Consider the following 111,986-nt stretch of genomic DNA (forward strand, 5'->3'; position numbering starts at 1 on the left):
TCGGTCACCGGGCCGGCCACGGTCTGCGTGTGGCAGCTCGACCCGGCCCGCCCGGCCTGGGCAGACTGACCGGCTCCTGTCGCGGTGCTGAGCACTGCTACAGACTGGTCGCATGCCGAACGCTGTCGCTGAGCTTCTCGCCGCTGCCCGTGCCGATGCTGATCGGACCGTCGACCTGCGGCGCCGGCTGCACCGCTTCCCGGAGATCGGGCTGCAGCTGCCGCGTACGCAGGCCACCGTGCTGGAGGCCCTGGCCGAGCTGCCGATCGAGGTGGCCACCGGCACGAGCACGACCTCGGTGGTCGGTGTGCTGCGCGGTGGCCGCCCCGGGCCGACGTACCTGCTGCGCGCCGACATGGACGGCCTGCCGGTGCACGAGGACACCGGGCTGCCGTTCGCCTCGGAGGTCCCCGGCGCGATGCACGCCTGTGGGCACGACACCCACGTGGCCATGCTCGTCGGCGCCGCCCGACTGCTCGCCGAGCGCCGCGACTCCCTGGCGGGCCAGGTCGTGTTCATGCTGCAGCCGGGTGAGGAGGGCTTCCACGGCGCCCGCTACATGCTCGAGGAGGGGCTGCTCGACGCCGTCCCGGAGGCCCCGGTGAGCGGCGCGTTCGCGCTGCACATCTCCACGATGTGGCGCACCGGCACGATCAACGTCCGGCCCGGGCCGATGATGGCCGCGGGTGACATCTTCCGGATCACGCTGCGCGGCCGGGGCGGGCACGCCTCCACGCCGCACCTGGCCGCGGACCCGGTGCCGGTCGCCGCCGAGATCGTGCTGGCCCTGCAGTCGATGGTGACCCGCCGGGTGGGCGTCTTCGACCCGGCGGTGGTCACGGTCGGGCACATCACCGCGGGGACGACGAACAACATCATCCCGGAGACCGCCGTCCTGGAGGGCACCATCCGCACCCTGTCGGCGCAGCAGCGGGCCGCGACCATGGATTCCGTCGAGCGGGTGGCGACCCATGTCGCCGCCGCGCACGAGCTCACCGTCGAGTTCACCCGCGAGGAGGGCTACCCGGTGACGGTCAACGACCCGGCGGTCGCGGCCCAGGTGTCCGCGACCGCGGCGACGCTGCTGGGCGAGGAGGCCAGTGCCGTGATGCCCGAGCCGCTGATGGGCGCCGAGGACTTCTCCTACGTGCTGGAGCGGGTGCCCGGGGCGATGGCGTTCCTGGGCGCCTGCCCGCCGGACCTGGACCCAGGGGCCGCGCCGGGCAACCACTCCAACCTCGTCGTGTTCGACGAGGCCGCGCTGCCGGCCGGAGTGGCCCTCTACACCCGGATGGCGCTGCAGGCCCTCGCCGGCTGAACGCGGAACGGCCCGTCTCCCCGAGGGGAGACGGGCCGCTGGTTCCGGACGGCTAGGCCGCCGGCTGCTGGTCCGGGTCGGTGGTGGTGTCCTCCGGGGCCGCCTGGACGCTCGCGATCTGGTACTTCTCCACGGCGTCGCGGACGACGGAGCGCTCGACCTCCCCGCGGTTGGCCAGCTGCGCCAGCGTCTTGACGACGATCGACTCGGCGTCGATCCGGAAGTGCCGCCGCAGCGCAGGGCGGGTGTCGGACAGGCCGAACCCGTCGGTGCCCAGCGACGCGAGGCCGCCGGGGACGTAGGGCGCGAGCAGGTCGGGGACCGCCTTCATCCAGTCCGACACGGCGACCACCGGGCCGGGAGCGTCCTGGAGCGACTGGGTGACGTAGGGCACCTTCTGCTCCTCTGCCGGGTTCAGCAGGTTCCACTCGTCGGCCTCGACGGCCTCCCGGCGCAGCTCGGTCCACGAGGTCACCGACCAGACGTCCGCCGACACCCCCCAGTCCTGGGCGAGCAGCTCCTGCGCCCGCAGCGCCCACGGCACCGCGACACCCGACGCCAGCACCTGCGCCTTGTGGCCACCCTCGACCGCGGGGCCCTGGGCGTAGCGGTACATCCCGGCGAGCAGCCCGGCCACGTCGAGGCCCTCGGGCTCGGCCGGCTGCACGTAGGGCTCGTTGTAGATCGTCAGGTAGTACATGACGTCGGCGCTCCGGTGCCCGCCGAGCGGGGCACCCGGGTCCTCGCCGTACATCCGGCGCAGGGCGTCCTTGGTGATGTGCCCGACCTCGAAGGAGAACGCCGGGTCGTAGGCCACCACGGCCGGGTTGGTCGCGGCCAGCAGCAGCGAGTGGCCGTCCTCGTGCTGCAGCCCTTCGCCGTTGAGGGTGGTGCGGCCGGCGGTCGCCCCCAGCAGGAACCCGCGGGTCATCTGGTCGGCGGCGGCCCAGAAGGAGTCACCGGTCCGCTGGAAGCCGAACATCGAGTAGAAGATGTAGATCGGGATCATGGCCTCGCCGTGGGTGGCGTAGGACGTGCCCGCCGCGATGAACGACGCCGCGGAGCCGGCCTCGTTGATCCCCTCGTGCAGGATCTGGCCGCTCTCGGACTCCTTGTAGGTGAGCATCAGCTCGCGGTCGACCGACGTGTACTTCTGGCCGGCCGGGTTGTAGATCTTCTTCGTCGGGAAGAGGGAGTCCAGCCCGAAGGTGCGGGCCTCGTCCGGAATGATCGGTACGAAGCGCGGGCTGAGCTCCTCGTCCTTCATCAGCTCCTTGAGCAGCCGGACGAACGCCATCGTGGTGGCGACCTCCTGCTTGCCCGAGCCCCGGCGCAGCACCTCGAACGCCTTGTCGTCGGGGGTCTTGAGCGGCTTGGCCGCCACCCGCCGCCGGGGGATGGGGCCACCCAGCTGACGCCGCCGCTCGAGCATGTACTGCATCTCGTCGGAGTCCTGGGCGGGCTTGTAGTACGGCGGGAGGGTCTTGTCCAGCTCCTCGTCCGGGATCGGGATGTAGAGCCGGTCGCGGAACGTCGCCAGGTCCTCGGCGGTCAGCTTCTTCATCTGGTGCGTGGAGTTGCGGCCCTCGAAGTGGCTGCCCAACGTCCAGCCCTTGATGGTCTTGGCGAGGATGACCGTCGGCTGACCCTTGTGCTCCTGGGCGGCCTTGAACGCCGCGTAGACCTTGCGGTAGTCGTGCCCGCCGCGCTGGAGGTCCCAGACCTCCTTGTCGCTCATCCCCTCGACGAGCTTGCGGGTGCGCGGATCGCGGCCGAAGAAGTGCTCGCGGACGTAGGCGCCGTCCTCGGCCTTGTAGGTCTGGTAGTCCCCGTCGGGGGTCTGGTTCATCAGGTTGACCAGGGCGCCGTCCCGGTCGGCGGCCAGCAGCCTGTCCCAGCCGCGGCCCCAGACGACCTTGATGACGTTCCAGCCCGCGCCGCGGAAGATCGACTCCATCTCCTGGATGATCTTGCCGTTGCCCCGGACCGGGCCGTCGAGGCGCTGCAGGTTGCAGTTGATGACGAAGGTGAGGTTGTCCAGCTCCTCGCGGGCCGCCAGACCGATCGGCCCGATCGACTCGGGCTCGTCCATCTCGCCGTCGCCGAGGAACGCCCAGACGTGCTGGTCGGAGGTGTCGGCGATGCCACGGGCGTGCAGGTAGCGGTTGAACCGCGCCTGGTAGATCGCGTTCATCGGGCCCAGGCCCATGGAGACGGTCGGGAACTCCCAGAAGTCCGGCATCAGCCGGGGGTGGGGGTAGGACGACAGCCCGCCACCGGGGTGGCTGACCTCCTGGCGGAACCCGTCGAGCTGGTGCTCGTCGAGCCGGCCCTCGAGGTAGGCGCGGGCGTAGATGCCGGGGGAGGCGTGCCCCTGGAAGTAGATCTGGTCGCCGCCGCCGGGGTGGTCCTTGCCGCGGAAGAAGTGGTTGAAGCCGACCTCGTAGAGGGAGGCGGAGGACGCGTAGGAGGAGATGTGGCCGCCGACCGCGATGCCCGGGCGCTGCGCCCGGTGGACCATGATCGCGGCGTTCCAGCGGATGTAGGCCCGGATCCGGCGCTCGACGTCCTCGTCACCGGGGAACCACGGCTCCCGCTCCGGCGGGATCGTGTTGAGGTAGTCGGTGCTGCGCAGCGCGGGGACGCCGACCTGCTGCTCCCGGCTGCGCTCCAGCATCCGCAGCATCAGGTAGCGCGCCCGGTCCCGGCCGGCGTGATCGACGACCGCGTCGAGCGATTCGAGCCACTCGTGGGTCTCGTCGGGGTCGATGTCGGGCAGTTGACTCGGCAGGCCGTCGGTGATGACCGCGCGGGGGGTGCCTGTGTTGCGGGCGGGGTCGCCGTCCGACTGCTGCGTTGCGCTCATGACCACATCGTCTCGCGAACAGGCCCCGTCCGTCACCTGACCCCGCCGTCCCGCCCCGAGGACCGTGGTGATCAGGCGTTCCCGGGGCGGTGGGACCGCGGCCGGGCGGCCGGTTCCCCGGCGTCCGCGGCGGCTGGGCCGGCCTTGCGCCACGCCCGTGATGCCCTACGCTCCGCACCTACGGCGGCCCGGCCAGGCGCCCGCGCGGGTCCCCGGCAACCGGGCCCGACGAGTCCGCCAGGTCGACCGGCGTGCAGCTCCTGCACCTCGTGCGGGATCCTGTGACGGTGTTGGAGCAAGCGACCCCGCCAGGGACAGGGCACCATCCGTACCGATCACGTGTCGAACAGCAGGGCACCGACTCCATGGAGGAACAGCAGGGATGAGCGTCGACTCGGGCAGCACCAGCATGGCTGCCCGGCTGGGGATCAAGCCGGGCATGGTCGTGCAGGAGCTCGGCTGGGACGAGGACGCCGACGAGGACCTGCGCGACTCCGTCGTGGAGCTCTCCGGCGGTGAGATGGTCGACGAGGACTCCGACGAGGTCGCCGACGTCGTCCTGCTGTGGTGGCGCGAGGAGGACGGCGACTTGATCGACGCCCTCGTCGACTCGATCGCCTCCCTGGCCGAGGACGGGGTGGTGTGGCTGCTGGTCCCCAAGTCCGGGCGGCCGGGCCACGTCGAGCCGGGCGAGGTCACCGAGGCCGCGCCGACGGCGGGGCTGCAGCAGACCTCGAGCATCTCGGCGGCCAAGGACTGGTCGGGCATCCGGCTGGTCACGCCGAAGGCGGCCCGGTCCCGGCGCTGACAGCGGAGGGCCACCTGGATCGGCTCGCGGCACGTGCGGCACGATCGGGATCATGAGTCTCTCCGTCGGCGACACCGCGCCCGAGTTCAGCCTTCCCGACCAGGACAAGCAGGTCGTATCCCTCGAGGGTCTGCGGGGCGCCCCCGTGCTGGTCGTCTTCTACCCCTTCGCCTTCTCCGGCATCTGTACCGGTGAGCTGTGCCAGCTCCGCGACGAGCTGGCCACCTACACCGAGGCCGGTGTGCAGGTGGTCGCGATCTCCACCGACCCGGTGTTCAGCCTCAAGGCCTTCCGGGCGCAGGAGGGCTTCGACTTCCCGCTGCTGTCGGACTTCTGGCCGCACGGCGCCACCGCCCAGACCTACGGCGTGTTCAACGACAAGGCCGGCATGGCGCTGCGGGGCACCTTCCTGGTCGACGCCGGTGGGACGATCGTCTTCACCGAGGTCAACCAGCCCGGTGACGCCCGGGCCCAAGCCGGCTGGAAGGATGCAGTCGGCCGGCTCGCCGCCTGAGGAAGGACCCCCTCGGCAGGCCCAGGCCACGTCCGGAGGGGGCCACGGGCGCGTAGCTCAGCGGGAGAGCTCTCGCCTTACAAGCGAGCGGTCGCAGGTTCGATCCCTGCCGCGCCCACCCTGCCGCGCCCACCCGTTCAACGCTGGTCGGTCTCCTCGGTGCCGGCCCGGCGGGCCGGTGTGGTCTGCCGGACCAGCCGCCGGGCGGTGTCCACCTCGCGGGCCACCGGCGCCAGCACCCCGTCGGCGTAGATCTCCGCGTCGTCGGGCGCCCGGTGCGCCCGCAGGTCCTCCTCCAGTTGCCGGACCGCCTTGCGCAGCACTCTCACGTGGGCCGGGTCGGGGGCGGGCTCGCCGGAGCGCATGGCGATCACCGCCTCGGTCACCGCGTCCGAGGTGCGCTCCAGTTGCACGATCACCGGGTACCAGGCCGCCGCCCGGGTGCTGATCGGCGGCGGCTCCGCCAGCCGGCGCTGCAGTTGGGTCTGCAGCTCGGTCAGGGCGCGGTAGCTGGCCCGCCGGGCCCGCCGGATGTCCTCCGGCGAGCCGGTGAAGGCCACGTCGACGAACCGGTCGAGGGCCAGCGTCGCGGCCCGCAGCGCGTCGTCGAGGGGAGCGCGCCAGGTCTGCGGCCACAGCAGGTAGCCGATGACCAGCACGATCCCGCAGCCGATCAGGGTGTCGACCAGCCGGGCGGTGACCAGGCCGACACCGCCGGGTTCGGCGAGCTCGAGCAGCAGGATGATCAGCGGCGTCTGGAAGACCGAGAACAGGCCGAAGTTGGCCGCCCGCGCCCACGGCAGCGCCCCGGCTGCCAGGGCCATCGTCAGCAGCACCCACCAGCCGTCGTCGCGGGGCAGGAACGACAGCAGCAGCGAGCCGAGCAGGACGCCCAGCAGCGTGCCGGCACCCCGCTGGACGGCGCGGGTGAACACCGACCCGAAGTCGGGCTTGAGCACGATGGCGACGGTGAGCAGCACCCAGTAGGGGCGGTCGAGGGGAAGCGTCTGGCGGGCCACCTCCGCGGCGGTCATGCACAGCACCAGGCGGACGACGAACGCGCGGGAGTCGGCGTTGCCCACGGTCCGGTCCACCAGGTCGCGGGCCCGCACCCGCCAGTCGGTCTCGGCCCGGGGCACCGCGGCACCGGCCAGCTCCTCCGGGTCACCGACCACGTTCCACACCAGCCGGATGCCGTGCCGCACCGCCCGGCGCGGCGCGGGTCCGTCGTCCACCGGCGGCGGGCGCTCGCCCCGCAGCGGCTGTCCCGTGGTGATCGCGATGGTCAGCGCCGCGGTCGCGGCGAGGTCCCGGGTGCCGACGGCCGCCCCCCTGCGGGCGCCGGCGACGGCGGCCTCCACCAGGGGGGCCGCGGCGTTGAGCACGCCGGCCAGCTCGGCGAGCTCCTTGCTCCGCCCGGCCGACCGGCTGCGCGTGTGGATCACCCGGTCGTAGCCGGTGTTGAGCGCCTCGGTCAGCTTCCGGCGGGCGTCCTCGACCCGTTCGGTGCCGATCGCGGCGAGCAGGTCGCCGATCCGCGCGAACACCGTGCCGACGGCGAGGCGGTCGGGATCCAGCGGCTCGGCGCGGGACTGGACCAGCACCGCCAGGCACGCCCAGAGCGCACCGGCAGCGAAGAAGCCCACCTCCTGGACGAGCGGCAACGGCGTCGCCAGCCCGGCGGCCAGCGCGGTGTAGATGAGCAGCTGCAGCCCGCCCAGCGACAGCGCGGCGCTGATCGAGCTGATCAGCGCCGCGCACGCCGACAGCACGGCGATCACCAGCACCGGCAGCCATCCCTCGCCGCTGACCACCTGGCCGGCGGCCAGCCCGACGGCGCCCAGCGAGACCGCGGCGGCGACCCGCCGGAGCCGGGCGCGCAGCGGTCCCGACTGGGGAGCCAACGTCGCGGCCAGCGCGCCCGTGGTGGCGAAGATGCCGGCGCCGAGCACGGGCCCGGTGGCCACCCCACCGGCCGCGCCGATGGCCACGGCCAACGGCGCCGGGACGACGACGGCGAAGCGGGCGACGTCCCGCCAGGGCACCGCCGGCGGGCTGGTGCGGACCAGCTCCTCGAGCCAGGCCGGCGCCCGCAACCCCCGATCCGCCACGGGCGCAGCCTCCCATCCTCACGGGGGCTCGGGCGCCCCCGCGGCGGTGGCACGTCGGCGACCCGGTGGCGGCGCGGCCGCCGGTGGCGACGCACACTGGACGGCGTGCCGTGCCTGACGACAGCCTCGGGAGCATCGACCGAGGCCTGCGAGGGAGGAGCGGACCGGGGCGCGGAGTCAGGCCGGTCTGCCAGCCTGCCCGTCGTCCGCCGCGGGTGACCGCCACCGCCGAGCAGGTCGCTCGCCCGTCCGCCCCGGTCGCCGAGGCACCCGTGCCCGACGGGGGCTGGCTGCGGCGGCTGGCCGGCTACTGCCTGCGCCACCGGTTCGACCTGTTCGGTGCGTTCGGGGCCGCCCTGGTCGGGTCGGTGATCGCCGCATCGGTGCCGCTGCTCACCCGCGCCGTCGTCGACCGGGTGGTCGCCGCCGACGCGGCCGACACCACCGCGACGGTCACGCCGTTCGTCATCGCACTGGTCGCCGCGGGGGTGCTGCGCTTCGGCGCCGGCTTCGTCCGCCGGTACCTCGCCGGCCGGCTGTCGCTGGACGTGCAGATGGACATGCGCAACGACGTCGCCGCGGCGCTGTCCCGGCTCGACGGCCCCGGTCAGGACCGGCTGCAGACCGGCCAGGCGGTCAGCCGGTCGATCAGCGACGTCACGCTGGTGCAGGGCCTGCTGGCCTTCGTCCCCAACCTCACCGGCAACGCGCTGCTGTTCGTCGTCTCGGTGGCGGTGATGGCCTGGCTGTCGCCGCTGCTGACCGTGGTGGCGCTCGCGGTCGGGCCGGCGCTGTGGTGGCTGGCCCTGCGGTCCCGCCGTGACCTGTTCCCGGCGAACTGGGCGGCACAGCAGCAGGCCGGCGTGGTGGTCGGCGACGTGGAGGCCGCCGTCACCGGCGTACGGGTTGTCAAGGGCTTCGGCCAGGAGGACCGCGAGCTCGACCGGATCGACCGCGGCGCCCGGTCGCTCTTCGGGGCGCGGATGCGGGTCGTCCGCTTCACCGCCCGGTACAACCCGGCGCTGCAGGCCGTTCCTGCGCTGGGGCAGGTGGGCGTGCTCGCCCTGGGCGGATGGCTGGCGCTGCGCGGCTCGATCTCGCTGGGCACCTTCCTGGCGTTCGCCACCTACCTGGCCGCACTCGTCTCCCCGGTGCGGCAGCTGGCCGCGCTGCTCACCATCGGGCAGCAGGCCCGGGCCGGCATCGAGCGGGTGCTGGAGGTCATCGACGCCCGGCCCACGCTGGCCGACGGCGCGGACGAGCTGCCCGAGGGGCCGCTGACCGTCGAGCTGGACGACGTGACCTTCGGCCACTCCGCCGACCGGCCGGTGCTGCGCGGGGTCTCGCTGCGGGTCGAGCCGGGGGAGACGCTGGCGCTGATCGGCACGGCCGGGGCGGGGAAGTCCAGCGTGGTGACGCTGCTGCCACGCTTCTACGACCCGGTGTCCGGGGTGGTGCGGGTCGGTGGGCGCGACGTCCGCACGCTGCGCACCGGGTCGCTGCGGTCGGCGATGGGCGTGGTGTTCGAGGACAGCTTCCTGTTCTCGGACACGGTGCGGGCCAACATCGCCTTCGGCCGCCCGGACGCCACCGACGCCGAGGTGCGGGCCGCGGCGCGGGCGGCACAGGCCGACGGATTCATCAGGGCGCTGCCGCAGGGCTACGACTCCGTCGTCGGGGAGCAGGGGCTCACTCTCTCCGGCGGCCAGCGGCAGCGGGTCGCGCTGGCCCGCGCGCTGCTCCTCGACCCCCGGGTGCTGGTGCTGGACGACGCCACCTCGGCGGTGGACACCGCGGTCGAGGCACGGATCCACGCGGCACTGCGCACCGAGCTGCTGGGTGCCGGTGGGCGCAGCCGGACGACGTTGCTGGTGGCGCACCGACGCTCCACCCTGGCGCTGGCCGACCGGGTCGCCGTGCTGGACGCCGGCCGGGTGGTCGACGTCGGCACCGCCGCCGAGCTGGAGGCGCGCAGCCCGCTGTACCGGCTGCTGCTGTCCGGGCTTCCCCCGGCCGACGCCGACGACGCTGCCCTGGCCGCGCCGGCCCCGGCCGGTGGCGTGACCCCGGCGGCCTGGCCCGAGGTCGGGCCGCCGGCCGAGGACGGCGACCACCCGCAGCCCGACGCCGCGGCAAGCATCGGCGGGCGGGGGACGGCGCTGGCCGCGGCCGCGCCGACGGCCGCCCTGCGCGAGCTGGTCGACCGGCTGCCCCCGACCGTCGACGAGCCCCACGTTCCCGCCGGGCGGGCCCGCGCGGCCGACCGCGACTTCACGCTGCGGCGGCTGATCCGGCCGTTCCGCCGGCCGCTCGCCGCCGCGCTCGTCCTCGTCGCGCTGTCGGCGATGGCCGCGCTGGCCATTCCGGCGCTGGTCCGTCGAGGTGTCGACGGCGGTATCGCGTCGGGCTCGCTGGGGGTGCTGCTCGGCGTCTCCGGGATCGCGCTGGCCGTGGTCGTCGCCGACTGGCTGGTCACCACCGGGTCGACCTGGCTGACCGGCCGCACCGGCGAGCGGCTGCTGTACACGCTGCGGGTCAAGACGTTCGCCCAGCTGCAGCGGCTGGGCCTGGACTACTACGAGCGCGAGCTGGCGGGAAGGATCATGACCCGGATGACGACGGACGTCGACGCGCTGTCGGCGTTCCTGCAGACCGGGCTCACCACGGCCGTGGTCAGCCTGCTGACCCTGGTCGGCGTGCTGGTGGCACTGCTGCTGCTGGATGCATCCCTCGCTCTGGTCCTGATCGCCATGCTGCCGGTGCTCGTCGTCGCCACGGTGTGGTTCCGGTCGCGTTCGGTGCCGGCGTACACCGAGGCCCGCGAGCGGGTCAGCGCGGTCAACGCCCGGCTGCAGGAGGACGTCGCCGGCCTGCGGGTCACCCAGGCGTTCGACCGGTCGCAGCACTCCACCGAGGTGTTCCGCGGGTACGCCCGGACCTACCGCGACGTCCGGCTGCGGGCCCAGCGCTACATCGCCACCTACTTCCCCTTCGTCGAGTTCCTCTCCGAGGTGGCGGCCGCCGCGGTGCTCGCCGTCGGCGCCGCGCGGCTGTCGGGGGGCACGCTGACCGCCGGTGTCCTGATCGCCTTCCTGCTGTACGTCGACACCTTCTTCGCCCCGGTGCAGCAGCTCTCGCAGGTGTTCGACAGCTACCAGCAGGCCTCGGTGGGGCTCCGCCGGCTGCGCGACCTGCTGCGCCTGCCCACGTCCACCCCGGCCGCCGCCGCACCCCGCCCCGTGGGCCGGCTGCGTGGGGAGGTGCGGTTGGCCGCCGTCACGTTCACCTACACCGGGGCGCCGGCCCCGGCGCTGCACGACGTCTCGCTGACCGTCGCGCCGGGGGAGACGGTCGCGCTGGTGGGGGAGACCGGCGCAGGCAAGTCGACCGTGGTCAAGCTGGTCGCCCGGTTCTACGACCCGACGGCCGGCACGGTCCGGGTGGACGGCGCCGATCTGCGCTCCCTCGACCTGCTGCAGTACCGCGGCCGGCTCGGCGTCGTCCCGCAGGAGGCGTTCCTGTTCCAGGGCACGGTGCGCGATGCCATCGCCTACGGCCGGCCTGCTGCGTCGGACTCCGAGGTGGAGGCCGCCGCCCGCGCCGTCGGCGCGCACGACATGGTCGCGGCGCTGCCGCAGGGTTACCGGACCCGGGTCGGGGAGCGCGGCCGGGCGCTGTCGGCCGGCCAGCGGCAGTTGCTGGCGCTGGCCCGCGCCGAGCTCGTCGACCCCGACGTGCTGCTGTTCGACGAGGCGACCGCATCGCTGGACCTGGCCACCGAGGCGGCCGTCACCCGGGCCGCGGATGCGATCGCCCACCGGCGGACGACGCTGGTGGTCGCGCACCGGCTGACCACCGCCGCGCGCGCCGACCGGGTGGTCGTGCTCGACGGCGGCCGGATCGTGGAGACCGGCACCCACCAGGAGCTGCTGCGCGCCGGCGGGGCGTACGCCGCCCTGTGGGCGGCCTACACCGCCGACGAGGACGCCGATCCGCTGATGGCGTAAGGACCTCGCTGCCCCCCACCGCTCCTGGCAGGACCCCGTCCTCCTCACCCTTCGCAGGCTCAGGGCGAGCCTCTGGACGCGGCCGTGGAGCGGCGGGCCCTGCAGCGGGGCCGGTGCTGCTGATTTGCCGTTTTCGTCGTACCCCCTGGCTAGGTTCGGGGTGTGTTCGAGGCCGGTGGGTTCGGGGTGGCGGTGACGGTGGCACTGCCTGAGCCGGTGCCTGCGTCGCGGCGGCGGGCGCGGTTGGTCGATGTGCTGGATCCGGCGGGGTTCGATGATGCCGGGCTGGTGGGGGAGCTGGGGTCGGTCGCGGATCTGCGGGCGCAGTTGGCGGCGTACGAGGCGGGGCTGGTGGCGGAGCTGGCGGCCCGCCGGCCGGCGCAGTCGGATCTGGCCGAGGGCGAGCCGGGTGCCGGGGTGGAGGGCTGGCTGCCGGATCGGGCGCCGGTGGGGGTGAGTGAGTTCCTCGCCGACGAGCTGGCACTGGTGACGCGGTCGTCGCGGGCGGCGGCGGTGACGTTGGCGGAGCGGTCGGTGGCGTTGGTGCACGAGTTGCCGGCCACCTGGGGCGCGCTGGCGGACGGGTTGGTCGACCTGTCGCGGGCGAACGCGATCGTGCGGGCGCTGGCCGGGCAGTCGACGGCGGCGGGTGGTCCGGTGGACCCGGGCGTCATCGCCGAGGTGGAGGCGCAGGCGCTGGGCTGGGCGGTGGCGGGGGAGTCGCCGAGACGGCTGCAGGAGCGGGTGGCGGCGGCGCTGATCGCGGTCGACGAGGGCGCCGCGGACCGGCGGCGCAAGCGGGCGGAGCGGCTGGCGGATGTGACGGTGCGGTCGTTGCCGGACGGTCTGGCGCAGCTGGTGGCCGAGCTGCCGGCGCCGATGGCGGCGGCGTGCCGGGAAACCGTTGACGTGTATGCCCGGATGCTGAAGGACGACGGTGACGCGCGGCCGATCGGTCAGCTGCGGGCGCTGGTGCTCACCGATCTGGTGCTGCGCCCGTGGGATGTCTCCCGCCCGCCGGTGACCGCGCAGGTGACCGTGCTGGCCCCGCTGCCGGTGTTCCGCAACGGCCCCGATCCTGCCGGGGGGCCGGCCCCGGTGCGGGCCGACGCTGCTGTGCCGACCGACGCCGACGCCGCGTCGGTCGACGGGGCACCGATCACCGGCGGGCAGCTGCGGGAGCTGCTCGGGCAGCTGGACGCGCTGTGCTCCGGCGGGCTGCAGGCCCCGGCCGGCGGCATCCTGGACATCGCGCTGACCGACCCGCTCACCGGGGCGTTGCGCGCGACGGTGACCCGGGGTGAGCTGGCCCGGCGAGCCCGCCGCGGCTGCCCGCGGCACGCCCCTGGCGCGGGCTGTTCGTGCCCGGTGCTGGACCGGCCACCCAGGGTGGATCGGTACACGCCGACGCCGGCGCAGCGCCGGTACGTGCGGGCCCGGGACCGCACCTGCCGCCATCCCGGCTGCCGCCGACCGGCCGCGCGCACCGACCTGGACCACGTCGTGCCCCACGGGGCGGGCGGGCCGACCGACTGCGCGAATCTCTGCTGCCTGTGCCGCCGCCATCACCGGCTCAAGACCCACGCACCCGGCTGGCGGTTCACCATGACTCCCGACGGAATCCTGTCGGTCACCACCCCCTCCGGGGTCACCCGCACCACCCGGCCACCGGGCCACCGGTTGCCCGACGATCTCGTCCTGATCCGGACCGGCGGACCACCCGCAGCCGACGACGACCCGCCACCGTTCTGACGCAGGTCGACCGGGGACGCCGCCCATGCCGGCGACCGGGTGATGACAAAGGCGGTCCTGGTGACCCCGGCACCCGCCGAGCCGGGCGCGGAAACCTCGCACACAACGGGCCGCCGGGCGGCGCCTGACCTACAGTCCGAAGGCGTGGCACTCACGGCAGACGACGCACACTCCGAGCCGGTCGCCACGGTCAGTGGCCTGCCGCTGCCCGGGGCGTCGCTCGCCGAGGTCATCGCCGCGCTCGAGGCCCGTTACGACCCGGCCCTCGCCGAGAGCTGGGACGCAGTCGGCCTGGTGTGCGGCGATCCGGAGGAGACGGTCCGCTCGGTGCTGTTCGCCGTCGATCCGACGGCCGCCGTCGTCGACGAGGCGATCGCCACCGGCGCCGACCTGGTCGTCACCCACCACCCACTGCTGCTCACCCCGGTGCACGGCGTGCCGGCGACCGACCCCAGGGGCCGGGTGGTGCACCGCCTGATCCGGGCCGGAGTCGCGCTGTTCACCGCGCACACCAACGCCGACCGGGCGGCCGACCACGGGGTCAACGACGCGCTGGCCGCCGTCCTGGGGCTGGTCGACCCCACCCCGCTGGAAACCGTCCCCGCCCCGCACACCGACACGCTCGTCGTCTTCGCCCCGGTCGCGCACGCCGACCGGCTGGTCGACGTGCTCTCCCGGGCCGGTGCGGGCGTGATCGGCGACTACACCCGCTGCGCATGGCAGACCACCGGCACCGGCACCTTCATCCCCGGCGGTGAGGCGCACCCGGCGATCGGCACCTCGGGCAGCCTCGAGCGGGTTCCCGAGGTCCGGCTGGAGATGGTCGCGCCGAGCGGCCGCCGGGCCGAGGTGCTGCGGGCGCTGCACGAGTGCCACCCCTACCAGGACCCGGGCTACACGTTCTTCGAGAACGCGGCCACGCCCTCCCGGGCCGGGCTCGGCCGGGTCGGCGAGCTGGCCGGGCCGGTCACCCTGCGGGAGTTCGCCGAGCAGGTTGCCGCCGCCCTGCCGGCGACCACCGGTGGGGTCCGGGTCGCCGGCGACCCCGACCGGCTGGTGCGCACCGTCGCGGTCTGCGGCGGCAGCGGCGGCTCGCTGCTCGGCGCCGCGGCCGCGGCCGGCGCCGACGTGCTGCTCACCAGCGACCTCAAGCACCACCCGGCCTCCGATGCCGGAGAGTCCGGCGGTCCGGCGCTGTGCGACGTGGCGCACTACGCGTCCGAGTGGCCCTGGCTCCCGGTCGCCGCCGATCTGCTGCACCGCGACCTCGGCGGGCGGGTGCGGACGGCGGTGTCGGCCTGCCGCACCGACCCGTGGACGGCGCACGTCGCCAGCGGCGGCGACGCAGCGGCCCCGCCGTCGACGGGCATGGTCGGTGGAGCGGCTGCGCGCGGGTAGGTTGACCGCGTGCAGGCCGACCACTTCGACCAGCAGAAGCTGCTGGCACTCGCTGCGGAGGACGTCGCCCTCGGGCAACTCGCCCACCGCAAGCGCACCCTCCCCGAGAACGCCGCCGTCGAGGCCGCCGAGGAGGCGCAGCGCGAGCTGTCGGGCGACGTCGTCCGTGCCCAGACGGCGGTGCGTGACCTCGACCGTGAACAGAAGCGGCTCGAGGCGGATGTCGACACCGTCACCCAGCGCGCCGCCCGCGACCAGTCGCGGATCGACTCCGGGTCGGCGACGCCCAAGGAGATCACCGGGCTGCAGCACGAGCTGGAGTCGCTGAAGCGGCGGCAGCTCGATCTGGAGGACCAGGTGCTCGAGCTGATGGAGCGTCGGGAGGCCGCCGACGCCGCGCTGGCCGCCGCCCAGGAGGGCCTGGCCGCGGCGCAGACCGACGGTGAGCGCGCCACCCGGCTGCGCGACGACGCCCTGGCCGACATCGCCGACCAGACGACCGTCCACCAGGCCAAGCGCGATGACGTCGCCGCGTCGGTGTCCGCGCCGTTGCTGGCGCTGTACGACCGGGTCGCGAAGCAGACCGGCAGCACCGGCGCCGCGCACCTGCACGCCCGGCGCTGCGAGGGCTGCCGGATCGAGCTGTACGGCAACGAGCTGTCCGCCTTCCGCAACGCCGACCCGCACACCGTGCTGCGGTGCGAGAACTGCGGGCGGATCCTGGTCCGCACGGCGGACTCCGGGCTGTGAGTGCCACGAAGGCGACGGGCGAGCGAGCATCGCAGGGAGCGGCCCGGAGCCGACAGGGAGCGAGCATCGCAGCGAGCGCCAGCGAGCGAGGAGCGGAACAACCGCGGAGGCGACCCGAGGCGCGGACCGAGGAGCGGAACGAGTCCGGAGTCGAGCAATGACTCGACAGCTGATCGTCGAGGCGGACGGCGGCTCGCGGGGCAATCCCGGCCCGGCCGGCTACGGCGCGCTGGTCCGGGACGCCGAGACCGGGCGGGTGCTCGCCGAGCGGGCGGAGTCGATCGGCCGGGCGACCAACAACGTCGCCGAGTACGGCGGGCTGGTGGCCGGTCTGCAGGCAGCCCTCGACCTCGACCCGAGCTCGACGGTCGAGGTGCGGATGGACTCCAAGCTCGTGGTGGAGCAGATGTCCGGGCGCTGGCAGATCAAGCACCCGGACATGAAGAAGCTCGCCGTCCAGGCCCGGGACATCTCCCGGCAGCTCGGTTCGGTGCGCTACACCTGGGTGCCGCGCGCGCAGAACGGCGCGGCCGACGCGCTGGCCAACAGCGCGATGGACGGCAAGCCGGTACGCCGCGACCTGGCGACCGAGCCGGTCACCGTGGAGGACGAGACCCAGCCGGTCACCGAACCCGCGCCGGTGGTCACCACCGTCACCCACCTGCTGCGGCACGGGCGCACCGAGCACACCCCGGAGCGTCGGTTCAGTGGCAGTAGCGACCTGCCGTTGTCGCAGGTCGGGCGCGCGGACGCCGCCGCAGCCGCGAAGCATCTGGCCGGCCGGGGCATCGACGTCATCGTCGCCTCACCGCTGCTGCGCACCCGGCAGACCGCCGAGGCCGCGGCGGAGGTGCTCGGTGTCCCGGTGACCACGGACGCCGACCTCCGCGAGCTCGACTTCGGCGATTGGGAGGGCCTGACCGCCGCCGAGGCCAAGGCGAAGAGCCCGCTGGCCTTCCGCCGCTGGTCGGCGTCGATCGAGGTCAAGCCGCCGGGCGGGGAGTCGATCGCGGAGGTCGCCACCCGGGTCGCCCGGGCCCGCCGCCGGATCCTCGACCAGCAGGCCGGGAATACGGTGCTGGTGGTCAGCCACGTCACGCCGATCAAGCTGCTGCTGGCCGCCGGCCTGGACGTCGGCGAGGAGATCGTGCACCGGGTGTTCCTGGAGGCGGCGTCGCTGTCCACCGTCACCTGGTTGTCGGACGGGCGCTCCTCGGTGCGGCTGGTCAACGACACCTCTCACCTGGCCTGACCCCGCCCAGGGAAGCTGCGCCCCGCCCCCGCCGTTGCGTGCTTTCGGTACACCAAGCCCGCCCTCCCGAGGAGAGCCGTTGACCGCGATCGCCGTCCCGCCCGCTGCCGCCGTCGGGAACCGGACCATGAGCCCGGCCGAGTACGGGTCGTGGGCGGCCGAGGTCCGCCGGCTCGCCGACGAGCGCGGCGCCGTCGTCCTGGCGCACAACTACCAGGTGCCCGAGATCCAGGACGTCGCCCACGTCACCGGCGACTCGCTGTACCTGTCCCGGGTCGCGGCGCAGACCGATGCCCGCGAGATCGTCTTCTGCGGCGTCCACTTCATGGCCGAGACGGCGAAGATCCTCTCCCCGGACAAGACCGTGCTGCTGCCCGACCACGCCGCCGGGTGCTCGCTGGCCGACAGCATCACCGCCGAGCAGCTGCGCGAGTGGAAGGCCGAGCACCCTGGCGCCGTCGTGGTCAGCTACGTGAACACCACCGCCGCGGTGAAGGCCGAGACCGACATCTGCTGCACGTCGTCCAACGCCGCGGACGTGATCCGGTCGATCCCCGCCGACCGGGAGATCCTGTTCTGCCCCGACCAGTTCCTCGGGGCGCACGTCAAGCGGGTCACCGGCCGGCAGAACATCTCGATCTGGGCGGGGGAGTGCCACGTGCACGCCGGCATCAGCCCGGCCGACGTCCGCGCGCAGATCGCCGCGCACCCCGACGCGGAGATCCTGGTGCACCCCGAGTGCGGCTGCACCACCTCCGTGCTCGACCTGGTCAGCTCCGGCGACCTGCCCGCCGAGCGCACCCGGGTGCTGTCCACCGGCGGCATGGCCGACGCCGCCGCCGCGAGCACGGCCGCGCAGGTTCTGGTGGCCACCGAGATCGGCATCCTGCACCAGCTGCGCTCGCTGAACGACGCCACCGAGTTCATCCCGATGAATGCCCGGGCGGCCTGCCGTTACATGAAGATGATCACCCCGGCGAAGCTGCTGCACACGCTGCGCACCGGCGAGGGCGCGATCGACGTCGATGCCGGGACGGCTGCCCGCGCGCGGCGCGCCGTGGAGGCGATGATCGCCATCGGGGAGCCCGGCCGCGGCGGGGAATGAACGAAGAGCCGGGGGTCGGGCGGCTCAGACGCTGAACCACAGGTAGATCGAGACGGCCACACCGAAGACCACGATCATCACCCGCAGCGGGGTGGTCGGGATCCGGGTGGCGAGCTTCGCGCCGAGGAATCCGCCGACCAGGCTGGCCGGCGCGCAGACCGCCACGTACTCCCACGCCACCGGCCCGAAGATCCCGAAGACGACGAGGGTGACGGTCGCGGTCACCATCGAGATCGCGCTCTTCATCGCGTTGGCGAGCTTGAGCCGGTGCAGCCCCACGCCCAGCACCCCGACCAGGATCACGCCCAGGGCGCCGCCGAAGTAGCCGCCGTAGACGGTGGCCAGGAACAGCGCGACGTAGAGCCAGACCGGGTCCTGCCGTCGTGCGCCGTCCTCGGCCCGCTTCAGCCGCTTGGTCAGCAGCGGCTGGACCGCCAGCAGCAGGCTGGCCAGCAGCACCAGGATCGGGACGACGGTGTTGAACGCCTCCGACGGCGTGGTGAGCAGCAGCACCGACCCGGTGGCACCGCCGAGCACGCCGACCACGGAGAACCGGATCAGCCGGGAGCGCTGACCGCCGTACTCCTTGCGGAAACCGAGCACCCCGCCGATGTAGCCCGGCCACTGGGCGATCGAGTTGGTGACGTTGGCCGCGACCGTGCCCAGGCCCAGGGCCACCAGGACGGGGAAGAGGATCAGCGACCCGCCACCGGCGATCGAGTTGATCACCCCGGCGAGCAGCGCGACCCCGGCGGCGATGAGCAGGTCGACAGCGGACACGGGCGCGGAGCCTACGGTGGCCCCCATGTCGACGACGGCTCGGGCGCGGGCGCTGCTGGTCCTGCTGGGCGGGTCCGGCGTGCTGCACCTGGTGCGGCCCCGCACCTACGACTGGCTGGTGCCCCCGGAGCTCGGCCCGGCGCGGCCCTGGGTGACCGGCAGCGGCGTCGCCGAGCTGGGCACCGCCGCGCTGCTGGCCGCGCCGGCCACCCGCCGGGCGGGCGGTTGGGCGGCGGCCGCGCTGCTGGCCGCGTTCGTCCCCGCGCATCTGCACACGTTCCGGGTGGTGCGCGGGCCGGTGCCGACGGCCGTGGCCGTCGCCCGGTTGCCGCTCCAGGTACCGATGCTGCTGGCGGCCCTCCGGGTGGCGCGCGGCCGGTGAGGCGCACACGGTCGGCGTTCCCCCGGGCCGTTGGTTGCGCGGTGCACCGCCGGGGCATGCACGCGTGGTGAAGAAGTGGTTGCCGCTGGTGGCGATCTGTACCGGCACGTTCATGCTGCTGATCGACGTCACGATCGTGAACGTCGCGCTGCCGGACATGGCCCTGGACCTGGGCACGTCGTTCGGCCAGCTGCAGTGGGTGGTCGACGTCTACGCGCTGGCCCTGGCTGCGCTGGTGCTCGGCGCCGGCTCGCTGGCCGACCTGTACGGACGGCGGCGGCTCTACCTGATCGGCCTGGTGCTGTTCGCGCTGGCCTCGCTCGCCTGCGGGCTGGCTCCGGACGCCGAGCTGCTGATCGTCGCCCGCGCCGTCCAGGGGATGGGTGGGGCGGCGATGCTCGCCACCACCATCGCGCTGATCAACACCAGCTACGAGGGGCGTGAGCGCGGCACCGCCTTCGGCATCTGGGGTGCCGTCGTCGGCGCGGCCGCCGCGCTGGGCCCGATCCTGGGTGGCGCGCTCACCGAGCTGTCCTGGCGCTGGATCTTCTTCGTGAACCTGCCGATCAGCGTGCTGGCCGTCGCCCTCACCGTCGCCGTCATCCAGGAGGCCCGGCGGCCGGGGGCGCCGCGCCCCGACGTCCCGGGCATCGCGCTGTTCACCCTGGGGGCCGGCGGGGTCGTCTTCGGTCTGGTGCGGGCCGCCGCCGACGGCTGGGGGCGGCCGGTGGCCTGGGCGCCGATCGTCGCCGGGGTGCTGCTGCTGGCGGTGTGGGTGCTCGTGGAGCTGCGCCGGGAGGCGCCGATGCTCGACATCCGGTTGTTCCGCTCCGGGTCGTTCACCGGCATCATGCTCGGCGCGCTGCTGCTCAACGCCGCCGCCTTCGCCAGCAGCCTGTTCATCTCGCTCTGGCTGCAGTCGGTCCTCGGGCTCTCCCCGCTGCAGGGCGGCCTGGTGTTCATCCCGCTCTCGCTGCTGAGCTTCTCGGTGGCCGCCTTCGCCGGGGGCCGGCTGCAGACCCTGCCGCCGCGGTGGGTCGTCGGCACCGGGCTGGTGATCATCGGGATCGGCTCCCTGCTGCTGGCCCGGGTCGACGGCGACTCGAGCTGGCAGGTGCTCGTGCCGGGGCTCGCCGTCCTCGGCATCGGCGTCGGCGCAGCGAATCCCACCCTGGCCTCCGCCGCGCTGGCCGCGGCGCCCCGGGAGCGCAGCGGGATGGCCTCCGGCGCGGTGAACACCGCCCGGCAGCTGGGTTTCGCGATCGGGGTCGCCGTGCTGGGCAGCGTGTTCACCGCCCGGACGGCGTCGACGCTGCGCGCCGCCGGCGTGCCGGACCCGTCGGGCACCGCGACGGCGCTGACCGGTGGGCAGACGGCGGAGATCGTCGACCAGGCGCCGCCGGAGGCCCGCGCCGGGCTCGCCGACCTCCTCGCCACCGCCTATGCCGACGGGCTGCGCGACGTCTTCCTTGCCTGCGGCGCGGCTGGCATCCTCGGCGGGGTGCTGGTGTTCTGGCTGGTCCGCGCCGACGCCCCCGGCGGTGGGCAGCGCCCGGGCGCCGCGGCGCCCGCACGGCAGGCGGAGCCGGCGTCCCGATGACCGACATCGTCCTGGTGCACGGGGCCTGGCACGGCGCCTGGTCCTGGCGGCGCGTGCTGCCCCTGCTGTGGGCGGCCGGACACCGCCCCGTCCCGGTGACGCTGAGCGGGCTGGGGGAGCGGGCGCACCAGCTGTCGCCGGCGATCACGCTGGGCACGCACGTCGCGGACGTGGTGACCGCCGTCCGGGCCGAGGAGTGCCGGGGCGCGATGCTGGTCGGGCACAGCTACGCCGGGATGGTGGTGACGGGCGCGGCCGACCGGCTGGGCGACGAGGTCGGCGCGCTGGTCTACGTGGACGGCATCGTCCCGGCGCCCGGTGAGGCGTGGGGTACCCGCAACACCGCTGAGGTGCAGGCGGACCGCCGCGCAGCGATCGCCCGGCACGGTCACCTGCCGCCGCCACCGGCGTCGGCGTTCGGGCTGGCCGGGGACGACGCCGCCTGGGTCGACCGCCGGCAGACGCCGCAGCCGGGCGGCATCTACGACGACCCGCTGGACTTCGACGCCGAGCGCTGGGCGGCCCGCCCGCGGACGTTCGTCGACTGCACGAGCCCGCCGCTGGCCACCATCGAGCCCTCCCGGGAGCGGGCCCGGACGCAGCCCGGCTGGGAGATCGTGGCGCTGGCGACCGGGCACGACCCGATGGTCAGCGCACCCGAGGAGCTCGCCCGGGTGCTGCTGGCGGTCGCCGAGCGCTGAGGGCCAGACTCGGGGCCATGCCGACCGCCCCCATGCCCGACGACTGGCAGCGCGCCCTCGTCGTCGCCGCCCACCCCGACGACATCGAGTACGGACTGGCCGCGGCCGTCGCGGTGTGGACCGCCGCCGGCAAGGACGTGCACTACGTGCTGGCCACCCGCGGCGAGGCGGGCATCGCCGGGCTGTCGCCGGCAGAGGCCGGGCCGCTGCGGGAGGACGAGGAGCGGCGGTCGGCCGCCGCGGTCGGGGTGACCGAGGTGGAGTTCCTCGACCACCGGGACGGGGTGCTCGAGGCGGGCCTTCCGCTGCGGCGCGACCTGGCCGGGGCCATCCGCCGGCACCGGCCCGAGCTCGTCGTGACCATGCACGGCGGGGACACCTGGACGCCGCCGGAGGTGACGCCCGGCGCGCTCAACTCCCCGGACCACCGGGCGCTGACCCGCAGCGTGCTCGACGCCGTCGCCGACGCGGCCAACGAGTGGATCTTCCCGGAACTGCCCGGGCCGACGTGGACCGGCGTGCAGTACATCGCCGTCCAGTCGGTGGGCGGTGAGCCGCCGCACGCCATCGACGTCGTTTCCGGGGTGGAGGCCGCCGTCGCCTCACTGACCGAGCACCGCCGGTACCTGGCAGCGCTGTCGGACGATCCGGTCGACGAACAGGCACGGCGACAAGTCGACATGGCGACCCTCACCGAGGACGGCGGCCGGCGGGTGGGGTTCCGGCTGTACTGGGGCTGACGCCGCCGCCCCGTCCGGGCGGTGGCGACCGGCCGGTAGGGTGGCCGGCACGACGGACGAGTCGGCTGGGCGGTCGCGTCGGCGGGGGAGATCCCCGTCGCCGAGGAACGTCCGGGCTCCACAGGGCAGGGTGGTCGCCAACAGCGACCCGGGGTGACCCGCGGGACAGTGCCACAGAGAACAGACCGCCAGCGGTTCGCCGCTGGTAAGGGTGAAACGGCGGTGTAAGAGACCACCGCACACCGGGTGACCGGTGTGGCTCGGTAAACCCCACCCGGAGCAAGGTCGAGAAGGGACGGCGGTCCGCCGTCGTCCTGCGCAGGCGTTCGAGGGCTGCCCGCCCGAGCCTGCGGGTGGACCGCTCGAGCCTGCCGGCAACGGCAGGCCTAGATGGATGACCGCCCATCGGGACGCCGCGAGGCGCCCGGGGACAGAACCCGGCGTACAGGCCGACTCGTCCGTCGCCCCCGTTCACCCTGCGCTCTCGGGTCAACGGGCTCCGCCGGTCCAGCAGGCCGGCGTCGAGGTACCGCAGCGGGTGCAAGGTCACCCCGTCCGGCCCGGCCCGCTGCACCGTGGGGCGCCACACCCGCTCGTGCGCCGAGCCAGCACGCAGGGGCTCCCGGCTGGAACTCGGCAGCGTCCGGCATGTCGAGAATGTGGCGCTGGCTCCCTCCTGGGGACAGCAGTGGCCACGACAGGCAGCGCGATGAAGAGGAGAGCCACCATGGCGATTCAGCGGATGGACCACGTCAGCGTCGTCGTCGACGACCTCGAGGCCGCCAAGGCGTTCTTTCTCGCACTCGGCATGCAGCTGGAGGGCGAGGCGCCGATCGAGGGACGCTGGGTGGACCGCGTCAACGGGCTCGACGGCGTCCGGGTCGACATCGCGATGATGCGGACGCCGGACGGCCACGGTCGGGTCGAGCTGACGAAGTTCCATTTTCCGACGGCGGTCAGCGCCGAGCCGGCGAACGCACTGGGGAACACGCTGGGCCTACGCAGCATCATGTTCGCCGTCGACGACATCGACGCCGCTGTCGCCGGCCTGCGAGCGCACGGCGCGGAACTCGTCGGCGAGGTGGCGCAGTTCCAGGACAGCCACCGGCTCTGCTACGTCCGCGGCCCGGAGGGGATCATCGTCGCGTTGGCCGAGCAGCTCAGCTGACCCCGGGCTCGCACCGCGAGCGGCCGGTTACGGATCCGTGGTCCCGGGGCACACCGCACAGGTCAGCACTGCCACCGACGGAGGAGTCCCGCATGTCCAGGTCCGCCCGCCCACGCCTGCTCCGCACGACGGCCGCCGCGCTCGCGATCACCGCGGCGTCCCTCACGACGGTCGCCTGCGGCGCCGAGGCCGTCGACGAGGGTGTCCAGCAGAACATCGAGGACGGGGGTGAGGAGGGCGAGCAGGAGGACGACGAGGACGACGACTGAGCCGCGCCGCGGAGTTCGGGGAGGCAGCCGGTGACTGCGCCACGAGCGGCGTGCTCCGGTGCCCGGTGGGTACCTTCTCGCTACCAGCCGAGCGAGACACCGAGGAGTTTCCATGACGACGACGTCAGGCGAGCCGATCCCGCACGATGACGACGACGCCACGGGCAGTCCTCCTGGCGCGGGCTCGTCGCAGCCCGACGGCGCACCCGGCGTGGAGCTCGGCATGTCGGAGGAATCCGGCGGCACGTTCGAGCCCGAGGAGGATCCGGAGCAGGAGTAGCTCCTGACGCGACCGCGCGGTCACAGGTCCTTGCGCACGAAGGACGTCGCCGCCAGCCCCCAGACCATCGCCACCCACACCGCGGCCCACGCCAGGTAGGTGAGCGTCAGCGGCGCCATGCTCAGGAAGGGGAAGGCCCCGGCCCCCTGGTCGGCCCCGCCGAACTCGACGATCGCCGACGGGTCCTGGAAGGCGTTCATCGCCCCACGCCACAGCCCGTCGGTGGGCAGCAGCATCCGCGACACGCTGCCGACGCGGGCGACGGCGTCGTTGCCCAGGGACTCACCGATCGCACCCACCACGCCGGCCACCCAGGTGGTGCAGAACAGGCCGACCGCGACCACGCCGGACGCCATCGGCGAGATCACCGTCGCGAGCAGCACCGTGAGGGTGAGCAGCACGGTCGTCTGGGCGGCGAGCAGGGCCAGCGCGGTCGCCGGTTCCGGGGGCCAGTAGTCCACCGTCGCCCGGACGACGAGGATCTGGGCGAGCCCGGCGATGACGACGAAGCCGCTCCCGAACGCCACCAGCCCCAGCCACTTGCCCAGCAGGAAGGCCGACCGGCGGATCGGCCTTGCGAGCATCGACAGCGCGATGCCCGACTCCGTCTCGCCCGACAGCGTGGGGCCGGCGAGGAACGCGGTGCCCAGCGCGGCGACGAGGCTGTAGCCGAACATCACCAGGTTGAGCAGGATGGACGCCGTCAGGCGGGCCTCGCCGCTGGTGAGCGACTCCGCGGCCAGGCGGGAGAACCCCCAGCCGCTCAGCCCGAGCAGAGCGACGGTGAGCACCGCCAGTGCGAGCAGCACGCGCCGGCGCGAGGCCTCGCGCAGCGTGACCGCGGCGATGGTCAGCACCGTCCTGGCCGTCGTCATCGCTCGCCTGCTGACCGGCTCGCGGCGCCGTCCCGCAGGATGCCGAGCAGCCGCTCCTCCAGGCTGATCCGCACGGGCTCGACCGCGTGCACCCGGACCCCCAGGGCGACCAGGTCACGCACCAGGTCCGGCGCGACGGTCCCGTCGTCGTCGGCCGGGACGGCCACGGTGAGCCAGTCCCCTTCCCGCTCGACGTGCCCGGTCGCCTCCAGCCGGGCCCGAGCTGCCGGGGAGAGCTCGGTCAGCTGCAGCCGGAGCTCCCGCTGGCCGAGCAGCTCGGCGAGGGTCCCGGAGGCGGCGACCCGGCCGCGGTCGAGGACGACCACCCGGTCGCACACCCGCTCGACCTCGCCGATCAGGTGCGAGTTGAGCAGCACCGCGACATTTCTGGACCGCAGCTCCAGCACGATGTCGCGCACGTCGGCGCGGCCGAGCGGGTCCAGGGCGCTGGTCGGCTCGTCCAGGACCACGAACTCCGGCCGGGCCACCAGCGCGACCGCGAGGCCGAGGCGCTGCTGCATGCCCTTGGAGAAGCCCCCCACGCGGTCGCCGTCGCGTCCGGACAGGCCCACGAGGGACAGGCACGCCTGCTGCTCGGCAGCGGGCACGCCGGCGCCGGACAGTCGGCCGTGCAGGGCCAGCACCTCGGCCGCGGTCAGCCACGGCTGGTAGCGGAACAGTTCCGGCAGGTAGCCGACCCGGGCGCGCGCGGCCGGGTCGGCTACCTGCCGCCCGAGCAGCATCGCCTCGCCGGCATCGGGGCGGACCAGGCCGAGGAGCATCTTGATCACCGTGGTCTTGCCCGCTCCGTTCGGCCCGAGCAGCCCGACGATCTCACCGCGGCCCACCTGCAGGGACACGTCCTCGACCGCCGTCCGCCTGCGGTACCGCTTGCGCAGCCCGGTGCACCAGGCGGCGGGTGCCGGGGGAAGACCGGCCACCAGGTCCGCCGCCGCGCGGATACCGGCTCCGCCGTCCACGCCGGTGCCCACGGTCAGCGCAGGCCCCGGGCGACGGAGAGCAGCTCGTCGGTGTCCAGCGAGCCGGCCACCGCGGTCACCACGCCGTCCTGCACCCACACGACGGCCGCCATCGTCCGGTCACGGCTGGCCAGCACGGTGGCCTCCGTCCCGTCCACGTCCGCCGGCGAGGTGGTCGCCAGGTCGGCGGGCACGGGGAGCGGAAGGGTCGAGCCGTCGGCGGTGAAGGTGCGCAGCTGCGCCGCGATCTCGTCGGGCAGGCCGGGCAGCGACAGCAGGTGGTCACGCAGCGTCTCGAACGGCACGCCGGAGGAGAACGCCGACGGGGCGACGGCGCGACCCACGACGAGGGCGGGCAGCCCGGTATCGGACGACCAGACCTGGGCCACGCCCGGGCCGGCGACCAGGCGCACCTGGCTGCCGTCCAGGCCGGGCGGCGGAGGTGGCAGCGTCTCCCCGGCCGCGGCAGCCGCCTGCGCGGCCCGGTCGGCCGAGAAGGTGAAGGTGGCGCTGAGCTGGCCGCCCACCGAGATGCTCGGCTCGCCGCTGACCCCGCGGGGCAGGCTGGTCACCTCGGGCACGTCCAGACCGGTCTCCGCTGCGGCGGTCGCCGCGTCGGGGACCTCGTGCACGGCCGGCTCGCCGGTGAGCTCCACGTCGCCGTACGCGCTCAGGTCGGGCAGCGCGACCAGGTCGCTGGTGCTGAAGCTGACCGGCGCGATCTCCTCGGTGCGGAAGACCTGCAGCCAGTCGTTGGCGGCGGCCGTCCCGGCGCCGGCCAGGACGACGCCGAACGCGAGCACCGCGGCAACCGGCCGGCGCAGGAACCCGCGCGACCGGCTCGTCCCGGTGCGCGCCGGGGCGCGCTCGGGTGCACCGGCGGGCAGCGCGGCGGTGAGCCGCCGCCACCCGGCGTCCATGTCGGAGGTGCCCTCGGTGGTCAGCGCGGCGCCGACGAGCTCGGCGTCCCGGCGGGCGGCGGCCACCACCACGAGACACTGCGGGCAGCCGGCGACGTGCCGGCGGTCGGGATCGGACACTCCGGCCGGCTCGTCGAGCAGCCGGCGCAGCACGCCTTCAGTCGGATGACGCATGACGGGTCAACTCCTTGCGCAGTGCGGATTCGGCGCGCCGGACGGTGGTGCCGACGCTGCCGGGGGACAAGTCGAGCGCCGAGGCGACCTCGGCGTAGCTGAGGCCGCTGTGCCGCAGCACGAGGGCCACGGCCTGTTTGCGTGGCAGGAGCGCGAGCGCCGCGCGCACGCTGCTGCGCTCCTCGAGGGTCACCACCGCGTCGGCCACGTCGGACACGACCGCGTCCGCCGCCGCGGCGGCGATCCCCTCCCGCGACACGCGTCGGCGCCCCGAGCGGAGCAGGTTCAGTGCGGTGTGGGCGGCGGCGACGGACAGCCAGCCGCGGGCCTCCTCGGCGGGCACCGACGAGCGACCGAAGGAGAGGAAGACCTCCTGTGCGACGTCCTCGGCCTGGTCCCGCGAGCCCAGCACCCGGGCGGCCACGCCGACGACCCGTTGGTAGTCGCGGCGGAAGATCTCCCCCAGGTCGGCGCGCACGGCACCGCGGGCCGGACCCGAGACCGTCACGCGTCTCCCCTTCTCGTCCCGCTCCGCGGTACCCGCGACCGTTCCAGGGGCCGCCAGAACGGCCGCGGGCACCGCGCCTCCGTACCGAACCAGGTCCATGCCCCTACAGCACCGGTCGGACCAGGAATGTGACAACGCGGGGAACGCCGATCGAGCGGCAGCCGACGACCCGCGCCGTCGGTGCGCCCGAGTCGTCGCGTGCACCGGCTCGGGGCCGTCTGCGCTGACCGTGTGCTGGTTCCGCAGCTCACCGGCCGGCGAGGGACCGTCCGGTGAGCACTCAGAGCCATCGTCGTCCGTCACACGTTCGTAACAAAAGGGGCCATCGACCCTGGCAGGCACACCGGCTCCCGAGGACCGTGAGCGCGGTCAGAAACGGGCCATGGACTCGCCGTCCGTGCTTCCAGGGGGAACCGACATGCACGTCCTTCAGGTACGACGCATCTTCCTGCTCTTGATCGCAACCGTGCTCATATCGCCGTTGACGGTGGTGGCGGTCGGGCAGGCGACGGCCAACGCCGGGCCGCCGCGCGGCACGCCGCACGGGGTGACCGAGCTCTACCGGATGTGGAGCCCCGGCGCGACCGACCACTTCTACACGACCGACCGGCGGGAGCGGGACTACGCCGAGCGGCACTACGGCTACCACGAGGAGGGCGTCGCCTGCTACGTGCTCAAGGAGCAGAAGCGCGGCAGCGTGCCGTTGTACCGCATGTGGAACGGGCAGTCCGGCGACCACTTCTACACGACCAACAGGCACGAGCGCGACTACGCCGCCCGCCACTACGGCTACTCCAAGGAAGGCGTCGCCGGCTACGTGTACGACCGCGAGCGGAAGGGCACCGTGCCGTTCTACCGCCTCTGGAACGGCACGACCGGTGACCACTTCTACACCACCGACAAGCACGAGCGGAACTACGCGATGAAGCACTACGGCTACCGCGACGAGGGGGTGGCCGGCTGGGTGTACCGCGCCTGAACAGCAGCAGGGGCAGCGCCGGCGCCCGGGTCCGCGAGTTGCGGGCCCGGGCGTCGGCCGTCCGGGTCCGGTCGCCGCGCTCAGCGGAGGACCGGCACCTCCCGGCGGGCGCTGTGCCGCAGCAGCCAGTCGCACAGCTCGGCGGCCGGCAGCGGCCGGGAGTGCAGATAGCCCTGGCTCTCGTCGCAGCCCAGCAGCTGCAGGCGGGCCAGGGTCGCCTCCTGCTCCACCCCCTCCGCGACCACCCGCAGCCCGAGGTCGTGGGCCAGGGCGATGGTGCTGGCCACGATCGCTGCGGTGCGTGGGTCGGTGAGCAGGTCGGCGGTGAAGGAGCGGTCCAGCTTCAGCTCGCCCAGCGGCAGTTCCCGCAGGTAGGTCAGCGACGACCAGCCGGTGCCGAAGTCATCGATGCTCACGGTGGTGCCCAGCTCGTGCAGTGCGGCCACCACGGCGAGGCTGCGCTCGGGATCGCTGAGCAGCACGCTCTCGGTCACCTCCAGCACCAGCACCGACGGGGGCACGTCGTGCCGGCGCAGCAGCTCGGCCACCCGCTGCGGCAGGCCGGTGTCGAGCAGGTTGGACGCCGACAGGTTCACCGAGACCCGCAACGCCAGCCCGCTGCGGCGCCAGGCGGCTGCCTGGGCGACCGCCTGGGTGAGCACCTCCTCGGTCACCGCGCCCATCAGGCCGTGCACCTCCGCCAGGGGGAGGAAGTCCACCGGGCCGAGCAGCCCGCGCACGGGGTGCTCCCAGCGGACCAGCGCCTCGACGCCCAGCGTCCGCCCGGTGCCGACGTCGACCTGCGGCTGGTGGTGCAGCACCAGCTGCCCGGTGGCCAGCGCGGTGCGCAGCTCCTCGACCAGGGCCAGGCGGCCGCTGCTGTCGGTGTGCCGGGTGCTGTCGTAGACCGCGACCCCGGTGCCTGAGCGCTTGGCGTCGTACATCGCGGCGTCGGCCTCGCGCAGCAGCTGCGCCGGCGCCGGCGGGGCCTCGGTGATGCCGGCGCGGTCGCGGGAGGTCATGCCGATGCTCACTCCGGTGTGCAGCTGCAGACCGCCCACCTCGAAGGGTTCGGCCAGCCAGGTGGTCAGCCGCTGCCGCAGCTCGGCCGCCCGCCCCTCGGACGTGCCGCCGGCGCCGACCCCGGCCACGACGGCGAACTCGTCGCCACCGAGCCGGCCGACCAGGTCACCGGGGGAGAGCGCGTCCTCCAGCCGCCGGGCGACCAGCCGGAGCAGGTCGTCGCCGGCCGCGTGCCCCAGGCCATCGTTGACCTCCTTGAACTTGTCCAGGTCCAGCAGCGCCAGCACGAGCGGCACCCCGTCGGTGCACGACTCCTCCAGCCGGCGGAGCACGGCCCGCCGGTTGGCCAGCCCGGTGAGCTCGTCGGTCAGCGCCTCCCGGCGGGAGACGGCGAGCTGGGCGAGGTCGCGGACGTTGAACAACAGCCGGAGGCTCGCGCCGGTCGCGGCCAGCGCGGCGCACCAGACGGCGGTGGGGGAGGACGTCGCGACGGCGCTGCCCACCAGCACGACCGTCGAGGCGACGATGACGACGAAGGCCCCGATCGTGGACGCCGTCGGGTCGGTGGGCTGGGGCGTGGCGGGCGTGGGCCGCAGCGTGGCGGCCAGGCACATCGCGACCACGCCGACCGCCTGGGCCGCACCGACCCAGCCCACCGGGTGGGCCGGGTCGGTCAGCTTCACCGCGCCGGCCGCCAGCTGGGCGGTGAACGCCACGGCGAGCAGCCAGGAGCGCGGGTCGCGCCCCATCCCGCCGATGAACGGCACCGAGGCGGCGGTCCCGGCGATGACGAACCCCGCGGCGCACTGCAGCAGCAGCGGCTGCAGCTGCCACCACGGCAGGTCGGCGAGGCCGGCGCCGGCGTGGGCCATGGCCAGCGCCATCACCGCGACGACGGCGAGCACCGCCGACAGCCCGTTCAGCACGTCGTTGGGGTCGGCCAGGTTGGTGCTGTACCGGTTCCAGCGCACCAGCCCGCCGTAGACCAGCGGGAACGCCAGCAACGGGGCCCACGCCACCGGCAGGAACCCCAGCCAGCTGGTCGCAGGCGACAGGTACATCAGGGTCGCCACGGCGAAGCAGACGGCGGTCAGCACCGCGGCCAGGGCCAACCGGTGCCACAGGAATCGCTCGTGGGCGACCGACCGCGCCCGCCACAGCAGGACGACGCACAGGCACACGTGCAGGGCCAGCACCAGGCCCAGGTGGCCGAGGGTCAGCCCGAGCGCGTCCTCGCGCGGCCGCAGCGCCGGCACCGTCGCTGCGACGACCTCCGCCGTCGCCAGCACGGCCACCAGCACCAGCGCCCACCGCGGGGCGCCCGGCAGCGGCCGGAGGCGCGCGGGAACTGACATGCGTCGGACATCGGCGGGCGCGGCGTCCGGCCTGAGGGCCGCTGGAGCGGTCCACCCCGTCGGGGGGTGGATCACGCCGGCGGGGCGGTCCGGGGCGGCGTGGCCCACAGTGCCCACTCCGGCAGATCGGATCGGTAGGCAGCCCGGATGGCCGGGTCCGAGGTGGCGGTCCAGTCGATGTGCCCGCCGATCTCCGGCTCTTCCTTGTCCCACTCGAACCAATTGATCATCGCCAGCCGGGGCAACTGCCCGGGCACGTCCGCGGCGAACACCTGTCGCCACCACGCCTGCTTGACCGTGAGCTCGTCGGCCCCGCCGTGCCCGGGGGCGAAGAGGGCAGCGGTCTCCGGGATGGCCACCGGCTTGCCGTGCTGCTCCCCGTAGATGCCGTAGAAGTCCGGGACGGCGCGGTCGTCGCCGCCGAGTCCGCCGTACTCCCCGGTCAGCTGTGCGACGAACTTGCCGGGCTCGGGGACCTCGTTCTCTCCCCAGGGGTGGGCGTCGCCCCAGTGGTAGAGGGACATGCCGACCCAGTCGACCGCGTCGTCCCCCGGCCAGTAGGGGGCGTACGGGTCGTCCGCGCCGGTGGGGACGCCGTCCCCGTCGGTGTCGATGGCGGCGGCGTCGATGCTCCCCGGTACGGCCCCGTGGCGGCCGCCGGTGAACGGGTACCCCCCGCCATAGTTGGGCGCCCACATCATCGCCGAGCCGGGCGCTCCCGCGTGCACCGCGGCGGCGAGCCGGCGGAAGGCTGCCACGTAGTCGTCCGGCTGCTGTCCCCACGGGTACCAGGAGCCGTTCATTTCGTGGGCGAAGCGCACGATCACCGGGACGCCCCGGCAGTTGTAGCCGTCGAGCCGGGAAGCCAGCGCGGCCGCGACCCCGTCGGTGACCGTGGCGAGCCCCTCTCGCGGCTCCAGCGTGAGCAACAGCATCCCGCCCTCGGCGGCGATCTGGTCGACGGCGTCGTCCATGTTGCGCTCGTCGTCCGGGGCGAGGGGGAAGTCGGTGAAGGACACCGTGACGGCGGGGCGCCGGCCGAGCTGCACGCTGTAGTCGGCGAGCAGCTGCTGCCCCCAGTCGAGGTTGACCCCGACGTGGACGCCGTTCGTGGGAACCAGGCCGGCGACCGTGGTCGTCGCGCACGACGCCGACGACGAGTCGATCGCGGGCACCGCGCAGCCGGTGAGGGCGGCGACGGCGACGGCGGCCACCAGGGCCGGTGCGGCCCTCACGCCGACACCATGGCCGGCTCGAGCGCCGGCACGTCCTCCTCCACCGAGGCCCAGCGGAGGGCGCCGACGCCCATGGTCGTCGCCGACAGAGCCGCGAGCGCACGCCAGTCCCGGTCGAGGAACTGCACGCGGTGCCGGTCACCCTGACGAGAGCGCACGGTGACCTCCATGATGATCGGCTCGGTGCGGTCGGGGACGTGCATGGCGAGCAGGGTGTCGGCGCCGACGGGCAGACCAGGACCGGTGCCGTCGGCCAACGTCACCTGGGCGCCGCCCAGGGAGACGTCCAGCAACGTCCCGGGCAGGCCGTCGAGGGTGGCCGGGAACGACACGGGGAAGCGGTGTCCCTCCCGTCGTTCGGAACTGAACCGGGGGCTGCGGATACGAGCGATCGCGGTCCAGACGAACCCGGCGGTCACGAGCAGCCACAGGAGCGGCACCAGCGCGGTACCGCTGACCTGGTAGCGAGTGGGGGTGAGGCCCGCGAGCGTGAGAGCCGCATAAGCCACCGCCGCAGTGAGCACCAACCCCAGGGCGGTGAGCACGACGGGCACCCTCGCCCGGGTGCGGTCGCTGCCGGTGCGGCCCTTGGCGGTGACGGCGAAGGTGCCGGTCCCCGACCGCAGCAGCGACAGGGTCGCGGCCAGATTGGAGGGGAGTCGGACCATGTCGAACAGCAGCGAGAAGTCCGCCCGGGCGAAGCCCCGGCCGAGCAGCGTGATCGTGACCTGCTGCAGCACGAACGACGATCCGGCGTACAGCAGGAAGTCGCGTGGCGAGGCGGTGACCGGGAAGAGGCCGGTGGCCAGCACCGCGACCGGCAGGAGCGCCAGGCCCAGGGTGCGCCAGGAGTCGAACCAGGCGGACAACGAGTACGCATAGCTGATCCGCTGCGACCACGTCAGACCGCGGCTGGTGAGCGGGTTGTCGTACCGAAGTACCTGCATGGCGCCGCGTCCCCACCGCAGTCGCTGCGCGTAGAAGGCGGCGGGGCTCCCGGCGGCCAGGCCGCTGGCCAGCACCTGGTTGTGGTAGGCCGTGCGCCAGCCGGCCTGGTGCAGCCGCATCGTGGTGTGGAAATCCTCGGTGAGGGACTCGGTGGCCACCCCGCCGACGCCGCGGAGCGCGGAGACGCGCAGCACCGCGTTGGTGCCGCACCAGAAGGCGGCCCCCGCGTTGTGCTTGCCCGCCTGGATCACCCGGTAGAACAACGACTCCTCGTGGAGGGACGAGCCGGGGTGCATGTGCTCGAAGGACTCGGTGTTGTAGAAGTCCTGGGGAGTCTGGACCAGGGCGATGCCCGGGTCGGCGAAGTAGGGCAGCGTCCGGGTGAGGAAGTCCTCCTCCGGCACGTGGTCGGCGTCGAAGACCGCGATCAGATCGGTGGTCACCATCGCCAGGGCGTGGTTGAGGTTGCCGGCTTTGGCGTGGTCGTGCACGGGCCGGGTGACGTAGCGGGCGCCCAGTGCGTTGGCCATCTCGGCCACTTCCAGCCGGTCGCCGTCGTCGAGCACCCAGGTCTCGTGGTCGCCCTCCATCGCCAGCACCGCGGCGACCGTGGGCAACAGCACCTCGAGGCGTTCGTTGTAGGTGGCGATGAGCACGGTGACCGTCGGCTCGGTCCCGGCCCTCATCGGCGCCCGCGTGCGGGCCCGCTCGGGCGACACGTCCCAGGTGGTGATGACGAACAGGACGAGGGCGACGAACCCGTGCAGCTCCAGGAGGAGGAACGGGATGCCGATCCACAGGGCCGCGCCCGAGGGCATGGACCAGCCGACCCGCCAGATCAGGTAGACCATCGTGGCGAGCACGGCGCCGACGGCGACGGCGTGCAGCAGGAGCCGGCGCAGCGGACCCTCGGTGTCGGGCAGCTCAGCGCGGGGTCGCGGCCCTCGGCGTGCGGCGACGTCGGTCGTCCCGGCCGGCGGGGCGGCGGGAACCGGGACGAGACGGGGGGTCGGCCCCGGGGCCGGACGCCGGTGGGGCGCGCGATGCCGCCCCCTGGCCCGCCCGTTCTTGCGCTTCTGCCGCATGCGGATTCGATCGGCGGCGGCAGGCCCACGGTGAAGCCGGTCCGCTGTGGATCACCCGTTGGGGGGATGCCGGGGTGTGCCGCTGTCCTGGACCCGGCGACAGGGCGGTGGTCAGCCGAGCTCGGCGGCCACCATCGGCGTCAGGGTCAGGTGTGGCTTGTTCTGCGCCAGCACGCCCAGCGACCACTTGTCGGTGAACAGCGCCAGCAGCTCTCCGTTGGCGCGCTGCATCACCTCGGCGCCGCGGGCGGCGGCCAGCTCGGAGGCGGACGCGGCGTCGGTGATCCGGGCCAGGCGGTAGGGCAGCGGCTCGAGGCTGATCCGGGCGCCGAACTCGTGCTCCATCCGGTGGCTGGCCACCTCGAACTGCATCGGCCCGACGACGGCGAACACCGGGGCGCCGTCGCCGCGGCGCTCGGAGAGCAGCACCTGGACCACGCCCTCGCCGGCCAGGGTGTCGATGCCCTTGCGGAACTGCTTGTACTTGCTGGTGTCGGCGACCCGGGCGACCGCGAAGTGCTCCGGCGCGAAGGTCGTCACCGGGGGATAGCTGACCGGCTGCTCGGCGTAGAGGGTGTCGCCGACGCTGAGCGCGGCGGCGTTGACCAGGCCGACGACGTCCCCGGGGTAGGCGGTCTCGATGGTCTCCCGGTCGCGGCCGAAGACCTGCTGGGCGTACTTGGTGGCGAAGGGCCGGCCGGTGCCGGCGTTGGTGACGACCATGCCGCGCTCGAACACCCCGGAGCAGACCCGGATGTAGGCCAGCCGGTCACGGTGCCCGGTGTCCATCCCGGCCTGCACCTTGAAGACGAAGGCGCTGAACGGCGCGTCCAGCGGGTGCGGCTTGCCTTCCTCGTCCGGCCGGTCGGCGGGCGGGGGGGCCAGGTCGACCAGGGTGTCCAGCAGCTGGCCGACGCCGAAGTTGGAGACGGCGGAGGCGAACAGCACCGGCGTGGTGGCCCCGGCGAGGAACAGCTCCTGGTCGTGCTGCGCGCCGGTCTCGGCGAGCAGCTCCGACTCCTCGACCGCGGAGGTCCAGGCGTCGCCCTCGCGAGCGGCCGCGGCCTCGGCGGAGAAGATCTCCTCCGGGGCGATGGTGGCGCCGCCGGCGGTGCGGGTGAAGTGCCGGTAGCTGCCGTCCCGTCGGTCGAGCACGCCGCGGAAGTCGCCGGCGATGCCGACCGGCCAGGTCAGCGGCGTCGGGGTGAGGCCGGTGCGCTCGGTGATCTCGTCCATCAGCGCGAGCGCGTCCAGGCCCGGCCTGTCCCACTTGTTGACCACCGTGATGATCGGGATGCCGCGGTGCTTGCAGACGCTGAACAGCTTCATGGTCTGCGTCTCGAGGCCCTTGGCGGCGTCGACCAGCATCACCGCGGCGTCGACGGCGGTGAGGACGCGGTAGGTGTCCTCGGAGAAGTCGGCGTGGCCGGGGGTGTCCAGCAGGTTCACCACCGCGTCGCGGTAGGAGAACTGCAGCGCGGCGGAGGTGATGGAGATGCCGCGGTCCTTCTCCATCTCCATCCAGTCGCTCACCGTGCCGCGACGCCCGGCCTTGCCGTGCACCGCGCCGGCCTGGCCGATCACCCGGGCGTGCAGCGCCAGGGCCTCGGTCAGGGTCGACTTGCCGGCGTCGGGGTGGCTGATGACGGCGAACGTGCGTCGCCGCCGCGCCTGGGCCAGCACCGCGCCGCCCTGCGCCCGTACCGCCGTTGCACCGCGCTCCGTGTCCACGCCCGTCCTACTTTCTCTCTCGTCGAACCCGTGCGGCGAGCCGAGGAGGAACCTGCGCCGAGACCCTCCGATGGTAGGCGTCCTGCCGGACGGTCCTGGCGTGACGTGCCAGGGTGACCGCCGTGTGCGCCTCCCGACGGCTGACCCCGTGCTGACCGCGGTCGCTGCGGTGCTTGCCGCGGTGACCGGTGCGGTGGCCGGGTCGTGGGTCAACCGGGCGGCAGGGAGCTTCCCGTGGCCGACCGGGTCCGGCCTGCGGGGGGTGCTGCGGCTGGGGACCGGACACGGGGACGGCGCGGTCCGCCGGCCGGTCGTCGAAGCCGGGACGGCGCTGCTGCTGGCCCTCGTCGTGGTCCGCTTCGGCCTCACCTGGCAGCTCCCAGCCTTCCTCGTGCTGGCCGTGGTCGCCGTCCTGCTGGCGGTCATCGACCTGCGGCACCAGCTGCTGCCGAACCGGATCCTGCTGCCCGCGTTCGCCGGTGGCGCGGTGCTGCTGCTGGGTGCCGCGGCGGCGACCGGAGCCTGGGGTGAGCTGGTCCGGGCGGTGCTCGGCGCCGTCGGGCTCTTCGCCGTCTTCCTGGCCCTGGCGCTGGTCTCGCCCGGCGGTCTCGGATTGGGCGACGTGAAGCTCGCCGGACTGCTCGGCCTGTATCTGGGGTGGCTCGGCTGGGGAGCGGTGCTGGCCGGCGGGGTCGCGGGCTTCCTCGTGCAGGCCGCGGTTGCCGTGGCCCTGCTGGCCGTCCGGCGCGTGCGGCGGGACACGGAACTGCCGTTCGGGCCCGCGATGCTGGTGGGCGCGGCACTGGTGATGGCTCTGCCGTTGTCGTGAGCGACGCGGACCCTTATCACGATCCCGCGACTCAGCGTGAACACACGGACACGTTCAGCCCTCCATCGGGGGTCGGATCTTCCCGGACGGGTGAATTCGCTCAGGTCCGGCGGGTCGCGGCCCGATGGTCCCAGTGCAGCCGCACGGCCGGGTCGACCGATCCGGACCAGCTCGGCGACGACCCTCGGGAGCCTGTCGTGACCCAGCTCTACACCACCCTGTTCACCCTCGTCTCCTTCGCCGGCGACCGGCTGAAGAAGGAGGAGAAGGGCGCCACCGCCGTCGAGTACGGCCTGATGGTCGGGCTGATCGCCGTCGTGATCATCGTCGCCGTCACCGCCCTCGGCGGTCAGCTGAACACCCTGTTCACCAACATCACCACCTCGCTCGGCGGGACCGTCACGCCCTGACGACCGCGCACGTCCGAGTCCGGTAGCGGCTGCCCGGCGCGGCGGCCCCCACGGGGGCCGCCGCGCCGCTGCGCACCCGGCCGCGGCTCCGCACACATCCAGCACTGCTGTACCCGAGGAGGTGGGACATGGTCGGACGCCGACTGCACGGCGAGCGCGGAGCGAGCGCGGTGGAGTTCGCGCTGATCGTCCCGCTGCTGATCGTGCTCGTGCTCGGCATCGCCGAGTTCGGCCACGCCTTCTCGGTGCAGGGGACCCTGTCGTCCGCTGCCCGGGAGGGCGCCCGGGCGATGGCCCTGCAGAACGACCAGGCCGCCGCCAAGGCCGCCGTCCGAACCGCCGCCTCCACCCTGAGTCCGGGCATCACCGACGCCCAGGTCGCCATCACGCCCGCCTCCTGCCCGCTCACCGGCGGCACGGCCGCCACCACCTACGTGACGGTGACCATCAGCTACCCGAAGCCCTACCTGACCGGCTTCTTCGGCTCGGGGCTGGGCCTGACCGCCACAGGGGTCATGCGATGCAACGGCTGACCTCCCGGCTCACGGGTCGGACTGCGCGCCGGCTCGGCGACGAACGCGGCGCCGCCGCCGTCGTGCTGTCGCTGCTCATGGTCCCGATGCTCGGTTTCGCCGCGATCGCCGTCGACGTCGGCGCGCTCTACGCGGAGCGGGCCCGGTTGCAGATCGCCGCCGACGCGGCCGCCTTCGCCGTGGCCCAGGACTGCGCCCGGGGCGCGTGCGGGGACATGTTCGCCACCGCGTCGGACGTCGTCCAGGCCAACGACGGGGACGCCACCACCGCCCCGCCCGTGCTCAGCTCGGCCCCGCTCAGCGTGCAGGTCACCGGGAGCACGCCGGTGCAGCACTGGTTCGCGCCGGTCATCGGCCACGACGCCACCGGGGTCACCGCCACGGCCACCGTCGGCTGGGGCAGCCCGGACGCCGGCACGGCGGTGCTGCCGCTGACCTTCTCCTGGTGCGAGTTCGAACGGCAGACCGGCGGCGGGCTGCCCTCGGCCACCACGGTGCACACGATCAACCTGACCAAGTCGACGCCGGCCGAGAAGTCCTGCACCGGCCCGTCGGGGAACTTCGTCCCCGGCGGGTTCGGCTACCTGGACACCGAGCCCGGGAACTGTCGGGCCGCCAGCGCCATCAACACCCGCTCGCACTCCTCCACCGGCAACGCCGTCCCGTCATCCTGCTCGCAGGCCGACGCGTCGAGCTGGCTGGACCGGACCGTCTTGCTGCCGATCTTCGACGAGTACGGCGGCACCGGGAACAACGCCTGGTACCGGGTCTACGGCTACGCAGCCTTCCGGCTCACCGGCTACGACTTCGGCGGCCAGTACCACACCGGCAAGAACACGTGCCTCGGCAACGGCAGTGACCGGTGCGTAACCGGCTACTTCACCCGCTTCGTCGACCTGTCCGAGGCCTTCAGCTACAGCTCCGACGCACCCGCGCTCGGCACCGCCATCCTCCGACTGATCCGATAGGGGCACTCCTGTGAGACGACGACTCCTGGCCGCCGTCGCGGCCCTGGTCCTCGCCCTCGTCGGCACGGTGGTCCTGGTGGCCTACGTGCGCGGCGCGGATGCTCGTGCCCTGGCCGGCGTGCGAACCGTGGACGTGCTGGTGGTCCAGCAGCCCGTACCCGCGGGGACGCCGGTCACCGAGCTGGCCGGCCTGGTCGGCGCAGAGCAGGTGCCGGCCAAGGCCGCCGTGGAGGGCCGGGTCACCGACCTCGAGGAGCTGGCCGGGCAGGTCGCCACCGTCGACCTCCGGCCGGGGGAGCAGCTGCTCGCGGCCCGCTTCGCCGGCCCGGACGACCTGCAGGCCCCCGGGACGGTCGCCGTCCCGGCCGGCGCGCAGGAGGTCAGCGTCCTGCTGGAGCCGCAGCGGGCCGTTGGCGGCCGGCTGACCGCCGGCGACACGGTCGGTGTCTTCGTGTCCCTGCCGGAGCCGCCCTCGACGCACGTGGTTCTGCACCGCGTGCTGGTCACCCAGGTGCAGGGCGCGCCCGCGCCGGCCGGGGGAACCGAGGACGTCGAGACCGCGTCCGCCGGGTCGGCGGCGCCGTCGGCCAGCCTGATGGTGACCCTCGCGGTCACCGCCGAACAGGCCGAGGGCGTCGTGTTCGGCGCCGAGCACGGCACCCTCTGGCTCTCCCTCGAGCCGGAGGGCGCCGACATCGACGGCACCGAGGTCATCACGCCGGACAACGTGTACGGAAAGGACTACTCGTGAATGAGCAGCGCCTGACAACGCGGCGCAGCCGTTCCGCTCCGGCACCGGAGGCGGGTTCATGAGCCGCGTCGTCCTCGCCGCATCCGACGACGACCTTGCCCGGCGGATCTCCGCCGCGGCCGACGGCGATGTGCACGTGCTGCCCGACGGCCGGTTGCCCGGCGACCCGGCCCGGCTGTTCGAGCAGCTCACCGACGGCGAGATCCCGGAGGTGCTCCTGATCGGCCCGGGGGCGCCGGCGTCGGACGTGCTCACGCTGGCCGCCCGGCTCGACGTGCAGTGCCCCGGGATCAGCGTGGTGCTGATCGCCCGGCCGGAGCCCGAGCTCTGGCAGGCCGCCATGCGGGCCGGCATCCGGGACCTGCTCGAACCCGGCGCGGACGTCGAGGAGTTCCGGGCGGCGATCGAGCGGGCGGCGCTGGCCGCGGCGGGACGGCGGCGCGCGCTGCGCCCGCTGGAGGACACGGCGCGCTACACCGGTCGGGTCATCACCGTGGCGTCCCCCAAGGGCGGGGTCGGCAAGACGACGGTCGCGACCAACCTGGCGATCGGGCTGACCTCCTCCGCGCCGCAGTCCACGGTGCTGGTCGACCTGGACGTGCAGTTCGGCGACGTGGCCTCCGCACTGAGCCTGGTCCCCGAGCACACGTTGCCCGACGCCGTCCACGGCCCGGCGAGCCAGGACACCATGGTGCTCAAGACCTTCCTCACCGGGCACCCCAGCGGCCTGTACGCCGTGTGCGGCTCGGAATCACCGGCCCAGGGCGACACCGTCTCCGCCGCCGACGTCACCCGGCTGCTCACCTCGCTGGCCCGCGAGTTCCGCTACGTCGTGGTCGACACCGCCCCCGGCCTGTCCGAGCAGACGCTGGCCGCACTGGACCGGGCCACCGACGTGGTGATGCTCAGCAGCATGGACGTGCCCGGGGTGCGGGGGCTGCGCAAGGAGCTCGACGTCCTCCGCGAGCTGTGCATGATCCCGGCCGGCCGGCACGTGGTGATGAACTTCGCCGACCCCAAGGGCGGGCTGTCGGTGCGTGACGTGGAGACGACGATCGGCACCGGTGTGGACGTCGTCCTTCCCCGGTCGTCGGCCGTGCCGGCGTCGACCAACCAGGGTGTGCCTCTGCTGCAGAGCGGCGGCCGGGACCCGATGACCAAGGAGCTGCGCCGGCTGGTGTCCCGCTTCGCCGCCACGCCGCTGGTCAGCCCGAGCCGGTACCGGGCCAAGCACCGGGCGGCGTCCTGATGAACCTCGCCTCCCGACTGGACGCCGCGCGGGGTGTCGCCGTCCTGCCCGTCGTGCCTGCGCCGGCGCCGCCGGTGACCGGCGCACCCGCCGGCGGCTTCACCGGCACACCGGTCCCCGACGCGCTGAGCCGGCTCAAGGACCGGGTCGGCAAGGCGCTGTTCGAGCGCATGGGCAGCCGGATGAACGACCCGAGCCTGAGCGAGGACGCCCTGCGCACCATCGTCCTCGGCGAGCTCGACGCCGTGGTGGAGGCGGAGAACGTCCCGCTCAGCAGCGACGAGCGGCTGCGGCTCACCGCGGAGCTGGCCGACGACGTGCTCGGGTTCGGTCCCCTCCAGCGGCTGCTCGACGACCCGACCGTCACCGAGATCATGGCCAACGGCCCGGACTCGATCTACGTCGAGCAGAACGGCAAGCTGACCCGCACCGCATCCCGGTTCACCTCCGAGGAGCACCTGCGCCGGGTCATCGACCGGATCGTGTCCCGGGTGGGCCGGCGCATCGACGAGTCCTCGCCGCTGGTCGACGCGCGCCTGGCCGACGGGTCGCGGGTCAACGCGATCATCCCGCCGCTGGCGTTCAGCGGTTCGACGCTGACCATCCGCAAGTTCGCCAAGGACCCGTTCGGGGTCGACGACCTGATCGGGTTCGGCACCCTGTCGCCGGAGATGGCCGAGCTGCTGCACGCCTGCGTGGAGGCGCGGCTCAACGTGATCGTCTCCGGGGGCACGGGCACCGGAAAGACGACGCTGCTCAACGTGCTGTCCTCGTTCATCCCCGACGGGGAGCGGATCGTCACCATCGAGGACGCCGTCGAGCTGCAGCTGCAGCAGGACCACGTCGTCCGGCTGGAATCCCGCCCGCCGAACATCGAGGGCAAGGGCGCGGTCACCATCCGGGATCTGGTGCGCAACTCGTTGCGCATGCGACCCGACCGGATCGTGGTGGGGGAGTGCCGTGGCGGCGAGAGCCTGGACATGCTGCAGGCGATGAACACCGGGCACGACGGGTCGCTGTCCACGGTGCACGCCAACTCGCCGCGGGATGCGATCGCCCGGCTGGAGACCCTCGTGCTGATGGCGGGCATGGACCTGCCGCTGCGGGCCATCCGGGAGCAGATCGCCTCCGCCGTCGATGTCGTCGTCCAGATCACCAGGCTGCGGGACGGCACCCGTCGGGTCACCCACGTGACCGAGGTGCAGGGCATGGAGGGCGAGACGGTGACGCTGCAGGATGCCTTCCTCTTCGACTACTCCGCCGGCGTGGACGCTGCCGGGAGGTTCCTCGGCAAGCCGGTGCCCACCGGCGTGCGGCCGCGGTTCACCGATCGGTTCGACGAGCTCGGCATCCGGCTCTCGCCGCGGATCTTCGGCGCCCCCGACGTGCCACGCCAGCGGAGCTGGTCATGACGGGCTCGGCGCTCCTGCTCGTCGGGGTGGCCGCCGTGCTGGCCGCGCTGCTGCTGGTGACGCTCATCGTCCTGCCCGCCGGCCTCGCCCGGGTGCCGCTCAGCCGACTGGACCCGGCCACCGCCCCACCCTCCTCGGCGCTCTCCGGCGCGGGCGCCGCGGCCGGTGCCGCGGTCGGCCGCGTGCTGGAGAAGCGGGGGCTGGCGGCCTCGGGCACGGCGGCGCTGGAGCGGGCCGGCGTCAGGACGCCCCTGCCGGACGTCGTCCTGCTGATCGGCCTGGCCACGCTCGGCCTCGGCGTCACCGGAACCCTGCTCGGCGGGCCGCTGCTCGGCGTGCTGGCCACCGTGGCCGGGCCACTCGGCGCCAAGCTGCTGCTGAAGGTCAAGGCGGGACGGCGGCGGGCGGCGTTCGCCGACCAGCTCGACGACTCGCTGCAGCTGATGGCCAGCAGCCTCCGGGCCGGGCACAGCCTGCTGCGGTCGGTCGACTCGGTCTCCCACGAGGCCGAGGCGCCGACGTCGGAGGAGTTCGCCCGGATCGTCAACGAGACCCGGGTGGGCCGCGACCTGTCCGACGCCCTCGACGAGGTGGCCGAGCGGATGGGCAGCGACGACTTCGTCTGGGTCGCCCAGGCCATCGCCATTCACCGGGAGGTGGGCGGGAACCTCGCCGAGGTCCTCGACGCGGTGGGCCACACCATCCGGGAGCGCAACGCGATTCGCCGACAGGTGAAGGCGCTGTCGGCGGAAGGGAAGCTGTCGGCGACGGTGCTGATGGCGCTGCCGTTCGGCATCCTTGCCTTCCTCTCGGTGACCAACCCCGCGTACCTGGCCAAGTTCACCCAGAGCCTCGCCGGCTACGCGATGCTCGGCGTGGCCGCGCTGATGATGGCCGCCGGCGGGTTCTGGCTCAAGAAGACCGTGGCGATCAAATTCTGATGACCGACATCCCGCTCCCCGTGCTCACCGCCGCCGTCGCGATGGCCCTCGCGCTGCCGCTCCTGGGCTGGGCGCTGGTCAGCCGCCCGGCCCCGGCCGTCGTCCAGGCCCGGGAGAACCTCACCCGCGGTCTGGACCTGGGCTCGCCCGGCCGGGCGCGGACCGGTTCCCGCCCGGGGGCCGGCCTGGTCCGGGCGCTCACCCCCCGGGGCACTGTCGCCCGACTCAACCGGCTGGCCGGCACCGCCGGCCGCCCCGCGGCCTGGCCGCTGTCCCGGCTGGTCGCGGCCAAGCTGGTGCTGGCGGCCGTCGCCGCGGGACTGGGGCTGCTGGTGTTCTCCTCGAACCCTGGGCTGCTGCCCGGCCTGCTCGCGGCGGCCGTCACCGGCGTGGCCTACTTCCTGCCCGAGCTGCTGCTCTACAGCCGCGGGCAGGAGCGGCAGCAGGCGATCAGCCTCGAGCTGGCCGACACGCTGGACCAGATGACCATCGCCGTCGAGGCGGGCCTGGGCTTCGAGTCGGCGATGGCCCGGGCCGGGAAGAACGGCACCGGCCCGCTCGCCGAGGAGCTGGTGCGCACCCTGCAGGACATCGCGGTCGGCCAGCCGCGGCGGGACGCCTACCTCGCCCTGGCCGAGCGCACTGCCGTCCCCGACCTGCGCCGGTTCATCCGCGCCGTCGTCCAGGCCGACCAGTACGGCGTCTCCATCGCCGACGTGCTGCGCACCCAGGCGCAGGAGATGCGGCTCAAGCGGCGTCAGCGGGCCGAGGAGAAGGCGATGCAGATCCCGGTGAAGGTGATCTTCCCGCTGATCCTGTGCATCCTCCCCACACTGTTCATCGTGCTGCTCGGGCCGGCCGTGATGGACATCGTGGCGGCCTTCAGCGGCTGAGCCGGCCACCCCGTCAGCGGATGGCCGGCTCACCCGGAGCGTCAGCTGCGGGGCTGCGCCGGGTTGGTCGGGTCGCCGTGCGACGGCGGGTTCACCGGCGGCCCGGTGGTCGCCTGCGACACCGCGGAGCCGCCGGAGGGGGCCGGGGCGGCCTCCGGCTGGGCCGCGTCCGGCGAGCCGCCCGAGGGCTGCGTGCCGGCCTTCACGTCGTCGAGCCGGTGGGTGAGGGCCTGGACCACCTGGATCCGGTTGGCGTGCGCCTTCTCGTAGGTCAGCACGGTCTGCAGGTCGTCGGCGTCCAGCGTGCGGACGCGGGAGATCAGGCTGCCCACGGGCAGGTGGTCGTAGTCGGGCAACGGGAGGTCGTCGCGCTCGGTCATCCGGTTCCTTCCGGTTGGCTTCTCGGCCCCCTGCAGGGTCCCGCCGCGAGCTGGCGAGTGGTGGGGGGCAGACGGCCCTTCTGCTACCCGGCCCGGGCCCGCTGACACGCCGGGTGTGAGGTCCGGGACGGTGGGTAGGCCGCGGTGACACACCTCGCGGGGCTGAGCCACGGCCCCCTGCCCGACTGCGAACGAGGAGCTGCCGTCCCATGGACGTGTCCTTCCTGGAACCGGTCTTCAGTGCAGCCGGCCCGTACGCCACGGTCTGCGCCGACGTCACGCACACCACCGAGAACGCCGACACCGAGCTCGACCTGCGGGTCCGGGCCGTCTGCGAGGAGCTGTCCGCGCAGGGCGCGCCGGAGGTGGTCGTCGACGCGGTGCGCAGCCAGCTCCTGCAGGCCAACGACGGCGGGCAGCTCGCCACCCTGCGCGGCCGCGCGCTCGTCGTGGCCGCCGACGGGTCGGTGGTGCTCGACGAGGCGCTGGCCGACGCCCCCCGGGAGGCGGTCGCCGAGTGGTCACCGCACCCGTACCTGCTGCCGGTGCTGCGCCAGCTGGCCGGCCGGGTGCCGCACGTCGTCGTGGTCGCCGACCGCCTCGGCGCCGACGTCTCGGTGGCCACCAACCCCGGCCGACCGGTGCACGAGCAGTCGGTCGAGGGCGACGACTTCCACGCCCGCAAGGTGAAGGTCGGCGGCTGGGCGCACAACACCTACATGCACACCGCGGAGAACCAATGGGAGGAGAACGCCGGCCGGGTGGCCGACCGGGTGAACAAGCTGGTCGCCGGTGCCGGGGCGCGGTTCGTGCTGGTCGCCGGCGACGTCCGGGCCCGGCAGATCCTCGCCGACACGGTCGGCAAGGAGGTCGCCGACGTGCTGGTCTCCATGGAGGAGGGTGGCCGGGCGGCCGGCGCCGACCGGGCGCCGGTGGAGCTGCGGGCCGCCGAGCTCGTCGCCGAGCACGAGGCGCACGACGAGGCACAGGCGGTCGAGCAGGTCGAGGCCGCCTCGGCGCACGGCCTGGCCGTGACCGGGACGGCGGCGGTCGTGGAGGCGTTGCGCAAGGCCCAGGTCGAGACCCTGGTGCTGGCCGACCAGCCCGACGACGAGCAGCTCTACGTCGGCGGCGCCCCGCTGGAGATCGGGGTCGGTGCCCAGGACATGACCGCGCTCGGGGTCGAGGGTGCGGCCCAGGTGCCCGCCGACCGGGCACTGCTGCGGGCCGCGTTCGGCAGCGACGCGGCGGTCGTCGTCGTACCCCGGGCGGCGATGCCCGGTGGCATCCCGGTGGCCGCCGTCCTCCGCTACACCGATGCCTCGACCCCCGGCTGACCTCCCGTCAGCCCCAGCCCCAGCCCCAGCCCCAGCCGGACCGACCGGCTGACCCTGAGATCGGAGCAGCATGAGCGACCCGCACCAGGAAGGCACCCCGGCCGGCATGGACAACGCCGACGTCGAGCGCCGCTCCCAGCTCGCCGAGGCCCTCGGCAAGGAGGTCTGGCCGGCCGACCGGGACGCCCTGGTCGCCAAGGCCCGGGAGTCCAACGCGCTCGACAGCGTCGTCTCGGCGCTGCAGCGGCTGCCGGCCGACCAGAGGTTCGACAACGTGCAGGAGGTCGCTTCCGCCCTCGGGCTGGGCACGGAGCAGCAGCGCTTCTGAGGAAGGACCCCCCTGCCCCCACCGCTCGCAAGCTCGCGGCGGGCCCCTGCAGGGGGGCCGTCCCGGGCCATGACAAGAAGGATTGCCATGCCCAGCATGAAGGACCCGTCCCCCGAGGCCCTGGCCAACGTCACCGAGCAGAACGTCACGACCCGGGCGAACCTGCTGCCCGAGGAGCACTCGGTCGAGGGCGACCTCGACCCCGACCGGGGCGACCTGGACCCGGAGGTGCAGGCCGCGGTGATCCTGGCCGAGTCCGAGGAGCGCACCGTGCACCCCGATCCCGACGATGCTCAGGGTGGGCACCGCCAGTCCGACGACAGCCTCTGACCGCCGGCGCTCAGCCGGCCGGCCGGGGCGGGGCGGTGCTGTCCCGGGTCACCAGGTCGGTGGCCAGCTCCAGCCGGGGGCTCTCGATCGCCTCGCCGCGCACCATCCGCAGCACGGTGCGGGTGGCGAGCATCCCCATCTGGGCGAGCGGCTGGTGCACCGTGGTCAGCGGCGGCGAGGCCCACCGCGAGCCCGGCAGGTCGTCGAACCCGACGATGCTGACGTCCTCGGGTACCCGCATCCCCCGCCGGCGCACCGCCTCGTAGGCGCCCAGCGCCATCTGGTCGTTGGCCGCGAAGACGGCGGTCGGCGGGTCGGGCAGGGCGAGCATCGCGGCCGCGCCCCGGAAACCGGACTCGTGCTCGAAGTCGCCGGCGACCACGAGGTCGGGGTCGACCAGCAGCCCGGCCGACTCCAGCGCCGCCCGGTGGCCGTCGAGGCGGGCGCGGCTGCAGAGCAGGGCCGGGGCCCCCTCGATGAAGCCGATGCGGCGGTGGCCGAGCTCGATGAGGTGGCGGGTGGCGCTGAGGCCGCCGGCCCAGTTCGCCGCGCCGATCGTCGGCACGTCCAGGGCGGGCACCCCCGCGGGGTCGATGACGACTGCGGGCACGTGCAGGCGCTGCAGCTCCGAGTGCAGGACCGGATCGACGGCGCTGGTCACCAGGATGGCGCCGTCGCTCTCCCGGGCGCGCAGCGCGATCAGCCACGAGCGGGCCTCGCTGGCCTTGCGGTGGATGGCGCAGACCACGGTGCCGACCCCGGCGGCGTGCGCGGTCGCCTCCACCCCGCGGATGATCTCCACCGCCCACGGGCTGTCCAGGTCGTTGAAGACCAGCTCGATCAGCCGGGCCTCGGTGTGCGGCCGTACCCCGCGGCGCCGGTACCCGTGGTCGCGCAGCAGCTGCTCGACCCGCTCGCGGGTGCCCGGCGCGACGTCGGAGCGGCCGTTGAGGACCCGCGAGACGGTGGGCACCGAGACGCCGGCCTCGGCCGCGATGTCGGCGATCGTGACCGCGCGGGGCGGTGGGTCCGGCACGGATCACCTCCAGGTCGGGGCCCACACCCTAGGGGAGTGGACCCGGGTGGAGCGGGGTAGGCGCATCCCCGACGAAGGAGGAGTCATGCCGAAGACGACGAAGAGCGGCGAGGCGAAGCAGGACGAGATCCCGAGCACTCTGCAGCGGTCCGACGAGAAGGCGCAGCGCACGTTCGCCAAGGCCCACGACTCCGCTGCCGAGGAATACGGCGACGAGCAGCGGGCCAACCAGGTGGCCTGGGCGGCGGTCAAGCACACGCACGAGAAGGTCGGCGACCACTGGGAGCCCAAGGACGCCAAGGGCCCCAGCGACGCCCAGGCCGAGGGTGGCCGCGGCACCGACCGGGAGACCAAGGGCGGGGTGGACGCCAACGCCTCCAAGTCCCACCTCTACGAAGTGGCCCAGGAACTCGACATCGGAGGCCGCTCGACCATGGACAAGGACGAGCTCGTCGACGCCATCCAGAAGGCGAACGACAAGGAGACCCGCAAGGCCCGCGAGGGCTGACCGCCGGTCAGCCGGACCGGTCAGCCCGGAATGAGGACGAATCCGGTCTGCCGCCCGTCGAGGTACTCCACCCCGCGGTCGGTGAGCGCGATGCCCTGCTCCAGCGCCATCCGCACCAGCTGGCCGCCCCACTCGGGCACCGGCACCCGCGTGCACAGCTCCAGGGCGTAGACGGTGTTCGGCTGCAGTGCTACGTCGCCGGCGCCGGGTACGCCGTCCTGCTGGTCCCACATCCCGATCGCCGGGCCGGCACCGTGTCCGTGCACACCGACCGGATGGGAGTAGACGTCCCCGTCGATGCCCTCGACGGCCGCCGCCGCCCGGGCCGCGGCGAGCACCTGGTTGCCGGTGCGGCCGGGCCGCAGCTCCGCCGTCGTGAGGTCCTGCAGCCGGTTGCCGACGGCGAGCGCCGCGACCAGCCCGGCGGGGGCGGCGGTCTCCCCGGCGCGCAGCACGTACCCGTTGCGCTGGGTGTCGGTGGTGAGGCCCAGCGTCGAGAGGCCGACGTCGCAGTGCACCAGGTCGCCGGGCTCGATCACCGCGTCGAACGGGACGCCGGGCAGCACGGCGCCGCGCTCGTCGACCAGTGGCGTACCCGCCCGCTGCAGCCCCACGGTCGGCTGGAACCAGCCGTCGACGCCCAGGTCGGCGAAGCGCTGCCGGATCCACCAGGCGACGTCCAGCGCGGTGGTCCGGCCGACGGTGACCACCGCGGGGGAGTAGGCCTCGTCGATGACCTGGTGCACCAGCCGATTCATCGCGTGCATCGCCGCGATCTCCTCCGGCAGCCGCGTCTCCAGCCAGCCCACCGCCAGCGTCTCGGCCGGCACCACGCGCTCGGCGTGCGGGCCGAGCGCGGCCATCAGCAACCGGTGCTCGGTCACCGACAACCCGTCGGCGTGCGCGAAGACGGGGGAGACGTCGACGCCGATCGTCGCGGGTGCCGCCTGGTCGACGAAGCGGCGCAGTGCGGCCCACTGCGACTGCTCGGCGGGCAGCCCCGGAACCTCGTCCGGCTCCCAGGCGGGGAGGAACTGCCCGACCGGGTAGCGGGAGACTGCCGCCGCCGTCACTCCGTCGTCGCTGCGGTGGAACAGCAGGATGGTGCGCCGCCGCGCCGACAGCCAGCTCGCCGGCAGCAGCGTGGGCAGGACCGGGTCCTCGTTGTACTCCCGTCCGACGACCACCCACAGGTCGATCCCCGCCCGGTCCATCAGCGCCGGCATGAGGTCCAGCAGCCGCTGGGTCAGCCACCGGTCGCGCACCTCGGCCTGCTGGCGCAGGGACAGCGGCACGGTGCGCGTCGGGTCCGGCAGGGTGCGCCCGCTGGGGGTGCGCTCGGTGGACGTGGTCATGCAGGGCAGGAAAGCAGACCGGTGCCCGTGGCACCGGACGGAGCCGCGGTCACGCGGTCTCGTCGGCGGGGTCGCGCGGGCGGGGCGGCGCCGCGCCGCGGGCCACCGTGACCCGGTCGCGCCCGGCGCGCTTGGCCTCGTACATCGCCGCATCGGCGCGGTCGATCAGCCGCCACAGCGCGTCGGTGACCTCGCCGACGGGCGTCGGGGCGGCCAGCGCCACGCCGATCGACACCGTCACCGCCCGGCCGGCCCCGGCGGCGCCCCGGGACACCGCCTGCCGGAGCCGCTCGGCGAGCCGGCGGGCCTCCGACGGATCGCTCACCAGCCCCAGCACCACGAGTTCCTCGCCCCCGGTGCGGGCCAGCACGTCGGCCGGCCGGACGGTCGTCGACAGCGCGGCCGCGACCGCACGCAGCACCGCGTCGCCGGCGGCGTGCCCGAAGTCGTCGTTGAGCCGCTTGAAGTGGTCCAGATCGAGCACCAGGGCGGCGACCCGCTGCCCGTCGCGGCGCGCCTGCCGCCAGATCCGCGGTGCCTGCGCGATCAGCCAGCGGCGGTTGGCCAGGCCGGTGAGCGGGTCGGTGGACGACAACGCCTCCGTCGCGGCGAGCAGCCGCTGCACGCGGCGACGGAGCAGGAACACCACCAGGGTGACCAGGTTCAGGACGGCGGAGTTCACGACGACCTGGACCGCCAGCGCCGCGGGGTCGGCGTAGTGGCCCGACAGCGCCGCCGCACAGGCGACGACGACCAGCACCATGTGCAGCGCCAGCGCCCGCGGGCCGAGGAACCAGGCCGCGGCGAAGCAGGCGAACAGCATCATCAGCGGCGGCGCGTACAGCAGCGGGTCGGTCGTCGTCCGGGCCACGACGACGTAGACGGCGTCGCCCACCACGACGAGTGCGGCGGTCACCCGGGGGCCCACCGACTGCCAGACCGCCAGCGCCGCGCCCAGCACGAGCAGCAGGGCCATCGTCGTGGCGTACACCGGGCGGCTGACCCCGTCGTCGCGCAGGACACCGTCGATGAACAGGTTCATCGACCCCAGCGACGCCCCGGCCGCCAGCAGCGCGGCCAGGCACCAGGCCGCCAGGCGCTGGTCACCGGACCGGCCGGCCGGCGCCGGTTCCCGATACACCCGGTCCGTCGTTCGTCGCCCGCGCCACAGCCTGGGCACGCCCCCGCGTGTCATGGCAGCAGGATGCCCGCTCCGGCCCCGGAACACGTGGGTCCGGTGCGCGCGACACCAGCGGTCTCACCCGTACAGGGCATGGCGGGGTGGCGATCCGGACGACGATCCGGACGAGGGTCCGGACAGCGGCCGAGCGACCACGATGCCAGGGTGGGGGGCCGGGCGTGGACCGCACGCACCCGAGGAGAGGAGTCGGCCGTGGACGAGGGTTCCTGGTTCTACTGTCTGAAGCACGACGCGGTGGAGACGCGCGACGGCTGCGCCGAGCGCCACCGGCTCGGGCCGTACGACACCCGGGCGGAGGCCGAGCAGGCGCTGCAGATCGTCGCCGAGCGCAACGAGAAGGCCGACGCCGAGGACCGCGCCTGGAAGGACGGGAAGCGGCCCGAGTGAGCAGCTGACCGAGGCGCCGACCCCGCGCGGAGCCGCGCGGGCATGATCTGGGGAGGACGGCCCGGACTCCCGGGCCGCCGGGGGACGGGAGACGTCATGAGCGAGGGACGCGCGGTCGGGGACCTGGTGGTCGGCGTGCTCGGCGGCACCGGGGCGCAGGGCCGGGGGCTCGCCGTCCGGCTGGCCGCTGCCGGGCAGCGGGTGCTGCTCGGTTCGCGCGACGCCGACCGGGCGGCCGAGGTGGCCGCCACCGTCACCGAACGCTCGTCGGCGGCCGCCGGCGGAGTCGAGACCTCGGTGCAGGGTGGCTCGAACACCGACGTCGCCGGCGCCGCGGACCTGGTGATCGTGGCCGTCCCCTACGCCGGCCACGCCGACACCCTCGCCGAGCTGGCCTCACCGCTGGCCGGGAAGGTCGTCGTCGACTGCGTGGTGCCGATGGGCTGGGACGAGCTGGGCGCCTACGTGCTCGACGTCCCGGATGGCAGCGTGTGCCAGCAGGCCGCCGCGCTGCTGCCCGACAGCTTCGTCGTCGGCGCCTTCCACCATCTGTCCGCGGTCACCCTCGAGGACCTCTCGCTGCCCACCCTCGACGGCGACGTGCTCGTGGTCGGCGACGTTCGCGAGGCCACCGACCTGGTGCAGGCCCTGGCCGGTCGGCTGCCCGGCATGCGGGGCGTCTACGCCGGCCGGCTGCGCAACGCGCGCCAGGTGGAGGCGCTGACGATCAACCTGGTCTCGGTCAACCGCCGCTACAAGGCCCACGCCGGCATCCGGGTCACCGACGTCTGAGGTAAGCAAGGGAAGGGGACGTGACCACCGACTGGTGACGTGACCCGGTTGACCGAGAACGGACCCAGCGGCTCAACGCACGTCGGGACGGATCCTGGCCGCGGTGCGGCCCGAAGGGTCGCGATGTGCTCAGTCGAACGAATGTTCCTTGCCCGGAAAAGAGCCCTCGCGGACCTCGGTGGCGTACTCCTGGGCCGCCGCGAGCAGCTGGCCGCGCAGGTCGGCGTACTTCTTCACGAATTTCGGTACCCGACCGGAGGTGAGGCCGGCCATGTCCGGCCAGACCAGCACCTGGGCGTCGCAGTCGACGCCGGCGCCGATGCCGATCGTCGGGATGGCCAGCTCCCTGGTCACCTGGCCGGCGATCGCAGCGGGCACCATCTCCAGGACGACGGCGAAGGCCCCGGCCTCCTGTACCGCGTGCGCGTCGGCCAGCAACTGGTCGGCCCCGGCGCCCCGGCCCTGCACCCGGAACCCGCCCAGCGCGTGCTCGCTCTGCGGGGTGAAACCGATGTGCGCCATGACCGGGACGCCGTTCTCGGCCAGCTTCCGGATCTGCGGCGCGACCCGCAGGCCGCCCTCGAGCTTGACCGCCTGCGCCCCGCCCTCCTTCATCATCCGGACGGCGGTGCCGAACGCCTGCTCCGCCGACAGCTCGTAGCTGCCGAAGGGCAGGTCGGCCACGACTAGCGCCCGCGTGGTGGAGCGGGTGACCGCCCTGGTCATCAGCAGCAGGTCCTCGACGGTGACCGGCACGGTGGAGCTGTGCCCGAGGACGACGTTGCCCGCCGAATCGCCGACCAGCAGGACCGGGATGCCCGCCTCCTCGAACACCGCCGCGGCGTAGGTGTCGTAGGCGGTGAGCATCGCCCACCGCTCACCCCGGGCCTTGGCCTGCTGCAGGTGGTGCACGCGCACCCGCGCGGAGGAGCCCCCGCCGTAGAGCACGGATTCCGTCATGGCACAGCCCCTTCGCGGACGCTGGGCAGGGACTCCCGCCAGCGGTTGGTGATCGGCAGGCGCCGGTCACGGCCGAACGCCTTCAGCGAGATCTTGGTACCCGGTGCGGACTGGCGGCGCTTGAACTCCGACATGTCGACCAGCCGCAGCACCCGGGCTACCACCGCCGGGTCGTGGCCCCGCTCCAGCAGCTCGGCCATGCCCAGGTCGCGGTCGACGTAGTCGGCGACGACGGCGTCGAGCTCCTCGTAGGAGGGCAGCGAGTCGGAGTCCTGCTGGCCGGGTGCCAGCTCGGCCGACGGCGGCTTGTCGATGGAGTTCTGCGGGATCGGCTCGGTCTCCCCCAGCTCACGGGCGCGGGCGTTGCGCCAGCGGGACAGCTCCCAGACCAGCGTCTTGGGCACGTCCTTGATCGGGGCGAACCCCCCGGCGGCGTCGCCGTAGAGCGTGGAGTACCCGACGGCGACCTCGCTCTTGTTGCTGGTGGCCAGCAGCAGGTGGCCGTGCTGGTTGGACAGCCCCATCAGCAGGGTGCCGCGCACCCGCGCCTGCAGGTTCTCCGCCGCGACGCCGGTGAGCTCCACCGAGCCGCGGAAGGCCGCCACCATGGGCGCGATCGGGACGACGGAGTAGTGCAGCCCGAGCCGCTGCGCCGAGTCGGCCGCGTCGCTCAGTGAGTGCTCGCTGGAGTACTCGCTGGGCAGCGCCACCCCGTGCACCCGGTCGGCCCCGAGGGCGTCGACGGCGAGCGCGGCGACCATCGCGGAGTCGATGCCCCCGGACAGGCCGAACACCACCGACGGCATGCCGTTCTTGTCGATGAAGTCGCGCAGCCCCAGCACCAGCGCCCGCCACACCTCCTCGCAGTCGCCGAGCGGCTCGGCGATGCTGCCCGGCCGCGGGTCGAAGGCGGGCAGCGGCTCTTCCGACAGCAGGTGGCGGGTGACGGTCATCGGGCCGATCCGGCCCTCCCGGCGCCCGGGGACGGCGGCCGGGTCGATGGCCAGGTCGACGGTCGCCAGGTGCTCGACGAACTGCGGCGCGCGGGCCAGCAGCTGCCCGTCGGGGGCGACGGCCAGCGAGTCGCCGTCGAAGACCAGCTCGTCCTGCCCGCCCACCTGGTTGCAGTAGACGACCGTGGCGCGGGCCTCGGCGGCGCGGCGGCGGACCAGCGGCAGCCGCAGGTCGTCCTTGGCCCGCTCGTAGGGGGAGGCGTTGGGGGAGACGACGACGTCGACGCCGGCCCGGCCGGCGATCCCGCAGGGGCCGCCCTCGACCCACAGGTCCTCGCAGATGGTGAGGGCCACGTCGACGCCGTGCAGCCGCACCACCGGGAGCTCGGTGCCCGGCACGAAGTAGCGGGCCTCGTCGAAGACGCCGTAGTTGGGCAGGTGCCGCTTGTAGTAGCGGACGACGACCTCCCCGCCGTACAGCAGGGCCGCGGCGTTGCGCGGGGCACCGCGGCGCGGGTTGGCGTCGCCGGGTGCGTCCTCGTCGCCGGTCGGCGCGCGGTCGACCGGAGCCGGCCCGCTGCCCGGCGTGTGCGCCAGGTACCCGACCACCACCGCGGTGCCGCCCAGCCCCTGGTCGGCCAGGTCGGCGGCCAGGCCGACCAGCGCCTGCTCGCTCGCCCGGGCGAACGACTCGCGCAGGACGAGGTCCTCCGGCGGGTACCCGGTCAGCGTCATCTCGGGGAACACCACTAGGTGGGCGCCGGCCCCGGCGGCCCGGGCGGCCCACCGGTGGACGAGGTCCACGTTGCCGGCCAGGTCGCCGACCCGGGTGTCGACCTGGGCCAGGGCCACCCGCAACTGGCGCGTTCGCTGCTCGTCGCTCACCGGGCCAGTCTGGTCGGCACCGTGCGGGCGTGGCCAGGCGGGGACGCCGGCTGCCGGTGGCGCCCGTCGCACCGGCCCCCGCCGCTGCCGAGCGCCCGCGACACGCGGGGACCTTCTCCGGTCGCGTTGGCCACCCGGTACCCGGAGGAGGCAGGCTTGGGGCCGCCGACACACACGCGAAACAGGTGGACCCGATCATGGCGAGCATGGACCGACAGCAGGAGTTCGTCCTGCGCACCCTCGAAGAGCGCGACATCCGGTTCGTGCGGCTCTGGTTCACCGACGTCTCGGGCTATCTCAAGGCCGTCGCGGTGGCCCCGGCCGAGATCGAGGCGGCCTTCGCGGAGGGCATCGGCTTCGACGGCTCGGCGATCGAGGGCTTCGCCCGGGTCTACGAGTCCGACATGCTCGCCAAGCCCGACCCGGGCACCTTCCAGGTGCTCCCGGCCACCCGTGGCCAGGTCAGCGAGACCGCGCGGATGTTCTGCGACATCACGCTGCCCGACGGGTCCCCGGCCTGGGCCGACCCGCGGCACGTGCTGCGCCGGGCGCTGGCCAAGGCCGCCGACATGGGCTTCACCTTCTACACCCACCCCGAGATCGAGTTCTTCCTGCTCAAGGATCTCCCCACCGACGGCAGCCCGCCCGAGCCGGCCGACAACGGCGGCTACTTCGACCTGTCCACGCACAACGTGGCGCACGACTTCCGGCGCGAGGCAGTCTTCGCCCTCGAGGCGATGGGCATCTCGGTGGAGTTCAGCCACCACGAGGTCGCGCCCGGCCAGCAGGAGATCGACCTGCGCTACGCCGACGCACTGTCGATGGCCGACAACATCATGACGTTGCGCCACGTCGTGCGTGAGGTCGCGCTCGCCCAGGGGGTGCACGCCACCTTCATGCCCAAGCCGTTCACCGACCTGGCCGGCTCGGCGATGCACACCCACCTGTCGCTGTTCGAGGGCGACCGGAACGCCTTCCACGACCCGGCCGACCCGATGCGGCTGTCCACCACGGCCAAGCAGTTCATCGCCGGGCTGCTGGTGCACGCCCGGGAGGTGACGGCGGTGACCAACCAGACCGTCAACTCCTACCGCCGCCTGCTGGCCGGCACCGAGGCGCCGACCGCGGCGACGTGGGGCCGGGCCAACCGCTCCGCGCTGGTGCGGCTGCCCGAGTACAAGCCGAACAAGGGCAACTCGGCCCGGGTCGAGGTCCGGTCGCCGGACTCCGCCTGCAACCCCTACCTGACCTTCGCGGTGCTCCTGGCCGCCGGGCTGCGCGGGATCGAGAAGGGCTACGAGCTGCCGGCCGAGGCCGAGGACGACGTCTGGTCGCTGACCGACACCGAGCGGCGGGCGGCCGGCTACCAGGACCTGCCGGTGTCCCTGGGCGAGGCGCTCAGCGCGATGCAGGGCAGCGAGCTGGTCGCCGAGACCCTGGGCGAGCACGTCTTCGACTTCTTCCTGCGCAACAAGTGGGAGGAGTTCAACACCTACCGCCGCAACGTGACCCCGTTCGAGCTCCAGCGCTACCTCCCCGGCCTCTAACCGGGCTTTCGGTACCGAAAGTCCGGAGGGCGGTCGCGGTTAACCTCTGGGGGTGGCCCGCCTGCTCGTCGTCGTCCCCTCTGACACCGACCCGCCGACCCGGCTGGGGGAGTGGCTGCGCGAGGCCGGGCTGGAGCTCGACGAGCGGCGGCCGGCGGCCGGCGAGCCGCTGCCGGCCGATCTGAGCGGGCACGACGGGCTGGTGGTGCTCGGCGGGCCGCAGTCGTCGCTGGACCCCGAGGACGTCGCCCCGGAGCTCGTCGGCGTGCGACGGCTGCTGGGCCAGGCGGTCGCCGGCGACGTCCCGACGCTGGCGGTCTGCCTGGGCGCCCAGCTGCTCGCCCAGGTGGCCGGCGGCAGCACGCGGATCGGGGTGGACGGCCCCGAGGTGGGTGCCGTGCTGGTCGCCAAGCGCGACGCCGCCGACCGTGACCCGGTGTTCGGCCCGCTGCCGCTCACCCCCGACGTGATCGCGTGGCACCACGACGAGATCGACCGGCTGCCACCGGGAGCGACCCTGCTGGCCAGCAACCCCGTCTACCCGAACCAGGCCTACCGGGTGGGGCGGCACGTATACGGGCTGCAGTTCCACATCGAGACCGACGAGGCGCTCGTGCGGGTCTGGGCGGCCAGCGACCCGGTCGGGGTGGCCAGCAGCGGGCTGGACGCCGAGGAGGTGTGCGCGCGGGCCGCCGCGGTGCACCCCGACCTGGCCGAGATCTGGGCACCGTTCGCTGTCCGGTTCGCCGGCCTGGTCCGCGACGCCGCGGGCGCTGCGGCCGTCGGCGGCTGACGTGGCGATCGCCCCCGCCGGTCCGGGCACCGAGGACGACGTCCCCCGGCGCGCGGTCGTCCGGCTGGCCCGCTTCGGGTTCGACGACGGGGCCCGCGCCGCCCGGCTGCTGTCGTCCCCCGCCCTCGGCCTCTGGGACCTCGAGCGCAACGAGCCGGCCGACCCGGAGGCCGCGCCGGTGGTCTCCGCGCTGGCCCGGGCCGGCGACCCCGACCTCGCCGTATTCTCCCTCCGCCGGCTGGTGGAGGCTCTCGACGCCGCCGACCCGGCCGGCGGCTCGGCCGCCCAGCTGCTGGCCCGGCTGCGCGGCTCGGCGCCGCTGCGCGCCCGGCTGCTCGCGGTCCTGGGTGCCAGCTCGGGGCTGGCCGACCACCTGGCCGTCCACCCCGGCGACTGGACGGTGCTGGACGGCGACGGGCGCGGGGCGGCCCGACCCACCCCGCAGGCCCTGGAACGAACGATGCTGGTCGCCGTCGGCGCCGACCCCGACGACCCACCGTGGGGCGTCCGGCTGGGCCGTCCCACGCCGGACGCCTCGCCGGCCCGGGTGCGGGCGCTGCGGCTGGCCTACCTGCGCGCGGTGCTCTCGCTGGCCGGGCGCGACCTCGGGGACGGGCTGCAGGCCGATGACGTGGCCGGCGAGCTGGCCGACATCGCCGGCGCCGTGCTGACCGCCGGGCTGGCCATCGCCGTCGCCGAGCAGCCCGCCGACGCCGCGCCCTGCCGGCTGGCCGTCATCGGGCTGGGCAAGTGCGGCGGTCGGGAGCTGAACTACGTCAGCGACGTCGACGTGGTCTTCGTCGCCGAACCGGTCGAGCCGGGCGACGACGACGCGGCGGCGCTGACCGTCGCAACCCGGGTCGCGGGGGCGCTGATGCGGATCTGCGGGGAGGCCGCGTGGGAGGTCGACGCCGCGCTGCGTCCGGAGGGCAAGGCGGGCAGCCTGGTGCGCACCACCGCCGGCCACCGCGCCTACTACGAGCAGTGGGCCAGCACCTGGGAGTTTCAGGCATTGCTGAAGATGCGGCCGGTGGCCGGCGACCCGGCCCTGGGCCGCGAGTACGTCGACGCGGTCTGGCCGCTGGTGTGGCAGGCGGGCGAGCGCCCCGGCTTCGTCGCCGACATCCAGGCCATGCGCCGCCGGGTCGAGCAGCACGTTCCGCCGGCCCAGGCCGGCCGGGAGCTGAAGCTGGGCCGTGGTGGGCTGCGCGACGTCGAGTTCAGCGTGCAGCTGCTGCAGCTGGTGCACGGTCGGGTCGACGTCTCGCTGCGGGTCGGCGGCACGGTGCCGGCGCTGACCGTGCTCGGCTCCGGTGGCTACGTCGGCCGGGACGACGTCGCGACGCTGGTGGCCTCCTACCGGTTCCTGCGCACCGTCGAGCACCGGCTGCAGCTGCTGCGGATGCGGCGCACGCACCTGCTGCCCACCGACGCCGACCAGCTGCGCTGGCTGGCCCGGTCACTGGGCTACAAGCCCGACCAGCGCGGTGACGCGGTCGCGGTGCTGCGGGCCGAGCTGGCGCTGCACACCCGCGAGGTGCGCCGCCTGCACGAGAAGCTCTTCTACCGGCCGCTGCTCTCCGCGGTGGCCCGGGCGCCGGGGGAGCAGCTCTACCTGGGTTCGCAGGCCGCCGGCGAATGGCTGCGGGCCCTGGGCTTCCTGGACGCCGACAGCGCGCTCCGGCACCTGACCGCGCTGACCGGCGGGCTGTCCCGCTCGGCGAAGATGCAGCGCTACCTGCTGCCGGTGCTGCTGCAGACCTTCGCCTCCTGCGCGGACCCCGACGCCGGGCTGCTGGCCTACCGGCGGGTGAGCGAGGCGCTGGGCAGTGACCAGTGGTTCCTCCGGCTGCTGCGTGACGAGGGGCAGGTCGCGGAGCGGCTGGCCGTGCTGCTGGGGTCCAGCCAGTACGTCGCCGGCCTGCTGACCCGCACCCCGGAGGCGCTGCGCATCCTCGCCGACGACGCCCAGCTGGAGCCGCGCAGCGGGAACGCGCTGGCATCGGCGTGGCGGCAGGCGGTAGCCCGCGCCGGTGACCCGGCGGCGGGGGTGCGGGTGCTGCGCTCGTTGCGCCGCACCGAGCTGCTCCGGATCGCGTGCGCTGACCTGCTCGGCCGGCTGGACGTCCGGCAGGTCGGGCGGGCGCTGCACGCCGTCGCCGTCGCCACCCTGCGGGCCGGGCTGGACGCCGCGGTGCGCAGCTGGGCCGCGGAGGCCGGCGTGCCCGCCGACGAGGTGCCGGTCGACCTGGCGGTCATCGGCATGGGCCGGCTCGGCGGCGCGGAGATGGGCTACGGCTCGGACGCCGACGTCCTGTTCGTGCACCGCGCGCGGGCGGGGGCCGAAGAGGGCAAGGCGGCCGCCGCGGCCAACTCCATCGTGCACGCCCTGCGCCGCCTGCTGGCCGAGCCGGCCCCCGACCCCGCCTTCGAGGTGGACGCCAACCTGCGGCCCGAGGGCCGGCAGGGTGCGATGTCCCGGAGCCTGACCGCCTTCGGCGAGTACTACGAACGGTGGGTCTCCACCTGGGAGGTGCAGGCCCTGCTGCGGGCCGAGCCGGTGGCCGGCGACGAGGAGCTGGGCCGGGCCTTCGTCGACCTGATCGACCCGTTGCGCTACCCGGCCGACGGGCTGACGCCCGAGCAGGTCGCCGAGATCCGCCGGATCAAGGCCCGGGTGGATAGCGAGCGGCTCCCACGCGGCGCGGATCCGGCGACCCACACCAAGCTGGGCCGCGGTGGCCTGGCCGACGTGGAGTGGACGGTGCAGCTGCTCCAGCTCCAGCACGCCCACCGCCACCCCGGCCTGCGGGTGACTCCCACCATCCAGGCGCTGGGCGCGCTCACGGACGCCGGTCTGCTGGACATCGGGCAGGCCGCCGCCCTGCAGACGGCCTGGGAGCTCGCCAGCCGGGCGCGCAACGCCGTGTTCCTGGTCCGCGGGCGCCCCGGGGACCAGCTGCCCCGGCAGGGCCTGGAGCTCAGCGGCGTGGCCCGGGCCTGCGGGTACGACGCGGACGTCGACCCCGGCCAGTTCCTCGACGACTACCGGCGGGTGACCCGGCACGCCCACGCGGTGGTCGACCACGTCTTCTACGACCGACCCGAGGAGAGCTGACCGGTGTACGTACCCGAGCACTTCGCCGCGCCCGACGACGCCCTGGCCCAGCTGATGGCCGCCCCCGGGGCGGTCGACCTGGTGAGCGCCACCGCCGGCGGCCTGGTGGCCACGACCCTGCCGATGCTGCACGACCCCGACGCCGGCACCCTCTGCGGGCACCTGGCGCGCACGAACACCCAGTGGCGGGACACCGTCGGCGAGGTGCTGGTCATCGTCCGGGGCCCGGACGCCTACGTGTCGCCGTCCTGGTACGCCGGCAAGGCCGAGCACGGACGGGTGGTGCCGACCTGGGACTACGTGGTCGCCCACGTCCACGGCGCGCTGGTCCGGCACGAGGACGCCGCCTGGCTGAGCGCCCACGTGCGGCGGCTCACCGACGTCCACGAGGTCGCCCGCGCCGAGCCGTGGTCGGTCGACGACGCCCCGGACCACTTCGTGACCGGCCAGCTGCGGGCCATCGTGGGGGTGGAGGTGCGCATCTCCCGGGTCGAGGCGAAGTGGAAGCTGTCGCAGAACCGTTCGGCGGCCGACGTCGACGGGGTGGTGCGGGGGCTGCTGGCCGACGGGCAGCCGGTTGCCGCCGCCGCGGTCGAGCGGGCGCGGCGGCCGGCCGGCTCGTGACCGGGGACCATGGCCTCGTGCCCACCCCGCCCGTGCCCGACCCGACCGACGACCCGACCGACGAGCTGACCGGCGAGCTGACCGACGAGGTCGCCGCCGGCCTGCCCGCCGCCCCTGCGGGCGGACGCACCACGATCACGCCCTACCGTGACGGCCCGCTGCTGGTGCGGGGCGAGTTCCGGCTGGTCGACACCGACGGCAACGAGATCGACCCGGGCCGTCGCACGGTGGCGCTGTGCCGGTGCGGGAAGTCGGGTATCAAGCCGTTCTGCGACGGCACCCACAAGCTGACCGGCTTCACCGCGGAGAGCGCCCCCGCGCGGCCGCGGCCGGCCGCCCGGATCGACCGCGACAGCTGAAGAAGGACCCACTGCCCCCCACCGCTCGCGAGCTCGCGAGCGGGACCCTGCAGGGGGCCGCTAGGCGGCCAGCGGCTCGTCCCGGCGCAGGCCCGACCGGCCGGCCTCCCAGGCGCCCAGCAGGTGCACGGCGGTCAGCCCGTCGACGGCCAGCGCGCAGCGGGCGCCGAACAGCACGTCAGCGGTGAGCGAGGGGTCATCGGCGACCAGCGAGCCGCACATGTCGACCGAGGCGATCTGCTCGTGCACCGCGTCGGCCTCGACGTGCTCGTCGTAGAAGACCGAGGTGCCGGGGGAGAACCCCAGCCGGCGCAGGCCCAGGGAGTACCGACGGCTGGGCTCGGACGAGGTCATCTCCACCGCCGTCAGGTGCCCGAGGCAGGCCGCCCGCCAACGCCGGTGCAGACCGAACAACGACATGGTGTTCACCGAGGCGAAGGTGACCGCCGGGGCGTCGTCCCAGAGGGCGCCGTACCCGTCGTCCAGGCCCAGATCGCGCAGCAGCCCGGCGAACAGCCGGCTGTGCATGCGCTCGGCCGACCCGCCGCCGTACTCGTCGGCCTGGATTTCGACCATCGCGGCCTTGGCCCGCCCCGAGATCCGGGGGATGGCCCAGGTGTGCGGGTCGCCCTCCTTGAGGTGGTAGACGGAGCGGAGAGTGAGGTACTCGCGCCACTGCTCGAGCGTGCCGCGCCTGGCCAGGTACCCCGACAGCGAGGGCCCGTCGTCGGCGGCGATCGCCGCCGTGAGCTGCTGGTCGACCGGGGCGTCGGTGACCTCGACGTCGCCCACCAGGTCGTGCAGGGCCGCGGTGTGCCGCTCCTCCAGCAGCGCCCGCACACCGAGCAGCCCCGGGTCCCACTCCCACCCGTCGTCGACGCCGTCGAAGCCGTGGTAATGCAGCTCGTAGCAGATCGCCAGAGCGAGCTGGAGGTCCTCGTCAGCGAGCGGGTCGGTGGTCTGTGCGGCCAGCGTCTCCGCGGCCGACCGCGTCCGGGTGGTCAGGGACCGGCCGGCGCGCAGGTCGGCACGCAGTGCCGCGCTCAGGGGCCCCCGTGGCTTGGGCAGTCGCATGGTGACGATCATGCCCAGCGGGGCAGGACCACGAACCTCGGCCCGGGGTGACCCAGCTGACGGTTCCGGCTCCCCGGCCCGCTACGGGATCCTGCCAACTTCCTAGTCGCGTCGCTCGAAGGCGGTCGCCATCGTCGCCTGCTCCTCCAGCGCCGCACCGATCCGGGCCTGCACGGTGTCGAGCTCGCCGATGATCTCGCTGGTGGCGTGGATGCCCTCGGCCACCGACCGGCTGCTGGCCTGGATGCCGGCGATCTGCTCGGAGACCCGCTGGGTGGCGTTGGCGGTCTCCCGCGCCAGGTCCTTCACCTCGCTGGCGACGACGGCGAAGCCCTTGCCCAGCTCGCCGGCGCGGGCGGCCTCGATGGTGGCGTTCAGCGCCAGCAGGTTCGTCTGGTCGGCGATCCCGGAGATGATCCTGATGACCTCGCCGACGGCGGCCGACGCCTGGCCGAGCGCCTCCACCTCGGCGGTCATCGTCGACGCCTGGCCGACCGCGTGCTCCGCCACCCGGCCGGCGTCCCCGGCGGCCTCGCGCAGCCGCTCGACGGTGTCCAGCAGCGCCAGGGCGTTGGCCGAGTCCTCCTCCGAGCGGCGCAGCACGTCCAGCCGCTGGGAGACCAGCTGCTGCACGTTGCGCAGCGCCGAGGCGCGGGACTCCGACAGGTCGATGGTCTCGGTGACGAAGAAGTCCATCGTGCCGACCACCCGGCCGCCGACGATCAGCGGGAAGCAGACGCCGGACCGGACGCCGGCGCGCTGCGCGGCCGGAGCCCGCACGCAGTCGGTCATCTCGCCGATGTCCCGGACGAAGTACAGGTCGCGGGACCGCCAGGTGCGGCCGGACAGCCCCACGCCCTCGGAGAAGCTGGCGTTCAGCGTGACCTTGCGGAACTCCTCGCCCGCCGAACCGGACTCCTGCTGGAAACGCAGCACGTTGGCCACCGGGTCCAGCGCCCAGTAGGAGCCGTAGGCCCAGCCGAACGACTCGCGCACCGTGTCCAGCGCGATCCTCAGCGCCGCCTGCTGGTCCCGGGCGGCGCCCATCTCCGCGACGACACTGGTCACGGCCAGCCGGTCGTTGAGGCTCTGGCTCAGCTGGGCAGTGGCCAGCGCCGCCCGGCGCGCGTGCGCGAGCAGCCGCCCCAGCGAGTTCCACTTCTCCTCCCGGCCGCCGAAGAAGGGCAGCTCGTCGCGGCTGTAGTACTCGGTGAGCGCCACGACCCGGTGGCCCTCGACGACGGGGAGGACGCACCCACGCCGCGCACCTGCCGACAGGGCGCCCTGCCAGCGCAGGCAGACGCCCGGGTCGCTGGTGGAGTCGGTCAGGACCGCCTCCTTCGTCCGGATCGCCTGGCCGCCGTACCCGTCGGTCGCCGTCAGCCGGTCCACCCGGCCGCCGGGGGAGGTCGCCATCCCCGGAACGAGATCGCCGTACTCGCCCCGGAGACGGAACGCACCGTTCGCGTCGGGCAACCAGACCGCGCCGTAGGCCAGCCCCAGCGAGCCGACCAGCGACTCGGTGCTCTTCCGGTAGGCGTCCACCTCGTCGGCGACGCCGCGGTCGAGGACGGCGATCACGGTCTCCAGCGCCTCGACGTCGCGGGGCATCTCCACCGGGGCCGCCTTCACCGGGTTGCTGTTGCGCCGCCGCATCGCCATCTCCATCTCGCCAAGAACCCTGCGGGGCGCCCTGCCGGGCCGCCGCGCTGCTCCCCGTCCGGTTGCTGCGCAACCGCGTCCGGGAAGGACTTCGGCAGCGGACCGGCGGTGTTGAGCCGGGCCCCGCCGGAGTACGGACGGAGCCGGGACGGAAGACCGCTCGCCAGGAGGGCGCCGGTCCACTAGCGTTCGCCTGGCGAACCCGTTGCAGCAGCAGATCACCGCCCCGTGGAGGACCCGATGAGCGTCGCCGAAGCCGCCGGCCGGTGGGACGAGGGCACCCGGTCGGTGCTGCCCGGGCCCGGGTCCGATGCCCCGGCCACCGAGTACGTCCGCGCGCTCGACCGGGGGCTGGCGGTGGTCCGCGCCTTCGACGCCCAGCACCCGCGCCGCAGCCTGTCCGAGGTCGCCCGCGCGGTCGGGTTGGCCCCCGCGACCGCCCGCCGGCTGCTGCACACGCTGCAGGCACTGGACTACGTGCGCACCGACGGGCTGGTCTGGTGGCTGCGGCCCCGCCTGCTGGAGCTCGGGCAGGCATACCTGGCCACCACCACGGTCTGGGACGTCGTCCGCGAGCGGCTGACCCGGCTGGCCGGTGACGTGCGCGAGACGTCGTCCGCGGGCGTCCTGGAGGGCGACGACGTGCTCTACGTCGTCCGGGTGCCCTACCGCCGGATCATGTCGATGAACGTCGAGGTGGGCACCCGTATCCCCGCCTTCGCCTCCTCCATGGGCCGGGTGCTGCTGGCCGCGCTGGATGCCGACGCCCTGGAGGCGACCCTCGCCCGGGCCGACCTGCGGCCGATCACCCCGCACACCGTCTCCTCGGTGACCGCCCTCCGTGATCTGGTCACCGAGGTGCGCGAGCAGGGCTGGTGCCTGATGGAGCAGGAACTGGAGGCGGGCATCCAGTGCGTCGCTGCCCCGGTGCACGACGCCTCCGGTCGGGTCGTCGCCGCGGTCACCGTCTCCACGCACACCACCCGGGTGCGGCCCGGTGAGCTCCGCGATCGGCTGCTGCCGGCGCTGCTCGAGGCCGCCGCGGACATCGACGAGGACCTCCGCCGCCGCGGCTGACCGTCGGCGGTGGCCGGTCGGTCAGCCGCGCGGGCCCACCCGGTACCCCACCGGGAACAGTTCGACCCGACCTCGGGTGAGGCCCCAGAGGCCCTTCGGCGCGACCAGCGTGATCACCACGGCGACGACCCCGACGACGACCAGGTACCAGTTGCCCAGCTCGGCCAGGGTGTCCTGCAGCAGATAGAACACGATGGCCCCCACGAGGGGCCCCTCGATGGTGCCGATCCCGCCGATCACCACGATGAAGATCATCATCGCCGAGTAGTCGACGCTGAAGATCGACCCCGGCTGCACCCGCAGGGTGTTGGCCACGATCATCGCGCCGGCCAGCCCGCACCCGGCGGCGGCCACCACGTAGACCAGTCGCTTGGCCCGGTCGACCGCCACGCCGGAGGAGGCGGCCGCGGTGGGGTCGTCGCGGATGGCGGTCAGGGCCAGCCCGGTGCGGGAGCGCATCAGCAGGTAGACGCCCAGCACCACCACGACGGCGATGGTCAGCGACATCCAGTAGACGTAGGCGATCCGGAACACCGGGTCCAGGCCGGAGAACGCAGTGAGCGAGGCGCCGGACCCGGCGCCCACCGCGTCGACCTGGGTGACCAGCAACCGGACCACTTCGGCGATGACCCAGGTGCCGATCGCGAAGTAGCCACCGGTCAGCCGGAAGGCCAGGTAGGACGTCGGCCAGGCGACCAGGCCGCAGACGACGGCGGCGACCGGCACCGCCAGGAACGGATCGAGGCCCAGGTTGGTGGCGAGGTACACCAGCCCGTACCCACCGATGCCGATGAAAGCCTGCTGGCCGATCGAGATCATCCCGCCGTAGCCGGCCAGCAGGTTCCACATGGTGCCCAGCACCACCAGGGAGAACAGGCCGACGAGGTCGATCTGGGTGCCCCGGGAGGACATGAAGGGGAGGTAGACCAGCACCGCGACGACGGCGACCATCGCGACCGCCCCGATCCGGGCGGACCGCCCGCCGCGACGGACCTTCGGCGGCGTCGTCCCCGCGGGGCGGGTGGCCCCGGCGGCCGGCTGGACGCCGGTCACGCGGTCACCGCCGAGGGCAGCAGGCCGCGCGGGCGGACCGCGAGGACGGCGAGGAAGACGAGGTGCCCGGCGAGGACGCCGTACGCCGGGTCGATGGCCGCGCCGAGCCCCTGGGCCACCCCGAGCACCACGCCGCCGAGGAGGGTGCCCCACAGCGAGCCGAGACCGCCGATGACCACCGCCTCGAAGGCGAAGATCAGCGTGGTCGCTCCCGCGCTGGGGTCGAAGGTGCTGCGGCTGCCGAGGAAGACCCCGGCGATGGCCACCGTGCCCAGCGCGATCGCCGTGGCCACCGCGTAGAGGCGGCGGTTGTCGATGCCCATCAGCTGGGCGGCCTCCTGGTCGTCACTGGTGGCCCGCATCGCCCGGCCGGTTCGGGTACGGGCGAGGAACTGGCCCAGCCCGGCGATGACCAGCACCCCGGCCGCGGCGGCGAGCAGCGGGAACCAGCCGATGGCGAGCCCGTCGGTCAGCTCGATGCTGGCACCGCCGAACGCGCCGACGTCCAGCCGCTGGGTGTCGGCGGAGAAGGTCTCCAGCAGGAGGTTCTGGATGACGATGGCCAGGCCGAAGGTGACCAGCAGGGGAGCGAGCTCACCACCGCGCAGGGCCCGGTCCAGCAGGGCCCGCTGCAGCGCGTAGCCGAGGGCGGCCATGGCCGGCACCACCACCAGCAGCGACAGGAACGGGTTCCAGCCCAGGTGTTCACCCAGCAGCAGCGAGCCGTAGGCGGCCAGCACCGCGAGCACGCCGTGGGCGAGGTTGACGATGCGCATCACGCCGAACACGAGCGAGAGCCCGGCGGCGACCAGGGCGTACAGCCCGCCGAGCAGCACCCCCTGCACGACGGCGTTGACGGTGTTCACGGCGCTCCCTGGGGTGCGGGGACGGGGCGGCTCACCGGCGCACCCCGAAATAGGCGGCGGCGAGCTCGGCCGGGTCGATCCGGTCGGCGGCCCCCTCGAGGACGGTGCGTCCCTCCAGCAGGCACTGCACCCGGTCGGCGACGGAGATCGCCTGGTGCACGTCCTGTTCCACGACGAGCACGGTGGTGCCCTGCTCGGTGATCCGGGGGAGGGCGGCGTACAGCTGGCGGACGATCACCGGCGCCAGTCCGAGGGAGACCTCGTCGAGCAGCAACAGGCGGGGGTTCGCCATCAGCGAGCGGCCGATCGCGACCGCCTGCTGCTCGCCGCCGGACAGGTTGGCCGCCGGCCGGGCCCGCCGCTCGGCGACCAGGGGGAACAGCTCGTAGACCGCCGGTAGGTCCCACGGCCCGGGACGCCGCGCATAGGCGCCCACCTGGAGGTTCTCCTCGACGGTCAGGCTGGGGAACAGCCGCCGGCCTTCCGGGCACAGCGAGATGCCGCTGCCGACGCGCTGGTGGGCCGACAGCGCCGTCACCACCCGGCCGTCGAACCGGACCTCGCCCCGGGTCGGCCGCAGCACCCCGGCGATCGTCTTGAGCAGCGTCGACTTGCCGGCCCCGTTGGCGCCGATGACGGCCAGTGTCTCGCCCTCGGCGACGGTCACGGTGAGCCCGCGCAGCGCCGGGACGTCGCCGTACCCGGCATCGACGTCGTCGACGTGCAGCAGCGGCGCGGAACTCACGTGGCCTCCTCGCTGGCGCTCGTCGGTCGCGTTCGCGGACCTGCTGTGCTCGTTCGTGAGCTCGCTCACGTGGCCTCCACCACCGGGTCGTCGCCGCCGATCGTCGACCCCAGGTAGACCTCGACCACCTGGGGATCGGCGAGCACGGCGTGCGGGTCGCCCACGGCGAGCACCCGGCCGTAGGTGAGGCACAGCAGCCGGGTCACCACCGCGACCAGCGCGTGCACGACGTGCTCGATCCACACCACGGCGACGCCCTGGGCGACCAGGCCCCGCACCGTCTCCACCAGGGCGGGGACCTCGGCCTCGGTGAGGCCGCCGGCGATCTCGTCCAGCAGCACCAGCCGCGGCTCGGTGGCCAGGGCCCGGGCCAGCTCCAGCCGCTTGCGGTCCAGCAGCCGCAGCGATCCGGCCGGGACGTCGGCCTGGTTCCCGAGGCCCGCGGTCTCCAGCGCCCCCCAGGCGCAGTCGGTGGCCGCCCGGCCGCTGTGGCCGCCGCCGAAGGAGGCGGCCACCAGCGCGTTCTCCAGCACCGTCATCCCGCCGAAGGGGCGGGGGATCTGGTAGCTGCGCCCCATCCCGGCGCGGCAGCGGGCCGCCGCGCCGGCCCGGGTGACGTCGGCGCCGTCGAAAGTGACCGATCCGGCGTCGGGGCGCAGCACCCCGTTGACCACGTTGAGCAGGGTGGACTTCCCGGCCCCGTTCGGACCGACGATCCCGAACGCCTCACCCGGGGCGAGGGAGAAGGAGACGTCGTCGAGGACGGTCAGGCGGCCGAACCGCTTGCCGACCCCGGCGACCTCCAGGAGCGGTGCCGCCATCAGTTCAGCGGCTCGACCGTGCCGGCGGTGGGGATCTGGGGGGCTTCGCTGTTGCTCACGATGACGAGCTCGAAGGGGTGCTCGCCGCCCTCGGTGGCCCGCCACTGGCCGCCGACCAGCGGGGTCTTGGCGACGTTGGGCACCGGGCCCGAGGTCCAGTCGACGTCGCCGGCGATGGTCGGTGTCGACAGCGTGGCGACGGCGTCGGCGATGGCCTGCGCCTCGGTGCTGTCGGCCTCGGTGAGTGCCGCGACGGCGACCTCGAACAGTGCGTGCACGATGCCGACCGGCTGGGTCCACTGCCGGCCGGTCTCGGCCTCGTAGGCGTCGGCCAGCTCCTGGGCGGACTGCCCGGTCAGCGAGGAGGAGAACGGGTGCTGCGGGCTCCACCACACCTCCGAGCTCAGCCCGTCGGCCGAGGCTCCGATCGCCTCGACGGCGGAGGGGAAGAGCAGCGCCTTGGCGATCGTGGCGATCCGGGGGGTGTAGCCCTGCTGCTGGGCCTGCTGCCAGAACGTGGTGAAGTCCGGCGGGATGGGCACACCGGCCAGGATCTGGGCGTCGGCGGCCTGGAAGGCCGAGATCTGCGCACTGAAGTCCTGGGTGCCGTTCTCGTAGAGGCCCGGGTCGACGATGGTGTATCCGTTGGGCTGCACCGCGGTCGGGAAGTCCGCGCTCCAGGCGTTGCCGTCGGGGTCGTTGGGCCACAGGGCGCCGACGACCTTGTTGGTCTCGACCTGGCCCCACATGTCCTGGTAGACGGCCTCGACGTCCTCCAGGCCCCAGAAGAAGTGGTACGTCCAGTCGAAGGAGTCGCCCTCCTCCGCGCCGCGGCCGAAGAAGAACGGCTGCCAGGGCGCCGCGGTGGTGATGCAGGGCACCCCGTTGGCCTCGCACTGGTCGGCGACCGGGTTGACGGTGTCCGGCGTGGAGGCGGCCAGGATCAGGTCGGCGCCGACGTCGTTGATCAGCTCGGCGGTCACCTCGCCGGCCCGCACGGAGTCCGACTGGGTGTCCCGGACCTCGATCTCGACGTCGTAGGAGGTGCCGCCCAGCTCCAGCGGATTGTCGGCGAAGTAGGCCGCCATCTGGTCGACGACGAAGGCATCGGCCTCGCCGAAGGGAGCCAGTGCGCCGCTCTGCGGGGTCACGTAGCCGATGGTCAGCGTGGCGTCGTCACCGCCGCCGCCACCCCCGTCGTCGTCGCCGAGCCCGCCACCGCAGGCGGTGAGGGTGAGCAGACCGGCGCCGAGGGCGGCCAGCCCGCGGACCGGGAAGCGGGAGGCGGGTGTGCGCACGGTGATCTCCTCGTCGAGTTCGCAGCGTTCGTCAGCCGAAGGGGAATCCGGCTGGCGGGCGGAGTGAACTGCTCGGATGGTTGCTGTGTCAACGGTCACAGCGCCTCCGGTACGGAGACGTGATCTCGTGCGGCGGGCCGGTTCCGTCCTACGGTCGACGGGTGCGCCGCACCGTGCCGCGGAACGCCAGTGGTTGACGTGACGCACGGCACGACGTTGACTGCACCGCACACCGAAGCAGCGTTCGCCTGCCGAAGCTCCTACGCCGCCGTGGAGGCACCCGCGCATGCCCACCGTCGACACCGACGTCCTCGTCATCGGGAGCGGTCCGGCCGGCTCGACCGCCGCGCTCGCGCTGGCCACCTACGGGGTGCGCACCACGGTGATCACCAAGTACGGCCGGCTGGCCGACACCCCGCGGGCGCACATCACCAACCAGCGGACGATGGAGGTCCTCCGCGATCTGGGCGTGGAGGAGGAGGTGATGGCCGAGGCCACCCCGCAGCACCTGATGGGCAACCTCGTGTACTGCACCTCGATCGCCGGCGAGGAGCTGGGCCGGCTGCATGCCTGGGGCACCCGCCCCGACCGGCTGGCCGACTACACGGCGGCCAGCCCGACCCGGATCTGTGACATGCCGCAGGACCTGATGGAGCCGGTGCTGCTGCACAACGCGCAGTCCCGCGGGGCGACGGTCCGCTTCGACACCGAGTACCTGTCCCTGGACCAGGACGACGACGGCGTCACGGTGCACGTGCGCGACCGCATCCGGGGCGACGAGTACGACATCCGGGCGAAGTACGTGGTCGGCGCCGACGGTGGCCGGAGCCTGGTCGCCGAGCACCTGGGGCTGCCGCTGCAGGGCCAGATGGGTGTGGGCGGCAGCATCAACATCGTGTTCGAGGCCGACCTGTCCCACCTGGTCGCCGACCGGCCCTCGGTCCTGTACTGGGTGCTGCAGCCCGGTGCCGACGTGGGGGGCATCGGTGCCGGGCTGGTCCGGATGGTCCGCCCCTGGCACAAGTGGTTGATCGTGTGGGGTTACGACATCAACGGCCCGGCTCCCGACCTGACCGAGGAGTACGCGCTGTCCATCGTGCGGAAGCTGGTGGGCGACGACTCGGTCCCGGTGACGATCAGCTCCAGCTCTGCCTGGACGGTCAACCACGTGTATGCCGAGCGGTACTCCGCCGGCCGGGTGTTCTGCGCCGGGGACGCCGTCCACCGGCACCCGCCATCGAACGGGCTGGGGTCCAACACCTCCATCCAGGACTCCTACAACCTGGCCTGGAAGCTGGCCGCGGTCGTGCGGGGCCAGGCCGGCCCCGGGCTGCTGGAGACCTACTCCGCCGAGCGCGCCCCGGTCGGCAGGCAGGTGGTCGACCGGGCCAACCAGAGCATCGCCGACACCGCCCGCATCTTCGACGCCCTCGGGCTGCTCGACACCGAGGACCCCGAGCTGATGGTCGAGCACATGGCGGCCCGCAAGGACGACACGGTGGCGGCCGAGGAGCAGCGCACCGCGCTGCGCGAGGCCATCGCGTTCAAGGACTACGAGTTCAACGCCCACGGGGTCGAGCTGGACCAGCGCTACGAGTCGACCGCGGTCGTCCCCGACGGGACGGCACCGGAGGAGCCGGCCCGCGACCCGCAGTTGTACTCGCAGGCCACCTCGCGCCCCGGTGCGAAGCTGCCGCATGCGTGGGTGACCACCGACCACCGCCGCCAGGTCTCCACCCTCGACCTGGCCGGCTCCGGCCGGTTCACCGTGCTCACCGGGATCGGTGGCGACAGCTGGCAGCGGGCCGCGACGGTGGTGGGGGAGCGGCTCGGCGTCGAGGTCGAGGCGGTCGTGATCGGCCCCGGGCGTCGCTTCGAGGACCTCTACGGCGACTGGGCGCGCGTGCGCGGCATCGCCGACGGCGGGGCGCTGCTGGTCCGCCCGGACGGCTACGTCGCCGCCCGGTTCGTCGGGCCGCTGCCCGACGCCGAAGCCGAGGCCGCCCTCGAGTCGGCCCTGCGCACGGTGCTGGACCGGGCCGAGGCGCCGGCATGATCCGCGGCTTCACCTACCAGGCGCTGCCGATGCGGGTGGTGTTCGGCGCCGGGGCCCTGGCGAGGCTGCCCGAGGAGGTCGCCGCGCTCGGCCTCGACCGGGTGCTCGTGCTGTGCTCGCCCGAGCAGGCCGACACCGGCAAGCTGGTGGCCGAGGCGCTCGGGGACCGGGCCGCCGGCGTACTGGCGGAGGCCCGGATGCACGTGCCGATCGAGGTGGCGACCCAGGCCCGCGCCCTGGCCGCCGAGCTCGGTGCCGATGGTTGCGTGGCCGTCGGCGGGGGGTCGGCGATCGGGCTGGGCAAGGCGATCGCCCTGGAGCACGGGCTGCCGGTGATCGCCGTCCCGACCACGTACGCCGGCTCGGAGATGACCCCGGTGTGGGGGCTGACCGAGGCGGGTGCGAAGCGCACCGGGCGGGACGAGCGGGTGCTGCCGCGCAGCGTGCTCTACGACGCCGAGCTCACCTGCACCCTGCCCGCGGGGATGTCGGTGACCAGCGGAATGAACGCGATGGCGCACGCGGTGGAAGGGCTCTACGCGCCCGACGCGACGCCGATCATCTCGCTGATGGCCGAGGAGGGGGTGCGGGCGATGGCCGGGGCGCTGCCCCGGGTGGTCGCCGACGGCGCCGACCTCGATGCCCGCAGCGACGCCCAGTACGCGGCCTGGCTGTGCGGCGGGGTGCTGGCCGCGACCACGATGTCGCTGCACCACAAGCTGTGCCACGCCCTGGGCGGCACGCTGGACCTGCCGCACGCCCAGACCCACACGGTTGTGCTGCCGCATGCGCTGGCGTTCAACCAGCCAGCGGCACCGGACGCGGTCGCGGCGCTGAGCCGGGCCCTGGGTGGGGTCGACGACCCCGCCGGGGAGCTGTGGACCCTCGCCGGGCGGTTGGGTGCACCCCGGTCGCTGCGCGAGCTCGGCATGGCCGAGGACGATGTCCCACGGATCGCCGAGCTGGCTGTCGCCAACCCCTACGCCAACCCGCGACCGGTCACCCTGGAGGGCGTCACCGCCCTGCTGCGGGCGGCCTGGGCAGGAGAGCCGCCGGCTGCCGGCTGAGCCTCGCGCAGGCCGATCGGCCGGCTGCTGGGAGCAGCCGGCCGGGTGCCTCGGTTGCCCGGGTCCGTAGGGTGCGCCGGTGACGTGGAAGCGGGCCGTGTTCGCGTTGTTCGCCGTGGCGGCGGGCACCAACGTCCCGACCCCGCTGCTGCTCGTCTACCAGGAGCGGCTCGACCTGTCGCCCGAACTGCTCACCGCGCTGTTCGGCTTCTACGCCGCCGGTCTGGTGCCGGCGCTGTTCCTGGGTGGTCCGCTGTCCGACCGGCTCGGCCGCCGTCGGGTCGCCTTCCCCGGTATCGCCCTGTCGGCGCTCGCCTCCGTGGCCTTCGCCCTGGCCGGCGACTCGGTGACGCTGCTGTTCGGGGCGCGGTTCCTCCAGGGTGTCGTCAGCGGTGTCGTGTTCAGCGTGGTCAGCGCCTGGGTCGGTGAGCTGTCGCTGACGGCCGGGGAGGGGGCCGGCGGACGGCGGGCCGCGGTCGCGATGACCGCCGGCTTCTCGATCGGCCCGTTCGTCAGCGGGGTGCTCGGTCAGTACGCTCCGGCCCCCACGGTGCTGCCCTACCTGCTGCACACGGTGCTCGTCGTCATCGGCCTGACGCTCGCCAGGCGGCTCCCGGAGACCGTCGAGGTCGCCCCCGGCCCGCGGCATCCGGCCGGCGGGCCGGCTGCACCGCTGATCGGGCGGGGTGACGGCCTCGTGGTGCTGACCGTCCTGGCGCCGGTGGCCGTGTGCGTCTACGCGCTGCCGACCACGGTGGTCTCGGCGGTCCCGCTGCTCGTCGAGCTCCCGGGCGCCGGCGTCCTGGTCACCGGGGTGGTGGCCGGCGCCACGCTGGGCGCCGGCACGCTGGTCGCGGGCCTGCAGCGCCGGCTCGGGCCGTGGACCGCTGTCGCCGGAACCGTGCTCGGGGTCGCCGGCTTCGCTGCGGCCGCGGCCTTCGCCGTCACCACGGCCCTGCCGTGGCTGGTCGCGGCCTCCCTGCTGCTGGGCGCGGGTGGGGGGTTGTGCCTCGCGGCGGGCCTGACGCTCACCGCCCGGCTCGCTGCGCCCTCCCGCCGTGGCGCGCTCACGTCGCTGTTCCTCGCCTGTGCCTACGTCGGCTTCGCCGCGCCGTACCTGGTGGCCGAGGCGGCGCGGGCGACCTCGGCCGCGGTGCCCCTGACGGTGGCCGCGGGGCTGACCGCGCTGCTCACCGTGCGGCTGCTGCCGGTGGCCCGTCGCGGCGAGCTGTAGGGGACGCGCCGCGGTGATCACCCGGCCCGCGGACCGTCGCGCCCAGGAGGAAGCTGGGCCGATGGATGCGCCCAGCGACAGCGATGCCCACGTGCCCGGCCAGGGTCACCGAGCGCTGCGACCGTCCGAGGCCGGCCGGGGCGCGGGGCGCCGGCTGATCCCTGCGTCGACCGGATGAGCGCCACCACCGACACGGAGCACCTGGCCACGGGGGTGGGGCGCGCCGTGGGAGGCGCGCTGCTCTTCGCGCTGCCGCTGTTCATGACCATGGAGGTGTGGCGCCTCGGCCACACCGTGGAGCGGTACCGGCTCGCGTTGCTGGTGCTGGCCACGGTGGTCCTGGTGATCGGGCTCGCCCACTACTTCGGTGCCGGCCCCGGCGGGGTGAGCCGGGCCGGTTACCTGGCCGACGCCGGGGTCGCCCTGGTGGTGGCGCTGCTGACCGCCTCGGTGGTGCTCGTGGTCCTGGCGGTCATCGACCCGGTGCAGGACCGGCAGAGCGCACTCTCGGTGGTCGTGATCGAGATCCTGCCCGCCGCGATCGGCGCGTCGTACGCCCGCAGCCAGCTCGGTGCGGGCAGCCGACGGCCGCAGGCGCCGCGGTACGGCCACGAGGTGTTCCTGATGGCCGCCGGGGCGGTCGTCTTCGCGGCGAACATCGCGCCCACGGAGGAGGTCGTGCTGCTGGCCGCGAAGCTGGGCGAACGCAACGCCGCCGTCCTCGTCGTCCTGAGCCTCGTCCTGATGCACGGCTTCGTGTACTGGGTGGGTTTCGGTGGGCAGGAGGAGGCCACCGGGTTCCTGCGCTCGTTCCGGAACCTGACCGTGGTCGGCTACGTCGCAGCCTTCGCCGTGTCCGCCTTCCTGTTGTGGACCTTCGGCCGGTTCGACGGTGTCGGCCTGCCCGTCGTGGTGGGACAGACGGTGGTGCTGGCGTTGCCGGCCAGTGTCGGCGCCGCTGCCGCACGGCTGATCCTGTGAGAGGGAGACCGGATGAGTGAGAGCGACCGGCAGGGCGGCGAGCCGGAGCCGGAGCCGGAGCGGACGAGCACGGGCGAGTACGTCCTGGGCGGCCTGGGCGGCCTGCTCGTGCTGCTGCTGCTCGGCTTCCTGATCTACCAGGCCGCCGTCGTACGCGACACCGGACCGGAGCTGTCGGTCACCGTGACCGGCGTGGAGACCGCCGGCAATGGCTGGTCGGTCCACTACCGGATCGCGAACACCGGTGGACAGACGGCCGTGCAGGTGCAGGTCACCGGCGTGCTGTCCCGCGACGGCACCGAGGTCGAGGAGTCCAGTGCGACGGTGGACTACGTGCCGCCCGGCAGCCGGCGCAGCGGGGCCCTGCTGTTCTCCGAGGATCCCGGCAGCGGTGACCTGCAGGTCCGCCCGTCCGGGTACTCGCTGCCCTGACCGCGGGTGCCCGGCACCGAGCGAACAGCCCCCGCCCGGGCGACCGGGGCGGGGGCTGTGCGGACGCGCAGCTGCGGGGCCGTGCGGCCCGCAGCTCAGATGTCGTAGTACATCGCGAACTCGTGCGGGTGCGGGCGGAGCCGGATCGGGTCGATCTCGTTCTCGCGCTTGTACTCGATCCAGGTCTCGATCAGGTCGGGGGTGAACACGCCACCGTCGAGCAGGTAGTCGTGGTCCACCTCGAGCCGGTCGAGGACGGCGTCCAGCGACGCGGGCACCTTCTCGATGCCCAGGGCCTCCTCGGGCGGCAGCTCGTAGAGGTCCTTGTCGACCGGGGCGGGGGGCTCGATCTTGTTGCGGACGCCGTCCAGGCCGGCCATCAGCATCGCCGAGAAGGCGAGGTAGGGGTTGGCCGACGGGTCGGGCACCCGGAACTCGATGCGCTTGGCCTTCGGGTTGTCGCCCGAGATCGGGATGCGCGTGCACGCCGACCGGTTGCGCGCGGAGTAGACCAGGTTGATCGGGGCCTCGTAGCCGGGCACCAGCCGGTGGTAGCTGTTCACCGTGGGGTTGGTGAAGGCCAGCAGCGACGGCGCGTGCTTGAGCAGGCCACCGATGTAGTGGCGGGCCATGTCGGACAGGCCCGCGTAGCCGGTCTCGGCGTGGAACAGCGGCTCGCCGTCCTTCCAGAGGCTCTGGTGGCAGTGCATGCCCGAGCCGTTGTCACCGAACAGCGGCTTGGGCATGAAGGTGGCGCTCTTGCCGGCCGCCCAGGCGGTGTTCTTGATGATGTACTTGAACAGCATCAGGCTGTCGGCCGAGCGCAGCAGCGTGTCGAACTTGTAGTTGATCTCGGCCTGACCGCCGGTGCCCACCTCGTGGTGGCCGCGCTCGAGCTCCAGCCCGGCGTTGGCCAGGTTGACCATCATCGACGCACGCAGGTCGCTCTGGTGGTCGATCGGCTCGACCGGGAAGTACCCGCCCTTGGTCTGCGTCTTGTAGCCCAGGTTGGGGCCACCGTTCTCCCCGGTCACCGACCCGCTGTTCCAGGAACCCTCGACGGCGTCGATGTGGTAGTAGCCCTCGTTGATCGAGGTGCTGTGCCGCACCGAGTCGAAGACGTAGAACTCCGCTTCCGGCCCGAAGTAGGCGGTGTCGGCGATTCCCGAGCTGGCCAGGTAGGCCTCGGCCTTCTTCGCCACGTTGCGCGGGTCGCGGCTGTAGGCCTCACGCGTGATCGGGTCGTGGATGAAGAAGTTGATGTTCAGCGTCTTGTAGGCGCGGAACGGGTCCACGTACGCGCTGCTGGCATCGGGCAGCAGCAGCATGTCGGACTCGTTGATCGTCTGGAAACCCCGGATCGACGACCCGTCGAACCCCAGGCCGTCGGCGAAGGTGTCCGGACCGAAGGTCTGCGCCGGGATGGTGAAGTGCTGCATGACGCCGGGCAGGTCGCAGAACCGGACGTCGACGAACTTCACGTCGTTGTCGCGGATGTACGCGGTGACCTCGTCGGGACTGTTGAACATCGATCCTCCGGGAGTGGACGGCCAGGCTCGGACTCGAAGCTACGAGCGGGGAGTTGCCCGGGAGTGACCCCTGTGTTTCGTCGTCGTAACGTCGCGGCCGGCGTGTCGTCGGGTGGAGCAGGGACGTCCGCCGGGGGCCGGCGGTCCGCGTCCTACGCTGACTCGCATGGCAACCGAGCCGGCACCACCATTCCAGGAGCGGGCCCGGGGCGCAGCGCTGGGGCTTCCGGCCAGCGGCCCGGGGTCGCTGGCCGGCTTCGGTCAGCGCATCGGGGCCTTCGCCGTCGATGCCATCGCGGCCGCCCTGGTGGCCGGGCTGTTCACCGCCCCGGAGCTCCCCGGCAACTGGAGCCTGCTGTCGTTCGTGCTGATCACCATCGGCTTCCTGGCCGCCACCGGCCAGACCCCGGGGATGCGGCTGCTGGGCCTGCGGCTGGCCCACCCGCAGGCCGGCCGGCGGCTGGCGCTGTGGCGGGCCGTCGTCCGCACCGCGCTCCTGGCGCTGCTGGTGCCCGCCCTGGTGGTCGACGTCGACGGCCGTGGCCTGCACGACCGGCTCACCGCCACGGCCGTCATCCGGGACTGAGAAGCGGAAAGCCGGTGTCCCGCGAGGGAACACCGGCTCTCGACGGAGCGGCTGCTTTCATCTACGCCGAGCGTGCTCGGCTCCGTGGGCCCGGCGCGGGGCCGCAGGCTCCCGCCGGGAACGCGGGCAACGGCTCAGCGGCAGCCGGGACGGCACCTGGCCGCGGTGCGATCCGGAGGATCGCCATGTCACCGCCGCCGCACCTGCCGCTGGCTGACCGACATCTGCCGGCCGCCGGGCATCGGGCCCCCGGGCACCGGCGGCCGGGCCCCGCCGAGCGCGGACATCCGCTTCGCCAGTGCGTTGACCTCGCCGGCGGAGAGGTTGCGGGGCAGCTTCACCACATGGGTGTTGAGCTTCTTCAGCGGCACCTGGCCCTCGCCGTCGCCCACGCTGACGTCGTAGATCGGGGTGTCGCCGACGACCTTGGCGATCCGCCGCTTCTCCGCGGCGATCAGCCCGCGCACCCGCTGAGGTGAGCCCTCACCGACCAGGATCACGCCGGGCCGGCCCAGCACCCGGTGCAGCGCGTCGAGTTCGCGGGTGCCGGCCACCGCCGTGCTGACCCGCCAGTCACCTCGCATGCCCTCCAGCACCCAGGCCGCGGCGCCCGGCTGCCCCTCCACCTGCCGGTAGGCCGAACCCTGCGCACGCCGGCCGAAGATGACCAGAGCCGCGAGGAGACCGAGCAGGATCGCGATGGGCAGGACCATGAACGGTGCGTCGAAGACGATGCCGAGCACCTCGACGACGGCGAAGACCGAGACGAAGGCGATGAGCATCACCCACGGCAGCTTGCGGTCGTTGCGGTAGGTGAGCGAGTAGGCCTGCCGGATCATCCGGGCCTGGGCCTTGACCTTGCTCAGCCGGGAGACCTTGGGCTTGCCGTCCTTGCCGAGCTTCGGGGCCTTCGCCGCCTTGGCTGCCGTGGCGCCCTTCGGCTCCTTGGCGCCGGCGGGGGCGGAGCTGTCGGTGGACCTGCTGCGTGCCATGTCCACGAGGATAGTCAAAGGACCCGCTACTCCCCGCCACGCACAAGCTCGCGGCGGGCCCCGGCAGCCGGCCGAGGGGCTACATCACCGTGTCGTAGTCAGACCGCGGGCCTCGGCGGCCTGCTGGTAGAGCCGCCCGGCGCGGTAGGAGCTGCGCACCAGCGGACCGGCCAGCACGCCGGGGAAGCCGATCCGCTCCGCCTCGGCGGAGAACTCCACGAACTCCTCCGGCTTCACCCACCGGACGACGGGGTGGTGCCGGACGCTGGGCCGCAGGTACTGGGTGATGGTGAGCAGGTCGCAGCCGGCCTCGTGCAGGGCCTGCATGGTCTCGACGACCTCGTGCGGCTCCTCGCCCATGCCCAGGATGAGGTTGGACTTGGTGACGAGGCCGGCCTCGCGGGCGGCGGTGATGACCGACAGCGAGCGCTCGAACCGGAAGCCGGGCCGGATCCGCTTGAAGATGCGGGGGACCGTCTCGACGTTGTGCGCGAGCACCTCGGGCCGGGACGAGAACACCTCGGCGAGCTGGTCGGGCTCGGCGTTGAAGTCCGGGATGAGCAGCTCGACGCCGCAGCCGGGGATCTGCTCGTGGATCTGGCGCACCGTCTCGGCGTACAGCCAGGCGCCGCCGTCGGGCAGGTCGTCACGGGCGACGCCGGTGATGGTGGCGTAGCGCAGGCCCATGGTGGCCACGCTCTCCGCCACCCGCCGCGGCTCGTCGGCGTCGAAGTCGGCGGGCTTGCCGGTGTCGATCTGGCAGAAGTCGCAGCGCCGGGTGCACTGGTCACCGCCGATGAGGAAGGTGGCCTCGCGGTCCTCCCAGCACTCGTAGATGTTGGGGCAGCCGGCCTCCTCGCACACCGTGTGCAGGCCCTCGCGGCGGACCAGTGACTTCAGCTCGGTGTACTCCGGGCCGGTCTTCAGCTTGGTCTTGATCCACTCGGGCTTGCGCTCGATCGGGGTCTGGCTGTTGCGCACCTCGAGGCGGAGCAGTTTCCGGCCGGCCGGCTCGATGCCGGACGCGGCCCCGGGAATGGTCGTCGGCGCCTCGCTCATGGTCAGCACGGTACCCCCGACGGGCGGAGGAGCCGCCGGGCTCACGACCGCACGGCCGTCCCGGCCCGGAACTGCGAACGGGCCCGGCGCCGCCTCCACGTGCGGAAGCGACGCCGGGCCCGCCGGGGTCCGGAGCGGGTGCTCAGGCCTTGCTGCCGCCGTTCCCCGGCTCGACTCCCCGGTCGGCCACCGGGGTGCCGGCCGCGCCGCGGGGAGTGCCGGTGGCGTTGGTCGCGTCGGTCTCCGGGTCCACGGCGCCGGCGCCCTCCGTGGCGGCGGCGGTACCGCCGGCGGTGGTGACCGGGGCGTCGAACTCGTTGCTCGACCCGGTGGCGGTGTCCGGCCGGTTGCCGTAGCTGCGGTCCTCGGAGCCGCGGGTCAGCTGCGCCTCCTGGGTGCCCAGGTCGCTGCTGGGCGGCGTGGCGTCGCCGGGGGCGGACTGGGCGGAGGAGACGGTCTTGCCGCTCTGGGACTGGGCGCTCTCGGTTCCGCCCGCGGGGGCGGCGGGGCTGCTCGGTGCGCTGGGCACGGGGTCCTCTCGGTAGCTGGGCACGGGGCCGTCGCCGGTCGGCGCGGGCGTCCACGGATCGTCGGCGTTCTTCTTGCGGAGCAGCACGGCCACACCGGCCGCGACGACGGCCAGGACGGCGAGCACCCACGGCCAGCGACGGGGCTTCTTCTCCAGCCCCGCACCGCGCCTGACCGTGGTCACCGCCTCCGCGGTGCGCTTCGCCGCCTGCTTGCGCGCGCGGGCGGCGGCCTTGTCCAGCTCCGCCCGCCGCTTGGCTGCCTGCTTCGACAACATCTCCGCCTTCGCGGCCAGCTTCTCGGCCTGCTTGCCCGCGGCCCTGCGGTTGGCCTCGGCCGCCGTGCGGAGCGCGGCGACGCGGAGGGCAGCCTGGTCACGGGCCACCTCGGCGGCCACGGCGGCGTCCCTGCGGACCTTCTCCGTCTGCTGCGCGGCGGTGGCGCCCAGGGCGGCGGCACTGGCCGCCAGCTCGGCACCACGGGCGTCCAGCTGGGCCCGGGCCGCCTCGACGCCGGAGGCCAGCGACTCCCGGGCGTTCTCCAGCAGCGGGCCGGTGGCGTCGCGGGCGGCGGTCACCCTGGGGCCGTAGGTGGCGGCAGCGGTCGTGGCTGCCGTCGCGGCGGTGGTGGCGGCCGCGGCGGCCGCCTGGGTGGCGGCCTCGCGGGCCGCCTCCAGCCGGGGCGCGGCGGCGGCGACGGCGGCCTCCAGTTTCGGGGTGGCGGCCGCGACGGCGGTCTCCAGGTTGGCCAGCGCTGACCTCGTGGCGGCGTCGATCCGCGGGACGACGTCGGCCTCGTAGACCTTCTGCGCCGCCTCCAGTCGCGGGGCGAGCGTCTTCTGCGCCAGCTCCAGGCGGGGTTCGAGTGCATCGCGGGCGGCCGCCAGGTGCGGGGCGAGCGCGACGGTAGCCGCCCCCACACGGGGCGCCACCTCGGCCGCGAAGGCCAGCTGGGCGGCCTTGACCGCGGCGTCCACCTGCGGCTTCAGCTGCTCCGACGTGGCCCGTCTCGCCTCGGTGACCGCGGCGCCGATGTGCGCGAGGCCCTCCTGCAACTCGGCACCGATGACCTCGGCATGGCTCTTCTTGCGGAACACTGCAGCACCTCCGAGTTGATCGCGTCGCGATCATCCTGCCCGTCAACAGCCGCGAACACACCCCGAGCCCGGGGCAGGGAGCAGGCCCGCACCGCGCCGGCGCCCACCCGCCCCGGTCCGTCGGGGAGCCCGCCGGACCAGGGCAGCGGTGGTCAGGCCAGCTCGTCCAGCGGCTCGAGAGCGGCGCGGGAGCCCAGCCAGGTGTTCGCCCGGGCGAGGTCGTCGGCGAAGTCGATCTCCACCGCGGAGAAGCGGGAGATGTCCAGCGGCCGGAACCGCAGGCCGGCCTGCTGGATCGCCGTCTCCATGCCCCGCTCGAAGTAGTCGCTGTCCGCGCACGCCGCGAGGTGCTCGATCAGCACCGGCTTGTCCGCGGCGGCCACGTAGTTGATGCCCACCGCCTCGCCCAGCCCACCGACGACGGTCTTGGACAGCTCCCGCACGAACCCGTCGGCGTCGAGGGTGTACTTCACCTCTTCGTCGGCGACGGTGGAGGTGTCCACGCAGACGAAGCTCTCGTCGGCCTGGACCAGCGGGGCGGCGTGGTCGAGGACGGCCGGGTCGAAGACCACGTCGCCGTTCATCCACAGCACGCCCCCCGGCTGGGAGGACCGCAGCGCCCGCAGCAGGCTCTGCGAAGTGTTCGTGGTCGCGAAGTCCGGGTTGAATGCGAACAGCAGGTCAGGCTGGGCCCGCATGACCGCCTTCGCCCGGTAGCCCACCACCGCGGTCACGGCGGTGCTCCCACCGAAGACGGCCCGGACGCCGTCCAGCTGCTGCCCCATGATGCTGCGCCCGTCCATCAGGGGCGTCAGCGGCTTGGGCAGCTTGCGGCCCAGGCGGGTGCCCATCCCCGCGGCGAGGATGACCACCTGCGGGGCGCGGGTGTCGGCGGGGCGGCGGCCGGCGGCCGTGCGCGACCGCCGATCACGTCCCCCGGTCAGGATCGGGTCAGCTGTGCGCATGCTCATCTCCTCGGTTCGGTCGGGGTGGTACGGGGGAAGAACAGGTCGAGCACCCGGTCGGTGGCGTGGCCGTCCTCCAGCGAGCAGAACGTCTGCCGGAAGGCCGTGTACCGGTCGGTCGGTGCAGGGCCGGCGTCCCCCAGTGCACGGATCGCGTCCACCACCTCGTCGCTGGTCATGAGCAGCGGGCCGGGCGCGGCCTCGGCCAGGTCGAAGTAGAAGCCGCGCAGCTCGTCGCGGTAGTACTCCAGGTCGTACGTGAAGTTGATGATCGGGTTCCCGGTGACGGCGAAGTCGAACATCGTCGACGAGTAGTCGGTGACCAGGACGTCGGCGGCCAGGTAGAGGTGGCTGATGTCCGGGTACCGCGACACGTCGCGGATCGGCGCCCCCTCGGCGACCTCCAGCCGGTCGGAGACCATCGAGTGCAGCCGGAGCAGCAGGACGTGGTCCTCGCCCAGACCGGTGGCGAAGTCGTGGAGGTCCAGCGGGAAGGCGAAGTCCTTCCGGTCGGCACCGAACACCAGGTCGTCCCGCCAGGTGGGCGTGTAGAGCACCGCCGTCGCCCCGTCGGCGATGCCGAGCTCGGCCCGCACCTCCGCGCGCAGCCGCTCCCGGTCCGGGGAGCTGAGCACGTCGTTGCGCGGGTACCCGGTCTCGTGCACCGGGCCGGTGAAGCCGAACGCCTTGCGGAACCGGGGCGTGCTCGCCGCGTTGGGTGACAGCAGGTGGTCCCAGCGGGCGATGTCGTGCTCGAGGTACGCCAGCCGCCCTTCCGGCGCCCACATGACGTCGTTGTGGATCCGCTTGAGCGGGGTGCCGTGCCAGGTCTGCAGGTAGGTGGTGCCCGGCGACTTGTCCCAGTCCAGGGCCAGGTGGTCGTTGGAGACGACGACGTCGGCGGACTCCAGGGCGGCGCGGCCCTCGGGCGTGCCGTGCTCGACCGTCGCGGTTCCGGCCGGGAAGTCGCCGACCCGGTCGGCACGAGCCAGCCAGACGTGCTCCACGTCGTCCCCGCGGCGGCGGAGCGCCTCGAAGATCGCCCGGGGGCTGTCGGAGTACCGACCGATGAAGCTGTTGTAGACGATCCTCACCGGGCCTCACCGGCCCCGGCGGCGGCCAGCGGGGCCCCGGCGGCGCGGCGCTCCAGCCCCGGCAGCAGCAGGGCGGTGAGCTCCTGCCAGGACGAGACGACGGCGAGCACGCCGGCCTCGCGCAGCTGCGCCGCGCGCTCGGCGCGCTCGGCCGGGGCGACGAAGCGCAGATTGCCCACGGTCGGGCAACCGGCCCGGACGGCGGACAGCGCGCCGGGCAGGGAGTCCTCCACGGCCAGCCCCTGCTCCGGGGCGATGCCGAGCGCTGCGCAGGCGTGCAGGTAGACCGCCGGGTCGGGCTTGCTGGTGGGGGTGCCCAGCGAGTCCTCGGCGCTGAACCGGCGGACCGCCGGGAGCAGCTCGGCCACCCCGGTGGCGGTGAAGCAGCCGTCGAGTCGGGTGAGCGCGCTGGAGCTGACGACGGCCAGCGTGAGGTGCCGGCCCAGCGTGCTCAGCGCGACGGTCACCTCGTCGTCGGGCACGAGCACCCGGCTCAGATGGGCGGTCACCTGCTGCTTCTCCTCCGCGACCCACGGATCGAGGTCGGGGGCGGGGACGCCGGCGGCGGTGGCCAGGTCGGCCGCCGTCGTCCGGAAGTTCTTGCCCGTCGTGGCCAGGCGCAGTTCCTCGGCGGTGAACCGCCGGTCGCTGCCCAGTGCGGCCAGGTACCGGTTGGTGACCTCGGCGGAGGCGACGAAGGCGGGCTCCTCCGAGGGAAAGAGGTTCCCGTCGGCGTCGCAGAGCAGGGCCTGGAGTCGGTCGACGAGCTCGATGGGGATCTCGGGCATGGGGGGCACCCTCCTCGGGGGGTCGATGGGACGGGGAGGTGTCATGCCGGCATCAGTGAGCTGCCGGCGACCGTCGCCGCCAGAGTCGTCCCGGTGGGGTCCGGAGTGCGGCGCCGGGCGGACGGCGGGCGGCCCCGGCGGCTCGGTGCCGGGTTGGCGGCATCGTGGCGGACCGGGTCGGCGGCGTCCAGCCTGGCGGCGAGGGTGGCCCGCACGCCGTCCCGGTCGAGCTGGTGCAGGACGCCGGTGAGCGCCTCGACGAACTCGGGCCGATCGCCGAGGTCCCCGAAGACGGCCCGGACGCCCAGCAGGGGCCGGGGGTCGGTGCCCCCGGCGACGGCCAGCGCGCGCAGCTCCTCGGCCCGCTCGTCGTGCAGCGGGAAGGGGCGGCCCTGCAGATCGGTGCCGCGCAGGTACCGGCAGAAGCCGGCGACCGCCAGGGTCAACAGGTCCGCGCGCCGGCCGGCGTCCAGAGCCGCGCGCAACGAGGGCAGCACGTACAGCGGCATCTTCGACGAACCGCGCCGGCACAGCCGCTCCAGCCGGTCGGCGATCGCCGGATCGGCGAACCGCGCCAGCAGGGTGCGCTGGTACCGGTCCAGGTCGATGCCCGCCGGGGCGGGCAGGAGCGGGGCGATCTCCTCGGCCATCAACCGGGTGACGTACTCGCTCAGGTCGGGGTCGGCCATCACCTCGTCCATCCGGACGTGCCCGGCGAGGCGACCGAGGTGCCCCAGCGCGCTGTGGCCGGCGTTGAGCAGCCGGGTCTTCATCAACTCGTAGCCGCCGACGTCGGGCACGAACTGCACACCGACGTCCTCCAGCGGGGGACGGCCGTTGCAGAACTCGTCCTCCATGACCCACTGGGAGAACGGCTCGGTGATGACCGGCCAGCGGTCGTCGACGCCGAACCGGCGTGCGACGTCGTCGCGGTCCTCGAGGCTGGTCGATGGCGTGATCCGGTCGACCATGCTGCCGGGGAACGAGACCGAGTCGACGATCCAGCGGGCCAGCACCTCGTCGCGCAGCCCGGCGAAGCCCACCACCGCGGCCCGGGTGGTCTCGCCGTTCTGCTGCATGTTGTCGCAGGACAGCACGGTGAACGGGGGCTGCCCGGCCCGGCGCCGGCGGTCGAGGCCCTCGACGATGTACCCGAACAGCGACCGCGGGTGGTGCGGGTCGTCGAGGTCAGCGCGGACGTCGTCGTCGTCGGGGTCGAACTCGCCGGTGCGGGGGTCGATCCGGTACGCCGTACCGGTCACCGTCATGGTCACCAGCCGGGTCCGCGGGTCGGTGAGCGCGGCGAGCACGGCGTCGGGGGCTTCCGGGGCGAAGTGGTAGTCGACCATCGAGCCGACCACGCGGGCGCGCTCGCCGTCCCGGCTGCGCTCGACCACCGTGTACAGGTAGTCCTGCGGCCGCAGGGCGTCGCGCATCGCCGGTGACCGCAGGCCCACCCCAATGACGCCCCAGCCGGTCTCGCCCTGCTCGGCCAGGTCGTCGAAGTAGACCAACTGGTGCGCGCGGTGGAACCCGCCCACACTGAAGTGGACGACCGCCGGGGTCAGCGCGGCCCGGTCGTAACCGGGCACCCGGACCCGTTCGGCGTGCCGGGCCAGGGTCTGCTCGGACAGCGGTTCGGGCGAGAGGGCAGCGGTGTTGCGGGCAGGGACGGAACGCGCGGTGGTGTCCAGAAGGGCCTCTCGGGTCATGGCGGACGTGCCGGGGCGTGCGGGAACGTGTTGCCCGGGTCGGGCGTGGTCGTTCATGTCAGATCCTCCACACGTCGGCCGACAGCTCGGCGGGCACGGTCGCGCGGCGGTGCACCACGACGTCGTCCCCGGGCGGCACGTCGTCGATCGCGGGCGCGACCGCGGTGCCAGCTCCACCAGAAACGAGGTGCCGACCGGGCCGGCCGCCTACGCGGCGACGGCCCAGGTGCTCCACCGGCGTCGTGCATCCCGGCCGCGCTGCCGGTCCGCTCCGGCAGCGGGTCGGCGCTGCTGTTGAACGCCGGACGGCTGTGCTTCCCCCGCCTCCACCAGCGCAAACCCGGCCCGAGAGGTGACGGGTACCACGCACGGCTGCCGAAGGTCGGCGGCCACGCTCCCGCAGCGTACGGGCAGGAGGGGGTCGAGGTCGACGGGGGAGCGTTCCCCCGCGCGCTAAGCTCGCCCCGTGACCGGCGGGCTCCTGCTCCACCAGCCGTGCTGACCTGATCGACAAGGACAGCACGGCGACCCCTCCTGCGTGAGGGGTTTTTTTCTGCCCGCCGCCGGACGAACACCCAGGAGTGCCCACGATGAGCCAGCCGGCCAGCCAGCCGAACCCCGAGACGACCGCGGACGGGGTGCCACCGCACCGGTACACGCCGGCGTTGGCGCAGTCGATGGAGCTCGCCTGGCAGGACCGCTGGGACGCCGAGGGCACCTTCCACACGCCCAACCCGGTCGGCGCGCTGAGCGCGGGCTTCGAGCGGGTCGCCGACCGCCCGAAGGCGTTCGTGATGGACATGTTCCCGTACCCCTCGGGTGCCGGGCTGCACGTCGGGCACCCGCTGGGCTACCTGGGTACCGACGTGACCAGCCGGTTCCTGCGGATGGACGGGCACAACGTGCTGCATCCGATGGGCTACGACGCCTTCGGGCTGCCCGCGGAGCAGTACGCCGTCCAGACCGGTCAGCACCCTCGGGTCACCACCGAGGCGAACATCGCCGCGATCTCCGCCCAGCTGCGCCGGCTGGGTGTCGACCACGACACCCGGCGCACCTTCGCCACCATCGACCCGGGCTACTACCGGTGGACCCAGTGGATCTTCCGGCAGGTCTTCGAGGCCTGGTTCGACACCTCCGCCGACGGTGGCCGCGGCCGGGCCCGGCGGATCGCCGAGCTGGTCGCCGAACTCGATGCCGGTACCCGCGAGCCCGTGCCGGGCACCAACGACACCGGTCGCCCCTGGGGCGAGCTGACCGGGATCGAGCGCCGCCGGGTCGTCGACGCGCACCGGCTGGCCTACCGCCACCAGGCCCCGGTCAACTGGTGCCCGGGCCTGGGAACTGTGCTGTCCAACGAGGAGGTCACCGCCGACGGGCGTTCCGAGCGGGGCAACTTCCCCGTGTTCCGGCGCCCGCTGACCCAGTGGATGATGCGGATCACGGCCTACGCGGAGCGGTTGCTCGACGACCTGGACCGGTTGGACTGGTCGGATTCGCTCAAGCACATGCAGCGCAACTGGATCGGCCGTTCGACCGGCGCCCGGATCCGGTTCGCGGCCGGCCGCAGCCGGGACATCGAGGTCTTCACCACCCGCCCCGACACCCTGTTCGGCGCCACCTACCTGGTGCTGGCCCCGGAGCACCCGCTGGTCGGGACGCTGACCGCGGCCGGCTGGCCCGACGGCGCCGACCCGCGGTGGACCAACGGCGCGGCCACCCCGGCCGCGGCGGTGGCGGCGTACCAGAAGCAGGCCTCCCGCCGCTCGGAGCTCGACCGGCAGGCCGAGGGCCGGGAGAAGACCGGCGTCTGGCTGGGGACGACGGCGGTCAACCCGCTGACCGGTGGTGACCTGCCGGTCTTCGTCGCCGACTACGTGCTGACCGGCTACGGAACCGGCGCGATCATGGCCGTGCCCGGCGAGGACGCCCGCGACTGGGAGTTTGCCCAGACCTTCGGCCTGCCCGTCGTCCGTACCGTGCAGCCACCGGCCGGTTTCGACGGCGGCGCGTACACCGGCTCCGGGCCGATGATCAACTCCTCGAACGAGCACCTGTCGCTGGACGGGCTGGACAAGGCCGCGGCCATCGCGACGGTGACGCAGTGGCTGGTCGGGCACGGGCACGGCGAGGCGACGACGACCTTCAAGCTGCGCGACTGGCTGTTCAGCCGGCAGCGGTACTGGGGTGAGCCGTTCCCGATTGTCTACGACGCCGACGACCTGCCGGTCGCCGTTCCGGACTCGATGCTGCCGGTGCTGCTGCCGGAGGTGGACGACTACTCGCCCAAGACCTTCGCCGACGACGACGACACCTCCGCCCCGGAGCCGCCGCTGTCGCGCGCCACGGAGTGGACGACGGTGACCCTGGACCTGGGCGACGGCCCCCGGGAGTACCGGCGGGAGACCAACACGATGCCCAACTGGGCCGGATCGTGCTGGTACTACCTGCGCTACCTCGATCCCTCCGACGACGAACGCTTCGTCGACCCGGAGCTGGAGCGCTACTGGATGGGCCCGCGCCGGGACGGCGACACCGGCGGCGTCGACCTGTACGTCGGCGGTGTCGAGCATGCGGTGCTGCACCTGCTGTACGCCCGGTTCTGGCACAAGGTGCTGTTCGACCTGGGGTACGTCTCCAGCGAGGAGCCGTTCCGCCGGCTGGTCAACCAGGGCTACATCTCTGCCTACGCCTACACCGACGCCCGCGGCTTCTACGTGCCGGCGGCCGAGGTGGAGGAGCGCGACGGACGGTTCGTCCACGACGGGGAATCGGTCGACCGCGAGTACGGGAAGATGGGCAAGAGCCTGAAGAACGTGGTGACGCCGGACGAGATGGTCGCGGCGTTCGGCGCGGACACCTTCCGGGTCTACGAGATGTCCACCGGCCCGCTCGACCAGTCCCGCCCGTGGGAGACCAAGGCGGTGGTCGGTGCGCAGCGGCTGCTGCAGCGGATCTGGCGGGTGGTGGTCGACGAGGAGTCCGGTGCCGTGCGGGCCGCCGACGTCGAGCCGGACGACGCCACCTCGCGGGCGCTGCACCGGGCGATCGAGGCCGTCCGGGACGGCATGGCGACGCTGCGGTTCAACATCGCGATCGCCCGGATCACCGAGCTGACCAACCACCTGACCACGGCGTATCCGCCCGGGACGGCGGTGCCCCGCCCGGTCGCCGAGACCCTGGTCCTGTTGCTGGCGCCGCTGGCCCCCCACGTGGCCGAGGAGATGTGGTCACGGCTGGGTCACCCGGACTCGCTGGCATGGCACCCCTTCCCGGTGGCCGAGCAGCGCTGGCTGGTCGACGAGACCGTGCAGGTGGCGGTCCAGGTCAACGGCAAGGTGCGCGCCCAGGTGTCGGTGCCGGCCGGCGCGGACGCCGCTGCGCTGGAGGCCGCCGCGCGCGCCGACGAGCGGATCGCGGGATACCTGCTGGATGCGACCGTGCGCCGGGTCGTGGCCGTGCCCGGCCGGCTGGTCAACTTCGTCCTGGGGTGATGAAGGACCCCCTCGCCCCCCACCGCTCGCAGGCTCGCGGCGGGGCCCTGCGAGGGGGCCGGGCCGTCCCGGCTTAGGCCGGGACGGCCTGCGTTCCTGTGAGCACCGCGCGCATCGCCTTCTCGACCGGGTCGATGGCCTCGGCGACGGTCACGTCGCGGTCGAGCTCGGCGCTGAGCGAGGTCGCCCCGGCATCGACGATGCCGCAGGGGACCATGTTGGCGAACGCCGACATGTCGGGGTCGCAGTTGAGTGCGAAGCCGTGCATCGTCACCCCCCGGGCCACCCGGACGCCGATGGCGGCGACCTTCCGGTCGGGACCGCGCTCATCGGCCCGTACCCACACGCCGCTGCGGCCCTCCACCTGCTCGGTGGTCAGGCCGAAGCCGGCGCAGACTCCGATGAGCGCGGTCTCCATCCGGCGGACGTGCGCGACGACGTCGACCGGGTCGGGCAGCGCCACGATCGGATAGCCGACCAGCTGCCCCGGTCCGTGCCAGGTGATCTTCCCACCGCGGTCGACGTCGACCACGGGGGTGCCGTCGAAGGGCCGCTCGTGTGGCTCGGTCCGCTTGCCCGCGGTGTACACCGGCGGGTGCTCGAGCAGCAGCAGCGTGTCGGGGCCGGTGCCGGCCACCCGGGCCTCGTGGACCTCGCGTTGCTGCGCCCAGGCCTGCTCGTAGGGCACCAGACCCGCGCGGACCACCACCAGCTCGTTCATGGCCCTGAGCCTATGCCGGGCCACCCCCGCATCAGGCGGCACCGGCCATGCCTGTGCGCCGGGTCCGGCGGTTCCGCGCCGCGACCCGGTCGCGGTTGCTCCGGCCGGGCTGTGGACAACGCCGGACGGGGACGACGGATCGCTCTACCGTCCGGGTATGCCCGTCGATCCACCCCGTCCGGCCGCACCCGTGGTGCCCGGCTACGTCCTGGAGGAGTTGCTCGGCCGCGGCGGGTCCGGGCAGGTGTGGCGGGCCCGTCCGCGGGGCGGTGGCGACCCGGTGGCGGTGAAGGTGCTGGTCCGCGGCGATCCGGCCCGCCAGGTCCGCGAGGCCGCACTGCTGGCCGAGCTGGATCATCCGCACCTGGTCCGGTTGCACCGGGTGGTGCGCCGGGAGGTCCGCGGTGGGCCGGCCGAGGTGTCGCTCGTGCTCGACCTGCTGGCCGGCGGCAGTCTGGCCGCGTTGCTGTCCCGCCGCGGCCGGCTGCGGCCGGGTGAGGTGGTCACCGCGATCGCCCCGGTCGCCGCCGCGCTGGCCCAGGCGCACGAGCACGGCATCGTGCACGGAGACCTGTCCCCGGGCAACATCGTGTTCACCGCCGAGGGGCGGCCGGTGCTCACCGACCTCGGTACCGCCCGGCTGGTGGGGGAAGCGGGCCGCGCCGAGGTCACGCCCGCCTACGTCGACCCGGTGGTCGCGCGCGGTGGGGCGCCCGGTCCCGCCTCCGACGTCTTCGGGGTGGCGGCGGCCGCGTTCCACGCGCTCACCGGGATCGCGCCGTGGAACGCCGCCGAGCCGGGCGGTGCGCTGGGGGTGGCCGCCGGGGGACACCTGCCCGACCTCGCCCTGCTGGCGCCGGACGCCTCCGAGGAACTGGTCCGGGTGGTGCGACGGGGGCTGTCCGCCGAACCCCACCTGCGCGGCTCCGCCGCTGCGTTCGCCCTCGATCTGCGCCATGCCTGCCGGCCTGAACCGGTCCGGTTGCCGGCTTCCGGGGTGCCGGACGAGGTCCTCGGTGAGACCGGCCGGGGCCCGCGGACCGAGCTCACCCACCAGGTCGCCGAGCGGCGAGCCCGTGCCGCGCATGCGGCGCCGGCGGCGGAGAGCCGGCTGGCCCGGGCGTGGGCAGCCCTGGCACGCCGCCGGGAGGAGCTCGTTCCGGCGGGCGCCGGGGCGGCGGGGAACCTGCTGCGCCGCTGGGCGGTGTCGGTCGCCGCCCTGCTCGCGCTGGCCGGTGGGCTGGTGGGAGCCGCCTGGGTGGGGGCGAACTGGGGGAGCGAGGGGGGTGACGGGGCGGTTCCGATGGCGGACTCCGGCAGCGTCGCAGTGGGTGAGGTACCCGGCGAGGTGGGGGAGGGGAGCTCGGCGCCGGTCGCACCGCAGCGCGTCCCGGCGGACCCGGAACCACCAGTGCCGACGCCGACAGCCGAACCCGAGCCCGGGCCGGTCCCCGTCTCCGGTCCTCCTGCAGGAGACGCCGACGGATGGGCCGCCGTGGTCCGGCAGCTGTACACGCAGCGGGCCCGGGCCTATGCGGCCGGGGACGGCGCCCTCCTGGCCGCCGTCTACACCCCGGGTAGCGCGCTACTGGAGCGGGACGCCGAACAGATCGCGCAGCTGGCCCGGGCCGGACGGTCGGTGGCCGGCTTCGAGCCGACGGTGCTCCGGGTGACCTCGGTGACCGGCGACGCCGAACGCGTGGTGGTCGACCTCGTCGACGAGATCCCGGACCACCGGGTCGGTGCCGTCGGATCTCCGCCGTCGGCGGCACAGCTGGTGGCCGGTCGAGGACCGACGGAGGTGCAGATGACCTTGGAGCGGACGGCCGACGGCTGGCGGATCGGCGACGCCTCCCGTGCCCGGTGAGCGTCCCGGAGGAGCCGACCGGCGGGCAGGGGCCGCTGAGCGTGGGCGTCAGCCGGTGGACAGGGCGATCCGGAGGGCCGACTCGAGGTCCTGGTCGGTGTGCTGGAACCCCGCCGCCGTGAGGGCCGTGGGCACTGCCCGCTGACCGGCCAGCACGCCCACCCGGGCGAAGCCCCCGAGCGCGACCGACAGCGCGGTGCCCGGCACCGGCAGCACCGCGGGGCGATGCACCAGCCGGCTCAGCGTCCGGGTGAACTCGGCATTGGTCACCGGGTCGGGGCCGGTCAGGTTCACCGGACCGGAGACGTCACCGGTCAGCAGGAAGCGGATGGCGTCGACCTCGTCACGCAGGCTGATCCACGGCCAGTACTGCTTTCCCGAGCCGAGCTTGCCGCCCAGCCCGAGCCGGAACAGCGGCCGGATCCGGCTCATCATGCCGCCCTCGGCCAGCACCAGCCCGGTGCGCAGCAGCACCACCCGCACACCCGCATCGGCTGCGGGCGCGGTGGCCGCCTCCCACTGCCGGCATACGTCGGCGAGGAAGTCCGCACCGGCGGGCGCGGACTCGTCGACCGGGCGGTCGCCGGTGTCGCCGTAGTACCCGACCCCCGAGGCGGACAGCAGCACCCGGGGGCGGCCGGGGTCGGCCGCGGCAGCGTCGGCCAGGGCCTCGCTGACCGTGGCGGTGCTGTCCACCCGGCTGGCCACGACCTGCCGCTGATAGGCCGCGGTCCACCGGCGGTCCCCGATGCCCACGCCGGCCAGGTTGACCACCGCATCGACGTCCGCGAGGACCGAGACGTCGATCCGTCGATGGTCGGGAGCCCAGCGGTGCTCGTCGGCGGTCCGCGGGGTACGCCGGACCAGCCGCAGCACCTCGTGGCCGTCCGAGCGGAGCGCGGGAACCAGTGCGGTGCCGATCAGTCCCGAGGACCCGGTGATGGCGACCTTCATGTGCTGCGCTCCTGTCGGCCGGGCGGTTGCCGGGGTCGGACGAACGGCGAAGGGCCCCGGCACGGGTGCCGGGGCCCTTCGGTGGCCCCGTCCAGCGGATCGTCCCCGAGCTTGCGAGGAACGATGAGGACGGGGTCGTTGCTCAGGAGAGGCCGAGCTCACCCTGGAACTGCCCGGCTTCCAGCCGCTCCCGGACCGTGGTCAGGAACCGGGCGGCGTCGGCGCCGTCGACGATGCGGTGGTCGTAGGTCAGGGCCAGGTAGACCATCGACCGGACGGCGATGACCTCGCCGAGCTCCGGGTCCTGGACCACGACCGGGCGCTTGACCACCGACCCGACGCCGAGGATCGCCACCTGCGGCTGGTTGATGATCGGGGTGTCGAACAGCGCACCCCGGCTGCCGGTGTTGGTCAGCGTGAACGTGCCGCCACCGAGCTCATCGGGGGTGACCTTGTTCGACCGGGTCCGCTCCGCCAGGTCGGCGATCTTGCGGGCGATCCCGGCGAGGCTGAGGTCGCCGGCGCCCTGGATCACCGGGACGAGCAGGCCGCGCTCGGTGTCGACGGCGACGCCCAGGTTCTCGCTGTCGTGGTAGGTGACCGTCCCGCCCTGGAGGTCGACCGAGGAGTTCACCATCGGATGGGCCTTCAGCGCCTCGACCGAGGCCTTGGCGAAGAAGGGCAGGAACGAGAGCTTGACGCCCTCCCGGGCGGCGAAGTCGTTCTTCACCTGGTTGCGCAGGTTCGCGATCCGGGTGACGTCGGCCTCGACGACGGTGGTGAGCTGGGCGCTGATCTCCAGCGACTCCACCATGCGCTTGGCGATGACGGTGCGCAGCCGGGACAGCTTCTCGGTGCGCCCGCGCAGCGCCGAGCTCGCGGCCGGCGACGGGGTGCGGGCCGCGGCCGGCGCCCCACCGGATGCAGCCGCCGGCGCGGCCTTGGCGGCGGCGGCCTGCACGTCCTGCTTGCGGATCCGGCCACCGACACCGGTGCCCTGCACGCTGGACAGGTCGACGCCGGACTCCGCGGCAAGCCGGCGGACCAGGGGGGTGACGTAGGCGGCCGCACCCTGAGGTGCGCTGGCCGGTGCGGGGGACGACTGCGGTCCGACGGCCTCGGCAGGGGACGGCCGCGACGTCGGCGACTGGGTGGGCATGGCGCCACCCGATCCGTAGTCGGCGCCGGGCTGGCCGGTGTCGGTGTTCGCCTCGGCAGGGGTGGGCCGGGCCTGCTCGGGGGCCGGCTGCTTCTTCGGCGCGGGTTCATCCTTGGGGGCAGGAGCCTCAGCAGGGGCCTCAGCGGGGGCCTCGGCCGGGGCGGCCGGCGCAGACGACGGGGCGCCACCGGCGGCGCCGATCACGGCCAGCTCGGCGCCGACGTCGACGGTCTCGTCCTCCTGCACGCTGATCGACAGCAGCGTGCCGGCGACAGGTGCGGGGATCTCGGTGTCGACCTTGTCGGTGGACACCTCCAGCAGCGGCTCGTCGGCGGCGACCTCGTCGCCCACGGCCTTCAGCCACCGGGTGACGGTGCCCTCGGTGACGCTCTCGCCGAGCGCCGGCATGGTCACCGAGGTGCCCTCGCCACCACCGGAGCCACCGTCCTGGGCCGCCGGCTGCTCGGCAGCGGGCTCGGACTGCTCGGTCGGAGACTCCGGGGCGGGCGCCTCCGCAGCCGGTTCAGTCTCGGCGGGCGCCTCCTCCGCGGGGGCCTGCCCGGCGGCGCCACCGCCGTCCCCGTCGCCCTCGCCGCCGATCACCGCGAGCTCGGCGCCGACGTCGACGGTTTCGTCCTCGGCGACGACGATCTTGGTGAGCACGCCGGCCGCGGGGGAGGGGATCTCGGTGTCGACCTTGTCGGTCGACACCTCCAGGAGGGGCTCGTCGACCTCGACCTGGTCACCCTCCTGCTTCAACCAGCGGGTGACCGTGCCCTCGGTGACGCTCTCGCCCAGGGCGGGCATGGTGACGGACGTCGGCATCGAAGACAGGTCTCCTCAGGTCGTGGCGGTACGGGATGGTGGGGGTCGACCGGGCCGGTCGGCCCGATGATCAGCTGTGGGAGTGCAGCGGCTTGCCGGCCAGCGCCAGGTGCGCCTCGCCGAGGGCCTCGCTCTGCGTCGGGTGCGGGTGGATCAGCTGGGCGACCTCGTCGGGCAGCGCCTCCCAGTTGTAGATCAGCTGGGCCTCGGCGATGAGCTCACCGACGCGACTGCCGACCATGTGCACGCCGACCACCGGGCCGTCGACGGCGCGGACCAGCTTCACCGCACCGGCGGTCTTGAGGATCTGGCTGCGGCCGTTGCCACCCAGGTCGTAGGTGAGCACCTCGACGCCGTCGCCGTACTTCTCCTTGGCCTGGGCCTCGGTGAGGCCGACCGAGGCGACCTCCGGGTCGGAGTAGGTGATCCGGGGAACCCCGGCGTAGTCGATCGGGACCACCGGCAGGCCGGCGAGCCGCTCGGCGACCAGGATGCCCTCGCCGAAGCCCACGTGGGCCAGCTGCAAGGTGGGGATAAGGTCTCCGACGGCCGAGACGGTCGGCACGTTCGTCTGGCAGTACTCGTCGACCAGGACGTAGCCGCGGTCCATGGCCACGCCCGCCTCCTCGTAGCCCAGGCCCTGGCTCGTCGGGCCCCGGCCCACCGCCACCAGGACGAGCTCGGCCTCGTACTCCTTGCCGTTCTCCAGGCTCACCTTGACACCGTCGGTGGTGGTGGTGACGGAGGCGACCCGGCTGCCCAGCGAGAAGTCGATCTTGCGACGGCGGAACGCCCGCTCCAGCAGCTTGGAGGACGACTCGTCCTCCAGTGGCACCAGGTGCGGAAGGCCCTCGACGACGGTGACGTCCACGCCGAAGGACTTCCAGGCGCTGGCGAACTCGCACCCGATCACCCCACCGCCGAGGACGATCGCCGACGTCGGGACGCGGTCGAGCTGCAGCGCGTGGTCGCTGGTGATGACCTTGGTGCCGTCGATCTCGATGCCGGGCAGCGAACGGGCGTACGAGCCGGTGGCCAGCAGCACGTGCTTGCCCTCGTACCGTTCGCCGCCGACCTCGACGGTGGTGGGCGAGACGAGCTTCCCGGCGCCCTCGACATAGGTGATCTTGCGGCTCTTGATCAGGCCCTGCAGGCCCTTGTAGAGCTTGCTGATCACGCCGTCCTTGTAGGCGTTGACGCCGTCCATGTCGATCCCGGCCAGGGACGTCTTGACGCCGAACTGCTCGCCCTCGCGTGCGCTGTCGGCGACCTCGCCGCTGTGCAGCAGGGCCTTGGTGGGGATGCACCCGCGGTGCAGGCACGTTCCGCCGACCTTGTCCTTCTCGATCAGGACGACGGACAGGCCGAGTTCCGCGGCGCGCAGCGCGGCGGCGTAGCCACCGGAGCCGCCACCGAGGATGACCAGGTCAGCGGGGTTCGTCGGGGCGCTCACCTGGCCACCTCGCCGAGGCTCGTCAGCCGCGTTCGCCGCGCTGCTGTGCTCCTGCGTTCGCTCGCGAGCTGGCTCACGGGTGCTCCTCACGTGCTGGGTCGCCCGGATGTCGGCCGGGCTCGGTGATCGGGCGCCCGCTCATCCTGCCACTCCCGGGAACAGCGCGTCGGGACGGCACGTTGGGGTGCGGAGAACCTCCCGGTGATCACCGGGACGACCAGCGACGGGAGCGCGGTATGGGCCTGTTCGACCGGTTGCGCGGCCGACGGTCCGCGGCGCCGTCCAGAGGTGCGCCCCGGGGCACGCTGGACCGCGCCTCGGGCAAGGCCGACCTGAGCCATCTCGAGCAGTTCGTGGCGACCCGGCGGGGCGTCGAGGGGTACGTGGAGCCGCGGACAGCGGTCACCGAGACGACGATCCTGCTGGTCGCCGCGGACGGGGAATGGACCCGGCGACGCATCGACGGCCCGGACACCGCCCGCAAGCTGTCCCGCGACCTGAGCGTGCCCGTCTACGACGCCCAGGTCACCGGCTACCCGCAACGGATGCGCGACTGGAGCGCCCGACAGCGGACCAACCGGCTCGATTGACCGTCCGGGGCGGGCCCTTCTGCTGACGGGGGCCGTTCCAGGTGTCACCCGGCGATGAGGTCCTCGATGGTCGCCAGCAGGGTGCGGACCGGGACGCCGGTGCCGCCCCTGGGCGTGTAGCCCCACGGCGCACCGGTGTTGTAGGCCGGCCCGGCCACGTCGATGTGCGCCCAGGGCAGCCCGGCGGGGACGAACTCGGCCAGGAAGTGCCCGCCCACGAGCATGCCGCCCATCCGATCTGCATTGGCGTTGACGAGGTCGGCGACGGGGGAGTCCAGCCCGCGGCGCAGCTCCGGCGGCAGGGGCATGCCCCACATCGGCTCGCCGCTGCGGCGGCTGGCGGCGACCACGGCCTCCCGCAGGTCGTCGCTGCCCATGACCCCGGAGGTACGGGTGCCCAGGGCCACCAGCTGCGCCCCGGTCAGCGTGGACGTCTCGAGCAGGTGCGTGGGGGAGTCCTCGACCGCGCGGGCGATCGCATCGGCGAGCACGACGCGGCCCTCGGCGTCGGTGTTGGTGATCTCGGCCTTCTTCCCGTTGCGGAAGGTGACCACGTCGGCCGGGCGGTAGGCGGTGCCGCTGGGCAGGTTCTCCGCCATCGGCACGGTGGCGGTGACGTCGACCGGCAGGCCGAGCTCGGCGACCAGGCAGACGGTCGCGATCACGGCCGCGGCGCCGGCCATGTCGCTCTTCATGTCCTCCATCTTCGCGGCGGGCTTGATCGAGATGCCGCCGCTGTCGAAGGTGATCCCCTTGCCGACCAGCGCGATGCTCGGCGTCCCCTTGCCGGTCTTCTTCCCGCGGTAGGTCAGCCGCAGCAGCCGTGGCGGGCGCACCGAACCCCCACCGACGGCCAGGATCCCGCCGTACCCGCCGGCCGCCAGGGCCTGCTCGTCGAGGACCTCGACAGACAGACCCGCCTTCTTGCCCGCGGCCGCCCCGCGCTCGGCGAAGGAAGCGGGGAAGAGGTCGTTGGGCGGTGCGTTGACGAGGTCGCGCACCAGGGCGACGGCATCGGCCACCGCGCGCACCCGGATCAGCGGCGCCTTGGCCGCCCCGGCGTCAGGGACGATGACCTGGAAGGACCGCGGTGGCGCCGACCGGTCGGCCGGCAGGTCGGACTTGTAGGCGGTGAACTCGTAGGAGCCCAGCAGGGCGCCCTCGCCGACGGCGTGCAGCCGGTCGGCGTCCGGGGCGCCACCGACGGCGGCGAGCAGGCTGACCACGGCGTCGCGGCCGGTCAGGGCACGGCTCGCGGCGCCGGCGGCCCGGCGCACCGCCTCCGGGCTGTACCCGCCGCCGTGGGAGGGGGCGCCGAGGCCGGCGACGGCGACGACCGGGAACGGGCCCTGCCCGAACGTGGGCAGCCGGGTGACCTCGTCATCGGCACCGCGGGCGCCCAGGTCGGCCAGTGCGGTCATCAACCGGCCGCCCAGGAGGCGATCGAGCGCATCGGCGCCGGGGGTGCTCAGCAGCCCGTCGGGGCCTGTGCCCACGCCGACGACCACGGCATCGGCGGAGAGCTTCTCGAGCGGGCGGTCGGTGGCGGAGATCGTCGGCGGCACGGTCCGATCCTAGTCAAGGGCCGCGCTGCCCCCGCGCCTCGCACGCTCCGCGCGGGCCCCGGCAGCGCGGCCACGCTAGCGTCCTCGGGGTGACCGCGCTGACCTCCCCGCTGCACGACCGGCACGTCGCCGCGGGCGCCAAGTTCGCCGACTTCGGTGGCTGGTCCATGCCCGTCGAGTACGCCGGCGGTGGCGTGCTCGCCGAGCACGCCGCCGTCCGCGACAGGGTCGGCCTGTTCGACGTCTCGCACCTGGGGACGGCGACCGTCCGCGGCCCCGGGGCGGCGGCGTTCGTCGACTCCTGCCTGACCAACGACCTGTCCCGGATCGGCGCCGGCCAGGCGCAGTACACGCTGTGCTGCCTGCCGGACGGCGAGGACGGCGCCGGCGGCGTGGTCGACGACCTGATCGTCTATCTGCGCGGCCCCGACGACGTGCTGCTGGTGCCGAACGCGGCGAACGCCGCGGAGGTGCTGGCCCGGCTGTCCGCCGCGGCCCCGGCCGGGGTCACCGTCACCGACCGGCACACCGAGGTGGCGGTCCTGGCGGTGCAGGGTCCCCGCTCCGCGGAGGTGCTCGCCGCCGCCGGGCTGCCCGGCGAGTTGCCGTACATGTCCTTCGCGGGGATCCGGGACCGCGACGGGGCCGAGGTCACCGTCTGCCGCACGGGTTACACCGGCGAGCACGGCTACGAGCTCCTCGTCGCCGCCGAGCAGGCCGGTGAGCTCTGGGACGCCGTGCTCGTCGCGGGGCAGCGGGAGCAGATCCGGCCCTGCGGGCTGGGCGCCCGCGACACGCTGCGCACCGAGATGGGATACCCGCTGCACGGCCACGAGCTGTCTCGGGAGATCACCCCCAACCAGGCGCGCGCGGGCTGGGCGGTGGGCTGGCGGAAACCGGCGTTCTGGGGGCGGGCGGCCCTGCTGGCCGAGAAGGAGGCCCGGCCCGCCCGGCTGCTGTGGGGGCTGCAGGCGCTCGGCCGCGGGATCCCGCGGCCGGGCATGGCCGTGCTGGGCGCCGACGGTGCGCGGATCGGGGAGGTCACCAGCGGGACGTTCTCCCCGACCCTGCGCACGGGCGTCGCGCTCGCGCTGCTGGACACCGCGGCCGCGGTGGCGGAGGGGGACGAGGTCGCCGTCGATGTCCGGGGCCGCCCCCAGCCGGTGACGGTCCGCCGTCCCCCGTTCGTCGAGTCCCAGGTGAAGTAGCAGGAGGACGCCCCTTCGGCTCAGGGCTTCTGCTTGCTCTCCTTGGTGGGTGCCGGCGGGTCGGGCAGCTCGTCGGCGACCATGGCGTCGCGCCGGCCCATCGGCTGCGGATCGCCCTCAGTGGTGTCGGTGGACGTCTGATGCTCGGTCTCGGAGTTGATCTCCGCGCCGAGCAGCACCAGGTAGCAGGTCAGGTACAGCCACAGCATCAACACGATGACCCCGGCGATCGCACCGTAGGTCTTGTCGTAGGACCCGAAGTTGTCGACGTAGAAGCTGAACAGCAGGCTGACCCCCGCCCAGATCACGGTGACGACGACCGAGCCGAGGCTGACCCACCGCATCTTCGGGGCGTCCCGGTCCGGAGCCAGCCGGTACAGCACGGCGAGAGAGCCGGCGACCACCCCGAGCAGCAGCGCCCAGCGCACCACCTGGGCGAGGACCGTGCCGAAGATCCCCAACGGCAGCGCCTCGAGGACCACCGGCACGACGGCGATCAGACCGAAGGTGATCAGCACGAAGAGGATGGCGCCGAGGGTGAGGCCCAGGGCGAGCGCCTTGCGCTTGAGGAAGCTGCGCGTCTCCACCTCGTCGTAGGCGATGTTCACGGCGCTGATCAGGTTTCCGGTGCCGCCCGCCGCGCTCCACAGGGCAGCGAGGATCGAGATGATCAGGCTGAGGGTCAGCGCCCCGCCGCTGTTCTCGGTGATGTTGGTCAGCTGCGTCTGGAGGAGTGACTGGGCGTCCTCGGGCAGCTGGGCGGACAGCGACTCGATCTGGGCGGCCACCTGCTCCGGGGACGCGACCAGGCCGTAGATCGAAATGGTGGCGATCAGCGCCGGAAAGACCGCCAGGAACGCGAAGAAGGCGACTCCGGCGCCGATGATCGGCATCTGATCGGCGTTGTGCTCGGCCCACGAGCGCTTGACGATCTGCAGCCAACCGCGCGCCGGGATGTCCGTGGGCTTCTCGGCGTGCACCCCTGGCATCACCGACTCGCTGGGCACCTCCGGCGCCGGTCGGGCGGCCTCCCGCCGTTCGGTCGCCACGACGGTCGCCGACGTCGCCCCGGTGCGCGGGGTGTCGCCGGCGCGCTGCCCGGCCACCCGGGCGGCGGCCCGCCGTTCGGCCTTCTCCTGCACACGCTGCCGGATCCGCTCCACGGCGCTCTCGGGCCGCTTGGTGTCGGCCATGGGGCTCCTCGTATCGCTGATGGATGGTGGTGTCAGTCGCCGGGCCAGTTGCCGGTCAGCTTGGTGAAGCCCCGCGCGCCGGCTCGGTCGATGGCCGCCTTGGTGGCCGCGAAGATGGCCCCCTGGATCGCCGCGGCGAGCACGACCTCGCGCATCGAGTACTCGCTCTGCAGAGCCCCGGGGGCGTCGTCCTCGTCGGCGAGGCGCTTCCAGACCTGCTTGAACACCGCCCCGGACACCATGCCGGCGAGGACGCCGCCCAGTAGTCCGATCGGCCGGTAGGCGAGCGTGGCGCCCTTGCTCATCGTCTCCTCCTCCAGATGACCAGGCCGGCGGCGGCCGAGACGAGAGCTGCAGCCCCGAGGACCAGGGGCGGGCTCTCCCGATAGGTCTCGACGACGGTGTCCCGGACGCGGAAGAGGTGCTCACGGGCCTTGCCGCGCAGGTCGAGTCGGGTGCCGATCTCGTCGATGGTGCGGCCGAGGTGCTCGCGGGTGCGGTCGATGTCGGCCTGGATGGCGGCTGGATCGGGGGCTCGTGACCCGCTCATCGGACCTCCGGCTCGGGTGCGGGCAGTGGGCCCTCTACATGCCCCCACGCCGGCAGCGGGTAAACCAAGATCACCGGGTGGGGGCGGTGCGCCCCCGACCCCCGGGCCGGGCGTTAGCCTCGCCGTCATGAGCTGGACCTGGCAGCTGGAAGACCCCTCGGGTGCCGTCGTCGACCCGGCCACGCTGGGGGTGGAGGTGCCGGAGTCGGAGAACCAGGGCGACGCGGAGTCGTGGCTCGGGGAGACCTGGCGCGACCTGCTGGAGCAGGGCATCGCCGGCGTGACGCTGTTCTCGGGGCAGGATCGCGTCTACGGACCGATGGGGCTGGCCCCGAACTAGCCGGGGCGCGCCGCATGCGGCGCACCCGCCGCTCAGCCGCGCGAGGTCTTCGCCGGGTCGCGCTCGACCACGTCACCGAGGACCTCGTCGATCCGGGTCATCACCTCGGCGGGCAGCTGGACGCCGGCTGCCGCGACGTTCTCGGTGACCTGCTCGGGCCGGCTGGCGCCGATGATGGCCGCCGCCACGTTGGGGTTCTGCAGCACCCAGGCGATGGACAGCTGGGCCATCGACAGGCCGACCTCGTCGGCGACCGGGCGCAGCTGCTGGACCCGGGTCAGGACGTCGTCGCGCAGGAAGCCCTGGATGGAGCCGGACACCGCGTCGGTCCCGGCGCGGGTGCCGGCCGCCGGCTGCTGGCCGGGCAGGTACTTGCCGGACAGGACGCCCTGCGCCATCGGTGACCAGACGATCTGGGCGAGGCCCTCCTGCTCGCTGGTCGGCACCACCTCGGCCTCGATGACCCGCCACAACATCGAGTACTGCGGCTGGTTGCTGATCAGCTGCACCTTGAGCTCGCGGGCCAGCTCGGCGGCCGCGGCGATCTCCTCGGCGCGCCACTCCGAGACCCCGATGTAGAGCACCTTGCCGGCCCGGACCAGGTCGGCGAAGGCGGTCATCGTCTCCTCGAGCGGGACCGTCGCGTCGTAGCGGTGGGCCTGGTAGAGGTCGACGTAGTCGGTCTGCAGCCGCCTGAGCGAGGCATGGCAGCTCTCGGTGATGTGCTTGCGGGACAACCCGCGGTCGTTCGCACCGGGGCCGGTGGGCCAGTAGACCTTGGTGAAGATTTCCAGCCCCTCGCGGCGCTGACCGGCCAGCGCGCGTCCCAGGACCGACTCGGCCACGGTGGCGGCGTAGACGTCGGCGGTGTCGAAGGTGGTGATCCCGGCGTCGAGCGCGGCCTGCACGCAGGCGTGCGCGGCGTCCTCCTCGACCTGGCTGCCGTGGGTGAGCCAGTTGCCGTAGGCGATCTCGGAGATGGTCAGGCCGGAACGGCCGAGGCGTCGAGTCTGCACGAGCAGACGCTAGTCCTCAGCATCGCTAATGACCTCTCGCGGCCCTCCTGCAGGGGCCCGCCGCGAGCGGGCGAGTGGTGGGGCGCAGGAGGGGCCTTCTTCAGTACTGGTCGTTGGGCCCGAGCTGCGGCTTGGGGAACCGCCAACGGCGGACCATGGTGGCCCGGCTGACGCCGTACCAGACCAGCGTGCGGGTCTTCTCCTTGTGGTCGGGCTGCCGCTCGGCGAGCACCCGCGAGATCTTGCGGCCCAGCACGAAGGAGTCGGCCAGGATGACGATGAAGAAGGCGAACCAGACGAACACCGTGTAGCTCTGCACGGTCGGCGAGGGGATGAAGTAGCCGAGCAGGACCAGCGCGGCCACGATCAGGAAGGCGCTGCCCGCGTTGCGGCGGGTGTCGACGATGTCGCGGACCAGGCGGCGCGCGGGGCCTCGGTCGCGGACGGGGAGGGCGCTCTCGTCGCCGGACAGCACCGCGGCGCGCTGGCTGCCCCGCGCGGCGAGCTGCTGCTCACGGCTGCGCTTGTAGGCCTCCCTGCGCGTGGTGGGCGGCGGCGGGGGAGGCCCCTGCCGGCGGCCCTGCGCCTCGGCCCGCCTCGGCGTCGGCCGCCCCTTGCCCACGCCGGTGGCGAATGGGGCACTGAGGTCGGCGGACGGGGCCGGCGTCGTCTCGGGCTGGCTGCGGCGGCCGGGCAGACGGAGCTTCACGGCTGGGCAGTCTACGTGGGCCGAACGCCTCCCCGGCCCGATCGCGGGACGCGCCCCCCATCCCGGGGTGCACCGGGACCCGCCGCGCGGTGGTTCGCCGTACAGTGGGAAGCAGCTCCGCCACGGCGGTGTTGGTCCTTGCGATGGCCCGTCGTACGGGTCCAGTCAGGACACCGCAGGGACGTTCCTCGAGTGTGGGAGGACCACAGACATGACCGTGCAGGACACGCAGGCCCCCGGTACCACCGGCGTCATCCTCAGCGACGCCGCCGCCCTCAAGGTGAAGACGCTGCTGGACCAGGAGGGGCGTGACGACCTGCGGCTGCGGATCGCCGTGCAGCCGGGCGGATGCTCGGGCCTCCGCTACCAGCTCTTCTTCGACGAGCGATTCCTGGACGGCGACCAGACCCACGAGTTCGGTGGGGTCGAGGTCATCGTCGACCGGATGAGCGGTCCCTACCTCGGGGGCGCGACGATCGACTTCGTCGACACCATCGAGAAGCAGGGCTTCACGATCGACAACCCGAACGCAGGCGGCTCCTGCGCCTGCGGGGATTCGTTCTCCTGACCGGAGGCTGACCGAGTACACGGACGGCGCCCGGCACCCGAGAGGGTGCCGGGCGCCGTTTCGCGTTCCCGGGGTGGTCCGGCTCCGAGGTCAGAGCCGCACGGGGTAGTGGGTCTCCGGGATGACCGGCGTGATCCGCTCCTCGACGAAGATGCCGTGCCACACCATGAAGATCAGCACCTCCCACAGCTGGCGCGCGGTGCGCTTGCTGGGCTGCTCGGCTGTGCGCATGGACGACAGCAGGTCGTTCACCCGGCCACGATCCAGCCATTCGTCGGTCTGGCTCTCGGCGACGATGTCGCGGGCCCACTCGTGCAGCGGGCCCGCCAGGAACTCCGCCGTCGGCACCGGGAAGCCGAGCTTGCGCCGGTGCAGGATCGGCGCCGGGACGATCTGCTCCATCGCCCGCCGCAGCGCGTACTTGGTGGCGTCGCTGCCGCGGGGGACCCGCTGCTCGAGGGGGATGGTGCTGGCCAGGGCGAACACCTCGGGGTCGAGGAACGGGACGCGCAGTTCCAGCGAGTTGGCCATCGTGACCTTGTCGGCCTTGACCAGGATGTCGCCGCGCAGCCAGGTGAACAGGTCGACGTACTGCATGGCGGTGACGTCGTCGTAGCCGGCCTCGCGGGTCTGCCGGTACAGGTCCTCGGTCACGGTGACGTGGGACATGTCCGGGTCGTGGCCACGCAGCAACCGGGCCAGCTCGGACCCGGAGAAGTTCCGGGCGTTGCCGTAGTACCGCTCCTCGAGGGGGATCGCGGCCCGGCGGAGCAGGTCCTTGCCGCGCAGCCCGTCGGGCAGCAGCGCCGACAGGGCGCCCATCGCGCGGCGTCCCACCTTCGGCACGCGCTGCGCCCAGGCCAGGCTGATCGGCTCCCGGTAGATCGTGTAGCCGCCGAACAGCTCGTCGGCGCCCTCGCCGGAGAGCACCACCTTGACGTGCTTACGCGCTTCGCGGGCCACGAAGTACAGCGGCACGAGCGCCGGGTCGGCGACCGGGTCATCGAGATACCAGACCACCTCGGGGATCGCGGCGGCGAACTGTTCGGCGGTGATGACCACCGGGACGTGGGCGACCCCCAGCTCGGCCGCGGACTCCGCGGCGATGTCGACCTCCGAGGTCGACTCCCGCTCGAAACCGACCGTGAAGGTCATCAGGTCGGGGTTGTACCGCTTGGCCAGTGCGGCGATCGCGGTCGAGTCGATCCCGCTGGAGAGGAAGGAGCCCACGGTGACGTCGGCGCGCATGTGCTTGGCGACCGAGTCGTCGAGAGCGGCGGCGATCCGGTCGTAGAGCTCCTGTTCGCGCCCGGCCGGCACCGGCTGCGGCCGGAAGGTCGGATGGAAGTACCGGGTGGTGTGCAGCTCGCCGTCGACGACGGTGAACGTCGTCCCGCTCTCGATCCGGCGGATACCGCGGTGCAGGGTGGCCGGCTCGGGAACGTACTGCAGGGTCAGATAGTGCTGCAGGGACGCCGGGTCCACGCCGCCGGCGCCGGCGCTGCCGCCGAGCAGCTCCAGGACGGCCTTCTTCTCCGAGCTGAAGACCAGTCCGCCGTCGGCCAGCCGGGCGGTGAACAGTGGCTTGATCCCGAACGGATCGCGGGCGCCGAAGGCCGTGTTGGTCCGGGTGTCCCAGATCACGAAGGAGAACATCCCGCGCAGCTTCGGCACGATGGCCTCGCCCCACAGGTGGTAGCCGGCGACGATCGCCTCGGTGTCGCCCCCGGTGGCGAAAGTGGCACCCGCGGCCTTCAGCTCCTCGCGGAGCTCCAGGTAGTTGTAGATCTCACCGTTGAACAGGATCCGGTAGCGGTCGCCGGCGTAGGCCAGGGGTTGCGGGCTGCCCTCGACGTCGATGATCGACAGCCGGTTGAACCCGAGCACGACCCGGGCATCGGACCACACGGCGGTGTCGTCGGGGCCGCGGTGGTGCAGGCAGTGCAGCGCCTGCCGCACCTCGTCCACCGTCTTCTCCTCGACCCGGTCGGCATCGGTGGACAGGTAGGCCAGCAGGCCGCACATGCGTGGGTCTCCAAGCGGTGGGGGACGGGGTGGGGCGGCGCGCCCCAGGTCAGACGCGCTCGCCGGCGCGGGTCCTGCGGGTGGCGATCCGCTCGGCCACGAACGACACGATCGGGATGGTTCCTCCGACCAGCACGAGCACTGTGCCCTTGAGGGTCCACCGGGCGCGCAGTGCCAGGTCGCAGGCGGTGAGGAAGAAGATGAAGTACAGCCAGCCGTGCGCGGTGCCGATGACGGCCACCGGCCCGCCCTCGCCGGCGAGGTACTTCAGGGGGACGGCGACCAGGACCAGGGCGGCCAGCAGGACGCCGACGACCCAGGCCATCACCCGGTAGCGCACCAGCGCAGCGGGTACGTCCTGACCGACCCGGCGGGCCAGGGCGCGCGGCAGCCCCGAGGAGGCTGCGGTGCGGTCAGCCACCATTGCCGGTCCGCTGGCCGAGGGCCTTGGCGTTGAGCTCGGCCAGGTAGGCGTTGTACGCGGCCAGCTCCGGGTCGCCCGTGGTGTCGATCCGCGGCCGCTGGTACAGCACCACGGCGTTGCCCGGTTCGTCGGCGTCGGGGTCGCGAGCCAGCTCGTCGCGGCACATGCGGACGTAGAACCACAGGCCCATGAAGCCGTAGAGCGGCCACTGCAGGGCGTAGCTCCAGTTGACCGGGCCGCCGCCGTCCTCGGCCTTGGCGAGCTGCCAGCTGCCCAGGTAGAAGGTGCCCACGAACAGGGCCGCGACCACCAGGTGGAGCAGCACCCAGTTGCGGGTCAACAGCCGTCGGTACACGCCCCCGACTGTAACCGGCGAGGTGCTGGGGGCGGGGTGTGATGTTGGGACCACGAGCTGGCGGTGGACGCCCGCACTGCGGGCGGTGTGGATCGTCGCGCGGGTGGGCGCGGATATCCGGGGCGCGCCGCCGCGCACCCGCTCCCGGGGCCGGGATGCCGGGCGGGGTCGGCTAGTCTCGGCCAGACTGTGGTGGGCGTGACCGGTTCTCCCGAGAGGGCTGGACGAGCCTGCAGGTGAGACCGCGTGGTGCCGCCACGTGGGGGATGAGGAGGCAGCGGGCAGTGGCTCGACGCAGCAAGCTCGCGCGGGTGGCCGCGCTCGGTCTCCTGGGGGCGCTCACGCTCAGCGGGTGTTCGGTGGACCAACTGTTCGCCATCGGCTGGCCGGACGGCATCACCGACGAGGCAGAGCTGATGCGCGACCTCTGGATCGGGTCCGGCATCACCGCGATGGTCGTCGGTGTGGCGGTGTGGGTGCTGATCGCCTGGGCGGCGATCCGGTACCGCAAGCGCGGCAACGAGCTCCCGCGCCAGACGGCCTACAACCTGCCGTTGGAGATCGTCTACACGATCATCCCGTTCATCATCATCGCGGGGCTGTTCTTCTACACCGTGACGGTGCAGAACCGGGTGCAGCAGCGCAGCGACGACCCGGACGTGACCGTCGCGGTCAACGCATTCAAGTGGAACTGGCAGTTCGTCTACCCCGACACCACCGACGCCAACGGCGGCGAGCCGGTGTCCACGGTCGGAACGAGCACCGAGATCCCGATCCTGGTGCTGCCGGTCGACCAGACGATCCGCTTCGAGCTGGCCTCGGCCGACGTCATCCACTCCTTCTGGGTGCCGGAGTTCCTCTTCAAGCTCGACATCATCCCGGGCAACGAGAACGGCCGGGACAACGTCTTCGAGGTGACCGTCCGCGAGGAGGGTTCCTACGTGGGCCGGTGCGCCGAGCTGTGCGGTACCTACCACGCGTTCATGAACTTCGAGGTCCGCTCGGTCTCCGCGGCCGACTACGAGGACTACATCGATGCCCGCGAGGACGGCCTGACGACCTTCGAGGCGCTGGAGAGCATCGGCCAGGAGGGCACGGCGACCACGACCCGCCCCTTCCTGCTCGACCGGCAGCAGCAATCGGCACTGCAAGGTGACTGACCCGACCACGCCCCAGCACCAGCACCAGGAGGAGCGGCCGTGAAGGTCGAAGCACTCATCTTCAACTTGCTCACGGTGTTCTGCATCGTGACCGCGATCATCTACGGGTTCTGGGCGCGGGAGCCCATCGGCACCACCGCCCTCGCCCTCTCCGGCGGCCTGACCCTGCTCATCGGTGGGTTCTTCTGGTTCGTCAGCCGGCGCATCGACGACCGGCCGGAGGACAGCAAGGACGCCGAGATCGCGGACGGCGCAGGGGAGCTGGGGTTCTTCAGCCCGGGCAGCTACTGGCCGTTCGGACTCGCCTTCGCTGCCGGGCTGATGGGCCTGGCGCTGGCCTTCTGGTACCCGTGGCTGGTGCTCATCGCCGGTGCGGCCCTGATCCTGACCATCGGCGGGTTGCTCTTCGAGTACTACGTCGGGCAGAACGCGCACAGCTGACGACGCGCTCCACGACGCGACAGGGTCTCTTCCGCTCCGGCGGGAGGGACCCTGCTTGCGTGTGGAGTCCGCGGGGCAGGAACCCCGGGCGTTCCCGGTGCCGGCGCGACCACACCGGGTGAACGCGACCTGCCGCCTGGTGGTGACCGTCACCACCCACCCGGCGCCGGTTGTGACAACCGGTGGCACCCGCCGCCGTCTTCAGCGCCGCCCCCGCCGCCAGCATGGCCGGGCTGGCCTACTACGCGATGCGCGGCGGGCGGCCGCTCGGTACTGCGTATGCCGTCTGGGTGGACATCGGCGCCGTCATGACGGCCGGCTACGCGATGTGGTCAGGGCAGGAGCCGGTGTCGACGGTCCGGGGCCTCCTGCTGGCCGGCATCGTCGGCTGCGTCATCGGACTTGAGCTCGCTCACTGACCGGTCGGACCGGCGGACAGCAGGATGCGAGGACGCGGTGCTGCTGATCGCCCGGGCACCTGGCTGCACCGGGGCGGATACGACAGAGGGGCCCTGACGGATGTCCGCCAGGGCCCCTCTGTCGTGTCGTGCCGATCAGTCGCGCGGCTCCTGGGGTCGCCCGCCCTCGGAGGGGCGCCCGCCCTCGGAGGGGCGTCCCGATCCGGTGAGCTCGCGGCGGGCGGCCTCGGTGGCCTCCAGCCCGCGCGCCTCGTGCTCGGCCTCGGCCTGCACCGCGGCGGGCTCCTCCACGGGGGAGAAGAAGCCCTTGATCGCGCGGCGCGCACCACCGACCTGGTTCATCTTCTTCGGTACCGAGGCGCCGCCGTAGGCGAGCTGGCCGTGGCCGTGCTCATCGACGGGACCGAGGGGCTGGTGCACCTCGATGAACTCGCCGCTGGGCAGCCGCCGGATGACGCCGGTCTCGATGCCGTGCTCGAGCACCTCACGGTCGTGCCGCTCGAGGCCCAGGCAGATCCGGTACGTCAGCACGTACACGATCGGCGGGATGAGGATCATCCCGATCCGGCCGAACCAGGTCATCGCGTTGAGGCTGATGTCGAACTTGTCCGCGATGAGGTCGTTGCCGCCGGAGATCCACAGCACGATGTAGAACGACAGCGCCATGGCACCGATCGACGTGCGCACGGGCACGTCGCGCGGCCGCTGCAGCAGGTGGTGCGAGGCGGTGTCGCCGGTCAGCTTCCGCTCGATCATCGGGTACAGCGCGAGCACCGTGAACATCGCACCGGCGATGACCACGGTCGGCCAGAAGAGCGCCGGGATGACGTAGCCACCGGGCAGGTTGATGTCCCAGGCGGGGAACAGCCGTGTCGACCCGTCCAGGAATCCGATGTACCAGTCCGGCTGCGAGCCGGCGGAAACCTGCGCCGGGTTGTACGGCCCCCACAGCCAGACGGGGTTGATCTGCACGAGGCCACCGAGCGCGGCGCAGACCCCGAAGACGATGAAGAACAGCGCCGTCGCCTTGCCGGCGAACGTCGGGAACAGCCGGTTGCCGACCACGTTGTGCTCGGTCCGACCCGCGCCGGGGAACTGGGTGTGCTTCTGCTTGACCAGGACCAGCAGGTGCACGGCGATCAGGCCGAGGACGATCGCCGGCAGGATCAGCACGTGGACGATGTAGAAGCGTCCGATGATGTCCATGCCGACGAAGTCACCGTTGAAGACCGCCCAGTGCACCCAGGTGCCGACGACCGGGATGGAGAGCAGGATCGCGCTGATGATCCGCAGGCCCGTTCCGGAGAGCAGGTCGTCGGGCAGGGTGTAGCCGGTCACGCCCATGAGCAGGGCGAGGACCAGGAGCCCCACCCCGATCAGCCAGTTGCTCTCGCGCGGCCGGCGGAAGGCACCGGTGAAGAAGATCCGCAGCAGGTGCACGACGATCGCGGCCACGAACAGCAGGGCGGCCCAGTGGTGGATCTGCCGGATCAGCAGCCCGCCGCGCACGTCGAAGGACAGCGCCAGCGTGGACTCGTACGCCGCGGACATCTCCACGCCGCGCAGCGGTGCGTAGCCGCCCTCGTAGATGACCTCCTGCATGGTCGCGTCGAAGAAGAACGTCAGGTAGGTGCCCGAGAGCAGCAGGATGACGAAGCAGTAGAGCGCGATCTCGCCGAGCAGGAACGACCAGTGGTCGGGAAAGACCTTGTTCAGCGTCCGGCGCAGGGGGCCGGCGACGATGAGTCGGTCGTCGACCTCGAAAGCTGCTCGGCCGATGCGGGTCGCCGGTGCGGCCGGCGCAGCCGTGGAGGTGGCCATCAGATGCTTTCCCGGTTCCAGTAGGTGGGGCCGACCGGCTCAATGTAGTCACTGCGTGCGACGAAGTAACCCTCGTCGTCCACAGTGATCGGCAGCTGGGGCAGCGGCCGGGTGGCCGGGCCGAAGACCGGCTTCGCACCTTCCGTCACCTGGAACTGGGACTGATGGCACGGGCAGAGAATCCGGCCGGTCTCCTGCTCGTAGAGCGAGACCGGGCAACCGGCGTGCGTGCAGATCTTGGAGTAGGCGACGTAGTCGCCGTAGCCGAAGTCCTCCTGGCCGGTGGGCGTCTGGAGATTCTGGAGCTGCGCCGGACGCAGCCGGATCAGCATGGTGGCGGCATCGGCGGCACGGTTCCCGCCGGTCACCGCGGGGAAGACGGTCTCCAGGGAGCCCGGCTGCTGGTCACCGGGGCGGATCGGGGTGCCGTCGTTCCGCACGAGGCGAATGCCCTCGGCCCACGGGGTCGTGCCGAGCGGGTTGCCCTTGTTCGGGTTCTTGATCAGTCCACCGAGCGGGGCGATGAGCATCGCCCCGAAAGCCAAAGCCATGAAGCCCAGCGTGCCGGTGAGGAGCTTGCGACGGCGGAGCCCGGAGTTGTCCAGGCCGCCGAGCAGGGTGGCGGAGGTGGTCACGCGGTCGAAGTGCGAGCCGTCGTGCTTGTCCTGCACCGCGGTCTCGTGAGGCATGAGCTTCTTGACGAACACCACCAGTCCGATGCCGACCGAGGTGAGGGCAAGGCCCATGAACAGGCCGGTGAGAGGGGTGAAGGCGGCGCTCCAGGCGCTACCGCCCACCGTCCACTGCCAGTCCGGCAGGAACCAGCCGGACCCGACGTAGACGACCAGGAAGGCCAACGACAGCAGAGCGGCCAGCAAGAACCAGAAGGTCACCAGGCGGGTGGCCTGCTTCTCCAGCTTCGAGCCGGGCGTGGGGCCGGGCTCCACGTGCAGGACCTCGACACCGTCGTAGCGGGCACCCAGCCGGTCCCGCTCGACGCGGTCCATCGCGGCCAGCTGCTCGGGCGTGTGGTCCTCGTCCGGCCCGCCGTGCGCGGGGCCCGCCTCGTCGGAGCCACCGGCCGAGCCGGGGCGCTGGTGGTCAGTCGTGCTCACGCCTTCGTCCCCATCCAGAAGATCCCGAACAGCAGAGCGCCCATGCCGGCCACCCAGATGACCAGACCCTCGGCCACCGGACCGGCCCGGCCGATGGCGGCGCCGCCGGGATCGGCCTGTGCGTCGATCGTCTGCACGTAGTTGATGATCGCGCGCTTCTCGTCCGGGGTGAGCTGGTTGTCACCGAACACCGGCATGTTCTCCGGGCCGGTGAGCATCGCGGTGTAGATCTGCAGGTCGTTCGAGTCGCCCAGCGAGGGAGCGCGCTTGCCGGACGAGAGGGCGCCCCCCTCCCCGACGAAGTTGTGGCAGGAGGCGCAGTTGAGCCGGAACAGCTCACCGCCCTCGGCCAGGTCACCGTCCCGCAGGTCGCCCGACGGCAGGGTCGGCCCGCCGCCGTTCGCCTGGACGTAGGCCATGAGCTGGTCGATCTCCTCGTCGGAGAACAACACCGGATGCTCGGGGGCCTGGGCCTCCTGGCGCACCAGCGGCATGCGGCCGGTGGACACCTGGAAGTAGACCGAGGCCGCGCCGACCCCGATGAGCGAGGGACCGCGGTCCTCGACGCCCTGCAGGTTCGAACCGTGGCAGGTGATGCAGCTGCGCGTGTAGAGCTCCTCGCCGGCCTCGACGGCCGACGAGACGACGCCCGGCGGATCCTCGGCGGCATTGGCGCCCGGCGCGAGCGTCGAGTAGCCCACACCGGTGAGCACCAGCGCGGCCATCAGACCGGCGACGTTCGCCACCCGACGGCGTTGCTTGGAGCGTCGCCGGTCGAGGGCGGCGGCGGCCGGCGAGCCGGCGAC

The 111,986-nt window shown here is 73.5% G+C and carries 102 protein-coding genes, 1 tRNA gene and 1 other RNA gene (2 of these 104 running past the window's edge); 56 read left to right on the forward strand and 48 right to left on the reverse strand.

Annotation, left to right across the window (positions count from 1 at the left end):
- Both ACYVG5_RS07525 and ACYVG5_RS07530 read left to right on the forward strand, forming a co-directional pair.
- Positions 1 to 69, forward strand: partial view of a pirin family protein gene (locus ACYVG5_RS07525; RefSeq protein ID WP_222044523.1) — the final stretch only. Its footprint begins 474 nt before the window's first position; only the last 69 of its 543 coding nucleotides appear in the window; its start codon lies off the left edge, out of view; the stop codon is at positions 67 to 69.
- 43 nt (positions 70 to 112) lie between these two features.
- Entirely contained in the window at positions 113 to 1,318 is a 1,206-nt protein-coding gene (locus tag ACYVG5_RS07530) for a M20 metallopeptidase family protein (RefSeq protein WP_222044526.1), read from the forward strand.
- Positions 1,319 to 1,370: 52 nt separating this feature from the next.
- Here ACYVG5_RS07530 and aceE read toward each other — a convergent pair whose 3' ends face one another.
- Entirely contained in the window at positions 1,371 to 4,184 is a 2,814-nt protein-coding gene (gene aceE / locus ACYVG5_RS07535) for a pyruvate dehydrogenase (acetyl-transferring), homodimeric type (RefSeq protein ID WP_222044528.1), read from the reverse strand.
- Between the two features lie 382 nt (positions 4,185 to 4,566).
- On the opposite strand from aceE, the gene ACYVG5_RS07540 reads away from it, so the two are divergent.
- The 3 genes from ACYVG5_RS07540 to ACYVG5_RS07550 all read left to right on the forward strand — a co-directional run bounded on the left by ACYVG5_RS07540 (position 4,567) and on the right by ACYVG5_RS07550 (position 5,624).
- Entirely contained in the window at positions 4,567 to 4,992 is a 426-nt protein-coding gene (locus ACYVG5_RS07540; protein WP_222044530.1) for a DUF3052 domain-containing protein, read from the forward strand.
- Positions 4,993 to 5,044: 52 nt separating this feature from the next.
- The gene (locus ACYVG5_RS07545) at positions 5,045 to 5,506 is read left to right on the forward strand and encodes a peroxiredoxin (RefSeq protein ID WP_222044531.1); all 462 of its coding nucleotides are present in this window, start codon (positions 5,045 to 5,047) and stop codon (positions 5,504 to 5,506) included.
- A 46-nt stretch (positions 5,507 to 5,552) separates the two neighbouring features.
- Positions 5,553 to 5,624: transfer RNA gene (locus tag ACYVG5_RS07550), tRNA-Val, on the forward strand.
- Between the two features lie 19 nt (positions 5,625 to 5,643).
- Here the strand turns inward: ACYVG5_RS07550 and ACYVG5_RS07555 are convergent.
- Entirely contained in the window at positions 5,644 to 7,617 is a 1,974-nt protein-coding gene (locus ACYVG5_RS07555; protein ID WP_222044533.1) for an FUSC family protein, read from the reverse strand.
- A 215-nt stretch (positions 7,618 to 7,832) separates the two neighbouring features.
- Here ACYVG5_RS07555 and ACYVG5_RS07560 point away from each other — a divergent pair, with 215 nt between their 5' ends.
- The 6 genes from ACYVG5_RS07560 to nadA all read left to right on the forward strand — a co-directional run bounded on the left by ACYVG5_RS07560 (position 7,833) and on the right by nadA (position 17,881).
- The gene (locus tag ACYVG5_RS07560; protein ID WP_222044535.1) at positions 7,833 to 11,624 is read left to right on the forward strand and encodes an ABC transporter ATP-binding protein; all 3,792 of its coding nucleotides are present in this window, start codon (positions 7,833 to 7,835) and stop codon (positions 11,622 to 11,624) included.
- Between the two features lie 216 nt (positions 11,625 to 11,840).
- Positions 11,841 to 13,376, forward strand: a complete 1,536-nt coding sequence (locus ACYVG5_RS07565) for an HNH endonuclease signature motif containing protein (protein ID WP_460683072.1) — start codon at positions 11,841 to 11,843, stop codon at positions 13,374 to 13,376.
- A 144-nt stretch (positions 13,377 to 13,520) separates the two neighbouring features.
- The gene (locus ACYVG5_RS07570; RefSeq protein ID WP_460683073.1) at positions 13,521 to 14,774 is read left to right on the forward strand and encodes a Nif3-like dinuclear metal center hexameric protein; all 1,254 of its coding nucleotides are present in this window, start codon (positions 13,521 to 13,523) and stop codon (positions 14,772 to 14,774) included.
- 9 nt (positions 14,775 to 14,783) lie between these two features.
- Complete coding sequence (locus ACYVG5_RS07575) at positions 14,784 to 15,524, forward strand: zinc ribbon domain-containing protein (protein WP_222044541.1); 741 nt, start codon at positions 14,784 to 14,786, stop codon at positions 15,522 to 15,524.
- Positions 15,525 to 15,681: 157 nt separating this feature from the next.
- Positions 15,682 to 16,776, forward strand: coding sequence for a bifunctional RNase H/acid phosphatase (locus ACYVG5_RS07580; protein WP_222044543.1), 1,095 nt, complete (start codon positions 15,682 to 15,684; stop codon positions 16,774 to 16,776).
- A 79-nt stretch (positions 16,777 to 16,855) separates the two neighbouring features.
- On the forward strand, positions 16,856 to 17,881 hold the full coding sequence (gene nadA / locus ACYVG5_RS07585; protein WP_246629409.1) for a quinolinate synthase NadA: 1,026 nt from the start codon (positions 16,856 to 16,858) through the stop codon (positions 17,879 to 17,881).
- 24 nt (positions 17,882 to 17,905) lie between these two features.
- Here nadA and ACYVG5_RS07590 read toward each other — a convergent pair whose 3' ends face one another.
- Positions 17,906 to 18,661 carry a sulfite exporter TauE/SafE family protein gene (locus ACYVG5_RS07590; protein WP_222044545.1) on the reverse strand — a complete coding sequence of 252 codons (756 nt, stop codon included), beginning with the start codon at positions 18,659 to 18,661 and terminating at the stop codon, positions 17,906 to 17,908.
- A gap of 25 nt (positions 18,662 to 18,686) precedes the next feature.
- Here ACYVG5_RS07590 and ACYVG5_RS07595 point away from each other — a divergent pair, with 25 nt between their 5' ends.
- The 8 genes from ACYVG5_RS07595 (at position 18,687) to ACYVG5_RS07630 (ending at position 23,801) form a co-directional block, all read left to right on the forward strand.
- Positions 18,687 to 19,043, forward strand: a complete 357-nt coding sequence (locus tag ACYVG5_RS07595) for a DoxX family protein (RefSeq protein WP_222044547.1) — start codon at positions 18,687 to 18,689, stop codon at positions 19,041 to 19,043.
- Positions 19,044 to 19,110: 67 nt separating this feature from the next.
- A complete protein-coding gene (locus ACYVG5_RS07600) occupies positions 19,111 to 20,643 on the forward strand; it encodes an MFS transporter (RefSeq protein ID WP_222044549.1) in 1,533 nt (510 codons plus the stop codon).
- Positions 20,640 to 21,344: an alpha/beta fold hydrolase gene (locus ACYVG5_RS07605; RefSeq protein ID WP_222044551.1), complete on the forward strand. Its 705-nt coding sequence runs from the start codon at positions 20,640 to 20,642 to the stop codon at positions 21,342 to 21,344. Before ACYVG5_RS07600 ends, ACYVG5_RS07605 begins: the two co-directional genes overlap by 4 nt.
- A 17-nt stretch (positions 21,345 to 21,361) precedes the next feature.
- A complete protein-coding gene (locus ACYVG5_RS07610) occupies positions 21,362 to 22,084 on the forward strand; it encodes a PIG-L deacetylase family protein (RefSeq protein WP_222044553.1) in 723 nt (240 codons plus the stop codon).
- Between the two features lie 57 nt (positions 22,085 to 22,141).
- Positions 22,142 to 22,545: RNase P RNA component class A (rnpB, locus tag ACYVG5_RS07615), an RNA gene on the forward strand.
- Positions 22,546 to 22,811: 266 nt separating this feature from the next.
- Positions 22,812 to 23,252, forward strand: a complete 441-nt coding sequence (locus ACYVG5_RS07620) for a VOC family protein (protein ID WP_222044555.1) — start codon at positions 22,812 to 22,814, stop codon at positions 23,250 to 23,252.
- 92 nt (positions 23,253 to 23,344) lie between these two features.
- Positions 23,345 to 23,521, forward strand: coding sequence for a hypothetical protein (locus tag ACYVG5_RS07625; protein WP_222044557.1), 177 nt, complete (start codon positions 23,345 to 23,347; stop codon positions 23,519 to 23,521).
- A 112-nt stretch (positions 23,522 to 23,633) separates the two neighbouring features.
- Positions 23,634 to 23,801 carry a hypothetical protein gene (locus tag ACYVG5_RS07630; protein WP_222044559.1) on the forward strand — a complete coding sequence of 56 codons (168 nt, stop codon included), beginning with the start codon at positions 23,634 to 23,636 and terminating at the stop codon, positions 23,799 to 23,801.
- Between the two features lie 20 nt (positions 23,802 to 23,821).
- On the opposite strand, the gene ACYVG5_RS07635 is transcribed toward ACYVG5_RS07630, so the two are convergent.
- From ACYVG5_RS07635 to ACYVG5_RS07650, 4 genes are read right to left on the reverse strand one after another with little or no spacing between them, the layout of a single operon-like run.
- Complete coding sequence (locus tag ACYVG5_RS07635) at positions 23,822 to 24,676, reverse strand: ABC transporter permease (protein ID WP_222044561.1); 855 nt, start codon at positions 24,674 to 24,676, stop codon at positions 23,822 to 23,824.
- A complete protein-coding gene (locus ACYVG5_RS07640; RefSeq protein ID WP_460683074.1) occupies positions 24,673 to 25,668 on the reverse strand; it encodes an ABC transporter ATP-binding protein in 996 nt (331 codons plus the stop codon). Before ACYVG5_RS07640 ends, ACYVG5_RS07635 begins: the two co-directional genes overlap by 4 nt.
- A gap of 2 nt (positions 25,669 to 25,670) precedes the next feature.
- Positions 25,671 to 26,750 carry a hypothetical protein gene (locus ACYVG5_RS07645; protein ID WP_222044563.1) on the reverse strand — a complete coding sequence of 360 codons (1,080 nt, stop codon included), beginning with the start codon at positions 26,748 to 26,750 and terminating at the stop codon, positions 25,671 to 25,673.
- Positions 26,734 to 27,258, reverse strand: coding sequence for a sigma-70 family RNA polymerase sigma factor (locus ACYVG5_RS07650; RefSeq protein WP_460683075.1), 525 nt, complete (start codon positions 27,256 to 27,258; stop codon positions 26,734 to 26,736). Before ACYVG5_RS07650 ends, ACYVG5_RS07645 begins: the two co-directional genes overlap by 17 nt.
- A 418-nt stretch (positions 27,259 to 27,676) precedes the next feature.
- Here ACYVG5_RS07650 and ACYVG5_RS07655 point away from each other — a divergent pair, with 418 nt between their 5' ends.
- On the forward strand, positions 27,677 to 28,237 hold the full coding sequence (locus tag ACYVG5_RS07655) for a hypothetical protein (protein WP_222044567.1): 561 nt from the start codon (positions 27,677 to 27,679) through the stop codon (positions 28,235 to 28,237).
- 80 nt (positions 28,238 to 28,317) lie between these two features.
- Here the strand turns inward: ACYVG5_RS07655 and ACYVG5_RS07660 are convergent, their stop codons facing one another.
- From ACYVG5_RS07660 to ACYVG5_RS07675, 4 genes are all read right to left on the reverse strand, one after another.
- Positions 28,318 to 30,615, reverse strand: a complete 2,298-nt coding sequence (locus tag ACYVG5_RS07660; RefSeq protein WP_222044569.1) for a putative bifunctional diguanylate cyclase/phosphodiesterase — start codon at positions 30,613 to 30,615, stop codon at positions 28,318 to 28,320.
- A gap of 71 nt (positions 30,616 to 30,686) precedes the next feature.
- Positions 30,687 to 31,850 carry a glycoside hydrolase family 26 protein gene (locus ACYVG5_RS07665; RefSeq protein ID WP_222044571.1) on the reverse strand — a complete coding sequence of 388 codons (1,164 nt, stop codon included), beginning with the start codon at positions 31,848 to 31,850 and terminating at the stop codon, positions 30,687 to 30,689.
- Positions 31,847 to 33,883: a glycosyltransferase gene (locus ACYVG5_RS07670; RefSeq protein WP_222044573.1), complete on the reverse strand. Its 2,037-nt coding sequence runs from the start codon at positions 33,881 to 33,883 to the stop codon at positions 31,847 to 31,849. The genes ACYVG5_RS07665 and ACYVG5_RS07670 overlap by 4 nt, the downstream gene beginning before the upstream one ends.
- Before the next feature lie 111 nt (positions 33,884 to 33,994).
- On the reverse strand, positions 33,995 to 35,614 hold the full coding sequence (locus tag ACYVG5_RS07675) for a peptide chain release factor 3 (RefSeq protein WP_222044575.1): 1,620 nt from the start codon (positions 35,612 to 35,614) through the stop codon (positions 33,995 to 33,997).
- 124 nt (positions 35,615 to 35,738) lie between these two features.
- On the opposite strand from ACYVG5_RS07675, the gene ACYVG5_RS07680 reads away from it, so the two are divergent.
- From ACYVG5_RS07680 to ACYVG5_RS07720, 9 genes are all read left to right on the forward strand, one after another.
- Positions 35,739 to 36,443 carry a prepilin peptidase gene (locus tag ACYVG5_RS07680; protein WP_460683076.1) on the forward strand — a complete coding sequence of 235 codons (705 nt, stop codon included), beginning with the start codon at positions 35,739 to 35,741 and terminating at the stop codon, positions 36,441 to 36,443.
- A gap of 197 nt (positions 36,444 to 36,640) precedes the next feature.
- On the forward strand, positions 36,641 to 36,853 hold the full coding sequence (locus ACYVG5_RS07685; protein ID WP_222044577.1) for a Flp family type IVb pilin: 213 nt from the start codon (positions 36,641 to 36,643) through the stop codon (positions 36,851 to 36,853).
- A 128-nt stretch (positions 36,854 to 36,981) separates the two neighbouring features.
- A complete protein-coding gene (locus tag ACYVG5_RS07690) occupies positions 36,982 to 37,386 on the forward strand; it encodes a TadE/TadG family type IV pilus assembly protein (RefSeq protein WP_222044579.1) in 405 nt (134 codons plus the stop codon).
- Positions 37,374 to 38,354 (forward strand): pilus assembly protein TadG-related protein, encoded by a 981-nt coding sequence (locus ACYVG5_RS07695; protein ID WP_222044581.1) that lies wholly within the window; start codon positions 37,374 to 37,376, stop codon positions 38,352 to 38,354. The genes ACYVG5_RS07690 and ACYVG5_RS07695 overlap by 13 nt, the downstream gene beginning before the upstream one ends.
- Positions 38,355 to 38,364: 10 nt before the next feature.
- Positions 38,365 to 39,105 carry a Flp pilus assembly protein CpaB gene (cpaB, locus tag ACYVG5_RS07700; protein WP_222044583.1) on the forward strand — a complete coding sequence of 247 codons (741 nt, stop codon included), beginning with the start codon at positions 38,365 to 38,367 and terminating at the stop codon, positions 39,103 to 39,105.
- Positions 39,106 to 39,163: 58 nt separating this feature from the next.
- Positions 39,164 to 40,354: an AAA family ATPase gene (locus tag ACYVG5_RS07705; RefSeq protein ID WP_222044585.1), complete on the forward strand. Its 1,191-nt coding sequence runs from the start codon at positions 39,164 to 39,166 to the stop codon at positions 40,352 to 40,354.
- Complete coding sequence (locus tag ACYVG5_RS07710; RefSeq protein WP_222044587.1) at positions 40,354 to 41,766, forward strand: CpaF family protein; 1,413 nt, start codon at positions 40,354 to 40,356, stop codon at positions 41,764 to 41,766. Before ACYVG5_RS07705 ends, ACYVG5_RS07710 begins: the two co-directional genes overlap by 1 nt.
- Complete coding sequence (locus ACYVG5_RS07715; protein WP_222044589.1) at positions 41,763 to 42,707, forward strand: type II secretion system F family protein; 945 nt, start codon at positions 41,763 to 41,765, stop codon at positions 42,705 to 42,707. The genes ACYVG5_RS07710 and ACYVG5_RS07715 overlap by 4 nt, the downstream gene beginning before the upstream one ends.
- Positions 42,707 to 43,600 carry a type II secretion system F family protein gene (locus ACYVG5_RS07720; protein ID WP_222044591.1) on the forward strand — a complete coding sequence of 298 codons (894 nt, stop codon included), beginning with the start codon at positions 42,707 to 42,709 and terminating at the stop codon, positions 43,598 to 43,600. Before ACYVG5_RS07715 ends, ACYVG5_RS07720 begins: the two co-directional genes overlap by 1 nt.
- A 41-nt stretch (positions 43,601 to 43,641) precedes the next feature.
- On the opposite strand, the gene ACYVG5_RS07725 is transcribed toward ACYVG5_RS07720, so the two are convergent.
- Entirely contained in the window at positions 43,642 to 43,980 is a 339-nt protein-coding gene (locus ACYVG5_RS07725) for a hypothetical protein (RefSeq protein WP_222044594.1), read from the reverse strand.
- A 209-nt stretch (positions 43,981 to 44,189) separates the two neighbouring features.
- Between ACYVG5_RS07725 and ACYVG5_RS07730 the strand changes: the two genes are divergently transcribed.
- From ACYVG5_RS07730 to ACYVG5_RS07740, 3 genes are all read left to right on the forward strand, one after another.
- Positions 44,190 to 45,317, forward strand: a complete 1,128-nt coding sequence (locus ACYVG5_RS07730) for a baeRF2 domain-containing protein (RefSeq protein WP_222044596.1) — start codon at positions 44,190 to 44,192, stop codon at positions 45,315 to 45,317.
- A 70-nt stretch (positions 45,318 to 45,387) separates the two neighbouring features.
- A complete protein-coding gene (locus tag ACYVG5_RS07735; protein WP_222044598.1) occupies positions 45,388 to 45,645 on the forward strand; it encodes a DUF2795 domain-containing protein in 258 nt (85 codons plus the stop codon).
- A gap of 87 nt (positions 45,646 to 45,732) precedes the next feature.
- The gene (locus ACYVG5_RS07740) at positions 45,733 to 45,975 is read left to right on the forward strand and encodes a hypothetical protein (protein ID WP_222044600.1); all 243 of its coding nucleotides are present in this window, start codon (positions 45,733 to 45,735) and stop codon (positions 45,973 to 45,975) included.
- Positions 45,976 to 45,985: 10 nt separating this feature from the next.
- Here the strand turns inward: ACYVG5_RS07740 and ACYVG5_RS07745 are convergent, their stop codons facing one another.
- Positions 45,986 to 47,011, reverse strand: coding sequence for a LacI family DNA-binding transcriptional regulator (locus tag ACYVG5_RS07745; RefSeq protein WP_222044602.1), 1,026 nt, complete (start codon positions 47,009 to 47,011; stop codon positions 45,986 to 45,988).
- A gap of 85 nt (positions 47,012 to 47,096) precedes the next feature.
- Here ACYVG5_RS07745 and ACYVG5_RS07750 point away from each other — a divergent pair, with 85 nt between their 5' ends.
- Positions 47,097 to 47,519, forward strand: a complete 423-nt coding sequence (locus ACYVG5_RS07750) for a ChaB family protein (RefSeq protein ID WP_222044604.1) — start codon at positions 47,097 to 47,099, stop codon at positions 47,517 to 47,519.
- A 20-nt stretch (positions 47,520 to 47,539) separates the two neighbouring features.
- On the opposite strand, the gene ACYVG5_RS07755 is transcribed toward ACYVG5_RS07750, so the two are convergent.
- On the reverse strand, positions 47,540 to 48,874 hold the full coding sequence (locus ACYVG5_RS07755) for a M24 family metallopeptidase (protein WP_222044606.1): 1,335 nt from the start codon (positions 48,872 to 48,874) through the stop codon (positions 47,540 to 47,542).
- A 49-nt stretch (positions 48,875 to 48,923) separates the two neighbouring features.
- Positions 48,924 to 50,015, reverse strand: a complete 1,092-nt coding sequence (locus tag ACYVG5_RS07760) for a GGDEF domain-containing protein (RefSeq protein WP_460683077.1) — start codon at positions 50,013 to 50,015, stop codon at positions 48,924 to 48,926.
- A 252-nt stretch (positions 50,016 to 50,267) separates the two neighbouring features.
- Here ACYVG5_RS07760 and ACYVG5_RS07765 point away from each other — a divergent pair, with 252 nt between their 5' ends.
- Together ACYVG5_RS07765 and npdG are read left to right on the forward strand one after the other, a co-directional pair.
- Complete coding sequence (locus ACYVG5_RS07765) at positions 50,268 to 50,462, forward strand: hypothetical protein (RefSeq protein ID WP_222044610.1); 195 nt, start codon at positions 50,268 to 50,270, stop codon at positions 50,460 to 50,462.
- 96 nt (positions 50,463 to 50,558) lie between these two features.
- Positions 50,559 to 51,254 (forward strand): NADPH-dependent F420 reductase, encoded by a 696-nt coding sequence (gene npdG, locus ACYVG5_RS07770; protein WP_222044612.1) that lies wholly within the window; start codon positions 50,559 to 50,561, stop codon positions 51,252 to 51,254.
- A gap of 129 nt (positions 51,255 to 51,383) precedes the next feature.
- On the opposite strand, the gene panB is transcribed toward npdG, so the two are convergent.
- Together panB and ACYVG5_RS07780 are read right to left on the reverse strand one after the other, a co-directional pair.
- Positions 51,384 to 52,214, reverse strand: a complete 831-nt coding sequence (gene panB, locus ACYVG5_RS07775) for a 3-methyl-2-oxobutanoate hydroxymethyltransferase (RefSeq protein ID WP_222044614.1) — start codon at positions 52,212 to 52,214, stop codon at positions 51,384 to 51,386.
- Complete coding sequence (locus tag ACYVG5_RS07780) at positions 52,211 to 54,052, reverse strand: NAD+ synthase (RefSeq protein WP_222044616.1); 1,842 nt, start codon at positions 54,050 to 54,052, stop codon at positions 52,211 to 52,213. The genes panB and ACYVG5_RS07780 overlap by 4 nt, the downstream gene beginning before the upstream one ends.
- Before the next feature lie 206 nt (positions 54,053 to 54,258).
- On the opposite strand from ACYVG5_RS07780, the gene glnA (ACYVG5_RS07785) reads away from it, so the two are divergent.
- From glnA (ACYVG5_RS07785) to ACYVG5_RS07805, 5 genes are read left to right on the forward strand one after another with little or no spacing between them, the layout of a single operon-like run.
- On the forward strand, positions 54,259 to 55,599 hold the full coding sequence (glnA, locus tag ACYVG5_RS07785) for a type I glutamate--ammonia ligase (RefSeq protein WP_222045350.1): 1,341 nt from the start codon (positions 54,259 to 54,261) through the stop codon (positions 55,597 to 55,599).
- A gap of 52 nt (positions 55,600 to 55,651) precedes the next feature.
- Positions 55,652 to 56,392: a type 1 glutamine amidotransferase gene (locus tag ACYVG5_RS07790; RefSeq protein ID WP_222044618.1), complete on the forward strand. Its 741-nt coding sequence runs from the start codon at positions 55,652 to 55,654 to the stop codon at positions 56,390 to 56,392.
- A gap of 1 nt (position 56,393) precedes the next feature.
- Positions 56,394 to 59,510, forward strand: a complete 3,117-nt coding sequence (locus ACYVG5_RS07795; protein WP_222044620.1) for a bifunctional [glutamine synthetase] adenylyltransferase/[glutamine synthetase]-adenylyl-L-tyrosine phosphorylase — start codon at positions 56,394 to 56,396, stop codon at positions 59,508 to 59,510.
- A 3-nt stretch (positions 59,511 to 59,513) separates the two neighbouring features.
- Positions 59,514 to 60,134 carry an FMN-binding negative transcriptional regulator gene (locus ACYVG5_RS07800; RefSeq protein ID WP_222044622.1) on the forward strand — a complete coding sequence of 207 codons (621 nt, stop codon included), beginning with the start codon at positions 59,514 to 59,516 and terminating at the stop codon, positions 60,132 to 60,134.
- Between the two features lie 17 nt (positions 60,135 to 60,151).
- Positions 60,152 to 60,493, forward strand: coding sequence for a CDGSH iron-sulfur domain-containing protein (locus tag ACYVG5_RS07805; protein WP_460683078.1), 342 nt, complete (start codon positions 60,152 to 60,154; stop codon positions 60,491 to 60,493).
- 60 nt (positions 60,494 to 60,553) lie between these two features.
- Here ACYVG5_RS07805 and ACYVG5_RS07810 read toward each other — a convergent pair whose 3' ends face one another.
- Positions 60,554 to 61,567: an iron-containing redox enzyme family protein gene (locus tag ACYVG5_RS07810; RefSeq protein WP_222045354.1), complete on the reverse strand. Its 1,014-nt coding sequence runs from the start codon at positions 61,565 to 61,567 to the stop codon at positions 60,554 to 60,556.
- Between the two features lie 102 nt (positions 61,568 to 61,669).
- Positions 61,670 to 63,223 (reverse strand): methyl-accepting chemotaxis protein, encoded by a 1,554-nt coding sequence (locus ACYVG5_RS07815; RefSeq protein ID WP_222044624.1) that lies wholly within the window; start codon positions 63,221 to 63,223, stop codon positions 61,670 to 61,672.
- A 246-nt stretch (positions 63,224 to 63,469) separates the two neighbouring features.
- Between ACYVG5_RS07815 and ACYVG5_RS07820 the strand changes: the two genes are divergently transcribed.
- Positions 63,470 to 64,306 (forward strand): IclR family transcriptional regulator domain-containing protein, encoded by an 837-nt coding sequence (locus tag ACYVG5_RS07820; RefSeq protein WP_222044626.1) that lies wholly within the window; start codon positions 63,470 to 63,472, stop codon positions 64,304 to 64,306.
- A 21-nt stretch (positions 64,307 to 64,327) separates the two neighbouring features.
- Here the strand turns inward: ACYVG5_RS07820 and ACYVG5_RS07825 are convergent, their stop codons facing one another.
- From ACYVG5_RS07825 to ACYVG5_RS07845, 5 genes are all read right to left on the reverse strand, one after another.
- Positions 64,328 to 65,359, reverse strand: coding sequence for a branched-chain amino acid ABC transporter permease (locus ACYVG5_RS07825; RefSeq protein ID WP_222044628.1), 1,032 nt, complete (start codon positions 65,357 to 65,359; stop codon positions 64,328 to 64,330).
- Positions 65,356 to 66,225: a branched-chain amino acid ABC transporter permease gene (locus tag ACYVG5_RS07830; RefSeq protein ID WP_222044630.1), complete on the reverse strand. Its 870-nt coding sequence runs from the start codon at positions 66,223 to 66,225 to the stop codon at positions 65,356 to 65,358. Before ACYVG5_RS07830 ends, ACYVG5_RS07825 begins: the two co-directional genes overlap by 4 nt.
- Positions 66,226 to 66,256: 31 nt before the next feature.
- Positions 66,257 to 66,970, reverse strand: coding sequence for an ABC transporter ATP-binding protein (locus tag ACYVG5_RS07835; protein ID WP_460683079.1), 714 nt, complete (start codon positions 66,968 to 66,970; stop codon positions 66,257 to 66,259).
- Positions 66,971 to 67,035: 65 nt separating this feature from the next.
- Positions 67,036 to 67,791 carry an ABC transporter ATP-binding protein gene (locus ACYVG5_RS07840; protein ID WP_222044634.1) on the reverse strand — a complete coding sequence of 252 codons (756 nt, stop codon included), beginning with the start codon at positions 67,789 to 67,791 and terminating at the stop codon, positions 67,036 to 67,038.
- Positions 67,791 to 69,089, reverse strand: a complete 1,299-nt coding sequence (locus ACYVG5_RS07845; RefSeq protein ID WP_222044636.1) for an ABC transporter substrate-binding protein — start codon at positions 69,087 to 69,089, stop codon at positions 67,791 to 67,793. The genes ACYVG5_RS07840 and ACYVG5_RS07845 overlap by 1 nt, the downstream gene beginning before the upstream one ends.
- 286 nt (positions 69,090 to 69,375) lie before the next feature.
- Here ACYVG5_RS07845 and ACYVG5_RS07850 point away from each other — a divergent pair, with 286 nt between their 5' ends.
- From ACYVG5_RS07850 to ACYVG5_RS07870, 5 genes are all read left to right on the forward strand, one after another.
- Entirely contained in the window at positions 69,376 to 71,145 is a 1,770-nt protein-coding gene (locus ACYVG5_RS07850; protein WP_222044639.1) for an FAD-dependent oxidoreductase, read from the forward strand.
- Positions 71,142 to 72,212 (forward strand): maleylacetate reductase, encoded by a 1,071-nt coding sequence (locus tag ACYVG5_RS07855; RefSeq protein WP_222044642.1) that lies wholly within the window; start codon positions 71,142 to 71,144, stop codon positions 72,210 to 72,212. The genes ACYVG5_RS07850 and ACYVG5_RS07855 overlap by 4 nt, the downstream gene beginning before the upstream one ends.
- Before the next feature lie 79 nt (positions 72,213 to 72,291).
- The gene (locus ACYVG5_RS07860; protein WP_222044644.1) at positions 72,292 to 73,446 is read left to right on the forward strand and encodes an MFS transporter; all 1,155 of its coding nucleotides are present in this window, start codon (positions 72,292 to 72,294) and stop codon (positions 73,444 to 73,446) included.
- 174 nt (positions 73,447 to 73,620) lie between these two features.
- Positions 73,621 to 74,427: a TIGR02587 family membrane protein gene (locus ACYVG5_RS07865; RefSeq protein WP_222044648.1), complete on the forward strand. Its 807-nt coding sequence runs from the start codon at positions 73,621 to 73,623 to the stop codon at positions 74,425 to 74,427.
- A 12-nt stretch (positions 74,428 to 74,439) separates the two neighbouring features.
- On the forward strand, positions 74,440 to 74,859 hold the full coding sequence (locus tag ACYVG5_RS07870) for a TIGR02588 family protein (RefSeq protein ID WP_222044650.1): 420 nt from the start codon (positions 74,440 to 74,442) through the stop codon (positions 74,857 to 74,859).
- 95 nt (positions 74,860 to 74,954) lie between these two features.
- Here the strand turns inward: ACYVG5_RS07870 and glnA (ACYVG5_RS07875) are convergent, their stop codons facing one another.
- The gene (gene glnA / locus ACYVG5_RS07875; RefSeq protein WP_222044652.1) at positions 74,955 to 76,388 is read right to left on the reverse strand and encodes a type I glutamate--ammonia ligase; all 1,434 of its coding nucleotides are present in this window, start codon (positions 76,386 to 76,388) and stop codon (positions 74,955 to 74,957) included.
- Positions 76,389 to 76,554: 166 nt separating this feature from the next.
- Here glnA (ACYVG5_RS07875) and ACYVG5_RS07880 point away from each other — a divergent pair, with 166 nt between their 5' ends.
- Entirely contained in the window at positions 76,555 to 76,974 is a 420-nt protein-coding gene (locus ACYVG5_RS07880) for an RDD family protein (RefSeq protein ID WP_222044654.1), read from the forward strand.
- 188 nt (positions 76,975 to 77,162) lie between these two features.
- On the opposite strand, the gene ACYVG5_RS07885 is transcribed toward ACYVG5_RS07880, so the two are convergent.
- The 7 genes from ACYVG5_RS07885 to ACYVG5_RS07915 all read right to left on the reverse strand — a co-directional run bounded on the left by ACYVG5_RS07885 (position 77,163) and on the right by ACYVG5_RS07915 (position 85,208).
- Positions 77,163 to 77,966, reverse strand: coding sequence for a DUF4191 domain-containing protein (locus ACYVG5_RS07885; protein WP_222044656.1), 804 nt, complete (start codon positions 77,964 to 77,966; stop codon positions 77,163 to 77,165).
- An 84-nt stretch (positions 77,967 to 78,050) separates the two neighbouring features.
- Positions 78,051 to 79,025 carry a lipoyl synthase gene (gene lipA, locus ACYVG5_RS07890; protein ID WP_222044658.1) on the reverse strand — a complete coding sequence of 325 codons (975 nt, stop codon included), beginning with the start codon at positions 79,023 to 79,025 and terminating at the stop codon, positions 78,051 to 78,053.
- Positions 79,026 to 79,167: 142 nt separating this feature from the next.
- Positions 79,168 to 80,649: a hypothetical protein gene (locus tag ACYVG5_RS07895; RefSeq protein WP_222044660.1), complete on the reverse strand. Its 1,482-nt coding sequence runs from the start codon at positions 80,647 to 80,649 to the stop codon at positions 79,168 to 79,170.
- Between the two features lie 152 nt (positions 80,650 to 80,801).
- The gene (locus tag ACYVG5_RS07900) at positions 80,802 to 81,614 is read right to left on the reverse strand and encodes a phosphocholine cytidylyltransferase family protein (RefSeq protein ID WP_222044663.1); all 813 of its coding nucleotides are present in this window, start codon (positions 81,612 to 81,614) and stop codon (positions 80,802 to 80,804) included.
- 2 nt (positions 81,615 to 81,616) lie between these two features.
- Entirely contained in the window at positions 81,617 to 82,708 is a 1,092-nt protein-coding gene (locus tag ACYVG5_RS07905) for a CDP-glycerol glycerophosphotransferase family protein (protein ID WP_222044665.1), read from the reverse strand.
- Positions 82,705 to 83,496, reverse strand: a complete 792-nt coding sequence (locus tag ACYVG5_RS07910; RefSeq protein ID WP_246629412.1) for an HAD family hydrolase — start codon at positions 83,494 to 83,496, stop codon at positions 82,705 to 82,707. The genes ACYVG5_RS07905 and ACYVG5_RS07910 overlap by 4 nt, the downstream gene beginning before the upstream one ends.
- A gap of 41 nt (positions 83,497 to 83,537) precedes the next feature.
- The gene (locus ACYVG5_RS07915) at positions 83,538 to 85,208 is read right to left on the reverse strand and encodes a mannitol dehydrogenase family protein (protein ID WP_222045356.1); all 1,671 of its coding nucleotides are present in this window, start codon (positions 85,206 to 85,208) and stop codon (positions 83,538 to 83,540) included.
- A 590-nt stretch (positions 85,209 to 85,798) separates the two neighbouring features.
- Between ACYVG5_RS07915 and leuS the strand changes: the two genes are divergently transcribed.
- The gene (gene leuS, locus ACYVG5_RS07920; RefSeq protein ID WP_222044671.1) at positions 85,799 to 88,702 is read left to right on the forward strand and encodes a leucine--tRNA ligase; all 2,904 of its coding nucleotides are present in this window, start codon (positions 85,799 to 85,801) and stop codon (positions 88,700 to 88,702) included.
- 73 nt (positions 88,703 to 88,775) lie between these two features.
- Here leuS and lipB read toward each other — a convergent pair whose 3' ends face one another.
- The gene (gene lipB, locus ACYVG5_RS07925; RefSeq protein ID WP_222044673.1) at positions 88,776 to 89,423 is read right to left on the reverse strand and encodes a lipoyl(octanoyl) transferase LipB; all 648 of its coding nucleotides are present in this window, start codon (positions 89,421 to 89,423) and stop codon (positions 88,776 to 88,778) included.
- 157 nt (positions 89,424 to 89,580) lie between these two features.
- Between lipB and ACYVG5_RS07930 the strand changes: the two genes are divergently transcribed.
- Positions 89,581 to 91,290: a serine/threonine-protein kinase gene (locus tag ACYVG5_RS07930; RefSeq protein ID WP_222044675.1), complete on the forward strand. Its 1,710-nt coding sequence runs from the start codon at positions 89,581 to 89,583 to the stop codon at positions 91,288 to 91,290.
- 48 nt (positions 91,291 to 91,338) lie between these two features.
- On the opposite strand, the gene ACYVG5_RS07935 is transcribed toward ACYVG5_RS07930, so the two are convergent.
- The 3 genes from ACYVG5_RS07935 to lpdA all read right to left on the reverse strand — a co-directional run bounded on the left by ACYVG5_RS07935 (position 91,339) and on the right by lpdA (position 95,681).
- Positions 91,339 to 92,244: a TIGR01777 family oxidoreductase gene (locus ACYVG5_RS07935; RefSeq protein WP_222044677.1), complete on the reverse strand. Its 906-nt coding sequence runs from the start codon at positions 92,242 to 92,244 to the stop codon at positions 91,339 to 91,341.
- Positions 92,245 to 92,386: 142 nt separating this feature from the next.
- Entirely contained in the window at positions 92,387 to 94,228 is a 1,842-nt protein-coding gene (sucB, locus tag ACYVG5_RS07940) for a 2-oxoglutarate dehydrogenase, E2 component, dihydrolipoamide succinyltransferase (RefSeq protein ID WP_222044679.1), read from the reverse strand.
- 70 nt (positions 94,229 to 94,298) lie between these two features.
- Positions 94,299 to 95,681, reverse strand: coding sequence for a dihydrolipoyl dehydrogenase (lpdA, locus tag ACYVG5_RS07945; RefSeq protein ID WP_222044681.1), 1,383 nt, complete (start codon positions 95,679 to 95,681; stop codon positions 94,299 to 94,301).
- Positions 95,682 to 95,917: 236 nt separating this feature from the next.
- Here lpdA and ACYVG5_RS07950 point away from each other — a divergent pair, with 236 nt between their 5' ends.
- Positions 95,918 to 96,271, forward strand: a complete 354-nt coding sequence (locus tag ACYVG5_RS07950) for an oxidoreductase (RefSeq protein ID WP_222044683.1) — start codon at positions 95,918 to 95,920, stop codon at positions 96,269 to 96,271.
- Between the two features lie 44 nt (positions 96,272 to 96,315).
- On the opposite strand, the gene ACYVG5_RS07955 is transcribed toward ACYVG5_RS07950, so the two are convergent.
- Complete coding sequence (locus ACYVG5_RS07955; protein ID WP_222044685.1) at positions 96,316 to 97,836, reverse strand: leucyl aminopeptidase; 1,521 nt, start codon at positions 97,834 to 97,836, stop codon at positions 96,316 to 96,318.
- An 89-nt stretch (positions 97,837 to 97,925) separates the two neighbouring features.
- On the opposite strand from ACYVG5_RS07955, the gene gcvT reads away from it, so the two are divergent.
- Positions 97,926 to 99,044, forward strand: a complete 1,119-nt coding sequence (gene gcvT, locus ACYVG5_RS07960) for a glycine cleavage system aminomethyltransferase GcvT (protein WP_222044687.1) — start codon at positions 97,926 to 97,928, stop codon at positions 99,042 to 99,044.
- A gap of 20 nt (positions 99,045 to 99,064) precedes the next feature.
- On the opposite strand, the gene ACYVG5_RS07965 is transcribed toward gcvT, so the two are convergent.
- The 3 genes from ACYVG5_RS07965 to ACYVG5_RS07975 are packed head-to-tail and all read right to left on the reverse strand — an operon-like array spanning position 99,065 to position 100,787.
- The gene (locus ACYVG5_RS07965; RefSeq protein ID WP_222044689.1) at positions 99,065 to 100,237 is read right to left on the reverse strand and encodes a YihY/virulence factor BrkB family protein; all 1,173 of its coding nucleotides are present in this window, start codon (positions 100,235 to 100,237) and stop codon (positions 99,065 to 99,067) included.
- A 32-nt stretch (positions 100,238 to 100,269) separates the two neighbouring features.
- On the reverse strand, positions 100,270 to 100,542 hold the full coding sequence (locus tag ACYVG5_RS07970) for a DUF4235 domain-containing protein (RefSeq protein WP_222044692.1): 273 nt from the start codon (positions 100,540 to 100,542) through the stop codon (positions 100,270 to 100,272).
- Positions 100,539 to 100,787, reverse strand: coding sequence for a DUF3618 domain-containing protein (locus ACYVG5_RS07975; RefSeq protein ID WP_222044694.1), 249 nt, complete (start codon positions 100,785 to 100,787; stop codon positions 100,539 to 100,541). The genes ACYVG5_RS07970 and ACYVG5_RS07975 overlap by 4 nt, the downstream gene beginning before the upstream one ends.
- 127 nt (positions 100,788 to 100,914) lie before the next feature.
- On the opposite strand from ACYVG5_RS07975, the gene ACYVG5_RS07980 reads away from it, so the two are divergent.
- The gene (locus ACYVG5_RS07980) at positions 100,915 to 101,127 is read left to right on the forward strand and encodes a hypothetical protein (RefSeq protein ID WP_222044696.1); all 213 of its coding nucleotides are present in this window, start codon (positions 100,915 to 100,917) and stop codon (positions 101,125 to 101,127) included.
- Between the two features lie 32 nt (positions 101,128 to 101,159).
- On the opposite strand, the gene ACYVG5_RS07985 is transcribed toward ACYVG5_RS07980, so the two are convergent.
- On the reverse strand, positions 101,160 to 102,143 hold the full coding sequence (locus ACYVG5_RS07985) for an aldo/keto reductase family protein (protein WP_222044698.1): 984 nt from the start codon (positions 102,141 to 102,143) through the stop codon (positions 101,160 to 101,162).
- A gap of 100 nt (positions 102,144 to 102,243) precedes the next feature.
- Positions 102,244 to 102,852, reverse strand: a complete 609-nt coding sequence (locus ACYVG5_RS07990; RefSeq protein WP_222044700.1) for a DUF3043 domain-containing protein — start codon at positions 102,850 to 102,852, stop codon at positions 102,244 to 102,246.
- Positions 102,853 to 103,063: 211 nt separating this feature from the next.
- Between ACYVG5_RS07990 and ACYVG5_RS07995 the strand changes: the two genes are divergently transcribed.
- Positions 103,064 to 103,420: a HesB/IscA family protein gene (locus ACYVG5_RS07995; RefSeq protein ID WP_222044703.1), complete on the forward strand. Its 357-nt coding sequence runs from the start codon at positions 103,064 to 103,066 to the stop codon at positions 103,418 to 103,420.
- A 90-nt stretch (positions 103,421 to 103,510) separates the two neighbouring features.
- Here the strand turns inward: ACYVG5_RS07995 and asnB are convergent, their stop codons facing one another.
- Genes asnB through ACYVG5_RS08010 form a run of 3 tightly spaced genes read right to left on the reverse strand, consistent with a single transcriptional unit; the run spans position 103,511 to position 106,224 of the window.
- Positions 103,511 to 105,445, reverse strand: a complete 1,935-nt coding sequence (gene asnB / locus ACYVG5_RS08000; RefSeq protein ID WP_222044704.1) for an asparagine synthase (glutamine-hydrolyzing) — start codon at positions 105,443 to 105,445, stop codon at positions 103,511 to 103,513.
- Positions 105,446 to 105,494: 49 nt separating this feature from the next.
- Positions 105,495 to 105,869: a DUF3817 domain-containing protein gene (locus ACYVG5_RS08005; protein ID WP_222044706.1), complete on the reverse strand. Its 375-nt coding sequence runs from the start codon at positions 105,867 to 105,869 to the stop codon at positions 105,495 to 105,497.
- Positions 105,859 to 106,224, reverse strand: coding sequence for a metalloprotease (locus ACYVG5_RS08010; RefSeq protein ID WP_222044708.1), 366 nt, complete (start codon positions 106,222 to 106,224; stop codon positions 105,859 to 105,861). Before ACYVG5_RS08010 ends, ACYVG5_RS08005 begins: the two co-directional genes overlap by 11 nt.
- Before the next feature lie 284 nt (positions 106,225 to 106,508).
- Here ACYVG5_RS08010 and ctaC point away from each other — a divergent pair, with 284 nt between their 5' ends.
- From ctaC to ACYVG5_RS08025, 3 genes are all read left to right on the forward strand, one after another.
- On the forward strand, positions 106,509 to 107,384 hold the full coding sequence (gene ctaC, locus ACYVG5_RS08015; protein WP_222044710.1) for an aa3-type cytochrome oxidase subunit II: 876 nt from the start codon (positions 106,509 to 106,511) through the stop codon (positions 107,382 to 107,384).
- A gap of 39 nt (positions 107,385 to 107,423) precedes the next feature.
- A complete protein-coding gene (locus ACYVG5_RS08020; RefSeq protein WP_222044712.1) occupies positions 107,424 to 107,825 on the forward strand; it encodes a cytochrome c oxidase subunit 4 in 402 nt (133 codons plus the stop codon).
- A 182-nt stretch (positions 107,826 to 108,007) separates the two neighbouring features.
- Complete coding sequence (locus ACYVG5_RS08025; protein WP_222044714.1) at positions 108,008 to 108,244, forward strand: DMT family transporter; 237 nt, start codon at positions 108,008 to 108,010, stop codon at positions 108,242 to 108,244.
- 135 nt (positions 108,245 to 108,379) lie between these two features.
- On the opposite strand, the gene qcrB is transcribed toward ACYVG5_RS08025, so the two are convergent.
- The 3 genes in view from qcrB to qcrC are tightly spaced (each overlapping or abutting the next) and all read right to left on the reverse strand, a layout consistent with a single transcriptional unit that may run on beyond the window.
- Entirely contained in the window at positions 108,380 to 110,065 is a 1,686-nt protein-coding gene (gene qcrB / locus ACYVG5_RS08030; protein ID WP_222044716.1) for a cytochrome bc1 complex cytochrome b subunit, read from the reverse strand.
- Positions 110,065 to 111,180 (reverse strand): cytochrome bc1 complex Rieske iron-sulfur subunit, encoded by a 1,116-nt coding sequence (qcrA, locus tag ACYVG5_RS08035; protein WP_222044718.1) that lies wholly within the window; start codon positions 111,178 to 111,180, stop codon positions 110,065 to 110,067. Before qcrA ends, qcrB begins: the two co-directional genes overlap by 1 nt.
- A protein-coding gene (qcrC, locus tag ACYVG5_RS08040; RefSeq protein ID WP_222044720.1) for a cytochrome bc1 complex diheme cytochrome c subunit crosses the window boundary here: on the reverse strand, positions 111,177 to 111,986 show its 3' portion. Its footprint extends 72 nt past the window's final position; 810 of the gene's 882 nt are visible here — the last part of the coding sequence; its start codon lies off the right edge, out of view; it ends in the stop codon at positions 111,177 to 111,179. The genes qcrA and qcrC overlap by 4 nt, the downstream gene beginning before the upstream one ends.

It is taken from the genome of Modestobacter lapidis, assembly GCF_054780755.1.

What these genes read in the sequence shown, in the direction of transcription:
- ACYVG5_RS07935 (WP_222044677.1), bottom strand. Translation starts at nt 92,244, where the DNA reads ATGAAGGTCGCCATCACCGGGTCCTCGGGACTGATCGGCACCGCACTG.
- ACYVG5_RS07850 (WP_222044639.1), top strand. Translation starts at nt 69,376, where the DNA reads ATGCCCACCGTCGACACCGACGTCCTCGTCATCGGGAGCGGTCCGGCC.
- ACYVG5_RS07840 (WP_222044634.1), bottom strand. Translation starts at nt 67,791, where the DNA reads ATGGCGGCACCGCTCCTGGAGGTCGCCGGGGTCGGCAAGCGGTTCGGC.
- ACYVG5_RS07710 (WP_222044587.1), top strand. Translation starts at nt 40,354, where the DNA reads ATGAACCTCGCCTCCCGACTGGACGCCGCGCGGGGTGTCGCCGTCCTG.
- ACYVG5_RS07715 (WP_222044589.1), top strand. Translation starts at nt 41,763, where the DNA reads ATGACGGGCTCGGCGCTCCTGCTCGTCGGGGTGGCCGCCGTGCTGGCC.
- ACYVG5_RS07545 (WP_222044531.1), top strand. Translation starts at nt 5,045, where the DNA reads ATGAGTCTCTCCGTCGGCGACACCGCGCCCGAGTTCAGCCTTCCCGAC.
- ACYVG5_RS07870 (WP_222044650.1), top strand. Translation starts at nt 74,440, where the DNA reads ATGAGTGAGAGCGACCGGCAGGGCGGCGAGCCGGAGCCGGAGCCGGAG.
- ACYVG5_RS07645 (WP_222044563.1), bottom strand. Translation starts at nt 26,750, where the DNA reads ATGCGTCATCCGACTGAAGGCGTGCTGCGCCGGCTGCTCGACGAGCCG.
- ACYVG5_RS07620 (WP_222044555.1), top strand. Translation starts at nt 22,812, where the DNA reads ATGGCGATTCAGCGGATGGACCACGTCAGCGTCGTCGTCGACGACCTC.
- ACYVG5_RS07625 (WP_222044557.1), top strand. Translation starts at nt 23,345, where the DNA reads ATGTCCAGGTCCGCCCGCCCACGCCTGCTCCGCACGACGGCCGCCGCG.
- ACYVG5_RS07930 (WP_222044675.1), top strand. Translation starts at nt 89,581, where the DNA reads ATGCCCGTCGATCCACCCCGTCCGGCCGCACCCGTGGTGCCCGGCTAC.
- ACYVG5_RS07725 (WP_222044594.1), bottom strand. Translation starts at nt 43,980, where the DNA reads ATGACCGAGCGCGACGACCTCCCGTTGCCCGACTACGACCACCTGCCC.
- ACYVG5_RS07900 (WP_222044663.1), bottom strand. Translation starts at nt 81,614, where the DNA reads ATGCGCACAGCTGACCCGATCCTGACCGGGGGACGTGATCGGCGGTCG.
- ACYVG5_RS07865 (WP_222044648.1), top strand. Translation starts at nt 73,621, where the DNA reads ATGAGCGCCACCACCGACACGGAGCACCTGGCCACGGGGGTGGGGCGC.
- ACYVG5_RS07655 (WP_222044567.1), top strand. Translation starts at nt 27,677, where the DNA reads ATGCACGTCCTTCAGGTACGACGCATCTTCCTGCTCTTGATCGCAACC.
- panB (WP_222044614.1), bottom strand. Translation starts at nt 52,214, where the DNA reads ATGACGGAATCCGTGCTCTACGGCGGGGGCTCCTCCGCGCGGGTGCGC.
- ACYVG5_RS07735 (WP_222044598.1), top strand. Translation starts at nt 45,388, where the DNA reads ATGAGCGACCCGCACCAGGAAGGCACCCCGGCCGGCATGGACAACGCC.
- ACYVG5_RS07705 (WP_222044585.1), top strand. Translation starts at nt 39,164, where the DNA reads ATGAGCCGCGTCGTCCTCGCCGCATCCGACGACGACCTTGCCCGGCGG.
- ACYVG5_RS07815 (WP_222044624.1), bottom strand. Translation starts at nt 63,223, where the DNA reads ATGCGGCGGCGCAACAGCAACCCGGTGAAGGCGGCCCCGGTGGAGATG.
- ACYVG5_RS07995 (WP_222044703.1), top strand. Translation starts at nt 103,064, where the DNA reads ATGACCGTGCAGGACACGCAGGCCCCCGGTACCACCGGCGTCATCCTC.
- lipB (WP_222044673.1), bottom strand. Translation starts at nt 89,423, where the DNA reads ATGAACGAGCTGGTGGTGGTCCGCGCGGGTCTGGTGCCCTACGAGCAG.
- ACYVG5_RS07530 (WP_222044526.1), top strand. Translation starts at nt 113, where the DNA reads ATGCCGAACGCTGTCGCTGAGCTTCTCGCCGCTGCCCGTGCCGATGCT.
- aceE (WP_222044528.1), bottom strand. Translation starts at nt 4,184, where the DNA reads ATGAGCGCAACGCAGCAGTCGGACGGCGACCCCGCCCGCAACACAGGC.
- ACYVG5_RS07610 (WP_222044553.1), top strand. Translation starts at nt 21,362, where the DNA reads ATGCCGACCGCCCCCATGCCCGACGACTGGCAGCGCGCCCTCGTCGTC.
- lipA (WP_222044658.1), bottom strand. Translation starts at nt 79,025, where the DNA reads ATGAGCGAGGCGCCGACGACCATTCCCGGGGCCGCGTCCGGCATCGAG.
- ACYVG5_RS07740 (WP_222044600.1), top strand. Translation starts at nt 45,733, where the DNA reads ATGCCCAGCATGAAGGACCCGTCCCCCGAGGCCCTGGCCAACGTCACC.
- ACYVG5_RS07695 (WP_222044581.1), top strand. Translation starts at nt 37,374, where the DNA reads ATGCAACGGCTGACCTCCCGGCTCACGGGTCGGACTGCGCGCCGGCTC.
- ACYVG5_RS07720 (WP_222044591.1), top strand. Translation starts at nt 42,707, where the DNA reads ATGACCGACATCCCGCTCCCCGTGCTCACCGCCGCCGTCGCGATGGCC.
- ACYVG5_RS07580 (WP_222044543.1), top strand. Translation starts at nt 15,682, where the DNA reads ATGACTCGACAGCTGATCGTCGAGGCGGACGGCGGCTCGCGGGGCAAT.
- ACYVG5_RS07965 (WP_222044689.1), bottom strand. Translation starts at nt 100,237, where the DNA reads ATGGCCGACACCAAGCGGCCCGAGAGCGCCGTGGAGCGGATCCGGCAG.
- ACYVG5_RS07980 (WP_222044696.1), top strand. Translation starts at nt 100,915, where the DNA reads ATGAGCTGGACCTGGCAGCTGGAAGACCCCTCGGGTGCCGTCGTCGAC.
- ACYVG5_RS07595 (WP_222044547.1), top strand. Translation starts at nt 18,687, where the DNA reads ATGTCGACGACGGCTCGGGCGCGGGCGCTGCTGGTCCTGCTGGGCGGG.
- ACYVG5_RS07820 (WP_222044626.1), top strand. Translation starts at nt 63,470, where the DNA reads ATGAGCGTCGCCGAAGCCGCCGGCCGGTGGGACGAGGGCACCCGGTCG.
- ACYVG5_RS07750 (WP_222044604.1), top strand. Translation starts at nt 47,097, where the DNA reads ATGCCGAAGACGACGAAGAGCGGCGAGGCGAAGCAGGACGAGATCCCG.
- ACYVG5_RS07755 (WP_222044606.1), bottom strand. Translation starts at nt 48,874, where the DNA reads ATGACCACGTCCACCGAGCGCACCCCCAGCGGGCGCACCCTGCCGGAC.
- ACYVG5_RS07975 (WP_222044694.1), bottom strand. Translation starts at nt 100,787, where the DNA reads ATGAGCGGGTCACGAGCCCCCGATCCAGCCGCCATCCAGGCCGACATC.
- ACYVG5_RS07630 (WP_222044559.1), top strand. Translation starts at nt 23,634, where the DNA reads ATGACGACGACGTCAGGCGAGCCGATCCCGCACGATGACGACGACGCC.
- qcrB (WP_222044716.1), bottom strand. Translation starts at nt 110,065, where the DNA reads ATGGCCACCTCCACGGCTGCGCCGGCCGCACCGGCGACCCGCATCGGC.
- npdG (WP_222044612.1), top strand. Translation starts at nt 50,559, where the DNA reads ATGAGCGAGGGACGCGCGGTCGGGGACCTGGTGGTCGGCGTGCTCGGC.
- ACYVG5_RS07810 (WP_222045354.1), bottom strand. Translation starts at nt 61,567, where the DNA reads ATGCGACTGCCCAAGCCACGGGGGCCCCTGAGCGCGGCACTGCGTGCC.
- glnA (WP_222044652.1), bottom strand. Translation starts at nt 76,388, where the DNA reads ATGTTCAACAGTCCCGACGAGGTCACCGCGTACATCCGCGACAACGAC.
- ACYVG5_RS07540 (WP_222044530.1), top strand. Translation starts at nt 4,567, where the DNA reads ATGAGCGTCGACTCGGGCAGCACCAGCATGGCTGCCCGGCTGGGGATC.
- asnB (WP_222044704.1), bottom strand. Translation starts at nt 105,445, where the DNA reads ATGTGCGGCCTGCTGGCCTACCTGTCCACCGATGCCGACCGGGTCGAG.
- ACYVG5_RS07880 (WP_222044654.1), top strand. Translation starts at nt 76,555, where the DNA reads ATGGCAACCGAGCCGGCACCACCATTCCAGGAGCGGGCCCGGGGCGCA.
- ACYVG5_RS08005 (WP_222044706.1), bottom strand. Translation starts at nt 105,869, where the DNA reads ATGGTGGCTGACCGCACCGCAGCCTCCTCGGGGCTGCCGCGCGCCCTG.
- ACYVG5_RS07970 (WP_222044692.1), bottom strand. Translation starts at nt 100,542, where the DNA reads ATGAGCAAGGGCGCCACGCTCGCCTACCGGCCGATCGGACTACTGGGC.
- sucB (WP_222044679.1), bottom strand. Translation starts at nt 94,228, where the DNA reads ATGCCGACGTCCGTCACCATGCCCGCCCTGGGCGAGAGCGTCACCGAG.
- glnA (WP_222045350.1), top strand. Translation starts at nt 54,259, where the DNA reads ATGGACCGACAGCAGGAGTTCGTCCTGCGCACCCTCGAAGAGCGCGAC.
- ACYVG5_RS07635 (WP_222044561.1), bottom strand. Translation starts at nt 24,676, where the DNA reads ATGACGACGGCCAGGACGGTGCTGACCATCGCCGCGGTCACGCTGCGC.
- ACYVG5_RS07915 (WP_222045356.1), bottom strand. Translation starts at nt 85,208, where the DNA reads ATGACCCGAGAGGCCCTTCTGGACACCACCGCGCGTTCCGTCCCTGCC.
- ACYVG5_RS07690 (WP_222044579.1), top strand. Translation starts at nt 36,982, where the DNA reads ATGGTCGGACGCCGACTGCACGGCGAGCGCGGAGCGAGCGCGGTGGAG.
- ACYVG5_RS07670 (WP_222044573.1), bottom strand. Translation starts at nt 33,883, where the DNA reads ATGCGGCAGAAGCGCAAGAACGGGCGGGCCAGGGGGCGGCATCGCGCG.
- ACYVG5_RS07885 (WP_222044656.1), bottom strand. Translation starts at nt 77,966, where the DNA reads ATGGCACGCAGCAGGTCCACCGACAGCTCCGCCCCCGCCGGCGCCAAG.
- ACYVG5_RS07950 (WP_222044683.1), top strand. Translation starts at nt 95,918, where the DNA reads ATGGGCCTGTTCGACCGGTTGCGCGGCCGACGGTCCGCGGCGCCGTCC.
- ACYVG5_RS07730 (WP_222044596.1), top strand. Translation starts at nt 44,190, where the DNA reads ATGGACGTGTCCTTCCTGGAACCGGTCTTCAGTGCAGCCGGCCCGTAC.
- ACYVG5_RS07660 (WP_222044569.1), bottom strand. Translation starts at nt 30,615, where the DNA reads ATGTCAGTTCCCGCGCGCCTCCGGCCGCTGCCGGGCGCCCCGCGGTGG.
- ACYVG5_RS07910 (WP_246629412.1), bottom strand. Translation starts at nt 83,496, where the DNA reads ATGCCCGAGATCCCCATCGAGCTCGTCGACCGACTCCAGGCCCTGCTC.
- ACYVG5_RS07855 (WP_222044642.1), top strand. Translation starts at nt 71,142, where the DNA reads ATGATCCGCGGCTTCACCTACCAGGCGCTGCCGATGCGGGTGGTGTTC.
- leuS (WP_222044671.1), top strand. Translation starts at nt 85,799, where the DNA reads ATGAGCCAGCCGGCCAGCCAGCCGAACCCCGAGACGACCGCGGACGGG.
- ACYVG5_RS07605 (WP_222044551.1), top strand. Translation starts at nt 20,640, where the DNA reads ATGACCGACATCGTCCTGGTGCACGGGGCCTGGCACGGCGCCTGGTCC.